Below are 115,343 nucleotides of genomic sequence, written 5' to 3' on the forward strand. Positions count from 1 at the left end.
CCTTGTCACTTGTCAACTATCAACCAATATGATCCAAATTGATGATACCCTGGTCAGCTTAGACCTGATCGAAGCTAATTTCATTTGCGACCTTGCCCAATGTAAAGGCATCTGCTGCGTGGAAGGCGACTCCGGTGCTCCGCTCGATAAAAGCGAGATCGCCGAACTGGAGAAAGCGCTTCCGGTTATCTGGGATGACCTTTCTCCCGAGGCACAGGCAATCATTAAGAAGCAAGGTGTCGCCTACATCGACTGCGAAGGCGATATCGTCACTTCCATTGTCAATGGCAAGGATTGCGTATTTACCTGCTACGACGAAGACGGAACCTGCAAATGTGCCGTCGAGAAAGCCTACCGCGAAGGCAAACTGTCTTTCTACAAACCGGTATCCTGTCACCTGTATCCGGTGCGTGTTACCCAATACAAAGACTTCCGTGCCGTAAACTACGACCGGTGGAAAATATGTAAGGCAGCAGAAATAGTAGGGCGGAAAGAAAAACTTCCTCTGTATAAGTTCCTGAAGGAACCGCTTACCCGTAAATTCGGCCCGGAATGGTACGAGTCATTGGTGGAAGTGGCAGAAGAGTGGAGAAAACAAAAGGAAGAAGAGAAATAATATATCCATAAGAAAATGTGCCAATATGCCCATTGAGATAGTATAGATACATCTCTTATAATTGGCATATTGGCACATTCTTTATTCTGTTTTCCGTATCAGGTCTGCCGTCTGCGCCTCCTCTTTCAGATACGTTTCGATATGGCGTTTCTTCTTGTCTTCCAGAATTTCATTGATGGCGATCAGGATACCGGTTTCTTCCACATCGCCGAACTCATGGTTGATCGCCGTACCGAATACGCGCATCTTGGGTGAAAGGCTCATATAAGCATTTACCAGCGGCGGTACATTGATACCGAACTTGCGGACCTCCTGGTTCAGCACCTTGTAATTATCCTTGAAATTATCATAACGGAACAACTCTTTCATCTTCTCCATATCCATATCTGTCTCCAGCGGATATATCGGAGTGACCAGCTTGTCCGAATCCGGGAAATGCATTCCTAGGAAATAAAGGATCATATTGCGTGCTTCCGTATTATAAGTATTATACATCGTCACTTTCCCGAAATAATATTGCAGGCTCGGATCGACTACCGACAAAGCCCCCAGTCCGTCCCATAAGTTATCGAGTACAAACAAACCTTTGGCGCCGGCACGTGTAGACTGATATTCCAGCGTTACAAAAGAACGGCCCAACTCGACCGTATACGGAAGGAATTCTTTATTGAACTTCTCAGAGAAGTTGAACAGATGCGAAGTCGCCAGCATCGGCTTCCCGTTCTCATCGAACTTGACATCCGAACCGCACAGGAAACGGTATCCTCCCAGGATCTGTTCATCTTCCGGACTCCAGACGATCAGTTGCCGATAAGCATCCTCCATCGTGTCGAACTCGTCAATATCTACCGGAAAACCTGTTCCTCCGCCATAATAGCGGAAAGCGATTTCCCGCAAACGCCCGATCTCCTGCATCACATTGGGAGAATCGTGGGCTGTAATAATGTATATCTCATTGTTTGACTTATTCGTGCTGCGGAGCTTCTTTTCTTTTGTCAGCTCCGATTTCAGAAGTGCACGATCAATCGGCTTAATAATGTCTTGCATATAAATAGAGTCTTTGTTTACTTGAGATTATAAGCAAGTCCCTTCACCCACTCTGCCCATTCAGCCGGCTTTTTACTGTTATCGAAAGTCTGCCACGGAACAGGTTTGCCGAAATGGATTCGGAACGTTTTATGTTTGGACCGGAACATTTCGTCCGGCAAATAAATCATTTCATAGTTCATCTTTATCCCCAACGCCTTGCGCAGATTCGCCAGCCGGTAGAAAAAATTGGAATTTCTCCCTTCGAAATACACCGGGACAATATCCCGTTTATGTTCGACCGCCTTCTGGATGAAGGACTTTTTCCATTCGGTGTCCTGTATCTTCCCGTTAATCTTGCGCGAACAAAGTCCTGCCGGGAATGTCACGATCTGATTGTCGGAAGCATAGGCTTCGTCGATCAGCCGGGCATTGTTCTTTCCCTGCGAACCATGTTTGTTGATAGGTACAAAGATCGATCTCAGATTTGACAAGTAGAGGAGGAGGTCGTTCACCAGATAACGGATCTTCCCGTTATAATGCTGTCCGATCACTGCCGAAAGGCAAATGCCGTCCAGCCCTCCCAACGGATGGTTGGAGGCAAAAATATAGCGACCTGTCGCCGGGATATTTTCTTCATTCACCAGCTCCAGGGTCAGGTCAAAATAACCGATCAGTTCCTGCATAAAATCAACCCCATCCTTGTCATGATAACGGGTGAGAATATCATTCAGTTCGTCCTGATGAATGGTACGGATCAGATAATTGACAATAAAACCGGGTATTTTTCCCGCCACTGAGGGCGCTTTTTGTTGTAATACCTGTTTTACATCAATTTGTGTAATACCTTCTTGTGCCATCTTGCATAACTCTTGTCAGCAGCAAAGATATAGCTAATAATTAAATTTGAATGCATTCGGCATAAGTTTTTAAGAAGTTTCAAGTTCTCAGGTTATATGTTGTTTGCCGTCATATAAAATAATTCGGCATCTCCATTCGTTATACATATATATTATTCTGCACCTGCATGCAAAAACAGCTCCTATGATTCTTTGTAGGAATTCATATTTTTTGCATAACTTGAAACAAAATAATCAATAATTGTGTTTTTATACACAGGAACGAATTAACAAATGTGCCTAAGGATAGGTGATTATCAATATAAACCCTTGTTTTCAAAGGGAATGAAGGTAATGTCAGATTGATAGCTAAACTATTTTTAAGAAAAATGGGCTATGATTTTTACCTTTTTTGTGTGAATATTAAACTAAAATGAGCGTTATTTGTTCTGTTAAAAAGAGAAAGTATTTGGAATGAGGAAATCTACGATTTGGTTACTCGCTTGTGTAATGGCATTTGCTTTTGCCGGTTTGCTTTTCCTGCAGGTTAAGTACGTGAGCATTATACTCAAAAAAAGCAGCGAGCAATTCAATGAAACAGTCAAAAGGAGCTTGCACCAAGTCTCAAAAAACCTGGAGCTGGATGAAACGCGTGAGTATCTGGAAGAAGATCTCAGGCGTGAAGATAACAACTATCTGCGTAACAGCCAGAATCCGGAAGAGATCACGCAGGCGATCACTCAGCAGAAGCTGAATATAAAGGATGCCGATGGCAACAATATTATGCAGATAGAACAGTTGCATAGTTTCAGCCAGAAGTTTCAGCCGCTTTCGTCGCTCGACAAAAAGCAAGCGGCCAACAATATTGTCGGTACATCCCACGACTTGCAGCAATCATTGAAATACCGTCTGAAGTATCAGGGCGATCTGATGCAGCTGGTTTTACTGAATCTGTTGAACACTCCCAACCAGAAGCCGATTCAGGAACGTGTCGACTTTAAGAAGCTGAATAATTACTTAAAAACAGAATTTATTAACAATGGTTTGAACCTGCCGTTCATATTTTTTGTTATTAACAAAGACGGGAAGACAGTGTACCAGAGTGGGGAAATAAAGAAGGAACCTATTGCGTCTGATATAATTACGTACGTATTGTTTCCGAATGATCCTCCCTCGAAGCAGAATTATCTGAAAGTATATTTCCCTACGAAAGGTGACTATATTTCAAGTTCTGTAACATTTATTGTACCGTCCGTGCTTTTCTCGCTGATACTTTTGGTAACGTTTATCTTTACCATTTATATTGTGTTCCGCCAGAAGAGGCTGTCAGAAATGAAAAATGATTTTATCAACAATATGACGCACGAGCTGAAGACTCCGGTTTCCACGATCTCACTGGCGGCACAGATGTTGAAAGATTCGGATATAACGAAAAGTCCTGATGTATTCAGACATATATCAGGCGTGATAAATGATGAGACGAAGCGATTGGGCTTCCTGGTAGAGAAGGTGCTCCAGATGTCGTTGTTCGAACGGCAGAAAGCAGCTCTCAAATTGAAGGAAGTGGATGCGAACGACCTGGTGATCAGCGTGGCCAACACCTTCGCCCTGAAAGTCGAAAAGTACGACGGTACGCTCGATGTAGACTTGCAGGCTGTCGATTCGTCCATTTATGTAGATGAAATGCACATCACCAATGTATTGTTTAACCTGATGGACAACGCAGTGAAATACCGCCGTCCGGAGGTGCCCCTTACATTGATGGTAAGAACCTGGAACGACAACAACGGCAAACTGCTGATCGCCGTTGAAGACAATGGTATCGGGATCAAGAAAGAATACCTGAAAAAAGTATTCGACCGCTTCTTCCGCGTGCCGACAGGGAACGTACACGACGTAAAAGGTTTCGGTCTGGGACTTGCTTACGTCCGTAAGATTATCGAGGACCACAAGGGTACGATCCGTGCCGAGTTGGGTCCGGGAAATGTAGGAACAAAATTTATTATTACTTTACCTCTTATAAAAAGTTAGTTATGGAAGAAAAACTGAAAATCTTCTTTTGTGAAGACGACGAAAACCTGGGTATGCTATTAAGAGAATACTTACAGGCTAAAGGTTATGTAACAGATCTTTTCTCTGATGGAGAAGCAGGTTACAAAGGTTTCACCAAAGGCAAATATGATCTTTGCGTATTAGACGTAATGATGCCGAAAAAAGACGGTTTCACTCTTGCACAGGAAATCCGTTCTATAAATCCTGACATTCCAATTATTTTCCTTACTGCCAAGACAATGAAGGAAGATATTCTGGAAGGCTTCAAGATCGGTGCCGACGATTATCTGACAAAGCCGTTCAGCATGGAAGAGTTGCTGCTTCGTATCGAAGCGATCCTTCGCCGTGTGAAAGGTAAGAAGATGAAAGACATTCCTTTCTATAAGCTTGGTAATTTCTTGTTCGATACCCAGAAACAAACGCTGGCTATCGGTGACAAGGTAACGAAGCTGACAACGAAAGAATGCGAACTGCTGAGCCTGCTGTGTGCCCATGCAAATGAAATTCTGGAACGTAACTATGCACTGAAAACTATCTGGGTTGACGACAACTACTTCAATGCCCGTAGTATGGACGTGTATATCACCAAACTTCGTAAACTGTTGAAAGATGATCCGGGAATCGAAATCATCAACATCCACGGTAAGGGTTACAAACTGATCACTCCTTCAGGAGAAGAACAGGCCCGCGAAGAAGGTATCCAGGTACTTTAAGGGACAGATCCCGGAGGCTGCCGCCCTACGGCTGGCACTTTCCGGAAGATGAGATAAGAAAGGCATTGCCCCGGTTGGGCGATGCCTTTTTTAGTTTGTGGCATTGGGTTTTATATTCTGGGATATTCCTGCTAAAACTTTTTTATTCTGGGTGAATTCCCTATATTTGTCGCAAGGATATGAAAATCCTTATTTAACTGCTATTATTAACTATCAAAACCGTCAAAGGCTATGAGCAAATTTATCAATCCCTGGGTCGACCGGGGTTTTAAAATCCTGTTTGGGCAGGAGATTAGTAAAGATTTACTGATCGATTTTCTGAATGACTTGTTCGAAGGCGAACGCAGTATCACCGATCTTACTTTCCTGAACGTGGAACTTCCTTCTGAAACGATAGAAGGACGCGGTGCCGTGTTCGATCTCAAATGTAGAGATACAGAGGGTGGCGTTTTTATTGTGGAAGTACAAAATGCGTCCCAATGTTATTTTTATGAGCGTGGATTATATTATCTTTGTCGTGCAGTGTGTGAACAGGGACAAAGAGGTCCTGAATGGAAATTCGGGCTTTATCCTGTGTACGGAATCTTTTTATTGAACTTCAAATCCGGTCGAACCACAAAATTGCGTACGGATATTATTCTGGCCGATAAAGAAAACGGAAAACAGTTCAGTGACAAGATTCGACAAATCTATTTGGAGATGCCTTTCTTTACAAAAGAAGAGGATGAATGTGAAACCCCTTTTGAAATGTGGTTATATGTATTAAAGAATATGGATAAACTGGAGCGTATGCCTTTCAAGGCGCAAAAACAACTATTCGAGAAGCTGGAGAAGATAGCCGGTGTGGCTAATCTGACCAAGGAGGAACGCCAGGAATATGACGAGGCACTCAAAGTGTATCGTGACTGCAAGAATATAGTGGATTATGCGGAGGAGAAAGGTGAAATCAGAGGTGAAATTAAAGGAGAAATTAAGGGGATAAAGCGGACTGCCAGGAAAATGAAGGAAACAGGTTCTTCCCTTGAATATATCATGGAATGTACCGGGCTTTCCGAAGAAGATATCCGTAACTTGTAAACTCTTTATATAAAATAATGGATAAGGCTGTCGTTTTAAACGATGGCCTTTTTTGTTTTTAGAACTCTGATATAAGATCATAAATGTTGACTGTGTTTTCCTTTTTCAAATACTAAAAATGAAGCTCAATGACCCTTTTAACATTTGCTCGCTAGGTTTTGGAAAATAGGTATGCTGATATACAGTATATTAGGATATTTGCGTGTATAGATATTTGTATCTAAATATTTAAGTATAAATATATATTAAATGTCAGGTATAAAGTGAAATACGAATTTAAAGTAGTGACAAAAATAAACGTTCCTTTTTTCTAGTCACAAATTTAAAAATTAATTTTTAATGAATTGGCATAAACTAAAAAATAATTTATCAATGTATATGCTTTCTTATCAACTGAATATGAAATTAAGTACAAAAATAAGCCTTTTTATTACAAAGTCATAAATGACCCGAAAAAATGACTAGAAAAAAGGAACGTTTTATCTAGTCATTCACTTTTGAAAGACATTCTTTTTTCAAGGCTGAAAGTATTTGAATAGCACTATTATTAATATTAAATTAGAGAATCATGAACAAGGGATTATTTATTCCGGCTGCAACGGTAAGTCCTACGGAAAGTTCTATTTTCTGTAAGTATGCGGGCAACTTCGGTCGTTTGGGTTGTAACGATGGTTACGGTTTTCCCTGCAAAGACTGCAATAAATACTGCGGAAGGAAAGGAAGAGACTCGTATTGTAGTAGCTGTTGAATACGAAGCCGCTATCAAATCAATCACAAAATAAAAATGAAAAAGAAATATAGAGACATACCCTCGTATGTCTCTATCATAATCAATAAATTTTAGTTGACTGTGTGGCATGTTTAATTATCTCTTTTGTATGCCAAGTACCCTGCGACAGGTGAATAAGCAGTCAATATTAATACTAAAGTAATAAAATAAAGTTCTTCTGTTCGATCTCTGTGAAGAGCGAAGGCAGACAAAAACAAGCCCTGGGATTCATCGTCCAGGGCTTCGTTTTTTAGAAAAGTATCAACTGGTGATTAAATATTCAAACCAGATAATTAATAGTACATCGACATGAAAAAAAAATCGAAGCCTCCCAACTGAATGGAGCAATCAGAGAGTTAAAAGAAAAATGTGAAAGAATGGAAGCCGATCTGCATGAAATAAACAAATGTGCAAGAGCTATTAACCGCTTGCTGGAACATGCCGTATTTGAAGAAGACATGGTGGAGGAAGAGAAGATCTTCTTTTACGGAGAAACAAACGAATTTATCGAACTCATCATCCCGCTGATCCGCAGCACAAAATGGCGGGTGAACGGGAATCGGATGCAGAAAAAATTTCTCCGATCTATTGATGAAGTCTTCAAAATTAAGAATGAAAAGACAAAAGACCTTCTTAAATTCGACAGTTTGTATGCTGCCTTGAAAGAGTATTTCGACAGACATTTCCCTGACGATGCTTTTTCGTAAAAAAACGAAAAAGACAGGAAGCCAATCAACGGCTTCCTGTACCTTTATAACATACCGGATAACCGGAACAACCTCCAAATCGAAACGATATGATCGAAGCAACCGTCTTTACAAACTTCAGGTTTTGCCAGGGAAACAAACCGCTCACGGCTATTGCAGACGAAATCCTTAACGGGAAGTACGAGACAACTATCAAACTACACCGGGCCGCACTGCATGCCGGTGATCCCGCCACTGCCGAACGGATCAAGAAATCACTCGAAGCATTCACTGTCTCCGCTACCTACCGGAAGACGCGCAAGGAACCGGACATGATCGGCTATAACCCGCTCCTGATCCTCGATATTGACAAGCTCGCACCCGAAGCGATTCCTCGCCTTAGGTCGCTTATCAATGAAGCTCCCTATACCATTTACAGCTTCCTGAGTCCTGGTGGACAAGGATTGAAAATTATTGCCTGCTCGGCAGTAGATATCGAACAGCTCCCTCAAAACCACCGGATCATCTATAATACCGTCAAGGCGTGGTATGAAGAATTGCTCGGTGTGGAGATCGATGCTTCGGGGAGTGACGCCGGGCGACTCTGTTTTGTCTCCTACGATCCTTTGCTTTATGCCTCTCCCCGTTTTAGTGACTGGCTGCATACCGGAAAAGGGATGCCTGAAGACTTGCCATTGCTCAAGCCTTTGCTGCAAAAAACGAGAAAAACGACCAACACCCGCTATGTGGCTAAACAGCTCAGTAATGCCCGGAACCGACTCGACAAACAGGAGAAGTATCAGGATGGCAACCGTAACAATTATGTCTACCACTATGCCTGCCTGTGTAACCGGATAGGCGTGCCCGAAGAAGTCCTGACCGGTTATTGTACGGAAAACTTCGGCGATCTTTCGGCAGAGGAACGTTCCAGTGCGATTACGAGTGCCTACAGTCATAGAGAGGAGCACGACACCTTTCCTCTGATAAAAAACGGGAAGAAGGTGGAGCTGATCCGGGAATATCTGTCCACACATTTCTTTCTGCGTAAAAATGTAGTTCGTAACCTGGTAGAATACCGGGATAAAAGGGCAAAAAGCCACACATACCATCCTGTGACCGATTACTGGGAGAATACCGTCTGGTGCAATCTCCAACTTGAAGGAGTCAATTGCAAGATCACTGAATTGAGGTCGGTGATCCATTCCGGATTCAGTAAAGAATTTGACCCGTTCAAGTTCTATTTCAGTAAATTGCCGTCATGGGATGGCGAAACAGATTATATCGCCCGGCTTGCTTCGACCGTCAGTACCACCCGGCCTGAATACTGGCTGACCTGCCTCCGGAAATGGCTCGTAGCCACTGTGGCCTGTGCCATAGACGAAAAGACGGAGAACCATGCCGTATTGCTGTTGAGCGGCGGGCAGGGATTAGGAAAAACAACCTGGTGCCGTAATCTGGTACCACCTGAACTGCATCAATATGTCTATTCCGGCAATCTCGATCCCGCCTCGAAAGATGCTTCCCTGCTCCTGAGTGATTGTTTCCTGATCCTGCTCGACGAGCTTTCGGGACAAAGCCGCATGGAACTGAACCGCCTGAAAGCAATGATCACGAAAAACAGTGTACACGAGCGCCGCGCCTATGCGCATAATTCGGAAACATATGAGCGCCGTGCTTCATTTGCCGCTACGGTCAACGACAGCCAGGTGCTGACCGACCGTACCGGTTCGCGTCGTTTCCTTTGTTTTGAAACAGTCCGGATAGATTATCTTACTCCTGTCGACTACAGCCATATCTATTCGCAGGCACTGGCTTTGTATAAAGGCGGCTTCAAGTACTGGTTTTCCGATACTGATATTGCAGAGATCAACGATAACAACGAACCTTTTCAGCAGAGCAGTCCGGAGGAGGAATTGTTCTATACTTTTTTCCGTAAACCCTGCCGTTTCGAGGCTTATTTACAGTTATCCAGCAGTGAAATAATAGCAAAAATAGCTGAAAAGACCCGTATGCCTATCACTCAAATCAACGTGGTTAACCTCGGAAAAATGTTGAAAAGGACAGGGTTTGAACATTTTATACGTAACGGGAAACGCTTTTTCAACGTTATAGAACTTACGTTCGACGAGGTAAAAGCCGTACAGCTCGGAATCCGTTCGTATGACAATGTTGATGCTCAAGCTGTTGATAATAAAGGAGTGGTTCCTAATGATAAAACAGATGAAGGGAATGAAAAACCTCAAATTCAATTGCCCTTCTGAGGCTTTCGGGTGGAGAAGGTGGAGGTTGTTTAACGGTTGGCATACTTTCTGTATTTATGTTTATATATTACTATCAACAACAACTGAAAGGTCTCCTTATGTTTATAAAAGTCGGCCGAAATGTATTTTCATCTTCACCTTCTCCACCTGCTGCTTCCTCCGGTGATCTCTTCCGATAGTTCCCGACCGAAAAAAATCCGTTCCCGACCCATTTATTTTCAGTCGGGAACGGATTTTTGCGTTGATAACTATTCCTCTTTTAAGGTTCTCCCAAATGTTCCACGATACAGATCACCTGTTTGGGGGTGAAACAGCGAATCCCCGGATGATACCCGAGGGTAACCAGTTTTTGTTTGAGGATGTCGTGATGGTTGATCCAACGCCAGAGCTGCATGACGGCGCCGCGGTGGGAGAGATGGGGATTATATAGCTGGGCGAGTTCGCCGACACCATATGCACGGATGACAAATGTTTTCTGTTCCATAGCATTTATTGTTTTACTTCTATAAATGTACATATTAATGATAAGAAAAACAAGGCTTTAGATGGGAATAAACAAAATAAAATGCTGCTTCGTCACGTCTGCTCACATAGGGCATCGATGAGGGTATCCAGGTGTTGTATCTTTATGATGTAATTAATTGCAAAACAGTTTTATAACTAAAAACAATCGGATTATGGCAGTACAGTATCACTTGGTTCTCAGAAAGAACATGAGCAAAGAAGTAGAAGAGGGGAAAGAGAAGCTCTATTATGCACAGACCCGTGCCACGCGCACCTGTGGTTTCGATGAGCTATGCGACCTGATCGCTGAAAGTTCCACAGCATCCAGCGGTGATGTCAAAGTCGTTCTCGACCGTATGAATAAGTTTGCCGCGAAAGCACTCGAACGTGGCGAAGTTGTCCAGCTGGGCGAACTCGGCAGCCTTCAGCTGATCATGGGCAGTAAAGGGAGTGCGACAACGGAGGGTTTTTCCTCGACCTTGCTGAAGAAGGCGCGTTTGTGTTTCCGTCCCGGTACGATTCTGCGAAACACGACGCAGGTGGCTAAAGGGGAACGTACGACTATTGATGTTACTCCGGTGACACCTCCTACAGGTGGCGGAGGCGACCGTCCTGAAATTGAATAGTAACACATTAACCCGACTTTCCAATGGATAAACAATCATTTGTAAAACTGTATCTTCCTGCCGCGCGTATGGCTGGAGATCTGTACCGGATCAATCCGGTCGTCATTCTGGCTCAATCGGCCATTGAAACAGGATGGGGCGAGAGCGCGCTGGCACGGCAATACAATAACTTCTTCGGATTAACCGGATATGGTGTCGTAAACACCTACTGGCATGGAGGAAAGGTTAGCCTTGAAGAGAATGGCCTGTTGTTCAGGCGTTACGACGCACCGGAAAATAGTTTTCTTGATTTTGCACGGCTGATCTCTACCGCTTATCGTCTTGCCGCCGCAGTCAGTAACTACCCCGCTGCCTATGCTCGTGAAATAGCTTACAGCCGTTATATCAGTGAAGTGAACGGTGATAACCGGGCGGCGTATGAAGAAATGCTTACAAGGATTGCGCGGAGCCTGATGCCTTTGGTGGAGGAAAGGCTGCGTCAAGAGGGGTTTTGTGAGGAAAGGACGCGCAATGCTGGCCTGTGTACAAAGAAACCGTAAAGGCGGATATTATTTAATCATTTAAAATGAATCAGTATGAGCAAATTAAAATCTGTTTTTGAGTTTATTATGGCGTTGCTGGGATTCCTTCTGGATTTCGGAAGGAAAAAAGAGAAGAAGGAATGATGGAATTGAAAGTTCCTGTTTCCTGTGCGCATGCTCTGTGATGTAGACCGTATGCGGGAGACTTTTCAACAAACTAATGGTTTATCAACAAAGTTATCAACAGGTTAATTGATTGATAATATTTATTTTAGATGTTTTGTTAATAAGATATGAACAAAAGCGCATAACTCTGTTGTGAATAACTTTGGCAGCCTATAAAAAGAAAACAGCCTCAGAATAAATCTGAAGCTGTTTTTCTTTGAGTGATCCGCCTGGGATTCTCCTTGTAGAGTTACCACGCTGATATTTAAAACTTTATGTTTTTAGCTTCAAGCATATCCCATGAATTATCCCACTAATTTGCTACGTGCTTTTGCGGTAGTTTGCTCATGGAGAATACTATCGCAAAGATAAACCTTTTCTTCAGATTTACAAAACCAAGAATTTTACTATAATTGCCACCAGAAAGAGAACTATTACTGTATCTCAACTGATAGTCAGTTTTTTATATTATTTCAAAATTGAAAATCCACACGATTTAGCACACGATTATTTTTCATCGTTCTGCTCGCTATTAGCATGATTGTTGAGACAAAAGTAGGAAAAATATCCTAAATAAGAGAAGTTCTCTTCTATTTATCTTTCAATGAGAGATAAACAGAAGAGGAAAAGTGAAATATATATCTTTTAAAACCTATGTACATGATTTGCTTTTCGTATTTTTGTATTCCAAATTAACAAATTATAATTCATGTTTGAACAGACTTTTAATAATATTGATAATATACTTCGCAAAGATGATGGATGCGGAACAGAACTTGACTATGTAGAACAATCATCATGGGTTCTCTTTCTTAAATACTTATATGATTTAGAAAAAGCTAAGTCAATAGATGCACAATTGAAAGGAGAAGTATATAAGCCAATCATTAAAGATGAATACCGATGGGATAAATGGGCTGCACCTAAAACTGAGGACGGTAAACCCGACCATAACAACGCTTTGACAGGGGATGATCTGGAGGATTTTGTTAATCTGAAACTCTTCCCTTATCTGAAAGGATTTAAGGATTATGCAGCCTCATTTGACACTATTGAATATAAAATAGGGGAAATATTCAGTGAGATTAAAAATCGTGTAACAAGCGGTTATAATCTTCGTGAGATGTGTTGGCTTGTAGATGAATTGAAATTCCAATCATCAGAAGAGAAACATGAAATGTCGCACCTTTACGAAAGTCGTATCAACCGAATGGGAAATGCAGGACGTAATGGAGGTGAGTACTATACACCTCGTCCCTTAATCCGTACGATTATAAAAATAGTAAAGCCTGAAATAGGTGATACTATCTACGATGGGGCTTGTGGTTCGGCAGGCTTCCTTTGTGAGGCTTTTACTTATCTTTTAGAAAAAGCTAAAACCACCAAAGACCATGAAATACTTCAAAAAAAGACATTTTATGGTAAAGAGAAAAAAGGTTTAGCTTATATTATTGGGATAATGAATATGATATTGCATGGAGTAGAAGCTCCAAATATCATTCATAAGAATACTTTATCTGAAAATCTTGCAGAAGTGCAGGAAAAAGACCGCTATCAGATAGCACTTGCTAATCCACCTTTTGGAGGAAAGGAAAGAGCCGAGGTGCAACAAAACTTCCCTATCAAGACAAGCGAAACTGCATACTTGTTTTTACAGCACTTTATACGCTACTTGAAAGCAGGAGGACGTGCAGGCATAGTTATCAAAAATACATTTCTCAGTAACACAGATAATGCATCTATTGCGTTGCGTAGAAAATTGTTAGAAGACTGTAACCTCTATGCTGTATTAGATTTACCACAGGGTGTGTTTACAGGTGCAGGAGTAAAAACAGTTGTGTTGTTCTTCGAAAAAGGTGAACCAACAAAAAAGGTATGGTATTATCAATTCAGCCCTGAACGTAATTTGGGCAAAACAAATGCCCTGAATGAAGAGGATTTGGCTGAATTTGTAACCTTGCAACCTGAACAAAAAGATAGCGAAAATTCGTGGTGCATACAAGTTTCAGACCTTGACTCTGATACATTAGATTTATCGGTTAAAAATCCAAATAGATACGATGAAGTAGAGCTTCGTTCTCCTGATGCTATTATAACCGAGATGCAGGAATTGGACAACTTAAATAATAGCTTGTTGGATGAAATAAAAACGATGCTATGAAAGAGGGTTGGGAAGTAAAGAAATTACCTCAGATTTCTGAAAATTTAGATTCTCGAAGAATCCCTATAACTCAGAACAAAAGGTCAAAAGGGAAGTTTCCCTATTACGGTGCATCAGGAATTGTTGATTATGTTTCTGAATATCTTTTCGATGAAGATTTGTTGTTAATCTCAGAAGATGGAGCTAATTTATTAGCAAGAACTTATCCAATAGCATTTTCTGTAACAGGAAAAATTTGGGTAAACAACCATGCTCACGTTTTGAAATTCAGTAATATCTATACACAACGATTTGTAGAATATTATTTTTCTTTTATAAAATTAGATGATTATGTTACAGGTATGGCACAACCTAAGCTTAATCAAAAAGCTCTTAATTCCATTGATATTCCTATTCCTCCTCTATCAGAACAGCAACGAATAGTAGAAATATTAGATGATGATTTTGCTAAAATTGATACTGTAAAGCAAAATGCAGAACGTAATCGAGATAATGCAAAAGAGTTATTTCAAAGTATATTGAAGTATGAGATTTCTTATGATAAAAAATGGGAATTAAAGATACTTCCGCAAATTTCTGAAAATTTAGATGCCAAAAGGGTTCCTATAACGCAAAATAAAAGAGAAAGTGGTGAATATCCATACTATGGTGCATCGGGTATTGTTGACTATGTCTCTAATTATATTTTTGATGATAATTTATTATTAGTTTCAGAAGATGGAGCCAATCTATTAGCACGTACATATCCTATTGCTTTTTCTGTTAGCGGAAAACTATGGGTGAACAATCATGCACATGTATTAAAATTTAAAGATATTATTACTCAAAGGTTCATCGAGTATTTCTTCGCCTCTATAAAAATAGATAGGTTTGTTTCAGGCATGGCACAACCCAAATTAAATCAAAAATCCTTAAATTCAATTCCAATACCTTATCCATCTCTCTCTGAACAACAACAAATTGTCTCGAAGCTTGATGCCCTTTCAGAAAAATGTAAAGAGTTAGAAAACAACTATCAACAAACTATAAATGATTGTGATGAGTTAAAAAAAGCTATCTTAGCAAAAGCTTTTAATGGCGAACTATAAATTCTATTACCATGAACGAAGCTCAAACCCGATTAGAAAAGATAGACCCTAAGCTAAAAGATGCAGGATGGGGAGAGGTTGAAGAAAGCCGTATACTTGTCGAACAGCAAATAACGAAGGGTAAAATAAGCCTGACAGAGAGAAGAAAACCTCTGTTGGCTGATTATATCTTGTCTTATAAGGGAAAGAAGCTTGCTATCATAGAAGCCAAGAGTGACGAAAAATCAGCCAACGAGGGCGTAATGCAAGCCAAGCAATATGCCGACATGATGAACATTCGCTTCACTTATGCCACCAATGGTGACGAAATTTATGGTATAGATATGGAAACAGGGGACGAAGATTGGATTGATAGCTTTCCAAGCCCCGACCAACTTTGGTTGAAAACCTTTGGTACAAAAACCGACTTATGGCGTGACAAATTCTATTCAGAGCCATTCTATACATCAGGTGGCAAAACACCTTACTATTATCAAGAAACTGCTGTAAACAGAGTTTTAGAAGCCATTGCCGAAGATAAGAACAGAGTATTGCTCACGCTTGCCACAGGTACAGGAAAAACATTTATAGCTTTTCAAATAGCATGGAAACTTTTCCAAACTCGATGGAATTTATCCAAAAATAATCTAAGACCTCGTATATTATTCCTTGCAGACCGCAATATATTAGCAGACCAAGCCTTTAATGGATTTGGAGGCTTTCCTGATGATGCATTAGTGCGTATCAATCCAAAGAGCATTAAGAAAAATGGACGTGTCCCAACTAATGGGAGCGTGTTCTTTACTATATTCCAAACATTCCAAAGTGGTGATGGAACTCCAAATTTTGGTCAATATCCACCTGACTTCTTTGATTTCATAGTAGTTGATGAATGCCATAGAGGAGGAGCAAAAGATGAGAGTAATTGGCGATTTATTTTAGAATATTTTAAACCTGCTGTTCAGTTAGGTTTAACTGCTACCCCACGTAGAGATGTAAATGCAGATACTTATAATTACTTTGGCGAACCTGTTTATACCTATTCATTGAAACAGGGTATTGAAGATGGATTCTTGACTCCATTCCGCCACAGTAAGATGCAGAGCAACATTGATGATTATATATATCAACCCGATGACAAAGTTTTGAGTGGTGAAATAGTAGAAGGCAAGACATATACAGAAAATGACTTTTATCAGGGTAATATTGAGTTGCGTGATAGGGACATTGCTCGTGTAAAGGAGTTTATGAAGTATATTGCCAAGAATGAAAAAACTCTTGTATTCTGTTATAATCAGGCTCATGCTGCTGTTATTCGGGATATCATCAATCAGGTCAGCAAAAGTAAAAATCCATTCTATTGTGTACGAGTTACTGCAAATGATGGAGAACAGGGAGAACGTTATCTGAGAGAATTTCAAGATAATGAAAAGACAATTCCAACAGTTCTTACCACTTCACATAAGTTATCCACAGGCGTTGATGCCTTAAATGTCCGCAATATTGTTCTTTTACGTCCTGTAAATTCTATGGTAGAATTTAAACAGATTATTGGACGTGGAACACGTCTATATGATGGAAAGTATTACTTTACCATATATGATTTTGTAAAAGCATACGAGAAATTCAATGACCCTTCATGGGATGGCGAACCTGTTTGTATTAAATGTGGAAACAATCCTTGTACTTGTGGAACTAAAACACCTCCTGAACCTCCAAAGCCATGTCCGATATGTAATCAACGTCCTTGCATATGTCCACCACCTGACAATACCTGTGAAGAATGTGGGAACAATCCTTGTACTTGTTCACCAAGGGAGAAATTGAAAATTAAACTTTCCGATGGTCGTGTTCGTAAAATTCAACATATAAAAAGTGATATGTTTTGGGTGGATGGCAAACCTGTAACAGCCGAAACATTCCTTGAAACACTATTTGGTAAACTTCCTGAATTTTTCAAAGATGAAGAAGAGCTTCGCAGATTATGGTCAGACCCACAAACCCGAAAAGCTTTACTCTCTAAAATGGAAGATGCAGGATATGGAACTGATATTCTGAAACAAGTACAAAAACTCATCAATGCAGAGAAAAGCGATTTATTTGATGTATTGGAGTTTGTGGCTTATGCTAATGAACCAATAGAAAGAGAAGAAAGAGCTAATCAGGCTAAAATACATATCTATCCACATTTGTCAGATAAACAACGTGATTTTATAGACTTTGTATTACTACAATATATTCACACAGGAGTGAGCGAATTAGACCTTGAAAAATTGCCTATTCTCATGCAGATGAAGTTCGGTACTCCTTTTGATGGAATACAGGCATTAGGGGGTGTTGACATAGCTAAGAATACCTTTGTGGATTTTCAGAGGTATTTGTATGGAAATACAAGCTTTTTTACGAGAATTTGACATGACACGCAAAACAGATAAGGAGCTTTGCTTGCTGTATTGTTCTTTTGATATGGGCATGGTTTTAAATGTAGACTCCCACTTGGGATTATAATCGACGGTTCGAAAAAACAAGCACAAATTAAACCTAAAACTTTCTTTTTTTAATTGATATACATCTTATTCATGCAGGGAATAGATAAGACAACACTTTTTAGAAATTTACTCTTTTCAGGATGAAAAGGAAGAAATTTCTAAAAACCGCTTGCGGCTTGGTGTTGGCGTTCTATTATCGGAATGTACCTTTGTAAATCATATAAATAAAGAACTATATTAATCCCTCATTTTGGAAATACTGTATCAAGTTACTAACTGTTGATACGTAGTTTGAGCCGTCAATAGACCGAAAACTTAGTTTTTGGGCGAATGAACTACTTTTTTTGTTTGTGAATTCTATCCCGATGTGCTTATATCCATATTTTAAGGCTATTTCAGCTAAGAATCGAACAAAGTGAGAGCCATGGGCGACACGTTCTTTTTTGAAACCGATTCGAGCTATAATCAGGCAATCGGGCGGGAACAGGCTTTCTGTTCTCCTAATACGCAAATATAGGTCTATTCGGCTGTTTCTTCTGATGGTTACGATATTATCAGAAGTAAGCCAGACAAGGGATAAACGGTATTTAAACCGCTTCATCAGGTACATGTCTATTGCTTCCCTGATTTCTTCATATTCGTTCATAATGTTGCATTAATAGTTTATCTTCTGAATCCCCGCTTCGGTTTCTTCTTTTTCTTTGGTCGCTTTATCGGCTGTTCATCATTGCTATTGCTTGGTTCGGGAGTTAGAATACCTAATGCAGACGATAAGCCTAAATTATCTCCCTGATTTACTGTCTGTTTCTTTTCTTTTTCATCGGGAATTATAGTTTGTTGGCTGTCTTGGGGTCGGCTGATTGTTTTCTCCTGTATTTTGATTTGGTCGGAAATACTACCGTTCTTCATCGTATTGTAATACTCAAAGGATTCGGATAGAGGACGGTTGTAGTTGAACAGCTTGTCAAATCCCTGTTCTGCCTGTTGGAATAACTTTGTCCTATCGAAACCACCTTTAATTGCTCCTTTCTTGGTGTTCTTATGGTTGGTAAGTGGGGATAACTTCTTTTTGTTGGACTGGTCTTTCCGGCTGACAATTAAATGGCAGTGCATATTCAGTTCGTTGTCCGACCTGTTTCTATCGAAATGTATTTTACCGTAGAATTTTATATCTTCTGCCGATAATCCTTTATTGAAGTTCTTAGCATATTCAGGAATGACAACCTCACGGATATACCGTTTCATGGCTTCGGCTTGTTCCTGTTCGGTGTTGCCCATTGCCCAAAGCTCCTTTTCTGACGGGCTTACATGGATAGCGTAAAACTTAGCATCCGTTTTTAGTAATTGCCCGATATTGCTGTCTATATCTTTAATGACCTGTGATTTATAGATATTATTGTCTGTCAGGTTGAAAAATCCCTCTGTATAGATTCCGTGTTCCATGCGTTCTAAATCCTCATGCTCACAATAATCGGCTAATCTCCGGCTACTGCCTGCATTGTTGTATGTGCCTTTAGACGGTGGAGGGAAATCTATGTTCATGGGTGTTACTTCTCGTTAATCAAATCAATAATTTCAGCCTTTAGGCTCTCTTTCCGCTTTCCGTCCATTACTCCACAGGTAGCCAAATCAGAATACAAACTAATCAACTTCAATAGCTTTGCATTATCTTTCTTCTGTACTTGTTGTAATGAGCCTATATGCTTTCCTTGATTGTTTATTACATCAGCATGTTTTTGAAACTGGTCGCTGATTTTGTGCAGTACGGTATGATATTTTTCTTGGCTCAGTTCCAACTGTGAAAGTATAAGGGTTTCTAATGTTTTGACAATCGTATCGAATCTGGTCGCTATTGTGTGGCTTGTGCGTATCATCGGGTTTAGCTGGTCTTCCTCGTACTTTCGGATAAACCGGATAATATCATCCTGTCGTTTGTTAATCTTGGCAAGCTCCGACTTTACCGATTCGGGAGCATCGGCAGGGTTGATATGGGCTTTCTCTAAATACTGAAATGCGAGTTTAACAACTTCACTTTTTTTCAGTGAATAGTGTTTGCAGATTTTCGCTACTAAACTTGCCGTTTCTGTATCTATGGAAATCGTGGTAAATATGATTTTCTGACCGTTATTTTGCATGACTAATTACTTTTTAATCGAAATTTATATAGATAAATAATTGATAATAAGAGAAATACATAAAAGACTAATTATTAGACTAATTACAGCGTGTTTTCCTAACACGCTAAAGCCGAAGGCTTTGCCCCGCAGGGCAAGAGGAAAGAACAGGACTTGTCCAGTTCCCTCTTGCTCAATTTAGCGAAACGTGCGAAGCCGGAAGACGTAGCTGTTTCTACTAAATTGAGGTGGTAGTATGGAGGAATAGCCTAAGCACAGACTTCTTTCCTCTGCTACCTTTTGCTTTCAGGGCTGATCGGCTAACTGATTGGCTTTTTCAAACTGCTTATAGGTTTGAGAATCTGCAAATTCACGAACAAAAGCCCGAATATCACTCGCTCTATAGTACGTTTTCCGTCCGATGGTAAAGTAGGGTAGTTTCCCTTTTGCCCGATAACGTTGTAGAGTTCTGAAAGATGCTTTTAGCAGAAAGGCTAAATCCTGATTATCCAATAGTTTCTCATTTTCATCTAATACGGTGTCGGTATTAATAAGGGATTTCAGGTCTTGTCCGATTTCGGTGAGTTTTTTTGAAAGTGTTGCCATCCACTTCTCAAAGTTTTCGTTGTCTATATACATTTTGCTTCAATTTTAAGTTCAACATTATTGTTTTCAATCGATTGATGAAGCAAAGTTCCGCAAAACAAGGTTACAAAAAAAGAGGAGTAGCTACCTACTCCCCTAAAAACAGTTTTTAAAATGCTATCAATAAGCGAATTGAAAAATCATCTTTTCTAATCTTTACGGTTCTTACGTTTTTTGTCTTCTTTAATAATGGTATTTCGTAAAGCATCTAATGTTTTGGTAAGATTGTATTGCTTACGATTAAATACTTCGTTTACCTTATCATAAATACTACCGAATTTCAGATTGAAAAGCTGTTCAAAGCCACGAGCCAGACGAACTTCTGGAACTGGCTTTCCATCTTCTCCGACTATTTGCCCTTGTAGAAACAGGGCAATAACGATTTCTGCTATACCAATAATCCCCAAGTCTTTTGACTTAGGGATTACATACAGGTCTGACTTGAGTTCCGTTGGAGCAGACAAATTAAATCGTTCGGGATGGTTGATTTTTAGGTTGATTAATTGCAGTTCAGCATCAATCAGGGATAATGCTTTGTGGATGTATAGATTTTTAAGCGCATTTTTCCCCCTGCCCGTATTGATATAACTCTTTTAGGGGTGCTATCTCAATACGAGTGAGATTTAACATCCGAAAGATATAGGAGTAATCTTCTGAATTGCTAATTGTTACTATTTGCATGATAAATTCCTCATAAGCATTCTTCATTTCCGTGTTAATTAATTCTTGTGAGGTGTCAGCTAATAAGGTGAGAAACCTCGTTTTTAATAAATCATTCATAGGCATAAATTTTAAATAGTGAATAAATAGTTTGTATATCAAAGCATTGGCTTTGTATGCTGAATGATTTCTTGTTTTATTTGTGGTTCTGTTTATACTTATAATTCCAATATCAATACGGCTGTATTTTCAAATCCATAATCTCCACCTTTATATATGCCGAAAGAAATAGGTTTGTAAAATTTACGCAAAATATCTTCTTTGTCGGTGCGGTATATAAACCCAGCCTTTTGATAGGATTTGATAGCTCTGATATTCTTTTCCGAGGGGCGGATTAAGAACTTGTTAATACCAAGCTCTTTGTTTAGATAGTTGATTGTGTCCTTTAGGGCTTGTGTTCCAATACCCTTTCCACATGCAGATTCGGATTTGAGCCAAATATCCAATTCTGCCATCTTACTGTATAAATGAAAACAAGCATAGCAAGTACAGCCAACTTCTTCATGTTCATTAGCGATAATCATAACCGAGCCGGATTCTTTACCGCTTTCCATGTAGTAAAAATCTTCAAATGCTTCTTGAAACTCCTCCCAAGTGGGGATTGGATTCTCTGAAAAATCTGTACCTCCCATGTGAGCAGTAGCGGTATCTGATAAACACATCCACTCGTATGTTTTTATCTTTTCATTAATCAATGCGTGTCTGATCATAAGCCTTATTTTGAATTAATTCTTTCTGCAAAAAGTAGTCAGAAAAAGGATTGTACATACTCATATATTCATTCGGGGTGTAACCCGAAAACTCTCTAAAATCTTTTAGAATATGTGATGCATCATAATATCCACATTTGAAAGCCAGTTCCGTAAGATTATAGCTACCTCTGTTTTGCAAAACGGATAGTGTTTTCTGAAAGCGTATAATCCGGGTTAGATATTTAGGATTAATCCCTATATTATTGACAAATCTACGATTAAACTGCTTGTAACAAATGTTCGATATGTTTGATAGCTGCTTTATGGAAGTGCTGCTGTTCGATTCTATCTGCTGAATCGTGTACTCATCACTCCCTAGATCAGGATTCAACTGTGCCAGTCGTTTCAATAAATGTCGTTCGATGACTGCTATACATTCCATCTTATCATCAGCATCCAATATCGCTTGTTGTAACTCGGAAAGTTGTTTATCAGCAACACACTCTATTGGAATGTTCTTGTTGTAAAACTCAACCATTGAAGTACCCAGAAATGCCTGCGCTCCGTGGGGCGTGAGTGTTACGGCAATAGTTTCATTCTCGCCTTCATAATGCAGATCCCAATAGGACGACATTTGCCCCTCAATAAAAGCTTTGGGTTGAAAATCACTGATTGCGGTCGAGAAAACACGGTTTTTCCGATGGAATACTAATTGCATACATCCAATCGGAATACCTCGCTCGATGGTTGGAACAAGATAATTCCGTTCAAATACCCAGTAGTATTTCACAAACGGGGCAAGGGTTGGTAATGGATATATAATTTTAAATTCCATAATTGCAGCAATTTACTTCATATTACTTCGTCACAAAGATACACCGTTTGCCTCACACCTGAATTGTACAAAAAGGACTTTCTATGCAGCATAAGCATTGCAAACTAAATGGTATTTGGCAAATCTTTTAATCTCTGCGGCAAATAAATCGTTATTTGACAAATAACTGAATAGCATGTTGAATAGTGCTTCAAAAAACTAGTTCGTGAATTTCTTTTATATGCAGATGTTGATGATCTAAATAGCCCTCTATCATTTCTTTCAACGTGACCTTTGTTCCTTCGAAATCGCACCAATAACTATCCAATTTCGCTATATCTACGGAATGAATAACCTGAATGATATGTAAATTATAAAACTTCCATAACTGGATTAAATTAGTCCAATCAGCATTTTGATAATCTTGCAGAGCTATCCACTGGTCATTATCCTGACGATAATCAGGAAAAAAAAGCAAGTCTTTGCTGTATTGCAGACGCACCATTCGTTGATGATTGTTGGATGCCGAATCAATCAAATGACCGAGTATCTGCTTGATAGTACGATTCTGCCTGTTCCGTCTTTGTGTTATCACTTCTACAGGCAAGTTGTTTAACAACCTCTCTTCCGTTTCAATAACCTTTGCAATACCATCGGTTATATAGCTAAAATCAGTTTTTTGCATCATGTTTCAGTTTTAAATTCTTCTGCAAAAATAAGGCTTTTGCCTATCGCTCACTTGTAAAAAACTGACTTTATCCAAAGCGGAGCTATGCAAAACGATTGGATTTGATAACATTCAGCCTACAATCTTCGGAAAAGAATGTAGAATATGGAGAGCGGGAAGATAAATATTGAGTTGGCGAACAGCCCGAAAACTCTTTAAAGTCCTTTACCAAGTGAGAGGGATCATAAAAGCCACAGGAATAGGTCAGGTCTGTAATCTCCATTTCTGGATTATTCTGCAACAGATACAGAATTCGCTGAAAACGAATCACTCTGTAATATTCTTTAGGGCTCATCCCTACATGGTTGGTGAATATTCTTTTAAACTGTCTATATCCTAAACAAGCACTTTCAGCAAGGGTATTCACTTCTATTTGCGGATGATTGATTATTTGATTGATAGAGTTCTGCACCCTTTTGTGATTGCAATCTATATCGAACAGCCGCTTCATGAAAAAAAGTTCGATAAACTGAATACAAGTCTGAATGTTTCTTTCGCTGGAAATGGAACCTTTAAGACGATTCAACTCTATATCCTCTAAATCTTCAACGTCTATATAACGATTATTTAATTCACTCATAGGACACTGTATAAAAGGATTCAAGCCCAAAGGGTGAAATATAATAGCGATCATATCAATATTACCCTCAGAAGCTAAACTCCCGTAAACAGAAAATTGTCCCCGAATAAAATTCTTGGGCTGTAAACCTTTTGCTTGGATGTTCAAATTATCACCTCGATGAAAAACAAGATGTATACAGCCCGATGGAATAGTTTGAATCATCACTGGTTCTACTTCATCGGTCTTTAATACCCAATAATATTTAATATATTGGGAAAGGGATAGTGACGGATATAGAATTTCACTTTCTCTCATTTCACATCTATTTGTCTGCTGAACATATTGCCGTAAATATAAGGTTTAATCTCCGCATTACAATAATGAAGCCAATAAAAACAGGTTATAGGCTATGATGCAAGTTCATAACTAGCTTTTGCTTCCTCTCATCTATTTTATATTAAGTGATTCTGCGAATGAATTCGCTATTTTAATTTTCGTAGATTCTTATTTATGTATTTAGGAAACTAGACAATAATAGCTTTACCGTACCACTTTCAGACAGTTTTAAAAACAGTTCATGATTCTTCTTTCATTTGCTGGTGAATTGAATTAACACGTTTCATAAACCATTTAAAATTAAAAAGAGTATGGAAGTAGTAACCATCGAAAAACGAACATTCTCGTATGTCTGCGAGAGGTTCACAGAGTTTGCTAAACTAATAGAAAGTTTGTGCAATACTCATACCCAGAAAGTAGAAAACTGGCTGGATAGTCAGGAAGTATGCCTGTTGTTAGGCTTTAGTAAACGAACGCTTCAATATTACCGAAGTAGTGGGCGACTGGCTTACTCTCAAATCGGTAGTAAGATTTATTATAAGTCTTCCGATATTGAAAGAATTATTGTAGACAGTGAAACACAAAATCAATCACCCAAACAAACCATGCCTTATGAAAAGAATTAAAAAAGATTATCCATCCTTCAACCTGTTTTCCATTGTCGGGACATGGGAAAGCGTTAATCTGAATCCTACGGTTATCATCTACCGTAATGATAAAGAGTATCTTCTTTCTATTATATATGTATCGGAAACCACCAAACAGGCTTCACCCGCTACTTATGAAATACAGAAAGATGGTAGCCAGTATTTTATTACCGCTGCATCCAAATGGCTCTATATAGATTATGATCCGGGAAAAGATGTACTTAGCATTTCATCGCTGGGTGACTATCTGCGCAACTAACCAGCTATCTAGCAATCTTGAAATCAATATTTCAATAAAACAATCTTTCAATCATGGAACTAATAAATAAAGATACCCCACAAGTCAAAGAATTTATTTCTTCGCTCGATTCGATGCTGAATGGTATTGAATCTATTGTACAACACTATAAGCCCCACCTGAACGGGGAACGCTTTCTTTCCAACCATGAAGTTACCAAGAAACTGAATGTCAGTCTGCGAACCTTGCAAGAGTGGAGAGATACAGGGCTAATCCCCTTTATCCAGATAAAAGGTAAAATCATCTATCGTCAAAGTGATATTGATAAACTGCTCCAAAAGCATTATTTTGAAAGTTGGAAGGAGTAGCTAGTGAGTATAATTTCCACTATCTTCAAAGGAAATATCTTTTATTATAGTGGAAATTATACCTTTGCATCCTAAAATAGTAGTAATGAAGAAGTTTGTAATAGAATCCGGTACACCTGCCGATATAGACGAATTAGAAAGACTGTATGATGATCTGAATGATTATCTGGCTGCTACTACCAATTATCCCGGATGGATAAAAGGAATTTATCCAATTCGTGAATATGCAGTTGCTGGTATTCAAGATAATAATCTTTACGTTGTCAGGTACAATGGAAAAATAGCTGGCTCTATTATCTTAGATCATCATCCGGATGAAGCCTATAATAATGTAAGATGGAGGGTTGATGCAGACTACAGTCATATTTTTGTGATCCGCACCTTTGTAGTACACCCTTCATTCTTAAAAATGGGTATTGGTCGGGCTTTAATGGATTTCTCGTTTGAACTGGCTTTACGGTCAGGTATTAAATCTATCCGTTTAGATGTTTATGAAAATAATCTTCCGGCAATCTCTCTATATGAGAAATGCGGTTTTGAATACATTGATACCGTAGATTTAGGCTTTGGCAATTATGGGCTGGATTGGTTCAAACTGTATGAGAAACTTGTTTAAACTCTATTCAAGTGAAAGACGTTTTCCTCATGCCAGCCCCGAAAATATTGTTTTTCGGAATTTAATTTGAATCATTGACTTTTCCAGTGAAGTATTTAGTCTGTGCAAGTCTTTAGATAAAAATACGCTCGAATGCAAATGAGAGGAAGATTTTTATCTAAACCGAAGGCTCGGACTTGAACAGGCTAAATACGGAACTTACCTTTGTCAATGCTTCATATTGAGTTCAGGAAAACTTACTTTAAAAGAAAAGGATTGAGAAAATGAAATTCATTCTTCCCAATCCTTTTTCTATATTGGCTACTGCCTTATTTATATAGCCAACTCCGACAAACAGCTATTAACTTTCTGCATATCCTTTAGAATATTCTGATCCAGTACCCGTGCATAGTGTTTCGTTACACTGGTATCTGCATGACCTAACATTTTGGCTACATTCTCCATACTTACGCCATTCGCTAGGCATATAGAGGTGGCATAGGAATGTCGGGCTGAATGTGTGCACAGATTTTTCTGTAATCCGCATACATCTGCAATCTCTTTCAGGTAGCTGTTCATGCGCTGATTGCTCAATACAGGCAATAGTTTTCCAGTACATTCTGCCACATTTTTATACTTTTCAAGAATAGAAGTTGCCACAGGCAATACAGGAATATTACACATTATTTTTGTCTTTTGGCGGTTCTTCCTTATCCAAAGTTCCCCTTTGTTATCTCGTACCAAATGTTCAGGCGATAAATCTTTCACATCGCTGAACGCCAAACCTGTAAAAATGCAAAAAACAAAAATATCCCGTACCTGCTCTACTCGCTTAATTGTGAACTCTTTGGCGAGAATGATTTTAATCTCGTCCATCGTTAGGAATTCAGGATCAGTTTCTTCCAACTTAAAGCGGTAGTAAGCGAATGGATCTTTCTTAATCCAGTCGTTTTCCAATGCAATACGGATAATCTTCTTCAGATTCTTCAATCGGGTGATAGCAGAGTTTTGCGCACAACCTTTTTCAATCTTCAAGAAAGCGTCAAACTTAGAAATGAAATTCGCTTCTAAGTTATTCAGGGCAATATCCGATAATTGATATTCCTTCTTGATAAATTCCTCTAAATATCGGGTAGTGGTTTCATACCGTTGTACGGTCTTACTAACGAAGTCTTTGCCAATCAACTTACGACTTTGCTCGTTATGCTCCCTGAATACCTGCAATAGCGTTTTATTATCTTCGTCCACACCATAAAACAACTTTCTCACCAGATCAACATTGATAACCTTGTCGGAAGTTTCCAGTTCCCTATAAATTTGATGTATGCGTGAACGTGTGATTTCTAAGTAGTGGTTCAGTTCCACCGACATACGGTCTTTACCTTTTGAGTTTTCTTTTGCCTGATTCCATAAGTTTACAGGACAGCTTCTTTTGATAGAAATATCTACCATACAGCCGTTTACAGTAATTCTCATGCACACGGGTGCTTCTCCGTTCTTTAATAATTTGCCTTTCTTGATGAAGTACAAAACAGAAAATGATTTTCTAGCCATTTTTACATCGTTTTTAGAGTTACAAAACTATGTATTCTCTTCCAAAGTAATGCTGCGCAAAACACTATGAATCAGTGAGAAAGATGCAAATTCATGGGACTTTTTTTGATTTAATTTTAGTCCCACGATTTATCCACCGATAATATGCTTGAAACGGCTATTTTCTGCTACCTGCTAGAAAAAAGAAATCCCCGATAATGCTTGATTATCAGGGATTTGCTTGATTTTTCTTTTGTTTTCAGTGATCCGCCTGGGGTTCGAACCCAGGACCCCATCCTTAAAAGGGATGTGCTCTACCTGCTGAGCTAGCGAATCATCCTGTGCATACTCTGTATTGCGGTGTGCTTTACTTCTGTATTGCGGGTGCAAAGGTAGGGTTTATTTTTTAATTTGCAATAGCAGGAGGATCTTTTTTTGAAAAAAGTTACTTTTTTTCTTCCTCCTTCGGTTGAATATCGGCTGGCGGGGGAGGAAGAATGTCCCCTTCCAGTAAGATAAAACGCTTATAATAAGACAGGCAGAGTGTCGTGAGCGGCAGGGCGATGATCAAGCCGATGAAACCGAGCAAAGTTCCCCAGATAGACAAAGAAAGAAGGATGATGGCTGGATTCAGGCCCATCGCTTTCCCCATGATGCGGGGTGTGAGGTATAAATCCTGGATACATTGGACGATTCCGAGTATCAGTAATCCGGAGCCCAAAATAAGCCAGAAATTATCTCCCGTCTCTGCCGATTTCAGCAAACTGAGGATGACCATCGGGATCAGTCCGATCGTTTGCAGGTAAGGGATCAGATTGAGTACGCCGATAAATAGTCCGAGTGTGACCCCCAGCGGGAAACCTACGATCTTGAATCCGATAGCCAGCAGGACGCCGACACACAACGCGATCAGCGACTGGCCGCGGAAGTAACGGTTCATGCTCTGTTCCACGTCATCGGCCAACCCTTTGGCGAAAGGACGGATATGCGCCGGGATCAGGTTGATCCACCCGTTGGCTATCTTCTCGTAATCCAGCAGGATGAAAATGAAATATAACAGGATCACAAAGATGATCGTTATGCTGAAAAGGATCGAAAAGGTGTTCGACAGGATATTCCATACTTTGGGCGCCAGCTGCTTGATGGCATTCTGGATGTTTTCGCGGCTGAGAAGTTCCATCAACTGGTTGATGTCTACATTATTCTCCAGATATGTGATCCACGACTCGGGGATAAGCGGGATATGCCCTTCACCCGGATTGTGCGTACGCATCAGGTTCAGGGTTCGTTCGGCTTCCTGGGCGATGGAGGGGACAACCAGTGCAGCTGCCGCACCGATGATCAGCGAGGCGCAGATAATTACGGCTATGATAGCCAGGATGCGGCTTTTCAGCTTCAGCTTGTATTGGAAAAATTTCACGAAGGGTTGCATCATATAGGCCAGCAGCCACGCGATCAGGAAGGGGAGCAGGGCAGTCCGCAGTATGGTGATCAGATAGAGCAATGCGCCGATGATGACGATACTGAATACGATACGTGTGACACGGTCGAATGTAAATGGCCTTTCGAATAATGAGTTCATATTTTAATTTTTATCTTTGCCTGCGACAAAGATAAAATAAACTGGAATAGGATAATAAGATGATAAAGAAAATATTATGTACTGCTTTGCTGTTAGGTTGCCTTTCACAGCCGCAGGCACAGACTCCCCAACCTGTAAAACAATTGCTGAATGTCCCTTATATGAAGGGGGCGACTTTCTCCATTGTGGTAAAAGACGTGCAGGACGGAAAGACGGTTTACAGCTATGACGAGGATCGTGAGGTTTCTCCGGCTTCTGTCCTGAAAACGGTCGCGACGGCTACGGCTCTCGAAATATTGGGAGACGATTATCGGTACGCTACGTCGCTGGAGCATGACGGGAGTATCAAAGAGGGTGTCCTGAACGGAAATCTGTATATCAGGGGAGGCGGTGACCCGTCGCTGGGGTCGTCGCATTTCGCTCCCGACAGGAATCGTTATACGCCCGCACAGAATACCTTTATTCCCGAATGGATAGCGGCGCTGAAGAAGGCGGGTATCCGGAAGATCACCGGGGCGGTGGTGGCCGACGAACGTATTTTCGATACGGAGGGTGCATCTATCAAATGGCTGCGGGAAGATATGGGAAATTATTATGCGCCGGGAAGCTACGGGCTTTCGGTGTTCGACAATATGTATAAGTTGTCCCTGAAGACGGGGGCTGCCGGAACTCGTCCGGAGGTCGTTGGGACTGATCCGGCAATTCCTTCCCTGCGGTTTATCAATTATTTGAAAGCGTCGTCGTCGGATAGTGCTTATATAATCGGTGCCCCGTTGTCCGGCGAGCGCTATTTACAGGGTGTTGTTCCTGCTAACCGCGAGAATTATGTGTTGAAAGGCGATATTCCCGATCCGGCTTTGTTTCTGGCGGAATATCTGACCGGTTGCCTTGAGCGCGAAGGTATTGTGGTAGGAAAGGAGCCGACTTGTTACCGGATCGAATCGGAAGCCGGGCGGTGGAAAACGGTCGAGAGGAAGCCGGTTGTAACGACTTATTCGCCGACATTGAAAGAGATTGCGAGCGTGACGAATCATGTCAGTCATAATTTGTTTGCGGATGCGCTGGTGAAAACGGTCGGTCTGCAATATGTTCCCCGGAAAAACGAGGTGATCTCTTCTTTCGGACGGGGCGTGCAGGTGGTACTCGATCATTGGAGGAAGAAGGGGCTGGATGTGTATCCGTTGCGGATGTATGACGGCAGCGGACTGGCTCCGGCCGATAAGGTATCGGCTGAGTTTATTGCTGATCTACTGGTGTATATGGCGACGAAATCGGAGGTTTCCGAAGCTTTCTTCGAGTCATTGCCGCAGGCGGGTGTGGAAGGCTCGGTCCGCAACCTGTTGAAAGGAAGCAAGTTGCAAGGGAAAGCTCGTTTGAAGAGTGGCGGGATAACGGGAGTACGTAGTTATGCCGGGTATATAGACAAAGACGGTAAACGCTATGCTGTTGCCGTTTTCTCCAATAATTATTCCTGTAGCATGGGGCAGATGACGAAGGGGCTGGAAAAGTTGCTGTTGCAACTTTTCTAGTTGACAAGTGACAGTTGACAGTTGACAAGTGACAGGTTATTGATAGAGTCTCAAACTGTCAACTGTCACTTGTCAACTATCAACTGCTAAGGCAGTAGCGACCTCTGTGCCAGAAACTCCATGAACTTCTGTTTGTAGTTGTCGGAGATGGGGATATATTCTTTGCCGAAGACGATGCGGTTGCGTTCGATCACTTTGATCTTTTCCGGCTGGACGATGAAGGAACGGTGTACGCGGATGAAACGGTTGGTCGGCAGCATGTCTTCCAGGCTTTTCATACTCATCAGCGAGAGGATCGGATGCGGTTCGCCTTCGATGAATATTTTGACATAGTCTTTCAGTCCTTCGATGTATAATATCTTGCGGAGTTCGACCTGCACCAGTTTGTATTCTGTCTTGATAAAAATGCTTTCGATCGATGACTGGGATTGTACTGCCGGGGCGGTCGGCTGGTCGTTTTTCCCGGGATCGGCTTTCCCCTCTTTCCCTTCCCGCAACAGTTCGTACCATTGCAGCGCCTTGTTGGCCGATTTCAGGAAGTCGGCATAACTGATCGGTTTCAGCAGGTAATCGAGAGCGTTTACCTTGTAACTGTCGAGTGCATATTGGCTGAAAGCCGTTGTGAAGATGATCCGTGTCTCGGCTTCCAGTATGCGGGAAAATTCCATGCCGTTGAGTTCGGGCATCTGAATGTCCAGGAACAGGAGGTCGACAGGCTCTTTGGTGAGCATGGGCAGGGCATTGACCGCACTGTTGTATTTCCCGGCAAGTTCCAGGAACGGGGTCTTGTTGACATAACTTTCCAGCAGGCTGATTGCCAAAGGCTCGTCGTCGATGATTGCACAAGTCAGTTTCATAAATAATACTTATTTAGTTGACAGTTGACAGTTGACGGTTATTTCGGCTTTTACCGATTTGTTTACCGGATGCGAAGCCTAACTGTCAACTGTCAATTGTCAACTGTCAATTGATTTGTATTTCCAGCATGCTATGATAACTGTCACCGTCTACACCGCATGAGAAAATATGTTTGTTCGGATAAATTAATTCAAGCCGTTTGCGCAGGTTCTTGATGCCGATTCCCGAACCGCTCTTGTCCTGTTCCGCATCTTTGGGGAAATAACTGTTTTTCAGGATGCAGACAACCAGGTCGCCGTTCTGGTGTATATCCAGATGGATGAACGAGGGCTGGCTGTTGCTGACGCCATGTTTGAAGGCATTCTCGATCAGGGAGATGAACAACAAGGGGGCGATCATGGCATCCGGTTTGGCGGCGGATATCTCCGTTTTCAGTTCCACATGCTCCGGCAGGCGGATGCGCATCAGTTCCACATAGTTGCGGATAAAATCCAGTTCGCTTTCCAGCAAGACGTGCGGCTGGCTACTGTCGTAAAGGACGTAACGCAGCAGGCGACTTAGGTCGTGGACTGCTTCTTGTGCTCGTTCGGGACTGAAAGCGATCAGGCTGTAGATATTGTTGAGCGTGTTGAACAGGAAATGTGGGTTCAGCTGGCTTTTCAGGTTCTGAAGTTCGGCTTCCGCCCGGCTCTTCTCCAGTTCGCGGCGCATGGATTCTACCTGATACCAGCCGCTCGTCATCTTGATGGCGACACTCAGGCCTGCCACCAGCGCATACAGCATGGCATTGACGAGGAAGAAGCCGATAATCTCCTGCAACTCCCTTTCCGGACGGTGCGGGCGGTGTATCTCCGGCGGCGGAAGCAGTTGCATCAACAGATGTACCGCCAGCATCGCAAAGGCGATCAGCAGGACGTTGCTGAGGAAGAACTTCCATCCGTGGCGTGAAAACAGATAACGGTTTACCAGCAGGAAATAGTTCACATAGAAAACCATCATGAACGAAAGCGGAACGATGACGGAGCGCAGATAGCTGATCACCGTCAGTTCCTGTGATTCCCTGCCCGTAAAGAAGAACGGCAGGCCGAACAAAATCCCCCAGGCAGCAATATGGATAATGCTGCCCATTCCCTTGAAAGGGGGAGATATATGCGTATGTGTTGTCGTTTCTGTTTTCATCTTTTACAAAGATATTAAATAATTTCTTATTCGTAACGGATTGCTTCGATCGGATCGAGCTGGGCGGCTTTCTTGGCCGGATACCATCCGAAGAAGACACCGGTGACGGTACAGACAGCGAATGAAAGCATAACGCTCCACGGTTGGATATAGATCGGAAAGTGGGCGACGCCGTTCACCACCAGGGCGGCTCCTACACCCAATACGACACCGATCAGTCCGCCGGTCACACTGATCAGGATGGATTCGATCAGGAACTGGGCGAGGATGTCAATCCCTTTTGCCCCGATACTCATACGCAAGCCGATCTCGCGGGTACGCTCCGTGACGCTGACATACATGATGTTCATAATACCGATGCCACCAACGAGCAACGAAATACCCGCCACAGCCGCCAACAGCACGGTCATCATGTCCGTAGTGCTTGTCAACATCGTGCTTAACTCCTGCTGACTACGGATGGTAAAATCATCATCGTCACTTTCCTTCAACTTATGGTTGCGGCGCAGTATTTCCGTTATCTCGTCAATGGCCTGGTCGGTGTATTCCTCTTTGAGGGCCGAACAGGTGATGCCTTGCAGATGGGTGATGGCCAGAACTTTTTTCTGAATAGTTGTGTATGGAGCTAAGATTAGGTCGTCCTGGTCCATTCCCATGCTGTTGTATCCTTTGCTTTCCAGCACACCTACGATGCGGAAAGGTAATTTCTGAAAGCGTATGACTTTGCCGACGGGGCTTTCGCCGTTGGTAAAGAGGTTGTCGACTACGGTTTTACCGACTACACAGACCTTTGCTGCTGTCTGGATGTCCTGTTCGGTGAACATATCGCCGTCTTCCACCTTGTAACGGCGGATTTCGAGATAGTCGGGACTGATACCGTAGACGGTGGTCGGGGCGTTGTTGGCTCCGAAGATGGCTTGTCCGCTGCTGTTGACCGAAGGGGAGACGGCAGAGACGTAACGGGTTTCGTCGACGATGTTCTGATAGTCTTCCAGCTTCAGTGTCTCCATAGCGGAAGCATCCTGACGGACACCTCCCCGGACATCGGCACCGGGATGTATCATGATCATATTCGAGCCCATCTCGCTGATCTGTTCCTGTATGCTCCGCTTCGATCCTTGTCCGATGGCAAGCATCGTGATCACGGAGGCAACGCCGATGATGATACCGAGCATCGTCAGGAATCCGCGTAGCTTGTTGTTGGCAAGGGCACGGAGGGCTATTTTTATGAGGTTTGTTCCGTTCATTTTGAATAATTATTAATCGTCATTCTTAGGCAGCCTGGCTAATGCCTCTGCTGCATTTTGTACATTGTTGTTCACCGTGTCGGCTGTTACATGTCCGTCACGCAAGGTGATGTTACGGCTGCTGTACTGGGCAATTTCCGGGTTGTGCGTTACGAAGATGATGGTACGTCCTTCGGCATGCAGCTTCTGGAAGAGTACCAGGATTTCGAATGACGTACGTGTATCCAGGTTTCCCGTTGCTTCGTCGGCAAGGATCACTGCCGGGTCATTCACCAGGGCGCGGGCGATGGCTACACGCTGCATCTGTCCGCCGGACATCTGGTTGCTCTTGTGCATCAGGCGGTCGCCCAGGCCGACGGCAACCAATGCCTGCACGGCTTTCTCATGGCGGGCGGAGGCACTGAAGTTGGGGTTGTACATCAGAGGTAGTTCTACATTTTCTACGGCTGTCGTTTTGGGCAACAGGTTGTAACTCTGAAAGACAAATCCGATCTTCCGGTTGCGCAGGGTGGCACGGGCGTTCTTTCCCATCGTGCGGACGGAGACGCCGTCGAGATAATATTCCCCCTTGGTCGGTGTGTCGAGACATCCCAACGTGTTCAGCAGCGTACTTTTTCCCGAGCCGGAGGTTCCCATGATGGTGACGAACTCTCCTTCGTGTATCGTGAAGGAGACGCCACGCAGGGCATGGACGATCTCGTCTCCGACTTTGAAGTCACGCCTGATGTTATCTAATTTGATTATCTCTTTCATTGCTGTTGTTTTTAACTGTCAACTATCACTTGTCAACTGTCAACTATTTTTATTTCTTCTTCTTATTGCTTCCCGGAGGGCCAGGCATGAACGGACTCTTTTCCGTTGGGGCAGCGGCCTGTGCCGGTGCGTCCGAAGTAAGGTCGACAGCGATTTCTTCGCCTTCGTTCAGTCCGTCGATCACTTCGATCATATTGCCGCTTGTCGATCCGACAGTAACGGCTTTCGGGTGCAACTGCTGTCCTTCTTTAACCCAAACCAGACGTTTGCCGGCAGGTGCTTCCTGGGCGCTGTTCTCGGCGATCAGGCCGGTGCCGATGAGTAGTTCTTCTTCCGGAACGAAACGTAACGATTTGGTCGGAATGGTCAGGACGTTATCGCGTTCGAGCGTGTAGATCGTCACGTTGGCTGTCAGACGGGGTTTCAGTTTCAGATCCGGATTGTCGGCGGTAATCACTACTTCATAGGTTACGACCGTAGAGGATGAGCTGGTGGAACTGCTTGAACTGCTGCTACTGCTGTCGCCCAAGCGGATCTGCCAGACGGTTCCTTCGAATACATCGTTCGGATAGGCATCGACGGTAAAGCTGACACGCTGTCCGTCGTGTACGTTGCCTATATCGGCTTCGTCGACATCGGCGATCACCTGCATCTTGGTCAGGTCGGCGGCGATGGTGAACAGGGTCGGCGTTTCGAATCCGGCGGCAACGGTCTGCCCTTCTTCGACGGCACGGTTGATAACGACACCGTCGATCGGGCTGGTGATCGTGGCGTATTCGAGGTTACGGTTCACTTTGACCATCGCTGCCTGATTCTGTTCGTAGGAGGCTTTCGACTTTTCATAATTGTAAGTCGCTGTCTCATAATCGGAGTCGCTGATCAGTTTCTTTTCGTAAAGCACCTTGTTACGTGCGTAATTCTTCTGCTGGTATTCGTATTCGCTCTTGCTGCTTGCCAGCTGGGCCTGGGCGGATGCCAGTTCGGCCTTCAGGTTTACTTTATCCATTTCTGCGATCAATTGTCCGGCTTTCACTACGTCGTTGTAGTCTGCGTACAATTTGTCGATGATGCCGGATACCTGTGTACCGACTTCCACTTCCGTCACCGGTTCTACTGTTCCGGTAGCTGTCACTGTGTTTGAGATGGAGCTGCGGTTCACTTTGGCGGTTTCGAGGCTGATGCCGCCTTTCGACGATTTACCTGTAAAGAACCAGATTCCTCCGGCTACGACCAGCACGCCTGCTATACCGATAATAAGTTTCTTGTTCATATCTTTTTCTGTTTTTATTTTTTACTTAGAACATCACGATTTCTTCACCTTGGTAGAAGCGCAGCAAACCTGCGTTGAGGATAGCCGTATATTTGGCCTGTAGCGTTTCCTGCTGGGCACTCAGGAGATTGTTTTTCTCGGTGAGCAGTTCTACCGTATTTTTCATGCCGACGTTGAACTGTTCGCTGACAAGGGCGTAGCTGGCTTCTGTGCTTTTCAGCTTCTGTGCTGCGGCTACATATTGCTGTTGGGCGCTGTTGGCTGTCAGCCAGAGGCTTTCAATCGTTTTGTAGAGTGTCTTCTGGTTGTCCATCAGGTCGAGCTCGCTGGTTTGCTTTTGCAGCTTCGCTTTGTTGACAGCTGTCTTTGCCTGTCGTTTGTCGAAGATGGGGATACTCAGGGTCAGGCCCAGGGAGTTGTTCCAGTTCTGTTTGACCTGTTCGCTGAAGCTGAAATCGTTGCCGTTGGCATTGGTCGTTCCGATCCCGGCACTGAGGCTCAGTGTCGGGATATATCCGGCACGTGCCATCTTGATACTCAGGTCGGAAGACTGGATGTTCAGTTTCCCGGATTCTATTTCAGGGCGCAGGTTGAGGGCGGTCTGGTAGACATCGTCTTTGCCGGGCAGCGGTATCAATACGCTGCTGTCGTCGAGTTGCGGCATGTAAAGATCCATTTCGAAATCGCCGTCCAGTTCGAGCAGCTGTTTCAGTTGCAGCTTGTAATCCTGCAAAGTTGTTTGCGAGGTGACCAGTTGGTAGTTATTGCTGCTTACCTGTGCTTCGAGTTGGGCGAGGTCGCTGGAGGCGATGCTGCCGGCGTTGAACAGTTCCTGTGCACGTTCGTATTCTTTCTGACTGACTTCCAGGGTCGATTCGTTCACTTTAACTGCTTCGGCGGAATAGAGTATCTGTACGTACAGCTGGGTGATGTTTTCCTCGATGGTGTTTTCGCTTTCGTCGACGGAGAGTTCGGCGATGCGGCTGTTCAGTTGTTGCTGTTTGACAGTGTTTACCCGTTTGCTGCCGTTGTAAACCGTCCAGTTGGCATCGATGCCGTAGCTACCGTTATAAGAGGTTTTACTTTCGCTGGTGGTGATGTTGTCGCCACTGATGATCGTACCGCTGGCACTGTTTGGGCGGTTCACGATGCGCTGGCTGATATTTCCACTCAGAGAAGGAAGGAAATCCGCCTTTGCCGACTTTACATCTTCTTGCGTGTTCTCGACGCTGATGCGGTTACGGCGGATGGTGATGTTATGCTCCAGGGCATAATCAATGCAATCACGAAGCGTCCACTGCTTCGGCATGTCGTCCTCTGCTTTCATTCCGGCAGGCAGAAGAAGCAGGCAGGATAGGATTATTAGAGAGATCTGTTTCATAATGCTTTCGTTTTGCGACCTAAACAATCTTTTTACCTTTATTTTCTGAAGCAAAACTACTTTGTATTAAATTCCTCTACAATTAGAATAGAAATAGGAGGTTGGTTCATAGACGAAAACGGGGATTTTGCCGATAAACGGAATAGAAGGGATATGAAAAGGTTTGGTAATTAGATTTGTAATTAGAAAGGGGACGCAGAAGACGCAGAGTAACGCAGATATTATAAATAAGTCTGCGAAATCTACGTCTTCTGCGTCCCCTTTCTATGATTACGAGCTATATGAGCGGAACTTAAAAATTCCGGATCATTTATCGTTTGAAAGAAACGGTTGTTTTTCCTCCGGTTTTTTGGATGAATACTTTTTTGTCGTGTTCATCGTCATCCGAATATATATGTGTGCCGTTATATTTCCAGGATGATATCTTGGCGTAATATTTACCGCCGATAACGTTTTTGTCTGTGTATTTATAGGTGATTTCCAGTTGGTCGGTATCACCGTTTACATAGATAGGAAACGTATAGGTACTGTATCTTGAATCTCCGTATGCGCTCAATGTGCAGTAATACAGATTTTCCTCTTTGTCGAAATAAATCCAGTTATGGTTGCCATTGTAACGTATGATAGTGTCGTCGACGTCTGTCTGCCGGTCCTTGGTGCGTTCGATCGGATTCTCCAGTTTCTCGCTCCATGATACGGGATACGTGTTCGGGTCATTCGGATGGATCAAGCTGTTCCCTTTCTCGTCGATATAGTAAAGACGTAAAGTGTTCGCCCTTCCGAAAAAATTACCGTCCGGTATGCTGTTCATCCATTCTTCCCCTTCTTCTTCCGGGTCCTCGGCATTGGGATTCAGGAGATGATCGTTACAGTTGGTAAGACCGACCGTACACAATAAAAGTAACAAGATACCGAATAAATGATTTGTTTTCATGATGTATAAACACTTTACCTGTTGTCTCTTATAATTCTCTTAACCAGATATTACGGAAGCTGATCGGTTCGCTGGGATCACCGTGGCTCTGCAGGATGATCGGGCCGGCTCCGTGAGGGATCACTTTCGGGAAGCCGATGTATTCGGTTGTTCCGAGGATCGTCGTGTTGTTCTGCAAAACGATGCCATTCTGAATAACGGTGATACGGGGCGGCACGCGATAGGTTCCGTCTTCTTTGAAAACAGGAGCGGAGTAAATGATATCGTATACATTCCATTCACCCGGTTTACGCATGGCGTTTGCCAACGGCGGTGTCTGTTTGTAGATACTTCCGGTCTGTCCGTTCACGTATGTTTCGTTGTTGTAGCAATCGAGCACCTGAACTTCATACATTCCTTGCATGAAGATGCCGCTATTGCCACGTCCCTGGCTTGTTCCGGTGATGTTTTCAGGAACGCACCATTCGATATGCAGTTGGTAGCTGTCGAATTTCTGTTTGGTCTGGATATCTCCGGCTTTCTTATTCACGGTGAAAACGCCATCGTGTACAATCCATTGAGCCGGTTCGCCTTTGGTGTTTTCCCAAGCGGAAAGGTCTTTGCCGTCGAACAGGACGATGGCGTCAGACGGAGCCGAGTTTGTTTTAATATCTCCCGGAGTAACGATTTTGGGTTGAGGAGTCCAGTATTCCGACATGCCCGGAGTCATTGGCTCCTGTTTCGGATACTCCTTCTGCTGTGCGCTGATGCTTACACAAGCCGTACAGGCAATGGCTGCCAGCACGGCTTTGTTGGTGAAGTCTCTTTTCTTCATGGTCTAAATTATTTTATATTTACATATTAAATGTTGCAAATCTACATAATAATTTGCCATGTTGTAACAGCTTTTACAGGAAAATGCGTTTAAGCGTTATGATTGAAAAGACGTTGTTCCGCCAGTTTCTCATATTTGGTCCCCGGACGGCCGTAGTTGCAATAGGGATAAATGCTGATTCCGCCGCGTGGGGTGAAGATTCCTGTCACCTCGATATATTTCGGGTCCATCAGCTTGACTAGGTCTTTCATGATGATGTTGACACAGTCTTCATGAAAGGCGCCGTGGCTGCGGAAACTGAAGAGGTATAGTTTCAGGCTCTTGCTTTCCACCATCTTCACATCGGGGATATAGTCGATATGGATGGTCGCAAAATCCGGTTGTCCGGTGATCGGGCAGAGGCTGGTAAATTCCGGGCAGTTGAAACGTACCCAGTAATCGTTGCCTTGGTGTTTGTTGGTGAATGCTTCCAGCACTTCCGGGGCATAATCCTGTTTATATTCGGTAGAGCTGCCTAAAAGGTGCAGTTCGTTTTCTTCTTTTCTTGTATCCATAATCTTATTTCTTCTTTCTGTTTAGGTATTTCTCCAATCCTTCTCTGCGTAATTTGCAGGCGGGGCAATGACCGCAACCGTCGGCAGGAACGCCGTTGTAGCAGGTCAGTGTCTGTGTACGGACCAGGTCGAATACGCCCAGTTCGTCGGACAACTCCCATACTTCACTCTTGTCACGGTCCATCAGCGGGGTGTGGATGACGAACTGTTCGTCCATAGCTAGATTCAGCGTGACGTTCAGTGAGCGGACAAAGGTGTCGCGACAGTCGGGATATCCGCTGAAATCAGCTTCCGATACGCCGGTTACCAGGTGAAAAATCCCTTTGCTTCGTGCCATGATAGCGGCGAAAGTCAGGAAAACCATGTTTCTTCCGGGAACGAATGTGTTGGGATAGCTGTCTGCCGGTTTGTCCTCGTCCATGACGATCGAGGTATCCGTCAGCGAATTTGGAGCCAACTGACTGATCAACGATACGTCTAGCAATTGGAACGGAACATGCGCATCGGCTGCAATCTTTCTTGCAATTTCAATCTCCTGGGAATGTTTTTGGCCGTAGGTAAAACATACGGCTTCTACGCGTTTAAAGTGCTTCTTAGCCCAGAAAAGGCAGGTCGTGGAATCTTGTCCACCGGAGAAGCATACCAAAGCGGCTTCTTGATGTTTCATATTTTTCTTGTTTTATACGTGGTTCAGCAAGCACACGGAAAAGGAGACGTTCCTTTTCGCTGCAAAGATACTTTTTTAATTGAAAATTGAGAATTGAAAATTGAAAATAGAGGGATATAGCTGGAACTATTGCACAAAAATGATGTAATTGTGCCGCACATTTCTGTTAAAAGTGTGCAATATTAAAGAAAAGTCTTTATCTTTGCCGCCGTTTGCATCTGAGAGGATGTTATAAAAGAGGTATTAATTAATGAATATTTTATGAAGAAAATTATCGCTTTAGCATGTCTTTCCATGCTTCCGTTGTCGTACGCTGCGGCAGAAGGTTATCAGGTGAACGCCCAGAGTACCAAGCAGGCAGGTATGGGACACGTTGGTGCTGCCATGAAGTTGGGTGCAGAAAGCATGCATTTTAACCCGGCAGGTCTGGTGTTTATGGATAAGAGTGTGGACTTGTCGGCAGGTATAACCGGTGTGTTTGCCAACGGTAAGTTTACAGGAGATAATGGATACGTTCAAAAAACGGATAATAAGGCAAGTACGCCTTTGTATGTATATGCCGGTTTCAAGATTTATGATTTCCTAGCTGCCGGTATCAGTGTAAATACCCCTTATGGGAGTGCCATTAACTGGGGACGCGACTGGAAAGGTGCTCACCTGGTACAGGATATTTCTTTAAAAGCGTTCAATATTCAGCCAACCGTTTCCTGGAAGATTATGGATAACCTGAGTATCGGTGCCGGTCTGATGATGGAATTCGGTAATATCGAACTGAACCGTGCCCTGATCGCGCCGCGTGCAATGACAGGGTTGGCTGAAAGTATGATGGGACAACTCGGTCCGATATTGGAAGCCATGCCACAATATAAGCCGATCGTCGATCAACTCGTATCAGAAATGTCCAAATATGATGAAACATCTGCTGTTTCTGCTTCTTTGAAAGGGGATGCCGGTATTCGTCTGGGATTCAATGTCGGTGCGATGTACGATATTAACGATAAATTTACGGTCGGTGTATCTTATCGTTCAAAAGTAAAAGCCCGTGTGAAAGAAGGCGATGTTCGTTTGAGTTATGCCAATGAATTAGGTTTCAAAGGATTGCTGGGACAAGTGAATGGTTTGGTTAATCAACTGGAAGGAATGGGGATTGCTATCCCGGGTATTCCCAAAGACGGTATTCAGATTCCCCCGTTGGATCAGGCTACTTTTTCTGCGGAATTGCCTCTGCCGGATAACTGGAATGTCGGTTTGACTTACAAGCCTACAGACCGTTGGGTCGTATCGGGAGAAGTTCAGTTCGTCGGTTGGGGTGCTTACAACTCGTTGGTTGTGAATTTCTATCCGGCTTCGGAATTGAGCCAATATGATATCGATGCTCCGAAGAAATACAAAAACTCACGTATTTATCGTCTGGGAACTCAGTTTGCGGCAACTAATCGTCTTGATCTTCGTTTAGGTGCTTACTTTGACGAAACTCCGGTAGAAGATAATTACTTGAATCCGGAAACTCCGAGTATGAATAAGTTGGGTATCACGGCCGGTCTGAGCTTCCGTCCGCTGGAATCTTTGTCTGTTGATTTTGCATTTTCTTATGTGACCGGATTCGGACGCGACGGTTCTTATACGGATCTCGATTTGTTAGGAAAACCTCGTACATTCGGTGGACATTACAATGTATATGCTTTGATGCCGTCAATCGGTCTTTCTTACGCTTTTTAACCTATACATATATATAATAAATCAGAAGAAAAGGGCTTGTCCGGGGTGGCAAGTCCTTTTTTCTTTATCAATGAATGAACAAGGTTTTTATTTGCGGGTGAAAAAAGTTTCATCCTAGTGGGGAAAGTTTCCCATTATACCGGGACTTTTCCCCCACTTGTGTGGGGATTTTTCCCCATAGTTATGAAAATTGTGGGGAAATGGAAACGATGCTTCCCTTAGCGGATCGCTACTTTGCGGACAGTTTCGCCGATGCGGACGATGTAATACCCCTTGGCGATATCGACAGTGTATTCACCATCCGGTTGCTTCATTTTGATTTCTTTGACACGGATGCCTACCACGCTGTATATTTCCAGTTTACTACCGATAGGAGCATTCTTTACAACGATCTTGTTGTCGTAGGCACTGATTTCGATAGAGTCGGGTTCTGTTATTTCAGCCTGTTTTACGGCATGCGTAGTTGTTGCCACTTGCTGTGCATTGACAGTGAGTGGATTACCAACGTAAGCGCTGATCAACAGGATTATGGCAAATAATGATCTCATATTCAAAACCCTAAATTCGTACAAATGTATGAATAATTTTGAATATGGTGGATATTTGGCAGTTATTATTTAAGAAAAGGGCCTTATTATATGGGTAAGACCATGCCTTCGCTTCCTAAAATTGTTCCGGGAAATATCTCCTTTGCTTCTTTATGTAATTCTGCGAGTTCTTCGTAACGGGCAGAATAATGACCGATGACAAGCCGTTTTACTCCTGCCTTTAATGCAATATCTGCTGCTTGGCGGGCGGTTGAATGAAACGTCTCTTTGGCACGTGCTTTGTCGCATTCGGCAAAAGTTGCTTCATGGTAAAGGAGGTCTACGCCTTCAATAATCGGAATGACAGACGGATTGTAGGCGGTGTCCGAGCAATAGGCATAGCGTTTGGGCGGTGCTGCCGGGCGCGTCAGCCGGGAACAGGGGATCACTTCTCCTTCCGGGGTGATATAATCTTTTCCCTGTTTGATATCTTTCATGCAGCGTATGGGTACCTGATAGAAATCAGTCATTTCGCGGATGATATGCGCTTCTTTGGCCTTTTCGGCAAACAAGAAACCACAAGTCGGAATCCGGTGCTTCAGGGGAATGGAATAAACAGACAGAGAACGGTCTTCCATGATCAGCGAATGACTGTAAGTATCTATATGGTTGAAACGGACTTTGTAAGGCATTCCTTTGCAGAATGTATCCAATACAGGACGCATGTAGTTTTCGATCTCTTTGGGGGCATGTATCACCAGTTCGCCGGTACGCCCCAGCATACCCAGCGTGGAAATAAGACCCGGCAGTCCGAAGCAATGGTCTCCATGTAGATGGGAAATGAAAATATGGTTTAAGCGGCTGAATTTGATACGCATATGACGCATCTGTACCTGCGTGCCTTCACCACAGTCTATCATATATAATTTATCACGTAAATCTACTACCTGAGAAGTTGCCAGATGCCGTGTTGTGGGTAAGGCTGAACCGCATCCTAAAATGTTTAAATTGAAATCTGCCATAAAGGAATCCCTTGGATAATTGTTTGCAAAGATAATACAAAAGCATCTGCGTTCTGTGAAAAATAACAAAAAAAGCGGTCCGATTGTTCCGAAGATGGCCCGGATTACATATATTTGTTTGCTGTCCTTCGGGAAGCAATGTTTAGTAAGTAAAAAAGACTTAAGATATTTTATTCTAAGCCTTAACTAACTTTTTCTTTTTGTTTAAAACGGTTAAATGTAGAAACGGCCAAGCGTGAGCTTCGCCGTTTCCTTTGTTTTATAGGGTATGTATCTTGCAAGGGCGGTTTTTATTGACCGCCCCGTACATTAATAAGTGTGACTGTCTTTCTCTTCCATTTCTTCCGCATCGATCTTATGAAGATCAAGTGCCCGCCATGCATAGAATATGTAGGCAAGGACGAAAGGTACCAGGATGGATACGTAACTCATCACTTTCAAAGTAAATGGACTGGAACAACTGTTCTGTATGGTCAATGAACTTTGCAGGTCGGTCAGTGACGGATAGTAAGCCGTGTTGTTCCATCCGGCACAGAGCAATAATGCCAATACGGTGAGAACAGTTCCTGTTCCGGCAAACCAAATCCCTTTTCGCCATGTTTGCGACACGATCGTTTTGATGATTCCATACAGAACGAGTACCACACCGGCAAGCAGTACAGCCAGCACGGCAGGCATTTCTATCAGATTGATGAAATATTTATAAGGCTGCATGAATACTTCCTGTGTTTCCGGATTTACGGCAAATCCGCTTACCAGCATTAAACGTATGAGGAATACCAGGAAGAACACCAGGAATAAAGCTGTTTCCGGGATCAACCGTTTCCGGCAGCGACTGACTATATCCTTATTGTCGATGTTGTTGATAAAATAGAGGAGTGCCTGTACACGTGCCAGGAAGAATACTGCCAATCCGAGACATACGTTCCAGAATACAAAGGCAGCTTCCAGCCCATGCAATGAATTGTTCCAGGTCGAAATAACCGGCATGGCTATATCCGTCATCTGTCCTTTGTTCACCGAAAATTCGGCTCCATTGAAGAAGGTGGCAACTGCCGTACCCAGTAAGATCGGGCCGAGTACGCCGTTGATGATCAGAAATACCTGATATGTTTTCTTGCCTAACAAATTACCTTTCTTTGCCTGATATTCGTAGGATACGGCCTGGATAACGAAGCAAAGCAGGATGAGCATCCATACCCAGTATGCCCCACCGAAGCTGGTCGAATAGAACAGGGGAAATGAAGCAAAGAACGCACCACCGAAAGTCACCAGTGTCGTAAAGGTAAACTCCCATTTACGCCCGGTGGAGTTTATTAACATCTTTTGTTCCAACTCAGTCTTTCCGATCGAGAAGAGTAACGACTGACCTCCCTGGACAAAGAGCAGGAATACTAACAGTGCTCCCAGTAGGGATACAAGGAACCACCAGTAATGTTGTAATAATATATATGTACTATCCATGGTGTATATTTTTAGTTTTCATTGTTAGTAGATACGGCGGGACCTTTCTTGATGGCTTTCACCATAATGCCTATCTCTGCGATCAACAGGATCGTGAAGAGGATCAGGAACAGGAAGAAAGTGGTCTGCACGGATGATGTGGCGAGTTTGGAAATAGAAGCACTTGTCGGAAGGATATCCTGTATCGCCCAAGGTTGACGTCCCACCTCGGCTACAATCCATCCGGCCTGTCCGGCGATATATCCCAGCGGGATAGACCACAGGCATACTTTTTGTAGCCAGCGTGCATCCTGGAATTTATCTTTCTTATTCCATACTAAAGCAATGATAAAGAGCAGGATGAAATATCCCCCTAGAATAACCATGATGCGGAACGAATAGAATGTCATGCCGACATGAGGAACCAGGTCGCCCGGGTCTTTGATATAGCCGTAACCAAAATAGGGGAAGTTTTCTTCTAGCGTAGCCCGGTATTGCTTGGCGGCTGTTTCGTCTTTATCTTTCTTTGCCTGGCGATAATTGGCCAATGCCTGGATAGCCTGTTGGCCTTTCTCGATCTTTTCGGCAGCAGAGAGGGCAGGGGTGCCTTCTTTCGTTGTGTAACCTCCTTCGATCAGGTTATTGATGCCCGGAACGTAGCCGTTGAGGTCACGTTCTGCCAGGAAAGATAACATCCCCGGTATCTTTATATCGAAAATAAAAGGATCGGCATTGTCTTTATAACTGGTTTTGTCCGGATTTAGCACACCTATGCCGACCAGTCCGACTTTGTTTCCTCCTTCATAGAGACCTTCCATTGCCGCCAGTTTCATTGGCTGTTTCTGTGCTACCTGGTAAGCAGAACCGTCACCCGTCCAAACGATCAGGATAGATGCGACCAGACCGAATATGGCGCTTATCTTAATGCTCTCCAGGGCAAAGCGTGTGTTCCGTTTCTTCAACAGGTACCAGCTGCTGATGCCGATAACGAACAAGGCCCCCACGATCCAGCCGGATAATACAGTATGGAAGAATTTATTGATGGCAACCGGCGACAGAGCAACCGCCCAGAAGTCGAACATTTCATTGCGGACCGTATCCGGGTTGAAATGCATGCCTGCCGGATGCTGCATCCATGCGTTGGCGATCAGAATCCATAAGGCTGATAAAGTCGCACCGATAATAGTTAGCCAGGTGGAAGCCAGGTGGAAACGTTTGCTCACCTTGTCCCATCCAAAGAACATTACGGCAATGAATGTAGCTTCCATGAAGAAAGCAAGGATACCTTCGATGGCCAGTGGCGCTCCGAAAATATCTCCGACGAACCAGCTGTAGTTCGACCAGTTCGTTCCGAATTCAAATTCGAGGATCAGACCGGTGGCAACACCGATCGCGAAGTTAATACCAAACAGCTTCATCCAGAACTGCGCTGTCTTTTTCCAGAATTCGTCACCTGTTTTGTAATAAATGGTTTCCAGGATAGCCTGGATCACACCAAGCCCTAAAGTCAGGGGTACAAAAAGCCAGTGATACATGGCCGTAAGAGCGAACTGCGCCCTAGACCAGTCAATCAAAGAAGTGTCAATGCTTTCGATCATAACTATATTAATTAAGGAGTAATTGCTCGATTGATCAATTCACCCGATACGTGTTCTTCTTTCTCGGAATTGCTGTCAAACTGTCCCAGGTAATTAGGAAAGAAAAACAGTTTTAATATAAAAAACATAATGAAGAGTTTGACCAATATAATCAGCCATAGGGTTTTACCTAGCTTCATCTCACGAAAACCTTCCAGGTAAAATTGGTATATTCGAACAAGTATTGGTTTCTTTTTCATGTTCATCTCTTCATTTATATAACAGAAATCAGGTGAATATGTTTTGTGTTAGACAAATATAAAAGAAACAACGACTTTTCATGCGCCTAGTTTCATAGATAATATTTATGAAAAAATAGACATTGTCTATAAGGTCTGTTAAAAAAAACTATTTTAAAAAAGAAAGCCGGAGGTTCAGGCTTGTTGTTATTTTCGCATTGGCTATATTTGCGTCAGTTTGTGTTTTTAAGCTGTGAATTTTGAATTAGAATATTATTATTAAGTGCTAATCTATAAAAAGTTATTACTATGTCAAACATCACTAGAAGATCATTTCTTCAAAGAGGAGCAGCTGCTGCAGCTGCATTGACCATTGTACCGGGTTCTGTTTTAGGAAAAAGTCATGGATATGTGGCTCCTACAGATAAATTGAATATTGCCGCTGTCGGTATCGGTGGTATGGGCCATGCCAATATTAATAATGTAAAAGGAACTGAAAACATCGTTGCGCTTTGTGACGTGGATTGGAAATATGCGAAAGGCGTATTTGGGGAACATCCGAATGCAAAAAAATATTGGGACTATCGCAAGATGTACGATGAGATGGGTAAATCTATCGATGCCGTTATTATTGCTACAGCCGACCATACACACGCTATGATTACAGGAGATGCGATGACATTGGGCAAGCATGTTTATTGTCAGAAACCGTTGACACACTCTGTGTACGAATCTCGTTTGTTAACTAAGCTGGCTGCTTCTACAAATGTGGCAACTCAGATGGGTAACCAAGGTTCTTCTTCCGAAGATACTGATTTGGTTTGCGAATGGATTTGGAATGGCGAAATCGGTGATATCACAAAGGTAGAATGTGCAACTGACCGTCCTATCTGGCCGCAAGGTTTGAATACTCCGGATAAAGCAGATAAGATTCCTTCTACATTGAACTGGGATCTGTTTACCGGTCCTGCAGAATTGAAACCTTTCAATAACATTTATCATCCTTGGAACTGGCGCGGATGGTGGGCTTATGGTACAGGTGCATTGGGCGATATGGCTTGTCATATTATGCACACTCCGTTTAAGGCTTTGAAATTAGGATATCCAACAAGCGTTGAAGCATCTTCTACTCTGTTGCTCCGCGATTGTGCTCCTAATGCACAGCATGTGAAATTTATTTTCCCTGCTCGTGAAAATATGCCGAAATTGGCTCTGCCGGAAGTTGAAATTCATTGGTATGACGGTGGTATGATGCCGAACCGTCCGGAAGGTTTCCCGGAAGGAAAAGAATTAATGGGGCCTGGTGGCGGTCTGACTATTTTCCACGGTACGAAAGATACATTGATTTGTGGTTGCTACGGACAGCAGCCGTTCTTGTTGTCAGGTCGCGTTCCTAATGCTCCTAAAGTATGTCGTCGTGTAAACGGACATGAAATGGACTGGGTACGTGCTTGTAAAGAAAATCCATCCAGCCGTGTACAAACAAAGTCTAATTTCTCGGAAGCCGGTCCGTTCAACGAAATGATCGTGATGGGCGTATTGGCTGTTCGTTTACAGAGTCTGAACAGAACATTGAAATGGGATGGCAATAATATGCAATTCACGAACATTGGTGATAATGAGATGATAAAGACTTGTATCAAAGATGGTTTCACTATCAAGGATGGTCATCCTTCATTCGCAAAAGACTGGACAGATCCTGTTAATGCAAAACAGTTTGCAGCAGAACTGATCAAGCATAACTATCGCGATGGATGGAAATTGCCTGATATGCCTAGATAACAGTTTTAAACTACATAAAAAATGAAGAAGTCAGTATTATTTGCCAGTGCCGCGCTGATGATGTGTTATTTCACCTCTTGTGGCGGCGGAAAGAAAACAGAAGAAGCTGCTGCGGATGCAACAGTCGAAACAAAAACAGAAGCAGCCGTGCCTGAATACAAATTATTGGATTTACCGACAGTAGACCTGTCTACATTCCCGAAAGATGCCGATGGTTGGATTACTATGTTTGACGGTAAGACACTGAATGGCTGGAGAGGTTATGATCGTACAGATGTTCCTAATGCATGGGAAGTGAACGATGGCGCAATCCATATCAAAGGTTCCGGAGCCGGTGAAGCTGGTGCTAAAGACGGTGGTGACCTGGTTTTTGCTCATAAGTTCAAAAATTTCGAATTGGAATGGGAATGGAAAGTGGCTAAAGGTGCCAACTCTGGTGTGTTTATCCTGATCCAGGAAGTAGAAGGACAACCTTCTTACATCTCTTCTCCTGAATATCAGATATTGGACAATGCAAACCACCCGGATGCTAAATTAGGTAAGGATGGTAACCGTATGTCTGCTTCCCTGTATGACATGATTCCGGCTAAACCGCAGAACTCTAAACCGTTCGGCGAATGGAATAAGTCAAAGATTATGTGTTACAAAGGTACAGTTGTTCATTATCAGAACGACGAACCGGTTGTTGAATATCATTTGTGGACTCAGCAGTGGAAAGAAATGCTGGATGCAAGTAAGTTCAGCAAAGATAAATGGCCGTTGGCTTACGAACTGTTGTTGAACTGTGGTGGACCTAACAAAGAAGGTTTCATCGGTCTGCAGGATCATGGTGACGACGTTTGGTATCGTAACATCAAGATTAAAGTATTAGATTAATTTAATCGATTTGCGCATAATTAATAGTAATACCCGGAATCGGCGGTTTGTCCGATTTCCGGGTATTTTTTTTGAAAAAAGTTTCATATTCCTGTAACCTTCCCGCCGAAGTGTTAGTCTTATCTGTAAACAAAACAATTAGAAACATTTTAAATATTGAAATTATGGATGGTGGAGAGATGTTAATAGCTTTTACAGCGATTATTTGTGCAGTGGGGCTGCCCGTATTATTGCTTATTGTATTGGTCGTAAGGACTACCCGGACAAAGCATGAAGAGCGTATGGCAATGATCGAAAAGGGTATAGTTTTGGAAGAACCGGAAAAGAAGACGAATAAATTCAATGCTTTACGTAATGGATTGCTGATGATCGGGCTGGCGTTGGGTGCCATGTCTGGAGTTTTCCTGGACGCTACGATGCCAAGTGACTGGACTGGTTTTCCGGTTGTTATCTTTACAGTTCTGGGCGGAGGTATCGCTTATTTAATCTATTTCTTTATCGTTCTCAAAATGATAGAGAAGGAGAAAGAGCAATAAAACAGGATTGATGGACGAACAGAAGTGGATAAAAAGTATTCTGGCAGGAGATACCAAGAGTTTCTCCTGCCTCGTCACGAAGTACCAGCAGATGGCTTTTACGATTGCCTTCCGCATATTGGAGAATCGTGAGGAGGCAGAAGAAGTTGTGCAGGACGCTTTTGTGAAGATGTATCGTGCGCTTCCGTCTTTCCAGTTTGGCAGTAAGTTCTCTACCTGGTTCTATAAGATTGTTTACAATACAGCGATAACGGCGCAAAGGAAACAGTCTGTTTTTGAAAGTTATGATGATGCTATTGCAACCGATCTGACAACGAGTGAAGTGGATAGTGCAACTGCTATCCTGGAACGGGAAGACCGGAAAGAAATAATTACCCGCGTACTGAAAAAGTTACCGGCTGACGAAAGCCTGGTGCTTAATCTCTTTTATCTGGAAGAGTGTTCCATTGCTGATATCGCTCAGATCACGGAAATGACTCCTTCCAATATTAAAATAAAATTGTTTCGGGGACGTAAACACTTCTACGAAACATTGCAGTTAATGATGCAGAACGAAACAGCGAATGTGTTATGAATACATCGGATAAAGATATAAATCGGTTGACCAAAAAGATCCTGAAAGAGAGTATGGTCGAGCCGTCTCCGGAGTTGAGTATGAAGATTATGGATCTGATCATGCAGGAGGAACCCTTGAAAGTACCGGAAGTGAAAAAGGTAAAGCTGGAATCCGGAATGCCGCCTTTTATGATTGTTGGTATAATCATTGTATATCTGGTGGTATTTGCCGGATTACTGATGCTTATCGGTCAGCTTCCCGCAGGAAACGTTAGCCATATACTGAGCGGCCTAAAAGAGAAGTTACCGTATATTCTAACGGTGGCAGCGATTGCCGGATCGTTGATATTTTATTCGGCATTGGATAAAATATTGGCATTGCGGTATTTTGGTAGATGACAGTTGACAAGTGACAGTTGACAGTTATTTCCTCTTTCAGTCGATTTATTTACTGAGTGCGAAGCCTAATTGTCAACTGTCACTTGTCAACTGAAAAATGTTTCACATTTTTCCTTTATAACGCTTTCACCCGTATATTGCTATAATTATTCCCGTCGAAATAAATTCGTCCTTTGTTTCCACCATTAATCTCATAATAATGGTTTGTCTTGTCCTCTGTTGAAGTTTTCGTGATATTAAAGCCTTTGACATCCTGGTTGCCATATTTCATGCTTTCGGCAGCCACCTTGAAAGATGCATTCGACGAAATATTCACATTCAGGTTTCCGTAGCGGGCTTCAACATTCAGACTCTTGAAATTTGCAGAAAGTTCTTTTATGTTCAATGTGCTGTAGGCCAGTTCGCTGATATCCAGTGATTCCTTAACGGAGCCGATTGTCGCCTCACTGTATTTGATCTCCAGACTACCTTTGTCAAGTCCTTGTATCTTTACATTCCCATATTTATTTTCCAGATTGATCTGTGTACATTCTTTGACTTCCATATTGGAATACTTATTATCGGCATTCAGCAGATCCGCATTACCGACTGAAACTTTGCCACAGTAACCCAGGTCCAGATTAGCCTTTGTTACATTATTAATATCCACATTCCCGTATTTCGCTTCCAGGTTAAGAGGCTCTGTGAAACTTCCGGCATTCAGGTTCCCGTATTTTACCTGTATGGTGCTCTTTCCTTCGTTTTTATCCGGGAGATTGATATTTCCGTATTTCTGTGTCAGGTTGATCGCCAGTTTGGACGGTATGCTGATGAAATAGTTGATCGTGAAACGTTCGTTCTTGTTTCCATTCCAGTTCTGCTGTTTGAGTGAGGTAACGGCAGAAACAATACTTCCGGTTTTCTTTATATCGATCTGTACACGATCGATCGTAGCCTGTGCGGCTTCTGCACTCTCCGCTTTCGCCTCAATCTCGACACGAATCGAAACCTCGTTCTTGTTCCAATGGGTGATTGTGGTATTACCGTAACGATTGTCTGTCTGTAACAGGTCGCTCAGACTTACGTTGAATGAACGGCTGATCTCTTTCTTTTTAATACTTTCGGGTTTTGCGGCCCAACCGAAAGCTGTACTTGCAATAAGTAATACAGCCAGAAGTAATAATGAACGGCTTCTTGTTTGTTTTGTATTCATGATATATATTTTTTATTTGTTGTCATTCTCGTTTTCATTTGTAACCCGTTCCATCTGCTTCAGCATGATGTTCAGGCTTTCCACACTGGCACTGTAATGCTGGTTCATAGCAAACAAGCCGTCGTTGGAGCAGGGGAGTGTCGGAAGGATCGTCTTTTCAAACATGTAATTGTCTTTCAGTATTCTTTTGCTTTCTTGCAACAGATCTGCACTTCCCGTAGTTTTGTCCTGTTTGTATAACGTCTCCATTTGTGCCATGATGTCATTGATCTGCATCTTGTAATACATCTGCAGCTCGTTGAATTCCTTTTGCTCACTACACTGTTTCTGTATGGATGCTTTTTGATTGTTAGTCGGAACAGGCGTTCCGCCCGGCATCCGTAACAAGAGGAGCAGAGCGATGGATGCTGCTGCTGCGAAAGCGCATAAGCTATATAGCTTGAAATGTTTCCTGCGTGCAGGCGGCAGTTTCTTTTCGAAGCGATCGAAATGACCTTCCGGCAGAAGGTCATCTTCAAAAGCATCTCTGTTGGTGTCTATGAATTTCTTTAATTTGTCCATGTCAATTAGCTGCTATAATATCTAACAATTTGCGCTTCGCCCGCAGATACTGGCTGCGTACGCTTGGCGGCTGAATGTGCAGGATAGAGGCAATCTCTTCCATATCATATCCCTCAAAGAGGTAGAGTGAGAGAATCACGCGGTAACCGGTCGGCAGTTTATTGGTCGCTTCTTTGACCTGTTTCACGGAATATTGTATTTCTTCCTCGTCGGGTCCGTCTGACTCCGGTGCGGCATAGTTGTCGGACAACTCTTCCCATTCCGGGCTTTGGCGGCGAACATAGTCGATGGCCGTATGAACGGCTATCCGGTGGATCCAGGCTTCGAAACACTGATCGTCCTTATATTGGTCGATGCGGGTGAAGATTTTCAGGAATGCGTCCTGCATGGCTTCTTCCGCTTCGCCGCTGTTACCGACAATACGCAGGCAAGCTATGTACAATCGCCGGGCGAATTGTTTGTACAAGGCCAGTTGCGCATTTCGTTTCCCTTTGCGGCAACCCTCTATCAGTTGTACTGTTGTTTCGTTCATTTGTTTATATAAACGAGAGCAAGCGGCCGACCGTTGCATCTGCGCTACGAATTTATACAAAAAAAAGAAAGGCATCATCACGATGCCTCTCTCCCTGAACTAAATGATAAAAATAAAAGTTATGTGGGAAGGTTTAATTTGTCGAATGAAAATTCTCTTCTCCCATCATCGGTGCTTTACCGGCGGGGGAGCCAGATTTATAGTTGAGTTCAAACGTCTTGTCACCTTCATACGATTTGTATTTGATCTTCATCGTCACTATCTCACCATTTGTATCCGGCAGGCTGTTCAGTCTGAATGAGGCCAACCCCCATCCTTGTCCGCCTGACAGGTTATCGTATGCATTATGACGGAACTCCAGTTCATAAGTACCCGTATTGTTCATCTTCACCAGGTTGAGGAAATGTTTGGTATGTCCGTCGAAATAAGATTCGAACTGGAAATTGATGTAACCGTCCTCAATCCATACAGACTTCATCCATATGGGATCATTGCCATAATATTCATCATTCTTTTCACCCAGATCGGCAACGATCGATTTAGTCAATACGCTATCTATTTTGTTGACACGGATTATATAATCGTATCCTGGAATGCCACTACTGATAGAATCGCCTAATAATGTAAAGTTTATAAATGCACGTCTTTCTTTGTCTACTCCGAAATCAGGAGTAACGCCGGAAGCCGGCCATAAAGTAGTGGAATCATCCCATTGCAAGTAATAGTTGTTATTACCCAGCGGCTTGATCGTCGCTATTCCAAAACTATATTTATTGGGCGAATATCCGTCATCATCCAAACAAGAATACATGGTAGAGGTCGTTAAAACAGTCCCCAGGACCAGTATAAAAGTTCTCAACGTCTTCATCACACTCATATCGCTAAAAATTGCTTATTTCCCATTCTATAAATGTAGATGGAGAAAAAACGGAAAATGCTGCAAAAGAAGATGATAAAAGATGTTAATGCCTTAGTGACTGATAAATAAGTTCGGCGGTACGTTGTGAAGCCCCAGGTTTTCCGAGTAGCTGGATGATCTCGTCGTAACCCCCGAGCATTTGTTGGCGATAGGCGGCATCGTGAAGTATTTTGCCTAGCTCATCGTGTATCTGCTGATAAGAGAATCGGGCGCCGAACAATTCCTGTACGACTTCGCGTCCGGCAATCAGGTTCACCAACGAGATATATTTGGTATGGAAGAAATTGCGGAAGATAAAACTGGCCAACGGTCCGGCCACGACATAATAACAGACTACCTGCGGAACGCGGAAGAGCGATGTTTCAAGCGTTGCCGTACCCGAAGTAACCAGGGCGGCCCGGCTGTTTTGCAACAGGTCGTATGTCTTGCCGAAGACGATTTTGGCTGGATGGTTTCCTATATATTGTTTGTAATATTCCGGTTCCAGTCCGGGAGCTCCGGCTATAACCGGCTGATAGTCGGGATAGGCGGCTGCGACCTCCAGCATGGTTGGAAGATTATCTTTGATTTCCTGCCGGCGGCTTCCGGCCAGGAGGGCCAGGATGGGTTTATCCGGCAGTCCTTCATCAGCCATAAATGTATCGGGACGGCTGGCTTGTTTTTCTTTATATTGGGCAACCGAGTCGACAGAAGGATTTCCTACGTAATCGACTGAGTAATCGAGCTTGCGGAAAAACTCAGTTTCAAAAGGCAGAATGCAGAACATCCGGTCTACATAACGGCGGAAATCCTTGATGCGATATTGTTTCCATGCCCATATTTTGGGTGAGATATAATAGTAGACGGGTAAATGAAGTACGGTCTTTACGAATTTGGCTATTTTCAGATTGAAGCCGGGATAATCGATCAGGATTACCACGTCCGGCCGGTATTGTCGGATATCTTCCTGGCAGGTCTTCATATTATTCAGGATCGTACGCAGATTGAGCAGTACCGGGATAAAACCCATAAAGGCCATTTCCCTGTAATGTTTCACCAAGGTGCCGCCTACAGCTTGCATCAAATCTCCTCCGAAGAAACGGAAGTCTGCCTCCGGATCTTTTTCTTTTAATGCTGCCATCAGGTTCGACGCATGTAAATCGCCCGAAGCTTCACCTACTATCAGAAAATATTTCATAAAGAGTAATTTATTTTACTTCCCATTCCTTACATTTCTCCATCCACTCGTAATCTGTTACATCGAGTTTACAGGGAACCAGCGAAGCATATCCGCTATCGAGTGCCAGCATATCGTTATCTGAATGGATCGGTTTGGCATTCTCAAAAGAACCTGTCAACCAAAATACCGGTTTGCCTGCTCCGTCCTCCGAACGCTTATACTCCTTAACCCACTTTCCGGCAGCCTGACGGCATATCTTCATACCTTTTACTGTCTCTACTTTCGGCACATTCAGATTCAGATAAGTCCCGGCAGGCAATCCTTCTTTTAGTACACGGCGGGCTACCATACGTCCCAAGCGACAGCATTCTGTGAAATCTGCATCCGGATGATGGTCGAGCAGTGAGACACCCATCGAAGGTACACCGAATACACAGCCTTCGGCGGCAGCCCCCATGGTTCCTGAATAAAGAACGGCTATTGCCATATTTCCTCCGTGATTAATACCGGAAACAAGCAGATCCGGTTTGCGGTCGAGTACTTCATTAATGGACAGTTTTACACAATCCACCGGTGTTCCCGTACATTTATATATTGTCAGTCCTTTTTCTTTTTTCACCAGACTGTATTTGATCGGATTCTCAGATGTAATCGCACTACTCATGCCCGAACGTGGGCCGTCAGGAGCAAATACAACCAGATCTCCCAGGTCTCTCAGGCATTCTGTCAACTCTTTGATACCTTTGGCATCTACGCCATCGTCATTTGTAATCAGGATAAGCGGTCTATCGTTCATTGCAACTTATTTTTGTAATACCACTACAAATGTAACGATAATCTTTTGACGGAGGATGCTTTTAATTTTTTCTTAACGTTCTTCCGGGTTGTTTGTCTTTTATGTCTTTTCATGCAGAGAAGTCTGGTTGTTTCAGGAATTATGTAGGGGGCCGTTTATCTTCTCTTGTTTGACTTATGGGAGGAGTAAGTTCTCCTTTCGGAGACTCAAGGGGAGAGCTTTGCTAATCTAAACAATTAACTCTAATATATTATATCTGTAATATATTCTTTTCTAAAAAGTAAGCTATACATTACATATTAGAATACTATACCTTACTTTTGAGTAAGGTATGCCTTGCATATATATAACATAGGAAAAATATATTAAATTCTTGGTTTTGATGGATTATTTCTCTTAGAGAAATTTCTTGGTGTATTAGATGTTGTTGAAACAGATTTCCCCGTGTAGACAATTATGGAAAAATAACTTGATGAAGTTGTTTTATATAGTTGGTTTTGTCGTTAATGGGTTGATTAATAAGTTATAATGCTGTTGCTTGAAAAAAGATGCTACTGATTTGCGTTATCTTTTGATTATAATTGGATGTTTTTGAAGGAAGTATAAAATGAAAGTAGGAGCTTCTGGTGGCGGAGGTGGTTGAAATCCAGGGATATACTGTTTATTTATATTAATGTACGCACGTACATTAATGTATTTGATCGATATTGTTCTTTAATTGAGTGAGTAAATTATAGCTTAAATAAAGTGAAATGTATGACTAGCTAAAACGATCGTTTTTTCTCGTCATGACTTGGAGGGTTCGTCCCTTAAAACGGGAGATTCATACAAACGATGCTATTCAATTGATAAGAAAGAACATAAGGTTGAAAAAAATAATCGAAAAAGAATTGCCGAAATCAAACAAATGCTTACTTTTGTTGACGAGAAAAAACGATCGATTAATTTAGTCATAGGACAAGAAGTGTTTTTTGATAGCGATCGTGTTGAATAAGAACTTATTACACTTTAGTATTAATATTAAATTTTAGAATTATGAACAAAAAGTTTTCTACTCTGGTAGGATGCTTGGCTTTGGGAACGTTGTTTTCGGCAAATGCAACAGTACAAGATGCTTATCGTACATTTGCAACAACTTCCGTATCCAAAACATCTACAGGTAATGCTGGTCTATCTGCTTTGACTGGTGGTGCAACATTCAACGGGGCTGCTTGGTCGCAGGATGTTTACCATATCCAAGACAATCTTCTTTATCAATTACAGGTAACTGCTGGAACCAATATTCAGGATGATGGTACAGACCCTTATGTATTGATTCAGGAAAGAAATTACGAAACAGGTAAGATCTATCTGAAAGCAGTTAAATCCAGTGAAGCTCCTCTGAATGCTTCTTTGTGGACAATCAAGTATGACAAACAAGATGGTGTAAGCGGTGGTAAATTTACTTATGTAAATAAAGAAACCGGTTTCGCTTTGACGTTTGATCATGATCGTGCTGCAAAAACTGTTGGTACAGCTGCAAATGCTAAAGCAACAGCTGCTGTAGAAATGAATGGTTGTACTGACAACTGGTCATGGTATACAGTAAACAGCAATACTGCTGCTTTTACTTATTCTCCTGTGTTCTCTTATCTTCATAATCAGGCGAATAATCAGGTGATGTGTTTGGTTGTTGCTGATGATGCAACAGTAACCGCTGATTTGGCTGCTAATGGTATGAATAAGACAGGTGTTCTGTTAACTTCAGCTGTATATGATTCAAATGTAGCAGGTCCGTCAATGGGTAATATCCCTACTATTGCAGTAAATCTTAAGCCAGTGGTTGCTAACCCGATCATCATGACTGCAAACGATTTGAATGCTCGTATGGATGCTGATTTCCATGCAACTAACTTCGAATTTTTGATTAATCCGAATACTTTGGAAGGAACAACCCCTTTCACTGGATCATTCGTTGCTGAAGAAAATGCTTTAAGCTTGCCGACAGCGATGGGTATCGATAAGAAATTTAATTTGAACTTCAAGCTTGGAAATGGTTATCTGTTGGCAGATACAGCTCGTTACCAGGAAGAGAACTATGCTCCTTCGGTTTCTCCTTCTGTTAAGTTTGCCGTAAAGACTCCGGTTGCTGCAGATAATGATTATATGAAGGCTCGTTACTACTTCAAAGCGACTTATTTCCCGACAAACGACAGCTTGCTGATTGAACCGTTGAATGCTGCTGTTCAGGATGATGATGAATTCAATGCTAAAGATGCATGGAAAGATTCAAAAGCTTGTACTTCATACTTCCAGAACGATTATACCGTATCAAATACGTTTACTAATCTAAAACCGTATGCTGGTTCAACAACAGTTTCTTTGACTGCTGCAACAATTCCGGGTCAGACAAATCCGGTGTTGACAGTTGCTAAAGACAACCGTGATGAATTTAAGGTAAAGACATCTGTTGTACGTCCGTTCGATTATCTGACTCGTGGTACAGTTGCTGATGGCTTGTATTTCATCAATCTGTATACAACTAAATCTTCTGTAGAACGTGCTAACGGTATGTATATCGTTGAAAACATGGAAGGTAACATGATGTATGACAACCAGGCTATGGATCAGGACTTCTCTTTGATGCCTGCTACACAGTGGGTTGTTGAACAGTTGGATTGCAACGATGCTTCAAGCGTAGCACGTCGTGTTAAGATTCACAATCGTGAATATGCTGATCAGGTATTTGAAGGTCAGTTATATAATATGGGTACTACTGCTGCTGGTCAAACAATCTACCGCTTTATCGACCGTACTTATGTAGGTGGAAATGATAACAAGGGAATGTTTAATAACCAGTATCTGGGTGTTCAGGATTCTATCATCTTTACTGCAGTAACTTCTCCGATCGCTAAAACAGCTTACCACGGATACAAGAAGTTCACTGTTGACGAACTAAGCAATGGTATTGAAAACAACTATACTATCAAGTATTATCATTTCAATAACGATAATCTGTATTTGCAGAGTGAAGTAGGTAAAATCTCTAAAGCTGAAGAAGCTACAGATCCTACAATCTACGAAATCGCTGAAGCAACATTGCCTAACAATGGTGGTGCTATTGTAAACAATTTTGGTTATCCGTTGACAGGTTATCAAGATTTGGAAAGAACAGCTTATGTTCTGAAACTGAAAGATGCTAATTTATTAGACAACGATAAGAAGTATATTGCATTGGTTAAAAATACACAGGATAACAACTATTATTACGAAGCAGTTAAGAAAGCTGATATCGATGGTGTAAACGCTAAATGGGCTTACTTCTATCTGAAAGCAGATCAGGTTCGTTCTGATGCTAACAATGCAGTAACTGATACTTGTTATGTATTGGTAGACATTCAGAATACCAATGGTGTATTAGAAACTTCTAATGGTTGGAATAAGGCTAATGTTGTAGATGGTCTGGGTACATTACGTTTCTCAAGCCTGAACGACAATCCTGAAGATCGTGCTTCTGCATTCTATTTCCAGCATAAGATACGTCCGCAGTATATCGATATGACTGCTGATTATGACATGCCGATGAACAATGTAGTGAAGATCTACAGAAAGAGCGGTAATGCAAATGAATATCTGTTTGAAGATAGCGGTGACAGTAAGAACGTGAGCGCTTCTCAGCCGATCGCCGATGTTAACTTCCTGGGTATTGAAAGTAAGGGCGTTTCAACTGACGCAGCTGCTATGTATGTTGACAAAGTTCTGTCTTCTAATAAATTTATGCCTCAGTATCTGTTTGCTGTTGATGTTGATTCTATTCCTGACGGATTCTTGTGCGGAAGTAAAACTCATGGTTATTGGGAAACTGAAGCTGAAGCAAAAGCAGCTGATGACAATCATTATGTAGCTTACAATGGTTACCTGGCAGGTCGTTTCTTAGTTAATTATACTGATTCTGTTCAGCCTAATAATAATGTAATGACTGATGCTGATAAATTCAAGTTCGAAAATTACACTCGCTTAGGATTTGTAGAAGGTGTTCATCAGGTGACAACTGATGCTAACGGTAATATTACTGCTGAAACTCTTTATATCCTGAAGAACGGTAAGACTTTAGCAGATGTTACAACTATCGTTAATAATTCGGAAACAGGAACAAAAGTAATTGATTTCGATTTGCTTCGTGCTAATTCTTTGGCAAATGTACTTGACGGTGCTCATAAGAACTATGCATTCTCTCTGAGAAAGATCAATGACCAGGCTGATGAAACTGCTGATGCAAGTGAAGGCTTCCTTCTGGAATCTAATGGTCAGGGTTCTGCTATCGGTTCATTCGCTGGTGCTTGGGTGAAAGTTCATAATGGTATTCCTGTTTTGGCTCAGATTACACCGACAGGTGATCATGAAGACATCTCTGCTTCTATCAATGAAGTAATCAACCAGTCTCAGGTATTCCGCTTCGGTCAGACAGACGAAACTCCGACAGAAAACGAAGGTGTTAAAACTACCGAAGTATCTGTATCTGTAATTCCTGGTGCTGTTGTAGTGAAGGGAGCTGAAGGTAAGACTGTTGCTATCAGCAATGTTCTTGGTCAAACCATTGCTAACACAGTAATCACTTCCAGTGAAACTACAATCTCTGTTCCTTCAGGTATTGTATTCGTAGCTGTAGAAGGTGAAAGTGCTGTTAAAGCAGTTATCAAATAAGAAATTTATAATCAAAATAAATCATTCTGCGTAATGGTTCTCCTTCGGGAGAACCATTCAGTAGTCCGTGACGGACGAACAAGTAGAGTGATGAATATTAAGTAATGAAATAAAGTTCTTCTGTCGAGTACTCCTGCGAAGGAGGAAAGCAGACAAAAAACAAGCCTCTCCGGCATCAACCGGAGAGGCTTTGTGTTTTTTAAACTTTCGTTATCATTTCCAAAAAAGTATATGCATATTCCTCATTTGGAACAAGTTATTAAATATTCTGTTTATATTTGCAAGTTATCAACAGTTAGGGCGACTTTTCAACAAAACGAGCATTGTTTTGCTTAAACCTGATTTCGTTAGGTTTTTAATGTTTAGTTTTGCCGCTGAATTAATAGACGAAGTATGGGAAAGATTATCGCTTTAGCAAATCAGAAAGGTGGAGTTGGTAAGACAACGACCACGATTAATCTGGCTGCATCCCTCGCTGCACTCGAAAAGAAAGTGCTTGTTGTTGATGCGGACCCGCAGGCAAATGCCTCCTCCGGACTGGGTGTGGATATTCGGAATGTCGAGTTGTCTATCTATGAATGCCTGGTGAATGGCGAGGATGCCAAAGGAGCCATTATCCCTACCGAGGTAGAAGGACTGGATATTATCCCGTCACATATCGACCTGGTTGGTGCGGAGATTGAAATGCTGAACATGGAGAACCGTGAACAAATTCTGAAACAGATTCTCGTTCCCCTCAAGGATATGTACGATTTTATCCTGATTGACTGTTCTCCCTCTCTGGGGCTGATCACAGTAAATGCCCTTACTGCAGCCGATTCGGTCATGATCCCCGTTCAATGCGAGTATTTTGCACTGGAAGGTATCAGTAAACTGTTGAATACGATAAAGATTATTAAATCGAAGCTGAATCCGGCTTTGGAAATCGAGGGATTCTTGCTGACGATGTACGATTCGCGCCTTCGTCTGGCCAACCAGATATACGAAGAGGTGAAACGTCCGTTCCGCGATCTCGTTTTTACAACCGTTATCCAGCGTAATGTGAAGCTGAGCGAAGCCTCCAGCTACGGTAAACCGGTATTGCTTTACGATGCCGAATCGAAAGGAGCGCTTAACCATATGCAGTTGGCACAGGAGCTGATAGACAAAAACAAATAAGTAGAATTATGGCAGTAATGAAAAGATCGGCACTTGGCCGTGGATTGGATGCTTTGATCACGATGGACGATCTGAAGACAGGTGGTTCGTCTTCTATCAGCGAGATAGAATTGAGCAAGATTCAACCCAATCCGGAGCAACCCCGTTCTATATTTGAGGAAGAAGCACTGGAGGAACTGGCGACTTCTATCCGTTCCCTGGGTGTTATCCAGCCGATAACCCTGAAAGAGATGGGACCGGAGAAGTACATGATCATCTCCGGTGAACGCCGCTATCGTGCCTCCCTGATGGCAGGTCTGGAGCAGATCCCTGCCTATATCAAGACAGCCGCCGACGAGAATGTAGTCGAGATGGCGCTGATCGAAAATATACAGCGTGAAGACCTTAACTCGATAGAAATTGCGTTGGCCTATCAGAAGCTGATAGATAGTTATGGTCTGACCCAGGAAAAACTCAGCGAACGGGTAGGAAAGAAGCGGGCGACTATCGCCAACTACCTTCGCCTGCTGAAGTTACCGGCTGAGATACAAATGGGGTTGAAAGACAAAAAGATAGATATGGGACATGCACGTGCCCTGCTACCGGTAGAAGATCCGGAAGTGCAGCTGGCATTGTATGAACAGATACTGGCAGAAGGACTTTCCGTTCGTAATGTGGAAGAGATCGTCCGTAACGGGGCGGAGGCTGTAACTCCGGAAAAGAAGGAGAAGGCAGCAGGACGCAAGCAGATGCTTCCCGAAGAATTTAATCTGCTGAAAGATCATTTGTCCCGGTTCTTTAATACAAAAGTACAACTGGCATGCAACGAGAAGGGGAAAGGACGTATCACGATTCCTTTTACCTCGGAAGAAGAATTGGAAAGACTGATCGGTCTGTTGGATAAATTGAAATAAGTTGACGGTATATTCGTGAGGATGAAATTAAAAATAAGCAGGATACTGTGCTTACTGATGGTGCTGACAGGTATCTCTTTATATTCGAAAGCACAAGGTAAGGCAGTTATACTTGACGCCGATACGGTGGTTGTTGCGCCACCTGACTCTACTGTGCAGGCTGTACTTCAGTCTGCCGATTCGGCAAGCCAGGTCAACAAGGTGAAGGAAGTCGATATGAAACCGTTCAAACCCAATCCGACAAAGGCGGTCATCTTTTCGGCTATTTTGCCGGGGCTGGGGCAGATCTATAACAGGGCATACTGGAAACTTCCTATTGTATATGGCGGTTTTATGGGATGTATCTACGCGATTACCTGGAATAATAAAAACTATAAGGATTATTCGTCGGCTTATTTTGATTTGATGTATGATGTGAAGAATAATCCGGATGATCCGAAGAAATGGAGTGAATCGTGGGTGTCCATAGCCAAGAAGAACGGATATGAACCCGAAAAATTCATTACGGACACGCGGTGGCAGGATAATATCAAACGCCGTAAAGATTATTTCCGTCGTTACAGGGACTTGAGTATTATCATTACAGCCGGTGTTTATGCCATCTGTATGATCGATGCTTATGTGGATGCCCAGTTGTTCGACTTCGACATATCGCCTGATCTGAGTATGCGGCTGGAACCGATGGTTATGCCAAAGACCAGTTTCAGCGAGCGTATATATGGCCTGAATTGCAGTATAAAATTCTAATAACACATGAAATACTTATTATCATTACTCTGTTTCTGCTGTTTCGTTACTGTTGCCCGTGCACAGGAAACAATAACTGAAAATGAAGAACCTCAGTATTCGGACCTCTCTGCTGATTCTTTGTCGGTCGATGTGGGCTTGATACCCGAAAGTCTGGATGCAGATGTCGACAGTCTGCTTCGTTCCTGGCATGTGCAATATTTCTCCAAACGGGATGAATACTGCCATGACGATGAAGCAAATGTGTGGTTCCCTGACTCTGTCTACCGGGAACGTCTGGAAAGTTTGCCGCGTGTTATTTCTTTACCTTATAATAAGGTAGTACGCGATTGTATCGATTTATATGCCGACCGCCGCCGTAACCTTGTACGCTATATGCTGGGTATGGCGGATTTTTATTTTCCTATTATCGAGCAGGTGCTGGATGAACATGGTTTACCTATTGAACTGAAATATCTGGCTGTTGTGGAAAGTGCCTTGAATCCGGTCGCTTTATCCCGTGTCGGTGCCTGCGGCTTATGGCAGTTCATGCTTCCGACTGGTAAGATTTACGGTTTGGAGATCAACAGCCTTGTCGACGATCGCCGCGATCCGGTAAAAGCCACTCATGCTGCCTGCCGTTATTTTAAAGATATGTATGCCATCTACGGTGACTGGAATCTCGTGCTGGCTTCTTATAACTGTGGCCCGGGTAATGTGAATAAAGCGATACGCCGTTCGGGAGGTAAGACAGATTTCTGGGAGATATTCCCTTATCTGCCCAAAGAAACCCGGTCGTATGTTCCCCTGTTCATTGCAGCCAATTATATTATGAACTACTATTGTGATCATAATATTTGCCCGATGCAGACAAGTATGCCGTTGGCTACCGATACGGTTGTGGTTACAAAAGCATTGCATCTGGAGCAGGTGGCGGAAGTGTTGCAAATGGATATAGAGCAGGTCCGTGCCTTGAATCCGCAATATAAGCGCGATATCATTCCCGGAAACACAGAACCATCCGTACTGAAGTTGCCGGTAAACCAGACATATGCTTTTATTGATAAAGAAGATACGATTTACACTCACCGTGCGGAAGATTTGCTGGAGAATTGCCTGGCCTATAATCCGAATGGAACCGAGAGCGGAAAATCGTCCAATCGTGAAAAGATAACCCATCGTGTAGCTTCCGGTGAAAATATTTATACAATATCCGATCGTTATGGCGTGACACCGAAAGAAGTGCGCCAGTGGAACGGATTGAAGTCAAATCGTTTGGCTAGTGGTCGCCGCCTGACTTTGTATGTTGATAACGGAGGTGTGGCTTTTGCTTCCGCAACGAAGTCTAAAACGACACAGAAGACGACTTCTTCATCCGAAATTGTTGAAAAACAGAGTGATGGCTTTATTTCTTATAAGGTTAAATCGGGAGATTCACTGTATACGATCTCTAAAAAGTATCCAGGTGTATCCGCCGCTTTGATACAAAAGGCGAACGGATTATCGAATGCAAATATTCGTCCCGGTCAGGTTCTGAAAATTCCTGTGGGATAAAACATGCTATTTTCCCGGCTTCCGTGCTGATGTTTCATGAATATTTGTATATTTGTGGTTACAGACGTTAGATATAAAAAGAAGAGGTTGTAACCATGAGCGATGCGATAGACACAAAAGACACAAAGGATGCAGGTGAAATGACACCGGCTATGTTGGCGGATGAAAAGATGATCCAGGACGGTTTTAACGAGTTGCTGGACGACTATCTGAAATCGAACCACCGGAGAAAAGTGGAACGTATTACCAAGGCGTTTAACTTTGCCAACCAGGCACATGCGGGCGTGAAACGTCGTTCCGGTGAACCTTATATCATGCACCCTATCGCTGTTGCACGGATTGTTTGCCGTGAGATGGGATTGGGGTCTACCTCTATTTGTTCGGCATTGCTCCATGATGTGGTGGAAGATACGGAGTATACCGTACAGGATATCAGCGATATGTTTGGTCCGAAGATCGCACAGATCGTAGACGGACTGACTAAGATCTCCGGAGGTATCTTTGGAGAACAGGCCTCCGCCCAGGCGGAAAACTTCCGTAAGCTATTGCTTACCATGAGTGACGATATCCGTGTGATCCTGATCAAAATAGCCGACCGTCTGCATAATATGCGAACCTTGGGTTCCATGCTTCCCGCCAAACAATTCAAGATTGCCGGAGAAACACTTTATCTCTATGCTCCTTTAGCGCATCGTCTGGGTCTTTTTACTATCAAAACGGAACTGGAAGACCTGAGTTTCAAATATGAACATCCCCAGGAATATGATTTTATCGAACAGAAACTGAAGTCTACGGAAGAAAGTCGTAATACTTTATTCGAGCACTTTGCAATCCCAGTCGATAAAAAGTTGAAGGATATGGGCTTGAATTATGAAATGAAAGCCCGTGTGAAATCAGCCTATTCCATCTGGAACAAGATGGAAAGTAAAGGAATCACTTTTGAGGACATCTATGATCTGTATGCCGTCCGTATCATTTTCGACCCGCTGCCGGGTGTGGATGAAAAAAATATGTGCTGGGATATCTACTCGGCTATTACGGATATTTACCGTATCCGTCCCGACCGTATCCGCGACTGGGTGAGCCGTCCGAAGGCGAACGGATATCAGGCTCTTCATCTGACGGTCATGGGACCCGACGGACAATGGGTGGAAATACAGATCCGCAGCCGCCGTATGGACGATATCGCCGAGAAGGGATTTGCCGCACACTGGAAATATAAAGAACACAGTGTGGAGGAAGATACCGAACTCGACAAATGGCTTCAGACAATTACTGAGATCCTGGAAAGTCCGGACCCGAATGCACTCGATTTCCTGGATACGATCAAACTGAACTTGTTCACTTCTGAGATATTCGTATTTACTCCGAAAGGAGATATCAAGACGTTGCCACAAGGTGCAACAGCGCTTGACTTTGCTTATGCACTACATACCAATATCGGCAATAAATGTATCGGGGCGAAAGTAAATCATCGTCTGGTGCCTCTCAGTCATCCGCTGGCCAGTGGAGACCAGGTGGAGATATTGACATCCCGTTCCCAGGAACCGCAGGCAGAATGGCTTAATTTTGTCACGACGGCAAAAGCCCGTTCGAAGATCGATGCCGTACTAAAACGTGCCCGTAAGGATGCCGCCAAGCTGGGAGAGGAAAAGGTTATTGTTGCCTTCAAGCGTTCGGAAATGGAGCCGAGTACTTCCAATCTGGATAAGCTCTGTATGTATTTCGGTTTCTCCAAACGTGAGGAGTTTTATTATGCTGTAGAAAAAGGAGATGTAGCCTTACCCGATAACATAAAGAAATTATTGAAAGAGAAGACAGACAATGTCTTATTCAAATATGTAAAGCAGGCACTGGGTGTCGGCTCTAAGAATAATAAGTCGAAAGAGGAAACAGCGCAGGAAGAAAAGCCGAAAGTAAAATATGATAAGTCGAAACCTTATATTTTGCGCGAAGAAGCTTTTGAACGTAACTACGTGATTGCAGAATGCTGTAAGCCGATTCCGGGTGATGAAGCGCTGGGCTTTATCAACGACGACGGAAATGTAGTTGTTCATAAACGTTCCTGTCCGATCGCCATGCGGCTGAAGAGTAGTTTTGGCGAACGTATCCTGAATACGGAATGGAGTAGCCATAAGAATGCTTCTTTCGAAGCTACTTTGGAGGTGAAAGGTATCGACTCGATCGGCGTTCTGAATACGATCACCAAGACGATCGCCGATGATTTCAGTGTAAATATCATGCGTCTGCTTATTGAAGCAAAAGATGGTGTGTTTGAAGGAAAGATTAAGATGAAAGTACACGATGTGGAAGATATCCAGAAAATGTGTGTGACGCTTTCAAAGATCAAGAACATTAAGTCAGTCGGTCGTGTGGCAGACTAACAAGGTAGGTATTTTAACCCCTTAAAATACACATTTCTAGGTATTGCCTTTATACCGGAGATATATGACCTTTGTCTTCATCAATTAAATTATAAAACAGATGAAGACAATTGGTATTTTTTACGGTTCTTCAACCGGAACAACAGAAGATATTGCAAAACGTATAGCAGCCAAATTAGGTGTGGATGCTTCTAACCTGTATGATGTGGCGAAGGCTTCTCCTGCGGATCTGGGTAATTATGAAGCGTTAATTCTAGGTAGCTCTACCTGGGGAGCCGGCGATTTGCAGGATGACTGGTATGATTTCCTTGCTAAGATAAAGAAGCTGGATTTATCCGGTAAGCTCGTGGCTATTTTCGGTTGCGGCGACTCTTCCTCTTTCAGCGACACCTTCTGTGACGCTATCGGAACGATCTATACTGATTTGCAGGGTACAGGATGCACATTTATCGGAAATGTAGCAACAGACGGTTATTCCTACGATGATTCGACAGCTATTGTCGACGGGCAGTTCGTCGGTCTTCCGCTGGATGAACTGAATGAAGACGACCAGACTGAATCCCGCCTCGATGCATGGATCGCCTCTTTGAAGAAAGAAGGATTGGAGTAATTGATTTCAAACGTATATTATTAAGATACTATCAGTCAGCATCATGGTAATGGCCAGAGATAATAAAATTCCCGGAGAGGTAAAGGTTTTTCTGAATCATATCTACGAATATAAAAAAGGGGTACGAAGCATGGTTTTGTGCACGATCAATAAATCTTATGAGCGGATTGCAACCGATCGTCTGGAAAGCCAGCAGATTTGTTATGTGAAGCAGGATGCCGGTGAGCGGAGCGTCAATATCTATTTCGGCAGGCCCGAATGTATTGAAGCCATCCGTTTACTGGTTACCCGGCCTTTGAATTTGCTTACTCCGGAAGAGGATTTTATTCTCGGTGCTTTACTGGGATATGATATTTGTATGCAGTGTGAACGTTTCTGTACTAAGAAGAAACAGGCGTTATCATCTGACCTGGCTGGTATGGTAGGATAGTTTTCCCTAAAATTGTTTATTTACAGAAGAGTGTCATACTTTGGTATGGCGCTCTTTTTGTTTGCCCAGCACGACCATATTCTATCGGGTGCAAGTCCCTAACGCACCCTAACAGCGGGAAGCGTCCAGTTGCAGTAACGGTAACCCCTCAATCCTTGGGTTATACAGCCAATTGCATCGTGGTTGAAGAATCGCTGTATGCCGAACGGCACGTACAGTGATGTGAGAGGTCGGAAAATGAAGAAGTTTTCCTCCTACTCGATTGTTGAGACACCAAGAAGTCATCATTAGTATCTTTTTTCCCCTATGCTTAAAATTTGATTTGTTTGTCTAACCAATAACTTTTAATATATTTGCGTTGTTTAACTGATTCTTTCGGATAAAATCTGGTAAATTTATAGAAGATGGGTTAACATATTCCGCATCGTATTTGTAAATATGGTGTGGGGTATGTTGCTTATTTACTTCTACGGTTTTCCAGAGCTTTCCGATAGATAAGTTACTGCTCTCACACTTCATATATAATTAAAAAAGTATTATTTGGAGATCGAGAAGCCGTGATTTAATTTACACAGAAGAAAGATGCTGGCTGAAAAGAAAATACTATCTGACCATTTTGAAGAAATATATGTCTCCTGGTTTTCCCGGATGAAGTATTTCGCATTGGAGTATGTCGTGTCGGAAGAAGACGCCGAGAATGTCGTGCAAGACGTATTTACCGAGCTATGGGAAAGAAAAGAAATCCTGGCATATGATGTGAACCTGGTCGCCCTGCTCTTTACTTCGATTAAGAACCGTAGTATCGACCTCTTACGCCACCGCATTGTTGTGAAGGAAGCTGTCAACCTGATGCAGGAAGAATATCAGGCTACTTTGCGGATGAAACTTGCCTCTCTGGAATTATTCGATCAGTCCTTACTCTCCGAGCAAGATATCGAACGGATTATTACCGAAGTAATAGATTCTCTACCAGAAAAATGTCGGAAAATTTTTATCAAAAGTAAGATAGAGGGTAAAAAGCAGAAAGAGATAGCTGTCGAATTGAATATTTCCCTTAAAACCGTTGAAAACCAAATGGCTATCGCCTATAAGAAAATTAAAAGCGAATTGAAAGACTATCTCCCCTTATTAATATTTTTGCTCGCTAATTAAAAAAAAACGTTTATCCTCTTGGGGGTTTTGGTTTCCTGATCCGTTTATTAATAACAAAAGCGGAAAATATGAACGAACGGATACATAAATACTTTTATGAGGAACTTTCCACGGAAGAGCGACTATCCCTGCTGCGCGATGTCGAGGCGAGCGAAGAACTCAAAAAAGAATTTGCAGAATATCAAAATCTATATGCCTTGTTGAACTTAGGACATCAGGTACAGGATAAAGCAATCGGCAAACAGAAATACGACCGCTTTATTTTGCAGAAGCAACACGCTATAATGTGGAAGCGTTGGACACGCCGGATTGGGTATGCGGCTGCTATTCTGATATTAGTCGTTTCAACAAGTATATTGACATATTGGTATGCACAGCCTGAGCAAACGGAGTTTTTATCGGAGAATGTGATGAATACTGTGTACGCTCCTGCCGGACAGCGGGCACAACTGGTCTTGCAGGACGGGACGGAAGTCTGGTTGAATGCAGGATCTCGACTTGATTATCCTTCTGCTTTTGCAGAAGAGAGAAGAGTATATCTTACAGGTGAGGGATTTTTTAAAGTTGCTAAAGATAAAACAAGACCATTTGTAGTCTCTACACAAACGATTGACATAAAGGCTTTAGGTACGGAGTTCAATGTACTTAGCTATCCAAAATCAAAATATGCGGAGGTTTCTTTACAAGAAGGTTCTGTCAAAGCTTATTTCCCTGAATCTGAATCTGAAGGATTGATTTTGTCTCCGGGACAATTGTTGGTGCAAAAGGGAGATTCATTAAAGCTAGAGAATATGAATTGGGATGAGTTGCTTTGGAAAAAGGGAATTTATGTTTTTAGAAAGCAAAAATTGGAGACTATAATAGAAAAGCTGGCATTGTATTTTAATGTAGATATAATTGTCCGGAATCCAGAAATACTGGAGTATGAATATGTCGGTAAATTTCGTCAAAGGGATGGTATTATGACTATTTTGAAGGTGATTCAAGATATTCATCATTTTAAGATTGAGAAAAATGATGAGTTGAATCAAATCGTTTTATCTAAATAATGTGTTTAATATTTAAAAATAAATGTATCTATGAGCCCATGAAAAAATGTAAATCGGCAGATATTGCAGTATCTGCCGATTTTAGAAAGTAAACCTGTTAGAATAATTAGTATTTACTTAATTTACAAATGTATGAAAAAATCCTTGTTAATATATGGGGAATACCCCAAAATAGTAAAAAAAACGTTCAGAGTTATGAAAGCAGCTTTCTTTTGCATGTTCGTTTTTGTTTTGCATTCTTTTGCTTTTGACAGTAATGCACAAGATGCAGTGGTAGAACTTCGGTCAGAAAATCTTTCGATAGAAGAACTGTTTAAGGAAATCGAAAAGCAGACAGATTATTTGATAGTTTATAGTACAAGTGAAATAAACTCTAATTTTAATGTGTCGCTAAGTAAGAGAAAGGCAGTAGTTACGGACTTATTGAATGAAGCGCTGAAAGGGCAAAACTTGCAGTATAAGTTTTCTGATAATTATATCGTTTTACGGCTTGCTCAAGCGATAGAAGAAAAGAAACCAGGAAAATATATAGAAATTTCCGGTACTGTTTATGATAAGAATCGGGAAATTCTTCCGGGTGTAAATATCAGTGTTATTACGGATTCTTCTATTGCTGGGACTATAACGGATGCAGATGGGCATTTCTATTTAAAAGTTCCTGATAAGAATACAGTGATTGAAATTTCTTATATAGGGTTTAAATCTCAACAGATAAAAATTGGAGATAAGATAAATTTCGATATTGTATTGGAAGAGGACGTGACGGAATTAGGTGAAGTTGTTGTTACAGGGTATGGCAGTCAGAAAAAAGCTTCGGTTATTGGTGCGATCGAGACAATACAACCTACAAAATTGCAATATGGTTCCACCCGTTCATTCTCTAACAATTTGGCGGGTCAGGTTGCTGGTGTGATTGCCGTACAACGTACTGGTGAACCGGGATCGGACAATTCTCAGTTTTGGATTCGTGGTCTTTCTTCTTTTGCCGGTAATACAAATCCTTTAGTTTTGGTTGATGGTGTTGAACGGGATCTGAATAATATTGATCCGGCCGAAATCGAATCTTTTTCGGTATTGAAAGATGCATCTGCTAGTGCCATGTATGGTGTACGTGGTGCAAATGGGGTTGTTGTTATTACGACTAAACGTGGACAAGTTGGCGCTCCTTCAGTGAATTTTCGAATAGAACATGCGATTTCGACTCCGACGAAATTGCCGGACTATATTGGTGCTGCAGACTGGATGACGCTAAGGAACGAATTGTCGGATCCATCAAGTTTACCTTATACACAGGAACAGATAGATAGAACTCGGAATGGATATGATCCGGAACTTTATCCAGACGTGAACTGGATAGATGAAGTGACAAAAGATTATGCTTATTCTACTCGTGCCAATTTGACGGTTAACGGAGGATCTACATTTTTACGTTATGCGTTGGTCGCTTCTTATTATAATGAAAAAGGAATTATAGAGACAGACCCTTCTCTGACTTATGATACGGATATTAAGTTAAACCGATATAATGTGCGTGCTAATGTGGATGTGGATATTACGAAGAGTACCACTTTGCGTATAAATATCGGAGGATATATGCAGGAACATAGGGGACCTTTTTATTCAACCAATGATATTTTATTTAACGCATTTAGTAGAAGACCATGGGAATATGCTGTTCGTTACTCTAATGGGGCAATTCCTCATATTGAAGCATCGGGTACAAGTATCAATAATCCTTGGGCTATGGCTACGCAGTATGGATATAAAACAAATACACAGTCCCAGATTCAATCGTTGGCGACTTTAGAACAGGATCTGAAAATGTTGACTCCCGGCTTAAAAGCTAAACTTAGTTTTTCGTTTGACTCCTATAATTATTCATGGCGAGATAGGAGTGCGGATCCAGCACGTTATACTCCGGCTACTGGGCGTGATGATGATGGTAACTTGATAATAAACCAGTCTCATTATGGAAGTGAGTCATTGGGACTTGGATCGGGTGGAGATTATGGAACCAAACAGACCTATATGGAAGCAACGATGACTTATCATCGTTTGTTTGGGGACGTACATGATGTGGATGGCTTATTCCTATATAATCAACAAAGTTATGATAATGGATCTGTACAACCTTTCCGTAAGCAAGGTATAGCCGGACGTTTGTCTTATATGTATGATAGCCGCTATATTGGGGAGTTTAATTTTGGTTACAATGGTTCTGAAAACTTTGCCAAAGGCCAGCGTTTTGGTTTTTTCCCGTCAGTAGCTTTAGGGTGGCTTGCGTCGGAAGAACCGTTTATGGAATCTACAAAAAGTGTTATTCATAAATTGAAGGTTAAAGCCTCATATGGAAAATCTGGAAATGATAACATCGGTGGCCGTCGTTTTGCTTATATCACAACGGTGAATTCAGGGAATGGATATGTTTTCGGGGAAAACAAAAATTATACAACATCCGGATATACAGAAGGAGAAATCGGTACAAATGATTTGACATGGGAAGTATCTTGGAAGTCAAATGTGGGTTTTGAATTGGGACTTTGGGAAGCTTTAAACTTGAATGTTGATGTTTTCCACGAATGGCGTTCTAATATATTTATGCAACGTCAGACGATTCCTAACCTCACCGGTTTTATATCATTGCCGTATGGTAATTTGGGAAAAATGGAAAATCAAGGAGTGGATCTGTCTTTAGGTTTCCAAAAACAACTGAACAAAGATTGGTCTGTCACATTTAATTCAACTTTTACTTATGCCAAAAATAAAGTGACAGAGTATGATGAACCGGCAAGTTTAGCAGGAACGTATCGTTCTAAAACAGGAGGTGGTTCTATCAATACGTTATGGGGATTGATTGCTGATAGGTTATTTACTGAAAATGATTTTAATCCAGATGGGAGTTTGAAAGAAGGGATCCCTAACCAGTTGGTTGGTTCTGGCAACCTTCGTCCTGGTGATATTAAGTATGTGGATCGTAATGAGGATGGAGTTGTTACGACAGAAGATGAAGGTTATATTGGTGGCACCGTCGATCCGCGTATCGTTTATGGCTTTGGTGCATCAGTAATCTATCGCAATTGGGATTTAAATGTCTTCTTTCAGGGAATGGGTGACACTCATAGAATAATAGGAGGGGGAAATGCTTGGTTGCCGGGAACAGGTAATAGTGCAAACATTTTTACCAATTATCAAGATCGCTGGACAGAGGAGAATCCTTCACAAGATGTTTTTTATCCTCGTTTAGATGCTTCTCCTAATGAAAACAATTATCGTGCTTCTACTTGGTGGAAAAAGGATATGAGTTTTTTGCGTTGCAAAACGATTGAGTTAGGATACAATTTACCTAAAACCTTTTTAAGTAAAGCTCGCTTAAAGAGTTTGCGCGTTTATGTAAGCTGTAATAATCCATTTTATTTCTCCAAATTTAAACTTTGGGACCCGGAATTAAATACGTCTAATGGTACTATATACCCACAGATGGCTTCGGTACAAATGGGGCTGGATTTAAATTTTTAATAATGAAAATGTTATAAAATAAATAAGATGAAAAGATTGAAATCAAAATATCTGGTAGTTGCAGCTTTTGCTTTACTTTCATTTATGTCTTGTGATTTTTTGGAAAAGGAACCAGATACAGAATTGACGATGGATATTGTCTTTGATGATAAAAATAAGGTAGAAGGTGTATTAGGCTATGTATATAATGGCTTGCCTACTCCTGGCGATTATACACATGGATTAGGCTGGAGCGTTTGGGGAGATGAACTCGTGTGGAATCGATTAGTAAATTGGGGAGTACTCTCTGTGCAAGAAAGGTTATTCAATGGAACCTGGAATGTTGCTACTGCGCCGAGTTGGAATATGTGGAATGAATACCCTAAACGGATTCGTCATGCTTATCTGTTTCAGGAAAAAGCTCATGAAATTGCAGGTTTACCTCAAGAAACAATAGATCGGATGAAAGCCGAATGCCGTTATTTGGCTTGTTATTATTGGTGGCATTTGACTGAAAATTATGGCCCTATCCCTTTTATACCCGAAATGTTTTCAACAGATGTACCATTGGCAGAAATGCAGAAAGCGCGTACTTCTTTTGATGATATAGTTTCGTATTTAGATAAAGAATTATTAGCTGTTTCAGAGTTGCTACCCGATAAGTATACTGCTACTAATGAATATGGGCATGCTACTTCAATTATGGCGTTAACTACTCGTGCTCGTATGCTGCTTTTTGCGGCCAGTCCGTTGGTAAATGGTAATTCTTGGTATAAGGATTGGACTAATGTTGATGGAAGTCAGTTGTTTAGTCCTGTTTATGACCAGCAGAAATGGATAAAAGCAGCTGAGGCTTGCAAACTTGTGATTGATAGAGCAGAGGCTGCTGGACATGCTTTGTTTATCGCTTATAATAAGGATGGGTCTATAGATCCTTTTCGGTCTACCAGAGATCTTTTTTTTACAACAGAGTCTGCTGGGAATCCAGAGATAACATTTCCTATGACAAATGATTTGGGTCATACGAATTTTGAGGGTTACGAAGATCTTTGTATTACTCCTGAATTTGGAGATGCAGGATGTTTAGGGGTATATCAAGGTTTAGTGGATGCTTACTTTATGAGTAATGGATTACCTGCTATTACAGGGTATAAGGCAGACGGGACCCCGATAATTAATGAAGAGTCTGGGTATTCCGAGGAAGGATTTACAACAGAAGTTACGAAACGTGCTGATACTTCTTGGGATGAAGGTACAGGAGTAGCGGGCGAAGTTACACCTGCAGGAATTTGGAAGATGTATTATAATCGTGAGCCTCGTTTTTATACATCTGTAAGTTATCATGGTTCATGGTATAAAGTGGCAGAACGTCCTTTTGATTTTTTGTGTTATGGAAAAGATAACAATCATCAGTGGAATTCACCGCGTAATGGTTATTTGGTACGTCGTAAAGTTTATCAAGGGGATAATAGTAAAAATGGGATATGGTATCGAAATCGGACTGAATGGCTTTATCGTTTGGGTACTAGTTATTTGGATTATGCAGAGGCTGTTAACGAGGCTTACGATAACGCAACGGGACGATTGGAAGCTTTGAAATATCTCAATCATATACGTCTGCGTGCTGGCTTACGTCAATATACAATTAACGCTGTTGCTGCAAATAACCCAGACTATATTCACGTAGATAATACGCAAGATGCTATTCGTAATGTTGTACGCATGGAACGGCGTGTAGAATTCGTTTCAGAGGGTATTCGTTGGTTTGATATACGTCGTTGGAAAATTGCTGAAAGTATACCGGAGATGAATGGCTATTTAATGGGCTTAGACTGGGATTGCACGGACATTAATAATTTCTATAAACGGGTGGGAGATCCGGAACATAATCGTGTATGGAAAAAAGCCTACTATTGGATGAATATTGAAATTTCAGAATTAGAGAAAAATCCGAATTTAGTACAAGCTCCTTATTGGTAAAAAAGAAATGAGAGTGTATAAGATACAACTGCGGGGGGGACACTCTCATTCAATTATGAAACTTTATAGATCATGATAAAGAAAAAATATATATATGTTATTTGCTTATTCCTTTTTTTGGTGGTTTGTCATGGCAGACCACTAAAAGGGAGTTGTAATAAGCATTTAAATCCTTTAAAAACAACAGATAGTGTGGCATTGTCTGTTGCAGATCCTTTTGTTTATAAATTTGATAGTTTATACTATCTGACTGGTACGACATCTTTACCGGAGGGAATGGGATTTGCTTATTATACTTCTACGGATTTAATCACATGGGAATATAAAGGCCTTTTGTATCGTAAACCGGAAAATCATATTGGCAGTCATGCTTTTTGGGCACCAGAAGTGGAGTATTATAAAGGAAAATTTTATATGACGTATAGTTGCTACGTGGAAGAGCGAGGTTTAATGCTTACTTGCCTGGCCTCCAGCGAAAAACCGGATGGTCCTTTTGTTGATCTTTACACTCCTTGGTTCGACTTAGGATATTCTGCAATAGATGCTGATATTTTTGTAGATGATGATGGGACTCCTTATGTCTATTATAGTAAAAATAGAATACAAGAGACATTGGCTGTAGGCGAGCTTTATGCCGCACGATTGGCAACGGACCTTTCGGGGCTTGACGGAAATCCTGTTTTTATTTCGGGCGCTTCCCAATCATGGGAAAAAGTAAATTGGGATAAAAATCGATGTAATGAGGGAGCTTATGTATTTAAAAGAAATGGGATTTATTATATGACTTACTCTGCAAATGATACAGGATATGGACATTATGGGATAGGGGTCTCTCGTTCAAAAAGCCCTTTAGGTCCTTGGACTAAAAGTATTAATAACCCTCTTTTGGCGACTGATCTTTCAAAAGGTATTTCTTCGCCGGGACATAATTCAATAGTAGAGGCACCTGATGGTAGATTTTGTATGATCTATCATCGTCATGCTGACCCATATTGTCAGAAACCAAATTGGGATAGAGTTGTTTGTATGGATCGCTTGTTCTTCGATGAACAAGGCGAATTGCAGATTGAAGATTCTTTACATTATTTATTGCCATGAGTGGATACAAATTGTAGATGGAAGTATTAAATTGATGAAACTTATTTTCCATAGACCGAATTCTCCTTATGGATCGGAAAGAGCTTGTATTTATGAATTGGAAGATATGGGGGATATGTTGGTTCTGAAAGATGAGCATATTGTTTAGTGATTCTTTTTCAATTCATGGGGGTATACTATTTTTTTCAAAAAAATAGTATACCCCTTATTTATTATAAAGAAATTATTTCCGAGTGGGGATGATTTATGTATTTCTCTTATAGCCGTTGAAAAGAAAGGTGAGTCTTGGTAGAACTATGGTGTTTGTGTTTAACCTCTATTAGTAGAAAGCTGTGAAATACCTCTCCGATAGTTTAAAATCCGTCGTAAAATTAATATAAATAAAGTAACAAACAAATAATATTCAGCATATTTTTACTCAAACCTCCTATATGCACCATAGTCCTACCAAGACGATGTTTAAATCCTAATAAGTGTTTTTATTTCCAGTTTCGTTAACTTTTAATAGGAGGACATATATATGACGTGAGACCAATACAAAGGATGGTAAATAAGCCATCACAGATGAGAATAAGTTACTTGAATCTTTATTATCAACTAATCTATTAATATTCATGAAAATACAGCAACAAGAGAATTTTCATATACTTTCTCAATTATATAAACCGCATTATTGTGCGGTAGCTATAACTTTAGGCTTGTTTCTGTTTTGTTCGGTTCCGATCTCTGCGACAGACGGGAATAAAGAAGAAATAACAGTTGCGGAAAACGGATCGTCCATGCAGAAAGGACGGACAGTAACAATAACGGTAACGGATGAATCCGGTCCGTTGATCGGTGCAAATGTAACGGTCAAGGGAACGACAAACGGGAATGTTACGGATGCAAACGGATATGTCATATTGCAGAATGTTCCTGATGATGCAGTTCTTTCTGTTTCCTATATAGGATATGTTTCAAAGGAAATACCCTTAGGTAATCAGAGCTCATTGCGTGTCCGGTTGGCTGAAGATACCAAGACGCTGGATGAGGTCGTCGTGATCGGCTATGGAACGATGGAAAAGAAACAGGTGACGAGTGCCGTTACCTCTCTTTCTGCTGACGATCTGATGGTCGGAGTGAGTGGTTCGGATATCTCTTCCGCTTTACAAGGTAAGATCGGAGGATTGATCATGACCAATCTGGGCAGTGCAAACTCAAGTACGACCTTCCAGTTACGCGGTATGACCTCGATAAATGCCGGTAGAGCCCCTTTGGTTGTTATCGATGGTTTTCCCGGTGGCGATATTCGTTCGCTTACTCAGGACGATATAAAATCCATCGACGTCTTGAAGGATGCTTCGGCCGGAGCTATCTACGGAACCCGTGCCGCTTCCGGAGTGATCCTGATCACGACTAAGAGCGGCTCCAATACGGATGGAAAGGTGAAGTTGACGTATAGTTCTGAGTTTACAAAGAAGCAGAATTATAATGCCCCTGAAATGCTTTCCGGCCGAGAATATGCGGAACATGAGATAGGGACCGACTACGGTTCGGATGTCGACTGGTGGGACGAACTGATCAACCACAACAACTTCTCCCAAAAGCACCACCTGGCTCTTGAAATGGGAACGGAGAAAGCGCAGGTCTATACCTCTTTCTTCTATGAGAAGAATCAGGGAATCGCCCATCAGGATGAACGGCAGGATTATGGTGGACGTGTGAATGCAAACTTTAAATTGTTCGACGATTGGTTGGAAGTACGTCCGAATGTCGATTACCGGCAAGCGATGCGTAACAATCATTATCCGAATTTCCAGCAGGCATTGCGTAATAACCCGACCCGTTCACCCTACGATCCGGAGAGTGAGACCGGTTATAATGTCTGGCTGAACGAACAGTTGGATTATAATGTAGTAGCCGATGCCATGCTGAGTACCTATGAAGGGCTGGATAAATGGTTCAAACCGGAGGTGACTTTCAAGTTGAATATAAAGCCTGTTCCCGGACTTTCCTATCAGCAAGTGCTAGGATATGAAAATCGGCAATGGGAACATCATTTCTATAATTCCCGCAACCACCGGGATGAACTGGAAGAATCGCGGAAAGGCTATGCCCATCTGGCTTTCAGTAAAACAGAGAACCTCACTTCGGAAGGATATGCAACCTATATCAAAGAATTTAAGGGCGGTCATAACCTGAATGCGGTAGCCGGTTATTCCTATTTTGAAAACAACGGCGAGAGCTTCAATATGTCCAATTATAATTTTGCTGTAGATGGTGTAAAGTTCTGGGATATAGGCGCCGGTTCCTATTTGAGTGACGGCAAGGCAGCAATGAGTTCCGGTAAAAATATTACCGAACGTTTGTTCTCCCTGTTTGCCCGTGCGAATTATTCTTATCAGGATAAATATCTGTTGCAGGCATCTATCCGCCATGAAGGTTCGTCCAAGTTCGCTGCAGATAATCGCTGGGCTAACTTCTGGTCTGTATCTGCCGGTTGGCGTATTTCCAATGAAAAGTTTATGGAAGATATCAAATGGATAGACGACCTGAAGGTTCGTTTCGGTTATGGAGTAACCGGAAATAATGACTTTAGTGCTTCCTATATGGCCAATATGCTTGGCTCCGATACTTATTGGATGCTTCCTGATGGTGAATGGGCCTATTCCTACGGAAAGACACAGAATGTGAACCAGAGTCTGGGTTGGGAGGAAAAGAAGGAATGGAACCTGGGGCTCGATTTCTCGCTCTTTGACAATCGTTTATATGGTAAATTCGATTATTATCGTCGTAAGGTAGACAATCTGATTTATAGTGTAAAAGTACCTCAACCACCTTATACACAAGGCTCTCAATGGCAGAATATCGGAAGTATGGAAAGTAAGGGATGGGAGTTTGAAGTAGGCGGAGATATTATCCGTACGAAAGATTTTGTGTGGACTTCCAACCTGAACCTGAGCCATAACACTGGCAAGATACTGACGTTATGGGGAAATAATACCTATTATAATGGGAATGGCTTTCCTGCTCCGGGTTCTCCCGGGGATGCAGCCCGTATGGAAGAAGGTTCGACGATCGGTTCGTTCTATTTGTGGAAGTTTGCCGGTTTTGACGATGACGGAGGTTTCCTTCTTTACAATAAAGACGGTGAAGTGATCCCGGCCGCACAAAAAACGGAGAACGATAAACAGTACATGGGAAATTATACTCCCAAACTTGTGGTCGGTTGGAGCCATACGCTGGCTTATAAGAATTTCGATCTGGGGATCAACCTGCGCAGTTGGATCGATTTCGATGTTTACAACACGATAAATATGTACTTCGGCATCCAAGGACAGGGAAATACCAATGTATTGAAAGCAGCCTATGGAAAATTCAGCCATATCAAAGGGGAGAAACAGATTTGTGATTATTACCTGGAAGACGGTACCTTTCTGAAAATCGATGCTATCACATTGGGATATACGCTGCCGATGAAGAAATACACCAAGTTCATCGATCGTATCCGCCTCTACGGGACAGTAGGAAATGTATGCACTATTACCGGCTATAGCGGCATGAACCCCGAAGTAAATATTACCGGCTGGGAAGGTGGTACGGAAAAGTTCTGGTCGGATTTCTATCCGGTGGTACGTACTTATACTTTAGGTCTTCAGTTAAACTTCTAAATACAGGCAGAATGAAAAAGAATAAGATAATAAATTATATATGTTCGGGTATCGCTTGTTTACTGGCAGCAACATCCTGCGATGTGGAACCGACATTTTATTCGCAGGTAGTTCCCGAAACTTTTTATACCTCTCAGGATGCGGTATGGGAACGTTTTAACCGTCCGTTTACCCATTGGCGCTGGTATGTGGGGCATAACGAACCCCGTTGGATGCTTCAGGAACTGGGGACGGACGAGTTCTGTCTGCCAACCCGGGGTAGTGACTGGTATAACGGGGCTATGTATCAGAAATTCCATCACCATGACTATACGGAGGATATGGCATTTGTGGAAACAGGATGGACGAACTTCGCTATGGGAGTCGCGCTCTCCTGGGATGCGTTGGAAGATCTGGAAAACATTGATTTCGATGCTTTGGGGTTTGAAGAAGGGACAAAAGAGTCAATGCTTAACCAACAGAAAGCTCTGGTTGCCTCTTTTTATCTGGACGGACTGGATCTTTTCGGCGGGGTTCCCCTTTATGAGACGACACAGAGTGATGTAAAAGGTCGGTCTACCGACCAGGAAACATTCGATTTTGTTGAGAATCTCTTGAATGAAGCAATACCCAATTTACCGGTTAAAGAGGAGTTGGGCGCTATGGAGAACGGAAGTCTTCACCGGGCAACTGGTGCAGCTTTACTGGCCCGGCTTTATTTCAATGCAAAGCCTTATATCGGAAAAGAGATGTACGCTGAAGCTGCCGCCATCTGTCAGGATATTATCGACGGGAAATATGGTAAGTATGCGCTGGATACGGACTGGACAAATATTTTCGGTTTTGACAACGAAACTTGCCCTGAGATAATCTGGTCGGTTCCCAGTGAGAATGCTAAACTGGAAACGGATGGAATGTATTGGAGTTATATGGTCCCTTACAATTATAAAAACTATCTTGGCGGCTTGGAAGGTTCCGGCTCTAATAATGGTATCGGGTTGATTCCCAGTCTGGACCCGACAGGAAAGAAGTATCCTTATAAGTTGGGAGGTGCTTACTCCAAATTCAATGATAAAGATATCCGCAAACAACCTTATGTGTATGAAGGAAGTGGTAAATACCGGGGAATGTTTATCGTCGGTGAATTGATCAATCCTTTGAATCCGGAGTGGGTTTGTACGGGCAGCAGGGAATATAATGGCCAGCCGTTAGTAGTCCGTGATCAGGTGGCCTATTTTGCAAAAGTCGGATCGGCGGATTACCCGACATTGGAATCTTTGCCTTCAACTATTGCTACGGCCGAAGAATCTTCTTGTGTACGTGTTACCAAACGGAGTCCGCGTCCGAATCAGGATGAGAAAACCCGGAAGTTCGACCCGGATGTGCCTATTATCCGTTTGGCTGAAATCTATTATATGCTGGCTGAATGTAAGATGCGTTCAGGAGATAATGAAGGGGCTGCCCGGTTGATAAATACGGTTCGTCAACGGTATTTTGAGAATGGAAATGATCCCGATCCGGTTACGGTAGCCAATCTGGATAAATACCGCATGCTGGATGAATGGTTGCAGGAATTCCTGGGTGAAGGACGCCGGCGTACCGATCTGGTACGGTGGGATGCTTATGTGACCGAAAACTGGTGGGATCATCAGGCTACTAATAATACGAACCTAAACCGTTTCCCTATTCATTATAGTCTTATAGGTGCCAATAATTTGCTGGAACAGAATCCTGGGTATTGATTGGCAGGAATGTTTAGGTTATCTGTTTTGTAGAAAGAGTGTTGGTTGCGGATTAGTGGGTGGGGCAATTTATGAGTTGTGTTTTAATAGATAGAATGGAATGACCGGACTTTCCCTTTTACCCCGACGATGCTGTCTCCATAGGGTGAGGGAGCTTGCCGAACGGGTAAAAGGAAAAGACGGATCATTCTTTTAGTAACTGATCTTGATACCGGCGAAATAACTTCTCGGTGTTGCCGGCCCGTAGATATAAGCAGAGTCACGGTTCGGACCCTGGTCGAAGTCGGACTGGTAGGCTTCGAAGATATTCTGTACACCGGCATTTACTTCCAGGTTGATATCTTTATAAATGTGGAAGTCGTACGCCAGTTTGATATTCATATCGAAAAAGTCCGGTGTCTTAACCGCTTTATCCATTGGGATGTAACCTGCCAGATGCTGAACCAGCATACTTCCGGTATAAGTGCCCGACAGGGAAGCCGTGAAATGTTTCAACGGAGTCAGTGTCGCGGTAAAGTAACCATATGTATTGGGGGTACGGAACATCTTCTTTTCGGTTGGCACGTTCTCATCTTCACTCCATTTCTCCGGTTCGTTGTAACGGCTGCGTTGGAATGTGGCTCCTGCCTGTAAAGACAACCAGGAAGAAAGGACACTTTTCCCTTCCAGGGTCAGCCCCATCACTTTTGCTCCCGAACCGTTCCGGCGCTCTTTGATGATATTGCCCTGTTCGTCTTTCCCGATTTCTTCCAGCACGAATACATCGTTCAGACTCGTATAAAAGCCTTCCACCAGGAAATTTACCTGGATACCGTTCTTGAAACGGTGATAAAAGTCGACCGATGTGCTGAGGCTTTGCGATTTCTCTTCCTTCAGGTCTTTCGCCCGACGTATCATCGCTATTTCACCTCCGACGGCAGAGATGTGCATGTCTTCGTCGAAAGCCTGCGGAGCACGGAAGCCACTGGAATAACTGGCACGTATATTGATATCTTCCGTCGGATTGAAACGAACGTTGGCACGGGGGCTGAATACCACATTATCTATCATGTTGTGCTTGTCCATACGCGCTCCGATCAGGAAACTCCACCGTTTGTTTTTCCATTCGTTCTGCAGGAAAAGGCTTTCGATATGGACTTTCTGGTTGGTGTAGCGGTTGTAACCGATCATTTCGTCTTTCAGATGATCGTAGTTGTATTCCAATCCGGCGGTCAGGTCTGACGGCATAAAGAGGAACTGGTCGAAGCTGTACGAATACTGTGTACCGGCCATAAAGGTCAGGTCGGTAGTCTTACCATACGCATTCGGGTCCTGTCCGGTGCCGTAATAGCTGTCGCGGTCGGTGTTTTGGGCCGAGGTAAAGACACTGAACCTCTGTTTGTAATCGGATGAGAAAAGGTCGAACTTCAATCCTCCGCCGTCGATGGAGTGCTCCAACTGTTCGGCAATATCCGCTTCATGGGGCGGACGGTCCAACAGGTTGCCGCCGCGACGGTATTCGTTCATATGGTGATATTCGAACGTCAGTTTGCTGTACGTGCTTGTTTTCAGATAGGAACGGAAACCAACCGTTTGATTCTTCAACTTTGGCAATTCGGTATAGCCGTCATTATCATGGTCGTAACCGGAACGATGGCGGTTCTGTCCGAAGATATACATTCCCGCCTTCCCGTTATCCGTTACCAGCGAAGCATTCAGTGTCGTGTTATTGTCAAAAGAGGAACTTCCTCCGATAGAAGACAAAGTATGTGTCAGTTCGCCCGAGTTACGTAACGGCTCTTTGGTTATGATATTGATCGTTCCGGCGATGGCGGAAGAACCGAACAATGCTGAACCGCCTCCACGCATCACTTCCACACGGTCGATCATATTGGCCGGAATCTGTTCCAGTCCGTAAACTCCCGAAAGTGCACTGAATATGGGGCGCGAGTCGATCAGTATCTGCGTATAAGGACCGTCCAACCCATTGATACGTACCTGTTGGAAACCGCAATTCTGGCAATTCGTTTCCACACGCACACCCGGCTGGAAGTTCAATCCTTGCGCCAGGTTCACCGCATTGGTTGTCTTAAATATCTTCGAATCGATCACATTTACCAGTGTAGGAGCCAGACGCCGTGAGGTTTCACTCCGGTTTGCCGATACGACAACGCCGTCCAGGGCAATTCTGTCTTCTTCCATCTCTACATTAATTTCCTGTGTTTTCCCCTTCTCCAGTTTTACATCGCGGGTGACAGTCTTGTAACCGAGATACTTAAATTCGAGGGTGAACTTTCCTTCCGGCAGGTTCTTCAGGAAATAATGACCGGAGTTGTCCGTTGTCGTTCCGATGGTTGTCCCTTTTAGTATAACGGTGATAAATGGCAGATGCTCGCCGGTTTCTTTATCCAATACATGCCCGAATACGTTTGCATCCGATGCGTTCATTTTCTCTTCTTCAGTGGCCCATGCAACCGTAAGGGTACAGCATAGGCATAGTATAAGTGTTATAATCTTATTCATATTGATTTAATCTGATAAATAGGTAATACAATAATTGAATGCCCGGTATTTTCCGGGACTCTTCTTCCCATCTTGAAGGGTTTGCCACAAGCATGGCATAGCTTTGCCATAGGCATGGCACAACTTTGTCACAGGCATGGCAGGACTTTGCCATAGGCGTGGCGGAACTTTGCCAACGTGATGAAAAAGGTTGGCAAACTGCATGGGGACATATTTATCAGGCTACAGGAGGGGCGCGAAGAGACGGTTCCCCTTGTATGGGGACCAGATAATCCGGGTAGACCGGATTGCAGGATAATCTGAATAATACTGTAAGAAAAGCGGCAAGCAATAAAGAGACAAATGCAGCACCGCTGATCTGAATAGTCGATAGTTGATGAAGTAACTGGAACTCGGCATAACCATGTTCATGGTCCGGGCGTCCGTCGTCTGTCTTATGGTAAGGGTGCGAATGGACAATCGTTACCCCATTCACAATATGAACGTGGGTAAACGCAATCAGGCATCCCAGATACGCAATGAACAGTGCGGGGAGCGCTATACGCAGATATTTCCTAAACTTCTCCATCACCTTTTGCAAATATAAGGCTTTATTTATATATAAAAGAAGGGTATGATATTAAATCTGTATTAAATACCTACTGTAAGGTATGAAAAAAGCCTCTCCTCGCAGAGAAGCTTCTCTTCAATTCTTTAGTTGTGCAAATTAGTTATATTATATATCTAGTATGTCAATTCAGTGAATAGTTCTGTGCCAGATAAGGGGACTTCTTGCCGTTTCTCCGGGCGGAAAGAAGTTCTTTCAACTCTTCCAGTTCCATTTTATTCAGGCAGAAGTAGATGCTTTCCGATTGTATCTTTATACATATTTTCCGGTTAGAGGCAAAATGTTGGTTGTTCTGTATGGACAGGTCGCCGTCGATACTGTTTACATATCTTCTGAAGTTCTGGTAGCCGGCTTCGGTGAAGCAGAAAAAGAAGTTACCGAATTCGAGACTATATGTATTGCAACATTCGCAGAATGTGAGTTGACCGTTGAAAGTTTTATTTAATATCTTCATAATGGATAACTGGAATATCTTGTTAATTACTTTCCAAAGGTCTTCATTCTTTGACAGATATACAATCGCAATAAGATGGTAAAACTCGGGTATTGAATACCTATAAAAAGGTAAGAGCCTCTCCTCACGGGGAAGCTCTTTACTTTAATCCTAGTTTTGGTAAATTAGCGATTATGATTTATTTTATGAGATTACTTTAATCTTTTATAGCCATATACAGCTTTGTTACCCAACTCTTCTTCGATGCGGAGCAACTGGTTGTATTTAGCCATACGGTCTGAACGGCTCAATGAACCGGTCTTGATCTGTCCGCTGTTGGTAGCAACGGCGATGTCGGCGATCGTTGCATCTTCTGTTTCGCCGGAGCGGTGAGAAGTGACGGTCGTGTAGCCGTGACGGTGAGCCATCTCGATCGCATTCAGTGTTTCAGTCAATGAACCGATCTGGTTTACTTTGATCAGGATCGAGTTGGCGCAACCTTCCTGAATACCTTTCGACAGGAAGTCGACGTTTGTAACGAACAAGTCGTCACCTACCAGCTGGCAACGGTTACCGATACGGTCGGTCAGCTTCTTCCAGCCTTCCCAGTCGTTTTCGTTCATACCGTCTTCGATAGAGTCGATCGGATATTCGTTGATCAGTTTTTCCAGGTAATCTACCTGTTCGTCGGAAGTACGTTTTACGCCTTTGTCACCTTCGAACTTCGTATAGTCGTAGATACCATCTTTGTAGAATTCGGAAGAAGCGCAGTCCATACCGATCATGATGTCTTTGCCAGGTTCGTATCCGGCAGCTTTGATAGCGGCAAGGATCGAGTTCAAAGCATCTTCCGTTCCTTCCAGAGCAGGAGCGAAACCGCCTTCGTCACCTACGGCAGTGCTCAGGCCACGGTCGTGCAACACTTTCTTCAATGCGTGGAATACTTCGGCACCCATACGCAGACCTTCCTTGAAAGAAGGAGCACCTACCGGGCGAATCATAAATTCTTGGAAAGCGATCGGAGCGTCACTGTGTGAACCGCCGTTGATGATGTTCATCATCGGAACCGGCATCACGTATGTGTTTGTTCCGCCGATATATCTATATAAAGGAATATCCAGATAGTTGGCAGCAGCCTTGGCAACTGCAAGGGAAACACCGAGGATGGCGTTTGCACCGAGGTTTGATTTGGTCTTCGTTCCGTCCAGTTCGAGCATGGCCTGGTCGATACCTACCTGATCCAATGCTGACATGCCTTTCAGGGCCGGAGCGATTATCTTGTTTACGTTTTCAACAGCTTTCAGTACACCTTTACCGCAATAGCGTTTCTTGTCACCGTCGCGTAGTTCCAATGCTTCGTGTTCGCCGGTCGATGCGCCGGAGGGGACAGAAGCTCTGCCTGTTACACCTGATTCCAATAATACATCTACTTCTACGGTAGGGTTACCTCTTGAGTCGAGGATTTCACGTCCTGTAATCTTTTCTATTTTCATTGTTTGTTCATTTTTAAGACGGAACAAATATAGAAAGAGATCGGAGAACGTGAAATCACCATAAATGGGCATTCTGTGCCCGTGAAATACCTATTTGTTGGTAGGGTAGATCTTCGATAGGAACTTCTCTTTGTCTACGATGAAACGGATATGCGTCCCTTCGCCGATCGTCCCCTTTGAGTCTTGTGCCACAACGCTGAAAGTGAGTTTGCGGCCATCCGCTTCCTGTAAGGTTGCCGTGGCGGAAATTGTTTCTCCCAGCGGGGACGGTTTGATATGTGACGTGTTCATCTGTGCACCTACGGTTGTCGAGCCTTCCGGCAGTTCGGTGGCAACAGCCAGCATGGCTGCGTTTTCCATTAAAGCCACCATCGACGGTGTGGCGAATACATCCAGGTCGCCCGATCCCATGGTACGGGCTGAGTTAGCGGCACTGACTACGGTACTGCTTGTGTGTTGTAATCCTTTTTCCAGCATTTTTTATTGAGTTCTCGAATTGTGTCGCAAAAGTAAGTACTTTCCGGCTGGCTATCAATACCCATAAGATGGGATTTATTAGGAAATAACCGGATAAAACGGACAATGCACCGGATAAAATCAATATCTTAGCACCTTGAAGACTTAATCAGTAATACCATGAAAAGAAGAAACTTTTTCCGTTCGCTGGCCCTTGGTGGGGCAAGTGTCGCTTTTTCTCCCATCGTAAAGGCTGTTCCCGTGGTGCAGGCAGATAAAGAGAAACCGGCAACCAATATAAAGGATGCTCTGGCTGTTCCCAGAAAGGAAAATTCCATGCCGGGTAAATATCCCGGAAAAGTAGCCCGTACAACTCATCCTGGCTGCATTGTCGACGGACAGCCTTCCGAAGAAGCTGCTTATGAAATGCTTAGGAACTGTATGTTGAATCTGACCGGAAAGAGTAATCTGAAAGAAGCCTGGCTACAGTTTGTCGGTCCTGACGATGTGATCGGATTAAAAGTAAATCCGATAGCAGGGAAACTGTTGTCTACTTCACATGCGTTGACGCAATCCATTATCAACCAGTTGGAGGAAGCCGGTATTTCCCGGAAGAATGTCATTATCTGGGACAGGCGAGAAGCGGACCTGAAGGAATCTGGTTTTACCACAGAGAACTATCCGGATATAAAGATCATCGGGACAGAGTATCAGGATGAGAAAGGCAGTTATATCAATGCCGAAGGTAAATTCTATGGGGAAGGACGGATCGATAAGGAGCAGTACTTTTCCGTTGACCTCGAAGGAGAATACGATGCCTATACGATGCCTTTCATGATCAATGGCGGAAAAAACTCTTATTTCACGAAGATATGTACGGAGATGGTAACGAAGATCATCAATGTGCCGGTTCTGAAAAACGCCGGAACAACAATCACTTGCTGCATGAAGAATCTGGCTTTCGGTTCTATCACGAATACGGCCCGACTTCACGGACCGATGTGGCATGATACCTGTGCTTCGGTTTGTGCTTTCCCTCCGTTACGGGATAAGGTGGTGTTGAATATTGTCGACGGAATGATCGGTTGCTTTGACGGCGGACCGGCTGCCAATCCCCAATTTATCTGCCATTATAATACTATCCTGGCTGGAAGTGATCCGGTGGCGGTCGACCGTATCAGTTACGATATAGTGATCGCCAAGCGTATCGAAGAGGGATTGCAGGAAGAAGAGAAAGCCGGAGCACGTACCTTTATGGATATGGCGCAGGAGTTTCAACTCGGTGTAGCTGATAAGGATAAAATCGAACTGATAGAAACAACGTTGCAGGTATGAAACATTTTATACGATGGGCAGGTTTCCTGCTGTTGATCCCCGCCTTTCTGGTTGCACAGGAGGTTGAAGTGAAAAGGGAACGGGTGTTTACAGGCTCGGGACTCTACGGGTTTATGAACGGCGGCGCGGAGCAGTTCCTCGAATACGGTGTCAGCAAACTGACGGCCCGGGATGTGGTTTACGACGGACAAGAATATACAATAGAGATTTATGAGATGCCGACACCCGAGGATGCTTTCGGTATTTATTCGTTGCATGTGTTCCGGTGTCAGCGGGCGGATACATTGGGATGTATCGATTGTCTTTCGCCTTATCAGTTGCAAGCGGTAGCCGGGAATAAATATGTTTCGGTTGTTTTTCCTTCCGGTTCGGCTGCTGCGAAGAATAAGGTTGACGGGTTGATCCGGCAGTATCTTCCGATGGATGGAAAGGATAATCCGGAATTTCCGGCATTATTAAAGGAGCTATCTCCCTGGTCGGGCAAACTAAAGTTTTTCCGTGGACCGATCGGTATCTCCGGCGTTAGTACTTCATTGATGCATTACCTGGAAGAGATTGCTTATACCGGAGTTTGGTTTATCGCAGATAAGCCTTCGAAAAGTTACCGTGCTTTGGTCTGTGTGAAAGAAGAAAAAGAGTTGGAGAAGCTGAAAGAAAAAGTTCCCGCCTCCGATATTATTCAGAGTGGGAACGATTTTATCTATATTCGTGGTAATGAAAAAGAATCGGAAGAAGAAGATCACGGAGGGTTTGGCTTTTAACTTACGCGCCTCCGGTTCCTCTCGGGAGGGGAGAAGATACTCTTAGAGTTTCCATCCGATCGTCTTTTCCTGGATCGTCCATAGTTTGTGATACAATCCCTGATTGCGGAGCAGTTCGTCGTGTGTACCTTGTTCAGCGATATAACCGTCTTCCAGCACGATGATTTTGTCGGCGTTGCGGATCGTCTTTAGCCGGTGGGCGATGACGATGACTGTGCGTCCTTCGATCAAGGTATTGATGGCTTTTTGCACTTCCACTTCATTCTCGGGATCGAGGGAGGCGGTGGCTTCATCCAGCAGAACGATGGGGGCCTCTTTCAGTATGGCACGGGCGATGGAAAGACGTTGCTTTTCACCACCTGACAGTGTACAACCGCCTTCCCCCACCATTGTATCGTAACCATCCGGCAGACGCATAATGAAGTCATGACAGCAAGCCTTGCGGGCAGCGGCTTCTATTTCGGAGTCAGTCGCATTGCTTTTGCCGAAACGGATATTGTTCTTGATTGTGTCTTGGAAGAGGTAGACGTCCTGAAAGACCATCGATATATGTTTCATTAGTGACTCGGGTTCCAGTTCCTTCATATCCTGTCCGTTCAACAGGACTTTCCCTTTTTGCGGATCGTAGAAACGGGCGCATAACTTCATCAGCGTGCTCTTACCGCTTCCCGATGGACCGACCAATGCGGTCAGCGAGCCTTGTCTCAGCGTCAGCGATACATCATGCAGTATCTCTTTCTCACCGTAACCGAACGATACCTTTTCGAAAGTGATATCCCCGTGTTCCGGGCTTTCCTTTTTTCCTGTCATTTCCGGTTCACGCATCAGGTTGAGGATACGGCCACCGGCAATGGAGAAATAGCGGAACTCAGCGAAATTGGTCAGTGCCGAGGTCAGCGGGTCGAAGACGCGAGAGCCGACAATCAGGAACATGACGAAAGTAAGCAGGTCGAGTTGGCCGCCTACCAGCAGATAGGCACCGCAAAGGATCATCAGGGTCAGTCCGGCACGTACCAGGGTGATGGACAGCAGGATGAACGGGCCCATCAGGGCTTCCAGGCGCAGGCTGGCCCGACGCAGGTCGGCAAACGCCTTTTGCAGGCGTTCGAATTTACCTCCCAGCAGGTTATATGCTTTTATGACGCGAATACCCTGCAGATATTCTTCCAGGCGGCTGCCCGCATTCACTTTCGCTTCTATCTGCTTTCGACTCAGGCTGTATTGTATGCGGGTACTTCCTGTCAGGACCAGAACCGCCAGCGGAAGAGCGATGAACATGGCTACCGACATCCGCCAGTCGATCCATAATAACCCGAAGAAAGCGAGTACAGGCATAACCAATGCACCCATCAGCTGGGGAAGATGGTGGGAGATACCGGTCTCCGCCAACGTAAAGTCGCTGATCATCATGCTGGCAAGGTCGCCCGGATCATGCCGGAAGAGGGAGCCTAAGGGCAAGCGGCGCAGATGTTCCGCCAACCGTATCCGGCCGTCGGCACTCATTTCGTAAGCGCCGCGGAAATTGTGCCGGTACGATTGGCGTTCGGCAACGGCCATCACCAGCATATAAGCAGCGAGGATGCCGAAGATAACCCACAGGCGGGGCGTGTCGAGTCCGCTGCCACTGCCGTCGAAGGCTTTAAAGATGATGTTCACTGCCTCTATCGAAAGCATGAAAGGTACAATATTGACCAGGTTGGCCAGAATAGTGAACCCGACCGGTTTCCTGAGCCGTTCGGTGTGGCCGATCGTTATATTTTGAAGTGCATTCATTCTTGTTTATCTCCTTATTTCTTTAATGTCCATTGAAAAGCGTCGGTATAGGCATCCCACATCTGTTTATAGAGTCCTTCGTTTACCGAAAGTTCCCTGTGGACGCCTTGCTGGGCGATCTCTCCCTCTTTTAAAACAATGATCTGGTTGGCCGAAATGATCGACGACAGGCGGTGGGCGATGATGATGACTGTCTTTTCCCTGATCAGTTCCTGGATGGCTAGTTGCATCTTGTATTCATTTTCGGGGTCGGCAAATGCGGTAGCTTCGTCCAGTACCAGGATCGGGGAGTTTTTCAGGATGGCACGTGCCACGGCTACCCGTTGCGCTTCTCCACCGGAGAGGTAAACGCCGCCTTCACCGATCAGTGTCTGATACCCTTGCGGTAACCGGCGGATGAAATCGTCGCATTGGGCAGCACGGGCAGCGGCTATCACCTGTTCCTCGGTGGCATCGGGTTTACCGACACGGATATTCTCATATAAGGTATCGAAGAAGAGGAAGGTATCCTGGAAAACGAAAGAGACCTGATCCATCAATAGTTCGGAAGGGATATTCCGGATATCAGCGCCGCCGATCTTGATCGTCCCTTCGGTAACGTCCCAGAAACGGGGAATCAGGTTGGCAATGGTGGATTTGCCGGAGCCGGAAGGACCGACCAATGCGGTTATCTCACCGGCACGGGCGGTAAAATAAATATGTTTCAGAGCTTCGGTACGAGTCTTCTCTTTGGTGTTTTCATAGGAGAAACTGACATTTTCAAAACAGATGTCATGCCCTTTCGGTTGTTGAGGGGTCGCGGGTTCCGGTACAGGTTTTTCTGCAAAGATGGCATCGATACGATGAACGCCTTCATCTATTTCCCGTGTGTTCGATGCCAGGAAAGTTAATTTATAGAAAGGGGAGGCGACACCGGGACCTAATATAATAAAGAATAGGTAGACGGTTGCCAATGCTATATTTCCCGGCTGACCATCCAGTAGTAATAAACCGACAGGAATAATAAAGGTGATGATTGAGTTCAGCAATACGATAAACGTGATCATTCCCGGTTGATAAGTATCGCAGACATTCAGTGCATATTCCTTAAACCGGTAGATCGATTTACTGAACTGGCGGAACGACTCCACCGTCTGCCCGAATATTTTCACAACGGGCATTCCCCTGACATACTGGACGGCTGAGGCACTCATCTGTTCCGATGTATCGAAATACATTTTGAAGAACTCCTGCGCTTTCTTACCAAACATCATGGAGAACTGGACGGATATACCGATTACGATCGCCAGCAGGCAGACTGCCGCCATCCAGCCATTCAGACTAAAGAAGATGACGAACATAACAATAACGGTCGTTGCTGCATTTACCAGATCAGGAATGGTATGCGCCACGAAGTTCTCGATCTTTTCCACATTCTGTTCCAGGGCTTTCTTAATCGCTCCGGTCGATGTGCCGTTCAGATAACCCAGCGGTAACCGTCCGATATGTTCCGAAAGCCTGACACGCAGGCCGTATAAGATACGGAACGCTGCCACATGGGATGCCATCAGTCCGCCATAGAGTAACAATAAGGCAGCTGCCAGTCCGATAAAGGCGATCCATGCCCATCGGATCATGTATCCGCTGTCCGAAGCCGTTACGTTTCCGGCATTTTTCAACAACTCATCCAGTACCTGATAAACCGACAGATAAGGAACCAGCATACAGCAGGCACTTAACGCCGACAAGAATCCCGCCAGGATCAGTAGTCCTTTCTTTTCGCCTGCGATCTCAAACAGGCGCGATAACCCTTTTTTCTTTTGCTCTTTCATATTGTTTGTTCTTTATTCGGTTTTATAGCCTACGATCCCGAACGATTTATGCAGGGTGGGAATCAGCCACATAATCAGTCCGGGTAGTCCCCAGCGTTTTTTCTCTTCGCTAACGAAATAAAACCGTTCAATCAGTTTCAACCCCGGTACCCATTGTTCGACAGTGTGAGGATCGTTCAGTCCGAAATGGAAACGGGCTTTCGTACGTTTTACCGACTCATGTTTATCGGAGTTGCGTGCCGCCCATTTGCTGACGAAGTCGAAATAGATCTCGCAACCGGGGAAACGTTTAGCCAGGTTTTGGATAACCGATTTAACCTGTTCTTCGGAGAAATACATCATCACTCCTTCAGCAAGGAAAAGAAAGCGGCTGTGCGGATGCTTTTGTTTCAGCATATCCATCCAATCTGTTTCGAGCATGGAGCCTTTGATGTTGATATCTCTTGTCGAGGCGGGAAATAGCTTCTCACGCAGTTCGATCACTTCGGGCAGGTCGAGCTCGTAGAAGGTTGCCTGGTTGCGGTTGGTGACGCGTTGGAAACGACTGTCAAGGCCGCAACCTATCTGCACTACTACAGGGTCTTCGGTTTCCGCACGGTCGATGAACCAACTAACCAGCCGGTCGTAACGGCGCAAACGGATGGCAGTACCGGCTGTACTCATCGAAATCTTTCCGAATTTGGCGAAGTCGTAGTCTATTTTTTCAACCAGCTCGCAAGCCATCGGGTCTTTTAATATCGCATCTTTCCGGCGGCTTTCATAGGCGCGTGAAAGTAAGGGGATGAATAAGGTTTCTGCAACGTTGTCCTTTATCCCGGGTTTTATTTTATTCATAATATACCTACTTTTAGGGATTGATTATCTGGTACAAAGGTGGGATATTTGCTACCGAATTATTTACGCAAGAAGGAATTGCATTTTAATCTGACGGAAAAAATGATACACATCGAACTTTCATCTCGCGGAAGAGACACGATCGCCCTGGAAATGCCGGATATAAGTTACTTTTCTACCAATGGCTCAGGCCGGTTGGAAGAGAGTAGCTGGAACATGGGGAACGAGTTGCTGACTTACAGTATTTCCGAGTTCAAATGCAAGGATTTCAATGTGGCAAAGTACCAGATACATTGTAAAGAGGATTGTTGCCTGCATTCACGGAATGCGGATTGTTCTTTTATGGGACTTTCTTTTGTCCGTCAGGGAATGGTCGAATGTTTTATGGCAGAGACACGGGATAAGCGGATCTGGGCAGAAGGATATACGAATGTCATGGTCAGCTCGGGGATCAAGGAGGAACGTAACCTATTTAGCAAAGGGGAGACTTTCAGCATGACAAATGTGCTGATATCACCTGATTTCTTCCGTCATCTGTCGGAGCGCTATCCTGAATATTTCGAGAAGGCTTATCTGCGGCTCGACAGTGGAGAGACTTTTTTCCTGGCTCCCGAAAATATACTGATCCCCGTAACTCTGGATACGGCATTGAACGATATTGAATTATCGCGGATGATGGGGAATGCTTCGCCGATGTATCTGGAGGCAAAAGTGGTCGAATGCTTGTCCCTGTTTATGCGGGAGACGGAAGGAAAGGAAGAGACTAAGGAAAGAGTGGTCTCCGTTTCTGACCGGGATAAGATTTACCAGGCGCGGGATATTATCTGCACCGAGTATCTGAACCCGCCGTCATTGCGTGATCTGGCTTTGCGCGTCGGGACGAACGAATGTACGTTGAAAACAGGTTTTAAACAGACGTTCCGGACGACTGTCTTTAATTATTTATTTGATTACCGAATGAATATGGCTGTTCACTATCTGTTGGATACCAATAAGACGATAGCCGAGGTTGCCAGTCTGGTCGGATATGATTATCAGGGACATTTTTGCACGGCATTTAAAAGGAAATTTAATATTGCTCCTTCAGAATATAGAATGAAAGCTTAAAAAGGAATGTAAGTTAATTATAGAAAATAATAAGGCCAGCTTAGTTGCAGGTTCATTTGATGATTGACAGCAAATGAACCTGTAATAGCCAAGCCTTTTTGATAATGGGATAGTCTACTTTCGGTAAATCCCATCCTTATTTTTTCTTTCTGATTTTCTTTTTTATCCAGAAATAATAACCGGTTATGGCAAATACTGCTCCGAGGAAAGAGACCAGGCAGGACAGTATGCGAGTAGTCAGGCCTCCCCATGAGCCGACATGTACTGAATAGATCCATCCCCTGATCTTTCCGGAATTGGGAAGATCTTTATATAATTGTACATCTGTGATCTCACCGTTTGCCGGATCGAAAATATAACGGTCACTTCCCCGTGTATTACCATATTGAGCAGCAGACACCGTTGCCGATCCATCCTGAATAGTAATGGAGTTGTATCGCGGATAACGATTTTGCAAATCAGCTAAAACTGTTGCCCATTGCGTATAGTTTGTAATCTTTTCTTTGGAGCCTCTTTCACGAGTGCCTCTCTCTCCCGATTTTCCTTTTAAATCGGACGAAGCTGGAGCCTGTGTATGCCCCTGCGTTTGAGCCGTTTCGACACCGAATACGGTATAAAAAGCATCGCGATACCAACCGAAGGACCAGGTTAATCCGGTCAATGTCAGGACGAGTAATAGCAATGTTGCATAAAAGCCCCCTGAAACATGCAGATCGTAAAAGAAACGATACCAGCCCGCTTTGGTCTTTATTTTCAAACGATTTTTTAGCGCTTTCTTATTACGGGGATACCAGATAACCAACCCGCTTATCAGGATAAAGGCAAGTACCAGCGTCGAATATCCGACAACCGCTTTACCCAGAGTGAAACTGCCGTCCCGTTTATAAGTATCGAGTAGCCAGCGGTGCAGACGCATCATTTGCATGAAGAATCCCTGTCCGTCATCGATACCCGTGATCTCTGCAGTATAGGGATTGATGAATGCCGCCGCCTTTTTACCCGGTAAGACTACCTGGTAGGTCCTTTTCGGATCCTGCATAACACGTAGACCGTTTATCTTGACCGAGTCGGGAAGCTGCTGGCGTGCAGCGTTTAATAAGGCGGCAGGAGGAAGCGGTTCCCCTTTTACCTCCTTGACGAAATAGCGGGAAGGATAACATATTTCCAGTATCTCTGTTTCAAATACCAATATTGCACCTGTCAGGCAGACAATCGCAATGATGATGCCGAAAGGTATGGATAACCATAAATGTATTTTTGCAAATAACTTTCTCATTTACCAAATAGTTGTTTGATCCCGTCATATATTCCCGGAATAGCGACTGTTCCGTGGTTCTCTTCGGGAAATGATTTACTAAAAAAACGCAGGTTTTCCGCCTGCGGCAAAATCTCCTGAAGGAGATGGTTCACTTTATTGAGGTGGATATCCACCCGATCGGTACGTTTTTTGGAAGCGACACCGATATACAGGCTTTTCCCTGCAAAGTCCTTTCCTTCGATCAGCGAAGCGGCCTCCTGTGACAGTTTGCCCTGATCCCACCACAGGCTCGGGTCGATAGCCAGATAGGTATCGAACAGTTCCGTATGGCGGAGAAATGTATTGAGCGTAAACAGACCGGAATAAGAATGTCCGATCAACATATTCTGTCCGTTCGTCCGGTAACTACTGTCTATTATACCTCGAAGCTCTTCCGTCAGAAAACGGCTGAACGACTCACTTCCGCCCCCTTGCGGAGGGGAACCCGGGGTAATCTTTCCATCCCGTCCTGCAGCAGAAGCTGTCGGAGTGAGGTCGCGTGTACGGTCGACATTCAGTACACCGACGATGATGCTGGGAGGAAGATGTTTTCCTTTGACAGTAGTGAATGTTTGGCTGATACCCACAACCGAATGGAAGAATGAATCCCCGTCGAGCAGATAGATCACCTGATAGCGTTGTGTCGTATCCCCTTCGTAATTGTCGGGCAAATGTATCCAGTAGTTTCGTTCTTCCTGCAAGACCGTGGAATAAAGGCTGTATTTCTTTCCTATACAAATATCCTCCTGGCTCCGCATGGTTAGCGGGAGCAGGAGGAATACAAGAAAGATGTGAATACGAATCATCTTTTATCTTAACCGTTATTATTTAGCGACTGTCAGTTTGCCGACACCGCTCACCTGAGTAGCTTCGATAGTCAGACCCTTTGTTGCTACGGCTGTTGCCGGATCGATCTTATAGATGGCAGGATTACCACCGCCTTCATTGAAGGTAACTGTTACATAAGCACTTCCGTTTTCAACATACGGTGCATCGCCGAAACCGCTGATCTGTTCTACTGAAGGAAGACCGGTTACATATGTCAGTTTCTTATCGCCAGCTTTGAAGATTGCCAGTTGGTTCGCTACGCGGTCTGCATTGGAGAATGGTTTATCATACATCAGCAACATGAAATAGTCGCCTGTGATATGCCATGTGCGAAGGAAAGAATTTCCGTTGGTCATCGCTTCCAGATTGCAATAATAATCATCGAATTCAGTCTTTCCGGCAGGGATACGTACCACACCGGCAGGCAGTGTCGTCTGTTGGCGTGCGTCGGTCATCGTTTTGGCGAAGCTCGGAGAGAATACATACACATCGCCATTGTCGGCAGCCCAGATCATTTGATAATACTGTGATTTCATACGTCCGGCAGCATAGCTGATCTTATCTGTCCGGATCAGTTTCTTGCTGGTCATGGTGGCATCATCAAAGATGGCTACCCAACATTCGTTCGGGTACTGAGTCCACTGCAACTCGTCTTTTTTATACGCGCTACTGTTTGAACCGCCTGATTCTTTTTTTACCAGGTCTTCGTTACCCGGCAATACCCATTTACCGTTCTGATCTTTTGTTCCGTACTGGCTCAGACCCATCGGAATAGCTGCCGTATAAATCTTATTGTTATGCTCCAGAAGACCTGCCAGTGTCACATATTCACCGTTATCCAGGAAGTTTTCAGACAGATATGCTTTGTTTTGCGTATCGTTGGTCGTGAATGTTTCGGCTGCCGGATCGAGATAAGACAGCATGAATACTTTCGGAGTATAACCATTCTCGTCATTCCATTCGGTAGGGCCGTCGCCGGTTGAAGAGGTCATGATATATTTATCGTAGATGCCATAAGTAGTAAATCTCTTTACACCGAATTCGGCGGAACGCTTCTGCAATTCACCTGCTGAATCCATGATATAGGAACGGGTACCTCCGGCTTCGCCCTGGTTGTATGTCAATGCGTATAAATATTGATTCTTAAAGAATACCCAGTAAGTTGCACCATCGTTCACAACACCGTTGTTTTTGGTTGTAACTGTACCTTCGTCCAGGGATTCGGAGGTCACCAATACATTGGTTGTATTTCCGGAAGCCGTTACGGAAGCAGCGATTACATATTCCGCATTTTTATCTTCTTCTCCGCCGCCGTTATCTCCGCCATTGCTCGGATCGTCATCACATGCTGTAAGTGTCAGTCCGGCCATCGCAGTTGCAAACAGGCCTGTTAAAAAGAAATTCTTCTTCATGTTGTGTTTGTTTTAATATGATTACTATTTATTGTTATTATATTGATAAAATATCTATTTCTGTCATCTGCCCAGATAGACACGGAACTTGCCATAAAACGCCCGTCCTGCTTTCTGAAGGCTGAAATTGTCGTAAAGTTTTTCATCGGTGAAGTTACGGCACTCGAAAGAGATGTTGTAACGTCCGTTTTGAAGGCTGTAAGACAGCGTCAGGTTATGTGAAAACTGATTGGGAACGACATATTCACCTTTGTTCGATCCGATGATGGATGAATAATAGGTAAAGCTATGCAGATATTGATTGTCATAAGTGAAGATCAATGTATTGCCTTTCTTCCAGAGATTACGCCAGTAGAGTGTTATATCCGAATCGGCAAAACGGTAGGGCAGGTTCGGCATACGCTCTTTGTAAGCGATATTTTCCGCCCCGCTGCCGATGGCTGTTTTCTGGTTGTCACGCACATTCATCTGCGTATAATTACCTCCTACACTCAGCCAGTTTGAAAAACTGTAACGGGCGGAGAGATTGTAACCTTTCGTCAGCACCTTGCCATAGTTGATATAGCTTGCAGCTTGTTTCCCGCCACTCAGGTCGGTAATATTACGTTGGATATAATCGTTGGTATTACGATAGATCAGCCCCCCTTCGACATAAAGACCATGTTTACCCAGCGTCTTGTTGTAGCTGACATTCAAGTTCACATTGTCGCTCTTTTCCGGCTTGATGCCGATATCGCCCATTTCAAGGTCTTCATTACCGAACATCTCTTCGATGGTAGGAAGGCGGTAGGCTTTCTCGTAGGAAAGTTTAGCCTGCAATCCCGGCAGGATGAAATAAGTACCTGCCGCACCATACCCTACCGAACTTACGCTGCGGGAAGTGCGGACATATTCAGAGCTCGTATTATCAGTTGCCATCGGCCCTGCCACATACTGATTATAGTGCTTGCCGAAAACGGACAGATTCCAGTGTTCCGACGGCATCAGGCGATAGGACAGTCCGGCAATATTCTTGCGTGTCTGCTTGTCGATCGCATCCGTCAGTTCCTCATTGGTAAGCAGCGAGGTATTGGAACGGCGGAAAGCGGTCAACACATTATTAAATGTGAAGACATGGGCATGTCCAAGACGATAATTGACGGTTACCGTACCATTCCAGTTATTATTGTCCGACCTTGTATGCTGATAAGACTGTTCGCCACGCGAATTCATCAGATTCTTTTCGCCGCGCCAGTTATATTCGTAAGCAGACGTATCGATATTGGTCGTCATGTTCTTATTATAGTTAGCGGTGAAAACCAGGTCCAGCCCTTTGGTCAGCAAGTCGCGTTTGTTATATTCGAGCGACGGCATCAGCGAATGGCCTTTACGATGTTTATCGCCATACACCGTATTCTGACGTACACCTGTCTGTATCTCCTGATACATATTTGAATAAGTAAAACCCAGCAACAGACGGTCTGCCCAGTTTCTATTGACAAACCCCACTTTTCCGATCACCGCCTCATTATGGTAAGTATCGTTGAAACGCTTCACACGTTCCTTTTTATCTGTATCGAGCCGTCCGGTTTCAAAGTCCTTCACGGGGGCATCTACATAATAATCGTTATCCGAATAGTTCTGGAAAGCGTTGATCTCATAGGTGAAACCATTATCCAGTGTCTGCCCGAAGTTGACATACGATTTATGTGTATTGAACGATCCGTAAGAGTAGGAAGCATCGAGGAACCAGTTACGGCGTTTTTTATTCGTCACGATATTGACAACCCCGCCGATCGCATCCGTCCCGAATCCAACGGGTACGACTCCTTTATATACTTCGATACGTTCGGCAAAATTGACCGGAATGTTATTGAGTGCAAACGAATTTCCGACACCTTCCTGCGGCACGCCGTCGATAAACACCTTCACATGCTTCCCGCTGAAACCATCCAACATCAGTTGCATATCCGATCCGACACCACCCGATTCACGCAGTTTCATTCCCGGTGCTTTCGATAAGGCATCGCTCAGGCTCTTGGTCGAATTTTGAAGTTCTTTCGTATCTACTGCAATGGCATTGAAGGCAGAACGTTTTAGCCGGCTGATGCCGTTCGATACGATAACTACTTCATCCAGTTCTTCCACCTGCGGCTTGATCGTCAGGTTTTGTTTCGTACGTTCACCGGCTGTCAGGCGGACTGCTTTCTCTACGGTCGTATAGCCAATGGCCGATACCACCAGTGTATAGTTTCCTGCAGGTGCTTTAAGATGATAGATACCTTCTTCATTTGTCGTACCTCCGTAGTTTGTCCCTTTCAGATAGACAGTCGCAAAATCAACAATTTCTTTTTCCGTCGATAATATCTTTCCCGAGATCATCGCTTCCTGCTGTGCCTTTGCCGCCACCGCCGCAAAAACAAGGGAAAGCGTGATCATTAATCCTCTTACAATCGCTTTCAATGTATTCAATCTTTTTACCGTTACTAAAAACCGATGCAAAGGTCGGGTGAAAATAAAAGCGCATCAATCACCGATTATAGGTAAAAACAGAGAGGAAAAAGAGGGGTAAAAGTAGCTATATGTAGGTAGTCGGATTTTTAAAAGTATAGTTTGTTGGTTCATTTACACGTTAGCTATTGGCAAATCTTCGATCTCCTTTGCGAAGACGTGGACGGGACAAAATTCATCCTGGAAATGCAGAATTGCCCCAACGTTATTTCTTTAACCGTGGATTATATTATCTTTGCCGCATGGTCTCCCGTCAGGGAAAGACGGGACGGGATTGGCAATATGGCCTGCTTCCTGGCTATGGCATTTATCTGTTGAATTTCAGCCTGCCGGAATTCCACAACTGGAGAACAGACGTAATCCTGGCCGACGAAGCAACGGGTAAAACTTTTGGTGAGGTCAAACTGAAACAGATCTATCTGTCGTTCGACTTGTTCAATTTAACTCAAGAGGAATGTAAGACTCCTCTTGAAAACTGGATTTATATATTGAAGAATATGAATTTATTTGATATGTCTCCGTTCAAGGAGAAAGAGGATGCCTTCAGACGTCTGCTCGATGTGGCAAACCTCAGTGCCATGACTGACCATGAGCGTGCTGTCTATGAGGAGAACCTGAAGATTTACCGCGACTGGCGCGCTACGCTGATATATGCAGTAGAAGAGGCTGAGGAGAAAGGTTTGAAGAAAGGTAAAGCGGAAGAACAGCGTCTTATTGCTGCAAACTTTAAAAAACAGGGAATAAATAGTGAAACTATAGCTCAGTGTACAGGATTATCGGTAGAAGAAATTGACGAATTGTAGTTTATTATTGGCTATAAAATAAATTATCAGCCGGGTTGTTTAATACATAACAATCTGGCTGATTTTGTTTCTGTCTTTATCAGAATGAAACTCCAAAATGAAATAACATATATGATAAAATCAATTTATTAATATCAACTTTAAACTTATTTATTATGGCGGAAATACAATGTCTCAAGAGGAAATAGGGATAATTTGTATTGCCTATGTGCTTATTATACACTATTTTATTATTTCTTTTCCACTCTTCTCCTCAAAATACCTATAACTAGGTAAGATCTCCTTTTTTTATACCCCTTTTTAGGGATTTCACATTCTTTCAGAAACCCGGAACTTTGCGGTCAGAATATATTTTACTAAATAATAGAACGCAATGAAAAAGAATTATTACTTATTAGCGATGCTGCTGGTCAGCTCTTTAACGTTTTTCTCGGCTTGTAGCGATGATGATGACAATGGTGGTGGCGATACCGACGAAACGGTAAAATCGGTTACTCTCGATGCTACAGCCTATGATAAATGGATGTATTTCAGCTTTAAGGATGGAAAATCGGTTGCCCATGAGATCGAACCGGCTGCCGGTACTTATAAAGGCGATATTTCACTTGATGTAACAGGAATGGGAAATATGGGTACTGTTTCCGACCTGAACCTGGTAATTACCCGTCTCGAAGGGGATTCCTTAACCTTTGTATTAGACGATTTCGATTTTAGCCAATATAAAGATATCGCTTTAAAAGCCGGATTTAATATCGCTTCGGATACGATCGGCTGGACACTGACCGGCGGTACAGTCACTGCAGGCAATATTGTTATCACCCCTAAAGGAAATGTGAACGGCGATAGCATTAATCTGATCATAACAACAAGACCCGGAAGTATGCCGATGGACCTCATCGTCACGTATAAAGGCAAGCTCGAAACGCGCGGTGGTATCGATGAAACCTCTTTTGATTGGGACATCGCTTTGCATCGCTATGATGTAAAGACCAATGACGGATCGGCTCTCGATACAAAAGAAACGGATATTACAAAAGTAACGACTGTCCCGGCCAGCGGTTATGTGGCTGATGTCAGAACAGATAGCTTGATGTTGAATACGAATGGAATGCAGTTGCCTACTCCCAAGATCGGTTATACACCCAGCTATTGGAATGAAGTACTGAATAAAGGTATCGAATTCAGTTCTGTACCTATGCCTCCTACAGCGGCAAACTGGTCGATGAGCAACATGGTATACGTCATCAAACTGAAATCCGGCGAATACGCAAAGATCAAATTCACCGATTATTCAAATGATGCTGACGTAAAAGGACATATCTCCTTCGATTACGTATATCCTTTCAAGTAATAAATTCTATCTTCTTATATGAAAACGATTTTATTGATCCTGGCATCAATAGTATTATGCGGAAACCTGTCGGCGAATGAACCTCCCCGACAGGTTTCCGGTTGTATAACCGACGAAAAGGGGGAAACATTGCCTTATGCGAATATCCTGGTAAAAGGAACGACTCACGGCACGGCTTCCGACCTCGACGGTAATTACAAACTAGACCTCTCAAAGCCCGGAGAATATCACCTTATCATTAAATACGCCGGTTTTACTCCTGTTGAGCAGCGTATCTATTTACACGGCGATACGGTCATTAACTTTCGCCTGAAAGAAGATGCCCTTAACCTGAATGAAGTGACAGTGACGGCTACCCGTACCCCCAAACTGTTGAAAGACGCTCCTGTCATTACCCGTGTCATCACTGCTACCGATATAAAGAAACTCAATGCCGTTACCGTGCAGGACCTGTTGGAAACGGAATTGCCGGGTATGGAGTTTACACGCCAGATGGACGGTCAGATCGCAGTTAACATGCAGGGTATGAGTGGTAAATATGTGCTTTTCCTGATCGACGGTGAACGTATGGCAGGTGAAACGCTCAACAACGTGGATTACAACCGCCTGAATGCCGATAATATCGAACGTATCGAGATCGTGAAAGGGGCCGCATCGGCTCTCTACGGCTCCAGTGCGATCGGAGGTGTAGTCAATATCATTACCAAGGAACCGTCCAAACCGCTCGAAGTCAATGTAAGCGGCTATTACGGAAGCAATAACGAACAACGTTACGGCGGAACGATCGGTACAAAGCAGAAAAATATAAGCAGCTTGACTTCCGTCATGTACAAGAACAAGGATCATTATAGCCTGTGGAGTTCCGATCGTACGGATTCAGCGATTATCTATGGTGGAAAAGACCTGAGTGTCGATGAAAAATTATCCTGGAAAGTCTCCGATAAAATAACATTGACGGGAAAAGGTGGTTTCTATACCCGCCTGGCTGATATTGCGAACGATAAGAAAACAGATCGTTACCGCGATTACAACGGCAGTGTGCGAATGAACTATCTGATATCGGAAAAGCAGGATTTGACGATATCTTACCTGTTGGACCGTTATAACAAATATGATCATTATACGAAAACAGATGCCGATTCACTGAATTACCGGAATACACAGCATACGGCACGTGCACAATACAATTACTCTTTTACCCCTAACAACACGTTGATCGGGGGAGCCGAGTTCTTTCGTGACGAACTGATGTCTTACCAGTTCAGCGGCGATACACATTCCACCAACGATTATATTCTGTATGCCCAGCATGATTTTAATGTGACGGAACAGTTCAACCTGGTATATGGGGGACGTATGGATTATTATAATTCATTCGGTGCGCATGTCAGCCCCAATATTTCTTTGATGTATAAGCTAAAACCGTTTACGTTCCGGACTTCCTATTCGCGCGGTTTCCGTGCTCCGTCATTGAAAGAGATGTGGACTGAATGGGATATGGGCGGTATGAATATGTTTATTATTGCCGGTGATCCCAACCTGGAACCGGAGATCAGCGATAACTTTTCCGTATCTGCCGAATATAGTCGTGACCGTGTGAATTTCTCCGTGATCGGTTATTATAATAATATCAAGGATAAGATCACAACGATCTTTAGTGCGGACCGCGATACTTCTTATTACCGGAATATCGATAAATCGAAGTTAGCAGGCCTGGATGCAAACCTGGCTGTCAAATGTCCCTACGGGTTTACGGTGAAGGCGGCCTATGCTTATGTCCATGAGAATATGAAACAGAATGGATATAATGTATCGTCTACCCGTCCTCACTCTGCCACTCTGGGTATAAATTACGAATATTCAAGAAAGAATTATGACTTGAATGTGGCATTGAACGGCCGTTTCCTCGGTAAGCTGGACACCTACGAGGCGAACAGTACGGGCGATACCTTTACGCCGGTGCATTATTCCGGTTATCAGAACTGGAAGATAACAGTTTCGCAACGTCTGTTCGGGGCTTACCTGCTTCAGGCAACGGTAGATAATATCTTTAATTACAAACCGGATATTATAGCCTCCAATTCGCCGATGTCGCCGGGTACAACCTTCATGATCGGCCTCTCTGTTAACATCGACGAGATATTCAAATAAGCAAACAACAACAAACCAATAAATAATGAAACGGAATTTAATCATTGCAGGAGCAATAATCGCTGTCGTATTGATAGCCTGGTTCATCTGGGCGAAGGTAGCCGGCACGACCAAGGTGGCTCTTGTGAACTTCCCCAACTATCAGGTTGCCCGCATGGCAAAATCCCTGGATACTGGTTTTATCGACCTGAAACAATTGTCGATCGACGATTTCGACAAACTAAACCGCTACGATGCGATCCTGATCTTCGGTATGGGTATCCGGATGACAGACGAACATCGTGCCGTACTCGAAAAGATGAAGGAAAAGAATGTACCTGTCTTTTCAACTGCTGTGACCGATCCGGTGAATAATATCAGCAGCCTCGATTCCATTCAGAATAAACGGGTGGCGGACTACCTCACGAATGGCGGTTCCGTCAACTACCGGAGCCTGTTCAACTATATCCGTAAGGAGCTGACAGGCAAGAGTGCCTTTACCGGAGAGATCAAAGAGCCGGTGGAGATAAGCTCCGACGTCCTGTTCCATCTGGATGACGAACGGGTATTCGACACGGTCGCCGATTTTGAGAAATATTATAAGGAAAAAGGCTTTTATAAAGAGAAGGCTCCGAAAGTGGCTCTTATCGTTGGGATGGCGGGACCGTTCGATACGAACAAGGATCATCTGGATTCATTGATCGTCAGCCTCGAACGGCGCAATATGAATGTCTATCCTGTCTCCGGCTTCGCCAGCCGTCTGAAAATGCTGGAAGAGATCGATCCGGCAGCCGTGATTTATATGCCGCACGGCCGTTTGCTGATGGGGCAGGGCGAAAAGGCTGTGGAATGGCTGAAAGCACATAATGTACCCATGTTCTGTCCGATCACGATCAATGATACGTATGATAACTGGATGGCAGACAAGCGCGGTATGGCAGGAGGCTTTATGAGCCAGAGTATCGTGATGCCCGAACTGGATGGCGGTATCGTTCCGTTCGTCCTGAATGCACAGTTTATCGATGATGACGGGTTATACCTGTTTAAGAATATCCCCGGGCGTCTGGCACAATTCTCCGATATGGTTGCCAATTACCTGCGGTTGCAATCGCTTCCGAATAAAGACAAGAAAGTTGCTATCTATTATTATAAAGGTCCGGGAAAGAATGCCATGACGGCAGCCGGACTGGAAGTGCTTCCTTCTCTCTATAATTTCCTGAAAGCACTGAAAGCGGAAGGATACGATCTCTCTGCTTTGCCGGCTACGGAAAAGGACTTTGAAGCTCTGATCAATGAACAAGGTCCGGTATTCAATGCTTATGCTGAAGGGAACATACAAAAATATCTGAATTCTGGTTATCCCGCCTGGGTATCATCTCCGCAATACAGTACCTGGTTGGAAGATATATTCAGTCCGGCGATGCAGGATACGTTGATTCATAAATATGGAAGAGGTCTGGGAGATTATTATACTCGTGAAGTGGATGGTATCGAACAGATTGCTGTTACCCGTATCGATCTGGGTAATGTGGTCTTATTGCCTCAGCCTACTCAGGGAACGGGGGATAACTCTTTCGCTGCCGTCCATGGTTCGAACGAGATACCACCTCATCATTATATTGCTTCTTATCTATGGGTACAGAAGGATTTCAAGGCGGATGCCATGATCCATTTCGGTACGCACGGTAGCCTGGAGTTCATTCCCGGCAAGCAGGTTGCCCTGTCGTCCGACGACTGGACCGACCGCCTGGTGGGTTCGCTTCCTCATTTCTATCTTTATACGATCAGTGACGTGGGAGAAGGACTGATCGCCAAGCGCCGCAGCTATGCCGTAACCATCTCTCACCTTACACCGCCTTTCATTGAAACCGGCCTTCGCCGCGAAGTGGACGATCTGTTGAACGATATCAAGCGTTATCTGGCAACCGACCTGCGCGACGAATCCCTCAACCTGAAGATCAAGAACAAAGCGATCGGGATGGGATTGCACCGCGACCTTCAACTGGACAGCATCCGTACACAAGTTTATTCTGATACCGAGATCGAAAAGATCGAGAACTTCGCAGAAGAGCTATGTGCCGAAAAGATCGTAGGCGGCCAATATACCTTAGGCGTTCCGTACGATGAATCGAAGATCGCTTCTTCTGTAAAACTGATGTGTACCGAACCGATCGCCTTCAGTCTGGCTAACCTGGATGAGGTACAGAAGAAAGTTACACGGAAGCAAATCGAGAACCAGGCTTTCTTTAATGATAACTATCGTACGAAGGCACAGTTGGCTGTTAAACGGGTCATGGATAATCCGGCTATGGCAGACGACCCGGCTTTGCTGGCTCAATTGGGTGTCTCTCCTGCCACTGTCGCTAAAGCACAAGCAATCAAGAAGGCATCCGAACCGAAGATGAACCGGATGATGGCTATGATGATGGCCAAAATGACGGAAGAATCCAAAGACGGCAAGAAACCGAAAATGGGACACGGCCATCCTGCCGGTATTCCCAAGACTGGCAAGATGCCGGATGCTGTAAAGAAGATGCTTGCCTCTGCCGATACAACAGCTAAAAGCCAACATCCGATAGACGGAAAGAGCGGAGCGACCCAACAAATGGATACCGTCACCCGTGAGCAACTCCTGTTTGCCAATGCCGTTTTGGACATCCAGCATGCTATCCGGAACGTGAATAATTACCGGGAGTACCTGCGTAAAAGTCCGCAGATGGAACTGGACGGTTTTATCAATGCGCTGAATGGGCATTATGTAGCGCCCAGCCCCGGCGGAGATGTTATTTCCGACCCGAACGTATTGCCTACCGGACGTAACTTATACGGTATCAATGCCGAAGCAACCCCGACTCCCGCAGCCTGGGAAAAAGGGAAAGAGATGGGCAACCGCCTGTTGGCCGAACATGCGAAGAACCACGGTGGCGCAACTCCTCAAAAGGTCAGTTTCACGCTTTGGTCGGGCAGCTTTATCGAAAGTGAAGGAGCAACGATCGCTGAGATCCTTTACTTATTGGGTGTTGAGCCGATCCGCGACCAGTTCAACCGTGTGCTGGATATCCGCCTGATCGATGTCAAAGACCTGGGCCGTCCGCGTGTAGATGTGGTAGTCCAGACTTCCGGCCAGTTACGTGATGTGGCAGCTTCCCGGCTGACCTTGATACAGAAAGCCGTAGATATGGCAGCAGCTGCCGGAGACGGAGACGATAACTATGTGGCGAAAGGCCGTAACGATGCCGAGCGTGTCTTATTAGATAAAGGTTTCTCTCCGAAAGAAGCCCGCGAATATGCAACACAACGTGTTTTCGGCGGAGCGAACGGTATGTATGGAACCGGTATCACTTCTATGGTGGAAAGTGGTGATCGTTGGGAAAACGAGTCTGAAATAGCCAACGTTTACCTGAATAATATGGGAGCCACTTACGGTAATGAAAAAGACTTCGGTGGTTTTAAACCCGGTATTTTTGAAGCTGCCCTTCAAAATACGGAGGCTGTCGTACAGCCCCGCCAGAGTAATACCTGGGGAGCGCTCAGCCTCGACCATGTCTATGAGTTTATGGGCGGTATGAGCCTGACGGTCCGTAATGTAACCGGCAATGATCCTGATGCTTATTTCAATGACTTGCGTAACCGCCATCAGGCTCGCGTACAGGATTTGAAGTCGGCGATCGGTGTGGAGACCCGTTCGACCCTGTTCAACCCTGTTTATATGAAAGAACAGATGAAAGAAGGCGCTTCCGCTGCTAATGCGATGTCGGAAACGATCCGTAATACATACGGCTGGAATGTCATGAAGCCGAAAGCGATCGACAATGAGATCTGGGATCAGTATTATGAAGTATTTGTAAACGACAAGCTGAATGTCGGGGTGAAAGAGTTCTTTGAACGTGAAAACCCGGCTGCTTTGCAGGAAGCAACGGCAGTCATGATGGAAACGGCCCGTAAAGGTTACTGGAAAGCGACTCCGGAGCAGTTGAAAAATATTGCGGCTCTTCATTCGGAGCTGGTTGAGAAATACGATGCCGGTTGTAGCGGCTTTGTCTGCGATAATGCCAAATTGCGCTCTTTTATCGGCGAACAGTTACCGGAAACTTCTGCCAAACAATATCAGGGTAAAATCGAATCGGCCCGTAACGAAAGTATTTCGGATGACGGAAAGAGTGTTGTCCTGAAGAAAGACAAGAGTGTCCAGGCTAACGAACCGATGAAGCCGGAAAACATGTCTTCATTCAGCCTCGCTCTGATCAGCTTCTTCTGGCTGGCTGTGATCTTCCTGCTTATATTCTTTATCCGGAAAAGAACCCGGAAGACTAAAAAGAGAAAATAACGATGGATAATATATTGCTTTTGCTGTCGCTTTTTGCAGTCGTCAAGAGTTTATTTATGACAAGCCTGTTACCGAACCGCTGGTACAGGCTTGCCTTCAGCCTCTCGTTGGGTGCATTCATCATGCTTTGCCATCCGTATGCGATGGAAGTGAACAAGCTGGAGTTGCAACGGGTGTTGTCGAGCCAGTCTGCTATGATGAATATTTCGCTGGTGGTGATGGTGGATATGCTGTTGTCGTGTTATTTCTGCATCGCCCGCATCAAGGATTGGGAGGATAGTAAGTCGTTCCGGTGGTATACCAAACTATTCAGGTATATGCCGTCACTACTGGTTTTTCCAGCCTTGTATTATATTCATATCACACTATTTTTTTCGCTGACAGGAGTTGATTTTTTGCGTACGAGTATCGGACTGGCGGCGGGTGTGACGATTACGTTCGGACTGGCTTCCTTCTATATGCGTAAACTGATTGCAGAGAAAGAACTGTTGATCGAACTGGTGGTCATCCTCACTTTCTTTGTCTGCGTACTGGTGATCTGCTGTACGATCTTTCATCCGTCGGCAACCGTTTACAATCATCCTTCGCCGATCGACTGGGTGGGATGCGCAGGAACATTAGCTGTACTGCTGGCTATTTTCATTCTCGGATATCTTTGGACACAGGTGGTCCGCATGTATAAACAACGTAAAAATTCTAAGCACTAAATATCATTATGGAACAAGTTTCAAATATTTTATTCTGGATATCAAATGGGTTATTGGTACCCGTCATTGTAGGTTTGCTCTTTTTCTTTGCCAAAAGTGTTGTTATGCTGGGGGGCTTTGTCGGTCAGTATATACAACGTATCAAACAGGATAAACAGTTACGTCTTCGTATGGACCAGCTGGATCAATCGACTATTCATGCTTTTTCCGGAGAATTGGATGAACAGCCGGATTCTTTGTTTACTCAAACGGCCAAACAACTGCTATCTACGGATAGTACGGCGGTGGCAAACCGTGTCCTCTCCGAATATGAAGTGACAGCCGATGCGGAACTGGGTAAATATAAGGTATTGGTAAAGTTCGGCCCGATCCTGGGATTGATGGGTACGCTGATCCCGATGGGACCGGCTTTGGCTGGACTTTCCACTGGTGATATCGCTTCAATGGCTTACAATATGCAGGTGGCATTTGCTACGACCGTATTGGGATTGTTCTCCGGCGCAGTTGGTTTTATCTTGTTGCAGGTCAAGCAGCGTTGGTTCACTTCCGATCTGATATATCTCGATTACCTGTCCGAACTTTCCAGAGAGAAGCCGGTAGCGGGCAAAGCGACATTAGTAACCTCTAAAGCTGTAAACGAATGAGTCGCCGCCGGGTATTGAATGCAACCGAAGATCATGATCCGGTTGCGATGTTGTCGAATTTGTTCGATGTGGCTATGGTATTTGCCGTAGCCTTGATGGTCGCATTGGTTACCAAGTTCAATATGACGGAGATCTTTTCGCAGGAAGATTATACGATGGTGAAAAATCCCGGCAAAGAGAATATGGAGATCATTACGAAGGAAGGGCAGACCATTACGAAATATAAGCCTTCGGAAAGCCAGGAGAAGTCCGGTAAGAAGGGAAAGAAAGTGGGAATAGCTTATGAAATGGAAAATGGGGAGATTATTTATGTTCCCGAATAAATTTATGATTACTTTTGAAACCAATAAAAATAAATAACACGTATGAAACTTACTTCTCCCTGGACAGGTATACTGTCTTTCCTGATCGTTTTATTCACGATGCCGTTAGGACATGCTGCCATGATCCTGATGGAGAAACTTCTGGGGCATGATCTTCTTTATCCTGCAGCGTTCGGCCTGGGGGTGTTGGGAATCGTGATGTTGTTGATCGGGATCATTTCCAGGAAAGAGACTTCGGCAACGTTTCTGGGATTGTTCGGCGGACTGTTCGTCTGGACAGGATGGATCGAGTTCGGGTATGTCTATTTCGCCAACCGTTTCGGTGTACAGCCGCTGATCGAGAACGGTCAAGTGGTGACGAAACCGGAATATCTGATCATGCCTTCTTCGTATGGTTTCTGGGCAATCGTTATGCTGTTCTATATCTTCAGTACCCGCTCAGGTTGTAACTTTTTTAACTGGATACAGCGTAAGATACATTACGGTCAACCGGTGGAGACACTTCAGCCGATCATCCGTAATGCAGCCATGACTACTTTTATGGAACTGAATGTTCTTTTATGGACTTGTTACATGATATTGCTTTTCTCTTACGATAACGAGTTCCTGGGCGATTGTCATCCGGTAACGATGTTGATCGCTTTCGGTTCGCTGGCCTGGTCGATTTATCTGTTTATCCGTTTGCTGAAGATCAAGAAACTGGCGTATGCTATCCGTTACGCTATTCCGACAGTGATCATCTTCTGGACCTTTGTCGAGATATTGGGACGTTGGGACATCCTGACCGAAATATGGGTGGAACCGGCTCACTACTGGCTGGAGATGACAATGATGACCATCGCTTTCCTGGTATTGCTGGGGGTATTATTGTTCAAGCATAGAAAGTAAGGTTTGAATTAGAAATAATAGAACTACTTTTCCCTTGATGGAAAAGTAGTCAAAAGATCAAGGCTGAACCGGCTTCACTGCTTCGGCGAAAGACTCCGCTGAAAAATCCGAAACTCGCTGCGCTCAGACAACGGATTTTTTTTACCGCTTCGTCTTCCTCCTTCGCGGACGTTCACCCGCTTAGGCCTTTCCTAGGAAGCTCGGCTTCCTTTTATGATTGCCGATACCGACACCTATATAATATAACAGGTGCTTTTGGTTTTAACTGACAGTATCGGCCATCATAAAAGAACGCAAAGCGTTCTCTGAAAGGCCTCAGCTGGTGAGCGTTAAACGTAGCAGCCGGAGAGAGCGTCCGGAGCATCCGCTGTTTGAGCGCAGCGAGTTTCGGAGGCGACAGCGAACGCAGGATGCGGAGTAGCGAGGCAGGTGCAGCCTTGAACTTTTGGTTACTTTTCTTTCAAGAGAAAAGTAACATTTAATTCTGATAATAATTGAACTTTTTTTCTTTTAAATAAATGTCATTTTGTTGGCGTAAAATTTAATTCGCAAGCATTTTGGTTGAATAATCGGAGTATTAATAACATACGCTTTTGGCATTACTCCTCTTATAGAAAACGGATATATACATTTATTAACGCAATGTTTAACTGATAGGCATTTTTAATTCGATCGAGAAAAAAGATAAACTCGTTTTAAACGAATTATTTTTCCTTTTAAATGAGTTTTATTTTTATTGTAGCGGAAATATCTGCTTGTTTAAATGTGTTTATTTGTTAATTAAAGGTTGTTTGTGTTATTTTATATACATTGGAAATGTTCGATTGTATGTTATAAAGCATTTAGTCACTTCTGGAACCGCTAAAAAAGCAAGCAACTCTCTTCTGCCTAAAAGTTCGACAATAATTGTCTCTCACAACAAAATAGCGGATATTGTAATGATAATACGATATAATAATATCAATGCATCTGTAATTATGACATCTCGAATATGGTAACCCTCTCTACGATCGAATAAGAACAAACCCTCACCGCTCCATCTCCATACAACTCATCCGCAGGTTACATGAGATAACATTTTGTCAGTTTGATATTCTATTGACACATTGGCAAATTGACTTATTATTGACAGTCGCTGAACTGATATCTTTTTAGAGATTATTCTGAATGTAATCCTGGAGTGTGAAATCCTTTTTAGTTTCCGGTTTGCCGGGGATAGTCTCTATTGTGTTTATAAAGGCTTTCTGCCGGAGGAGAACAAAACGGTCCAGAAAACTCAGGATATCATACCGGTTGTTATCCATCGGTATCCCTGCCATCTCATGACCCGCTTCTTCCGCCAGATAGAAATAATAGGGAGATTGTTTTACCTGTAACTGTTTAACTATAAAGTTCGACCCCCATAACCCCATATTTTCAAGTAAAGCCTTATCGAAAGGAACTGTTCGGTCTGCATTTCCATGGAAAAGCATAATAGGGCACGGTAATTCCTGCCAGTCCGGTATTCCCAGACTACAGATAGCTCCGGCAAAAGAGATAACGCCTGCATAGTTGAAAGAGTCGGGTAGTTTTTGTGTTAAAGGAGTTCGGTTACATATTTCATATTCTGCCTGCAGGGAGGTGACGGCTCCGGCACTGGAACCACAGGCAACGATCTGTTCCGGGTTTACTTTCCATTCTTTGCTGTTATCGACAATGTAACGTGTAGCATCGAAAAAATCTTCAACAGCCATTGCAATAGCTTTTTGTAAAGTGGCGGCAAATTGCATCGGGTCGGCCATCTTCCCGGTATCTATATCTTTCAGACCGGTCCGGTAATCGGTCGATACAACTACATAACCGTTTTTTGCCAGGAAATGAAAGTAGGGAATATAACTGTCGTTATCCCTGTTACCACCTTTAAAACCCCCTCCGAAGGCAAAAAGGATGACCGGTTTGGATAACGTATCACCAGCTGATATATTCTGTAATTCATATTTATCCAGACGTAATGTATCTGCCCCTTTTATGGCGAATGTATAGGTTTGTTTACCTACTATATATTCATTGGTCCGGCTTCCTGCCGGTTGCCGGTTACAAGCTGTCAGAAAACAGATCACGACCGTTATCAGGGATAAGAATAGTTGTTTGTTCATAACTTTCCGTTTTATATTACCCGTAAAAATAATGATATATCTGTAGATACTCTATTTGCTAGCCGTTATTTTATGTACCCGGGGCAATATCGGTTTCCTTTTGGTATAACAAATGCCGGTAGCTGCTATGGTAAAATGCCGCATATAA

General features: G+C 43.4%; 95 protein-coding genes, 1 tRNA gene and 1 pseudogene. 48 read left to right on the forward strand and 49 right to left on the reverse strand.

Features of this window, described 5'->3' with window-relative positions; translation table 11 throughout:
* The first annotated feature begins 28 nt into the window (after positions 1-28).
* Positions 29-616, forward strand: a complete 588-nt coding sequence (locus DWX23_RS13305; protein ID WP_122351836.1) for a DUF3109 family protein — start codon at positions 29-31, stop codon at positions 614-616.
* 81 nt (positions 617-697) lie between these two features.
* Here the strand turns inward: DWX23_RS13305 and DWX23_RS13310 are convergent, their stop codons facing one another.
* A complete protein-coding gene (locus DWX23_RS13310) occupies positions 698-1,663 on the reverse strand; it encodes a GNAT family N-acetyltransferase (protein WP_122351835.1) in 966 nt (321 codons plus the stop codon).
* Positions 1,664-1,680: 17 nt separating this feature from the next.
* Positions 1,681-2,502, reverse strand: coding sequence for a 1-acyl-sn-glycerol-3-phosphate acyltransferase (locus tag DWX23_RS13315; RefSeq protein WP_122351834.1), 822 nt, complete (start codon positions 2,500-2,502; stop codon positions 1,681-1,683).
* A gap of 453 nt (positions 2,503-2,955) precedes the next feature.
* Here DWX23_RS13315 and DWX23_RS13320 point away from each other — a divergent pair, with 453 nt between their 5' ends.
* The 5 genes from DWX23_RS13320 (at position 2,956) to DWX23_RS13340 (ending at position 10,039) form a co-directional block, all read left to right on the forward strand.
* Entirely contained in the window at positions 2,956-4,512 is a 1,557-nt protein-coding gene (locus DWX23_RS13320; RefSeq protein WP_122351833.1) for a sensor histidine kinase KdpD, read from the forward strand.
* 2 nt (positions 4,513-4,514) lie between these two features.
* A complete protein-coding gene (locus DWX23_RS13325) occupies positions 4,515-5,246 on the forward strand; it encodes a response regulator transcription factor (RefSeq protein WP_005861388.1) in 732 nt (243 codons plus the stop codon).
* Between the two features lie 231 nt (positions 5,247-5,477).
* On the forward strand, positions 5,478-6,323 hold the full coding sequence (locus DWX23_RS13330) for an Rpn family recombination-promoting nuclease/putative transposase (protein WP_122374840.1): 846 nt from the start codon (positions 5,478-5,480) through the stop codon (positions 6,321-6,323).
* Between the two features lie 1,146 nt (positions 6,324-7,469).
* Positions 7,470-7,799 carry a hypothetical protein gene (locus tag DWX23_RS13335; RefSeq protein WP_122351831.1) on the forward strand — a complete coding sequence of 110 codons (330 nt, stop codon included), beginning with the start codon at positions 7,470-7,472 and terminating at the stop codon, positions 7,797-7,799.
* Positions 7,800-7,888: 89 nt separating this feature from the next.
* Entirely contained in the window at positions 7,889-10,039 is a 2,151-nt protein-coding gene (locus tag DWX23_RS13340) for a VapE domain-containing protein (protein WP_122374841.1), read from the forward strand.
* 259 nt (positions 10,040-10,298) lie between these two features.
* On the opposite strand, the gene DWX23_RS13345 is transcribed toward DWX23_RS13340, so the two are convergent.
* The gene (locus tag DWX23_RS13345; RefSeq protein WP_229801001.1) at positions 10,299-10,556 is read right to left on the reverse strand and encodes a DUF4248 domain-containing protein; all 258 of its coding nucleotides are present in this window, start codon (positions 10,554-10,556) and stop codon (positions 10,299-10,301) included.
* A gap of 160 nt (positions 10,557-10,716) precedes the next feature.
* Between DWX23_RS13345 and DWX23_RS13350 the strand changes: the two genes are divergently transcribed.
* From DWX23_RS13350 to hsdR, 5 genes are all read left to right on the forward strand, one after another.
* On the forward strand, positions 10,717-11,169 hold the full coding sequence (locus DWX23_RS13350) for an HU family DNA-binding protein (RefSeq protein ID WP_122351828.1): 453 nt from the start codon (positions 10,717-10,719) through the stop codon (positions 11,167-11,169).
* A gap of 23 nt (positions 11,170-11,192) precedes the next feature.
* Positions 11,193-11,708 carry a glucosaminidase domain-containing protein gene (locus DWX23_RS13355; RefSeq protein WP_122351827.1) on the forward strand — a complete coding sequence of 172 codons (516 nt, stop codon included), beginning with the start codon at positions 11,193-11,195 and terminating at the stop codon, positions 11,706-11,708.
* An 856-nt stretch (positions 11,709-12,564) separates the two neighbouring features.
* On the forward strand, positions 12,565-14,016 hold the full coding sequence (locus DWX23_RS13360) for an N-6 DNA methylase (RefSeq protein ID WP_122374842.1): 1,452 nt from the start codon (positions 12,565-12,567) through the stop codon (positions 14,014-14,016).
* Entirely contained in the window at positions 14,013-15,104 is a 1,092-nt protein-coding gene (locus DWX23_RS24985; RefSeq protein ID WP_199673285.1) for a restriction endonuclease subunit S, read from the forward strand. The genes DWX23_RS13360 and DWX23_RS24985 overlap by 4 nt, the downstream gene beginning before the upstream one ends.
* Positions 15,105-15,115: 11 nt before the next feature.
* Complete coding sequence (gene hsdR / locus DWX23_RS13370; RefSeq protein ID WP_122374843.1) at positions 15,116-17,497, forward strand: EcoAI/FtnUII family type I restriction enzme subunit R; 2,382 nt, start codon at positions 15,116-15,118, stop codon at positions 17,495-17,497.
* 738 nt (positions 17,498-18,235) lie between these two features.
* On the opposite strand, the gene DWX23_RS13380 is transcribed toward hsdR, so the two are convergent.
* The 9 genes from DWX23_RS13380 to DWX23_RS13425 form a co-directional block, all read right to left on the reverse strand.
* Positions 18,236-19,114: a DUF5712 family protein gene (locus DWX23_RS13380; protein ID WP_122374845.1), complete on the reverse strand. Its 879-nt coding sequence runs from the start codon at positions 19,112-19,114 to the stop codon at positions 18,236-18,238.
* Between the two features lie 5 nt (positions 19,115-19,119).
* The gene (locus DWX23_RS13385; RefSeq protein WP_122374846.1) at positions 19,120-19,707 is read right to left on the reverse strand and encodes a BfmA/BtgA family mobilization protein; all 588 of its coding nucleotides are present in this window, start codon (positions 19,705-19,707) and stop codon (positions 19,120-19,122) included.
* Between the two features lie 285 nt (positions 19,708-19,992).
* Entirely contained in the window at positions 19,993-20,325 is a 333-nt protein-coding gene (locus DWX23_RS13395) for a helix-turn-helix domain-containing protein (protein WP_122374847.1), read from the reverse strand.
* Between the two features lie 155 nt (positions 20,326-20,480).
* Positions 20,481-20,915 (reverse strand): hypothetical protein, encoded by a 435-nt coding sequence (locus tag DWX23_RS13400; protein WP_122374848.1) that lies wholly within the window; start codon positions 20,913-20,915, stop codon positions 20,481-20,483.
* Positions 20,884-21,117: a hypothetical protein gene (locus DWX23_RS13405; RefSeq protein WP_199673287.1), complete on the reverse strand. Its 234-nt coding sequence runs from the start codon at positions 21,115-21,117 to the stop codon at positions 20,884-20,886. The genes DWX23_RS13400 and DWX23_RS13405 overlap by 32 nt, the downstream gene beginning before the upstream one ends.
* 92 nt (positions 21,118-21,209) lie before the next feature.
* The gene (locus DWX23_RS13410; RefSeq protein ID WP_122374849.1) at positions 21,210-21,761 is read right to left on the reverse strand and encodes a GNAT family N-acetyltransferase; all 552 of its coding nucleotides are present in this window, start codon (positions 21,759-21,761) and stop codon (positions 21,210-21,212) included.
* Positions 21,739-22,578, reverse strand: a complete 840-nt coding sequence (locus DWX23_RS13415; protein ID WP_122374850.1) for a helix-turn-helix domain-containing protein — start codon at positions 22,576-22,578, stop codon at positions 21,739-21,741. The genes DWX23_RS13410 and DWX23_RS13415 overlap by 23 nt, the downstream gene beginning before the upstream one ends.
* A 190-nt stretch (positions 22,579-22,768) precedes the next feature.
* A complete protein-coding gene (locus DWX23_RS13420) occupies positions 22,769-23,242 on the reverse strand; it encodes a DinB family protein (RefSeq protein ID WP_122374948.1) in 474 nt (157 codons plus the stop codon).
* An 85-nt stretch (positions 23,243-23,327) separates the two neighbouring features.
* Positions 23,328-24,161: a helix-turn-helix domain-containing protein gene (locus tag DWX23_RS13425; RefSeq protein WP_122374851.1), complete on the reverse strand. Its 834-nt coding sequence runs from the start codon at positions 24,159-24,161 to the stop codon at positions 23,328-23,330.
* 332 nt (positions 24,162-24,493) lie between these two features.
* Here DWX23_RS13425 and DWX23_RS13430 point away from each other — a divergent pair, with 332 nt between their 5' ends.
* The 4 genes from DWX23_RS13430 to DWX23_RS13445 all read left to right on the forward strand — a co-directional run bounded on the left by DWX23_RS13430 (position 24,494) and on the right by DWX23_RS13445 (position 26,051).
* The gene (locus DWX23_RS13430; protein ID WP_122374852.1) at positions 24,494-24,808 is read left to right on the forward strand and encodes a helix-turn-helix domain-containing protein; all 315 of its coding nucleotides are present in this window, start codon (positions 24,494-24,496) and stop codon (positions 24,806-24,808) included.
* Positions 24,795-25,088: a DUF3876 domain-containing protein gene (locus DWX23_RS13435; RefSeq protein ID WP_122374853.1), complete on the forward strand. Its 294-nt coding sequence runs from the start codon at positions 24,795-24,797 to the stop codon at positions 25,086-25,088. The genes DWX23_RS13430 and DWX23_RS13435 overlap by 14 nt, the downstream gene beginning before the upstream one ends.
* Before the next feature lie 53 nt (positions 25,089-25,141).
* Positions 25,142-25,435, forward strand: coding sequence for a helix-turn-helix domain-containing protein (locus tag DWX23_RS13440; RefSeq protein ID WP_122374854.1), 294 nt, complete (start codon positions 25,142-25,144; stop codon positions 25,433-25,435).
* Between the two features lie 85 nt (positions 25,436-25,520).
* The gene (locus DWX23_RS13445) at positions 25,521-26,051 is read left to right on the forward strand and encodes a GNAT family N-acetyltransferase (RefSeq protein WP_122374855.1); all 531 of its coding nucleotides are present in this window, start codon (positions 25,521-25,523) and stop codon (positions 26,049-26,051) included.
* A gap of 312 nt (positions 26,052-26,363) precedes the next feature.
* Here DWX23_RS13445 and DWX23_RS13450 read toward each other — a convergent pair whose 3' ends face one another.
* The 3 genes from DWX23_RS13450 to DWX23_RS13460 form a co-directional block, all read right to left on the reverse strand.
* Entirely contained in the window at positions 26,364-27,584 is a 1,221-nt protein-coding gene (locus DWX23_RS13450) for a site-specific integrase (protein ID WP_122374856.1), read from the reverse strand.
* 242 nt (positions 27,585-27,826) lie between these two features.
* Positions 27,827-27,899, reverse strand: a tRNA-Lys gene (locus DWX23_RS13455).
* Positions 27,900-28,008: 109 nt separating this feature from the next.
* Entirely contained in the window at positions 28,009-29,145 is a 1,137-nt protein-coding gene (locus DWX23_RS13460) for an AI-2E family transporter (protein WP_122351812.1), read from the reverse strand.
* Positions 29,146-29,204: 59 nt separating this feature from the next.
* Between DWX23_RS13460 and dacB the strand changes: the two genes are divergently transcribed.
* The gene (gene dacB, locus DWX23_RS13465; protein WP_122374857.1) at positions 29,205-30,674 is read left to right on the forward strand and encodes a D-alanyl-D-alanine carboxypeptidase/D-alanyl-D-alanine-endopeptidase; all 1,470 of its coding nucleotides are present in this window, start codon (positions 29,205-29,207) and stop codon (positions 30,672-30,674) included.
* 86 nt (positions 30,675-30,760) lie between these two features.
* Here dacB and DWX23_RS13470 read toward each other — a convergent pair whose 3' ends face one another.
* From DWX23_RS13470 to queC, 10 genes are all read right to left on the reverse strand, one after another.
* Complete coding sequence (locus tag DWX23_RS13470; RefSeq protein WP_122374858.1) at positions 30,761-31,531, reverse strand: LytTR family DNA-binding domain-containing protein; 771 nt, start codon at positions 31,529-31,531, stop codon at positions 30,761-30,763.
* Between the two features lie 106 nt (positions 31,532-31,637).
* Entirely contained in the window at positions 31,638-32,711 is a 1,074-nt protein-coding gene (locus DWX23_RS13475; RefSeq protein ID WP_122351809.1) for a sensor histidine kinase, read from the reverse strand.
* 26 nt (positions 32,712-32,737) lie between these two features.
* Complete coding sequence (locus DWX23_RS13480; protein ID WP_122351808.1) at positions 32,738-33,958, reverse strand: ABC transporter permease; 1,221 nt, start codon at positions 33,956-33,958, stop codon at positions 32,738-32,740.
* Between the two features lie 12 nt (positions 33,959-33,970).
* On the reverse strand, positions 33,971-34,711 hold the full coding sequence (locus DWX23_RS13485) for an ABC transporter ATP-binding protein (RefSeq protein ID WP_122374859.1): 741 nt from the start codon (positions 34,709-34,711) through the stop codon (positions 33,971-33,973).
* A 49-nt stretch (positions 34,712-34,760) separates the two neighbouring features.
* On the reverse strand, positions 34,761-35,981 hold the full coding sequence (locus DWX23_RS13490) for an efflux RND transporter periplasmic adaptor subunit (RefSeq protein ID WP_122374860.1): 1,221 nt from the start codon (positions 35,979-35,981) through the stop codon (positions 34,761-34,763).
* A gap of 25 nt (positions 35,982-36,006) precedes the next feature.
* A complete protein-coding gene (locus DWX23_RS13495; protein ID WP_122374861.1) occupies positions 36,007-37,362 on the reverse strand; it encodes a TolC family protein in 1,356 nt (451 codons plus the stop codon).
* Positions 37,363-37,672: 310 nt separating this feature from the next.
* Positions 37,673-38,296, reverse strand: a complete 624-nt coding sequence (locus DWX23_RS13500; protein WP_122351804.1) for a hypothetical protein — start codon at positions 38,294-38,296, stop codon at positions 37,673-37,675.
* A gap of 28 nt (positions 38,297-38,324) precedes the next feature.
* Positions 38,325-39,110 (reverse strand): DUF1080 domain-containing protein, encoded by a 786-nt coding sequence (locus tag DWX23_RS13505; protein WP_122351803.1) that lies wholly within the window; start codon positions 39,108-39,110, stop codon positions 38,325-38,327.
* An 89-nt stretch (positions 39,111-39,199) separates the two neighbouring features.
* Positions 39,200-39,664: a preQ(1) synthase gene (queF, locus tag DWX23_RS13510; protein ID WP_122374862.1), complete on the reverse strand. Its 465-nt coding sequence runs from the start codon at positions 39,662-39,664 to the stop codon at positions 39,200-39,202.
* A 4-nt stretch (positions 39,665-39,668) separates the two neighbouring features.
* A complete protein-coding gene (gene queC, locus DWX23_RS13515) occupies positions 39,669-40,331 on the reverse strand; it encodes a 7-cyano-7-deazaguanine synthase QueC (protein ID WP_122374863.1) in 663 nt (220 codons plus the stop codon).
* 261 nt (positions 40,332-40,592) lie between these two features.
* Here queC and DWX23_RS13520 point away from each other — a divergent pair, with 261 nt between their 5' ends.
* On the forward strand, positions 40,593-42,050 hold the full coding sequence (locus DWX23_RS13520) for an OmpP1/FadL family transporter (RefSeq protein WP_122351800.1): 1,458 nt from the start codon (positions 40,593-40,595) through the stop codon (positions 42,048-42,050).
* 218 nt (positions 42,051-42,268) lie between these two features.
* Here the strand turns inward: DWX23_RS13520 and DWX23_RS13525 are convergent, their stop codons facing one another.
* The 5 genes from DWX23_RS13525 to DWX23_RS13545 form a co-directional block, all read right to left on the reverse strand.
* Positions 42,269-42,598 (reverse strand): hypothetical protein, encoded by a 330-nt coding sequence (locus DWX23_RS13525; RefSeq protein ID WP_122374864.1) that lies wholly within the window; start codon positions 42,596-42,598, stop codon positions 42,269-42,271.
* Positions 42,599-42,684: 86 nt separating this feature from the next.
* Positions 42,685-43,599 (reverse strand): ribonuclease Z, encoded by a 915-nt coding sequence (locus DWX23_RS13530; RefSeq protein ID WP_122374865.1) that lies wholly within the window; start codon positions 43,597-43,599, stop codon positions 42,685-42,687.
* Between the two features lie 309 nt (positions 43,600-43,908).
* Positions 43,909-45,063: a cytochrome d ubiquinol oxidase subunit II gene (locus tag DWX23_RS13535; protein WP_122351797.1), complete on the reverse strand. Its 1,155-nt coding sequence runs from the start codon at positions 45,061-45,063 to the stop codon at positions 43,909-43,911.
* Positions 45,064-45,074: 11 nt separating this feature from the next.
* The gene (locus tag DWX23_RS13540) at positions 45,075-46,640 is read right to left on the reverse strand and encodes a cytochrome ubiquinol oxidase subunit I (RefSeq protein ID WP_122351796.1); all 1,566 of its coding nucleotides are present in this window, start codon (positions 46,638-46,640) and stop codon (positions 45,075-45,077) included.
* 11 nt (positions 46,641-46,651) lie between these two features.
* Complete coding sequence (locus DWX23_RS13545) at positions 46,652-46,879, reverse strand: DUF4492 domain-containing protein (RefSeq protein WP_122352010.1); 228 nt, start codon at positions 46,877-46,879, stop codon at positions 46,652-46,654.
* 288 nt (positions 46,880-47,167) lie between these two features.
* Here DWX23_RS13545 and DWX23_RS13550 point away from each other — a divergent pair, with 288 nt between their 5' ends.
* The 5 genes from DWX23_RS13550 to DWX23_RS13570 all read left to right on the forward strand — a co-directional run bounded on the left by DWX23_RS13550 (position 47,168) and on the right by DWX23_RS13570 (position 51,006).
* On the forward strand, positions 47,168-48,640 hold the full coding sequence (locus DWX23_RS13550) for a Gfo/Idh/MocA family protein (protein WP_122351795.1): 1,473 nt from the start codon (positions 47,168-47,170) through the stop codon (positions 48,638-48,640).
* Positions 48,641-48,661: 21 nt separating this feature from the next.
* Positions 48,662-49,516, forward strand: coding sequence for a DUF1080 domain-containing protein (locus tag DWX23_RS13555; RefSeq protein ID WP_122351794.1), 855 nt, complete (start codon positions 48,662-48,664; stop codon positions 49,514-49,516).
* A 164-nt stretch (positions 49,517-49,680) separates the two neighbouring features.
* Positions 49,681-50,052 (forward strand): DUF6249 domain-containing protein, encoded by a 372-nt coding sequence (locus DWX23_RS13560; protein WP_229801002.1) that lies wholly within the window; start codon positions 49,681-49,683, stop codon positions 50,050-50,052.
* 10 nt (positions 50,053-50,062) lie between these two features.
* Positions 50,063-50,626, forward strand: a complete 564-nt coding sequence (locus DWX23_RS13565; protein ID WP_122374866.1) for an RNA polymerase sigma factor — start codon at positions 50,063-50,065, stop codon at positions 50,624-50,626.
* The gene (locus DWX23_RS13570) at positions 50,623-51,006 is read left to right on the forward strand and encodes a hypothetical protein (protein ID WP_122374867.1); all 384 of its coding nucleotides are present in this window, start codon (positions 50,623-50,625) and stop codon (positions 51,004-51,006) included. Before DWX23_RS13565 ends, DWX23_RS13570 begins: the two co-directional genes overlap by 4 nt.
* Positions 51,007-51,121: 115 nt before the next feature.
* Here DWX23_RS13570 and DWX23_RS13575 read toward each other — a convergent pair whose 3' ends face one another.
* The 6 genes from DWX23_RS13575 to surE all read right to left on the reverse strand — a co-directional run bounded on the left by DWX23_RS13575 (position 51,122) and on the right by surE (position 56,165).
* On the reverse strand, positions 51,122-52,198 hold the full coding sequence (locus DWX23_RS13575; protein WP_122374868.1) for a hypothetical protein: 1,077 nt from the start codon (positions 52,196-52,198) through the stop codon (positions 51,122-51,124).
* 12 nt (positions 52,199-52,210) lie between these two features.
* Positions 52,211-52,759, reverse strand: a complete 549-nt coding sequence (locus DWX23_RS13580; RefSeq protein ID WP_122374869.1) for a hypothetical protein — start codon at positions 52,757-52,759, stop codon at positions 52,211-52,213.
* A gap of 1 nt (position 52,760) precedes the next feature.
* The gene (locus DWX23_RS13585) at positions 52,761-53,330 is read right to left on the reverse strand and encodes an RNA polymerase sigma factor (RefSeq protein WP_370449234.1); all 570 of its coding nucleotides are present in this window, start codon (positions 53,328-53,330) and stop codon (positions 52,761-52,763) included.
* 94 nt (positions 53,331-53,424) lie between these two features.
* Positions 53,425-54,168: a NigD-like protein gene (locus DWX23_RS13590; RefSeq protein WP_122374870.1), complete on the reverse strand. Its 744-nt coding sequence runs from the start codon at positions 54,166-54,168 to the stop codon at positions 53,425-53,427.
* Positions 54,169-54,253: 85 nt separating this feature from the next.
* Positions 54,254-55,387, reverse strand: a complete 1,134-nt coding sequence (gene lpxB / locus DWX23_RS13595) for a lipid-A-disaccharide synthase (RefSeq protein WP_122374871.1) — start codon at positions 55,385-55,387, stop codon at positions 54,254-54,256.
* A 10-nt stretch (positions 55,388-55,397) separates the two neighbouring features.
* Positions 55,398-56,165: a 5'/3'-nucleotidase SurE gene (gene surE, locus DWX23_RS13600; protein ID WP_122374872.1), complete on the reverse strand. Its 768-nt coding sequence runs from the start codon at positions 56,163-56,165 to the stop codon at positions 55,398-55,400.
* A 1,035-nt stretch (positions 56,166-57,200) separates the two neighbouring features.
* Here surE and DWX23_RS13610 point away from each other — a divergent pair.
* From DWX23_RS13610 to DWX23_RS13685, 15 genes are all read left to right on the forward strand, one after another.
* Positions 57,201-60,848, forward strand: coding sequence for a DUF6383 domain-containing protein (locus DWX23_RS13610; protein WP_122374874.1), 3,648 nt, complete (start codon positions 57,201-57,203; stop codon positions 60,846-60,848).
* A 393-nt stretch (positions 60,849-61,241) separates the two neighbouring features.
* Positions 61,242-62,006 (forward strand): ParA family protein, encoded by a 765-nt coding sequence (locus tag DWX23_RS13615; protein WP_122351783.1) that lies wholly within the window; start codon positions 61,242-61,244, stop codon positions 62,004-62,006.
* Positions 62,007-62,014: 8 nt separating this feature from the next.
* Complete coding sequence (locus DWX23_RS13620) at positions 62,015-62,899, forward strand: ParB/RepB/Spo0J family partition protein (protein ID WP_122351782.1); 885 nt, start codon at positions 62,015-62,017, stop codon at positions 62,897-62,899.
* Between the two features lie 21 nt (positions 62,900-62,920).
* On the forward strand, positions 62,921-63,646 hold the full coding sequence (locus tag DWX23_RS13625; RefSeq protein WP_122351781.1) for a DUF5683 domain-containing protein: 726 nt from the start codon (positions 62,921-62,923) through the stop codon (positions 63,644-63,646).
* Positions 63,647-63,652: 6 nt separating this feature from the next.
* Positions 63,653-65,179, forward strand: coding sequence for a lytic transglycosylase domain-containing protein (locus DWX23_RS13630; protein ID WP_122374875.1), 1,527 nt, complete (start codon positions 63,653-63,655; stop codon positions 65,177-65,179).
* Positions 65,180-65,274: 95 nt separating this feature from the next.
* Positions 65,275-67,563 (forward strand): bifunctional (p)ppGpp synthetase/guanosine-3',5'-bis(diphosphate) 3'-pyrophosphohydrolase, encoded by a 2,289-nt coding sequence (locus DWX23_RS13635; protein ID WP_122374876.1) that lies wholly within the window; start codon positions 65,275-65,277, stop codon positions 67,561-67,563.
* 100 nt (positions 67,564-67,663) lie between these two features.
* The gene (gene fldA / locus DWX23_RS13640) at positions 67,664-68,173 is read left to right on the forward strand and encodes a flavodoxin FldA (RefSeq protein ID WP_122374877.1); all 510 of its coding nucleotides are present in this window, start codon (positions 67,664-67,666) and stop codon (positions 68,171-68,173) included.
* A 49-nt stretch (positions 68,174-68,222) separates the two neighbouring features.
* Positions 68,223-68,603 carry a DUF2023 family protein gene (locus tag DWX23_RS13645; protein WP_183671343.1) on the forward strand — a complete coding sequence of 127 codons (381 nt, stop codon included), beginning with the start codon at positions 68,223-68,225 and terminating at the stop codon, positions 68,601-68,603.
* Between the two features lie 582 nt (positions 68,604-69,185).
* Positions 69,186-69,755 carry an RNA polymerase sigma-70 factor gene (locus DWX23_RS13655; protein WP_122374880.1) on the forward strand — a complete coding sequence of 190 codons (570 nt, stop codon included), beginning with the start codon at positions 69,186-69,188 and terminating at the stop codon, positions 69,753-69,755.
* A gap of 68 nt (positions 69,756-69,823) precedes the next feature.
* Entirely contained in the window at positions 69,824-70,804 is a 981-nt protein-coding gene (locus DWX23_RS13660) for a FecR domain-containing protein (protein WP_122351775.1), read from the forward strand.
* Positions 70,805-70,936: 132 nt separating this feature from the next.
* On the forward strand, positions 70,937-74,320 hold the full coding sequence (locus tag DWX23_RS13665) for a TonB-dependent receptor (protein ID WP_122374881.1): 3,384 nt from the start codon (positions 70,937-70,939) through the stop codon (positions 74,318-74,320).
* Between the two features lie 27 nt (positions 74,321-74,347).
* Complete coding sequence (locus DWX23_RS13670; protein WP_122374882.1) at positions 74,348-76,279, forward strand: RagB/SusD family nutrient uptake outer membrane protein; 1,932 nt, start codon at positions 74,348-74,350, stop codon at positions 76,277-76,279.
* A gap of 72 nt (positions 76,280-76,351) precedes the next feature.
* Entirely contained in the window at positions 76,352-77,377 is a 1,026-nt protein-coding gene (locus DWX23_RS13675) for a glycoside hydrolase family 43 protein (RefSeq protein ID WP_122374883.1), read from the forward strand.
* Positions 77,378-78,156: 779 nt separating this feature from the next.
* On the forward strand, positions 78,157-81,027 hold the full coding sequence (locus DWX23_RS13680) for a SusC/RagA family TonB-linked outer membrane protein (protein WP_233587611.1): 2,871 nt from the start codon (positions 78,157-78,159) through the stop codon (positions 81,025-81,027).
* An 11-nt stretch (positions 81,028-81,038) separates the two neighbouring features.
* Complete coding sequence (locus DWX23_RS13685) at positions 81,039-82,748, forward strand: RagB/SusD family nutrient uptake outer membrane protein (protein WP_122374885.1); 1,710 nt, start codon at positions 81,039-81,041, stop codon at positions 82,746-82,748.
* A 192-nt stretch (positions 82,749-82,940) separates the two neighbouring features.
* Here the strand turns inward: DWX23_RS13685 and DWX23_RS13690 are convergent, their stop codons facing one another.
* From DWX23_RS13690 to DWX23_RS13710, 5 genes are all read right to left on the reverse strand, one after another.
* A complete protein-coding gene (locus tag DWX23_RS13690; RefSeq protein WP_122374886.1) occupies positions 82,941-85,250 on the reverse strand; it encodes a TonB-dependent receptor in 2,310 nt (769 codons plus the stop codon).
* Positions 85,251-85,467: 217 nt separating this feature from the next.
* Positions 85,468-85,818, reverse strand: coding sequence for a hypothetical protein (locus tag DWX23_RS13695; protein WP_122351768.1), 351 nt, complete (start codon positions 85,816-85,818; stop codon positions 85,468-85,470).
* Between the two features lie 163 nt (positions 85,819-85,981).
* Positions 85,982-86,311 (reverse strand): DUF6686 family protein, encoded by a 330-nt coding sequence (locus DWX23_RS13700; protein WP_122351767.1) that lies wholly within the window; start codon positions 86,309-86,311, stop codon positions 85,982-85,984.
* Between the two features lie 191 nt (positions 86,312-86,502).
* The gene (eno, locus tag DWX23_RS13705) at positions 86,503-87,783 is read right to left on the reverse strand and encodes a phosphopyruvate hydratase (RefSeq protein ID WP_122351766.1); all 1,281 of its coding nucleotides are present in this window, start codon (positions 87,781-87,783) and stop codon (positions 86,503-86,505) included.
* Between the two features lie 90 nt (positions 87,784-87,873).
* Complete coding sequence (locus DWX23_RS13710; protein WP_122374887.1) at positions 87,874-88,260, reverse strand: thioesterase family protein; 387 nt, start codon at positions 88,258-88,260, stop codon at positions 87,874-87,876.
* 159 nt (positions 88,261-88,419) lie between these two features.
* Between DWX23_RS13710 and DWX23_RS13715 the strand changes: the two genes are divergently transcribed.
* Both DWX23_RS13715 and DWX23_RS13720 read left to right on the forward strand, forming a co-directional pair.
* Positions 88,420-89,574 carry a DUF362 domain-containing protein gene (locus tag DWX23_RS13715; protein WP_122374888.1) on the forward strand — a complete coding sequence of 385 codons (1,155 nt, stop codon included), beginning with the start codon at positions 88,420-88,422 and terminating at the stop codon, positions 89,572-89,574.
* Complete coding sequence (locus DWX23_RS13720; RefSeq protein WP_122374889.1) at positions 89,571-90,335, forward strand: DUF6599 family protein; 765 nt, start codon at positions 89,571-89,573, stop codon at positions 90,333-90,335. The genes DWX23_RS13715 and DWX23_RS13720 overlap by 4 nt, the downstream gene beginning before the upstream one ends.
* Positions 90,336-90,377: 42 nt before the next feature.
* Here DWX23_RS13720 and DWX23_RS13725 read toward each other — a convergent pair whose 3' ends face one another.
* Genes DWX23_RS13725 through DWX23_RS13735 form a run of 3 tightly spaced genes read right to left on the reverse strand, consistent with a single transcriptional unit; the run spans position 90,378 to position 94,753 of the window.
* The gene (locus DWX23_RS13725; protein ID WP_122374890.1) at positions 90,378-92,108 is read right to left on the reverse strand and encodes an ABC transporter ATP-binding protein; all 1,731 of its coding nucleotides are present in this window, start codon (positions 92,106-92,108) and stop codon (positions 90,378-90,380) included.
* Positions 92,109-92,122: 14 nt separating this feature from the next.
* Positions 92,123-93,919, reverse strand: a complete 1,797-nt coding sequence (locus DWX23_RS13730) for an ABC transporter ATP-binding protein (RefSeq protein ID WP_122374891.1) — start codon at positions 93,917-93,919, stop codon at positions 92,123-92,125.
* 12 nt (positions 93,920-93,931) lie between these two features.
* Positions 93,932-94,753 (reverse strand): class I SAM-dependent methyltransferase, encoded by an 822-nt coding sequence (locus DWX23_RS13735; protein ID WP_122374892.1) that lies wholly within the window; start codon positions 94,751-94,753, stop codon positions 93,932-93,934.
* A 102-nt stretch (positions 94,754-94,855) separates the two neighbouring features.
* Between DWX23_RS13735 and DWX23_RS13740 the strand changes: the two genes are divergently transcribed.
* Positions 94,856-95,860: an AraC family transcriptional regulator gene (locus DWX23_RS13740; protein WP_122374950.1), complete on the forward strand. Its 1,005-nt coding sequence runs from the start codon at positions 94,856-94,858 to the stop codon at positions 95,858-95,860.
* Positions 95,861-95,996: 136 nt separating this feature from the next.
* Here the strand turns inward: DWX23_RS13740 and DWX23_RS13745 are convergent, their stop codons facing one another.
* From DWX23_RS13745 to DWX23_RS13760, 4 genes are all read right to left on the reverse strand, one after another.
* Positions 95,997-97,136: a PepSY domain-containing protein gene (locus DWX23_RS13745; protein WP_122374893.1), complete on the reverse strand. Its 1,140-nt coding sequence runs from the start codon at positions 97,134-97,136 to the stop codon at positions 95,997-95,999.
* The gene (locus DWX23_RS13750) at positions 97,133-97,963 is read right to left on the reverse strand and encodes an alpha/beta hydrolase (RefSeq protein WP_122374894.1); all 831 of its coding nucleotides are present in this window, start codon (positions 97,961-97,963) and stop codon (positions 97,133-97,135) included. Before DWX23_RS13750 ends, DWX23_RS13745 begins: the two co-directional genes overlap by 4 nt.
* An 18-nt stretch (positions 97,964-97,981) precedes the next feature.
* Positions 97,982-99,397, reverse strand: coding sequence for a DUF4374 domain-containing protein (locus tag DWX23_RS13755; protein WP_122374895.1), 1,416 nt, complete (start codon positions 99,395-99,397; stop codon positions 97,982-97,984).
* A gap of 63 nt (positions 99,398-99,460) precedes the next feature.
* The gene (locus DWX23_RS13760) at positions 99,461-101,815 is read right to left on the reverse strand and encodes a TonB-dependent receptor (RefSeq protein ID WP_122374896.1); all 2,355 of its coding nucleotides are present in this window, start codon (positions 101,813-101,815) and stop codon (positions 99,461-99,463) included.
* Positions 101,816-102,022: 207 nt separating this feature from the next.
* On the opposite strand from DWX23_RS13760, the pseudogene DWX23_RS13765 reads away from it, so the two are divergent.
* From DWX23_RS13765 to DWX23_RS13800, 8 genes and pseudogenes are all read left to right on the forward strand, one after another.
* A pseudogene (locus DWX23_RS13765) lies at positions 102,023-102,690 on the forward strand (Rpn family recombination-promoting nuclease/putative transposase); the annotation flags it as partial.
* A gap of 373 nt (positions 102,691-103,063) precedes the next feature.
* Positions 103,064-104,041 (forward strand): HmuY family protein, encoded by a 978-nt coding sequence (locus DWX23_RS13770; protein ID WP_122374897.1) that lies wholly within the window; start codon positions 103,064-103,066, stop codon positions 104,039-104,041.
* 18 nt (positions 104,042-104,059) lie between these two features.
* On the forward strand, positions 104,060-106,192 hold the full coding sequence (locus tag DWX23_RS13775) for a TonB-dependent receptor (RefSeq protein WP_122374898.1): 2,133 nt from the start codon (positions 104,060-104,062) through the stop codon (positions 106,190-106,192).
* A 25-nt stretch (positions 106,193-106,217) separates the two neighbouring features.
* On the forward strand, positions 106,218-110,498 hold the full coding sequence (locus DWX23_RS13780; RefSeq protein WP_199673289.1) for a cobaltochelatase subunit CobN: 4,281 nt from the start codon (positions 106,218-106,220) through the stop codon (positions 110,496-110,498).
* A gap of 2 nt (positions 110,499-110,500) precedes the next feature.
* Complete coding sequence (locus tag DWX23_RS13785; protein WP_122374900.1) at positions 110,501-111,205, forward strand: hypothetical protein; 705 nt, start codon at positions 110,501-110,503, stop codon at positions 111,203-111,205.
* Positions 111,206-111,213: 8 nt separating this feature from the next.
* On the forward strand, positions 111,214-111,849 hold the full coding sequence (locus DWX23_RS13790; RefSeq protein ID WP_122374901.1) for a MotA/TolQ/ExbB proton channel family protein: 636 nt from the start codon (positions 111,214-111,216) through the stop codon (positions 111,847-111,849).
* Positions 111,846-112,172: a DUF2149 domain-containing protein gene (locus DWX23_RS13795; protein WP_122351744.1), complete on the forward strand. Its 327-nt coding sequence runs from the start codon at positions 111,846-111,848 to the stop codon at positions 112,170-112,172. Before DWX23_RS13790 ends, DWX23_RS13795 begins: the two co-directional genes overlap by 4 nt.
* Positions 112,173-112,214: 42 nt before the next feature.
* Positions 112,215-113,060, forward strand: a complete 846-nt coding sequence (locus tag DWX23_RS13800) for a hypothetical protein (RefSeq protein WP_122374902.1) — start codon at positions 112,215-112,217, stop codon at positions 113,058-113,060.
* A 1,151-nt stretch (positions 113,061-114,211) separates the two neighbouring features.
* Here the strand turns inward: DWX23_RS13800 and DWX23_RS13805 are convergent.
* Complete coding sequence (locus DWX23_RS13805) at positions 114,212-115,195, reverse strand: S9 family peptidase (protein WP_122374903.1); 984 nt, start codon at positions 115,193-115,195, stop codon at positions 114,212-114,214.
* Between the last annotated feature and the right edge of the window lie 148 nt (positions 115,196-115,343).

The organism is Parabacteroides sp. AF18-52 (assembly GCF_003479145.1).
Taxonomy (GTDB): domain Bacteria; phylum Bacteroidota; class Bacteroidia; order Bacteroidales; family Tannerellaceae; genus Parabacteroides; species Parabacteroides faecis.

Bases quoted from the DNA above. Each gene is read 5' to 3' on its own strand.
- DWX23_RS13680 (WP_233587611.1), top strand. From the start codon at position 78,157: ATGCAGAAAGGACGGACAGTAACAATAACGGTAACGGATGAATCCGGT.
- DWX23_RS13500 (WP_122351804.1), bottom strand. From the start codon at position 38,296: ATGAAAACAAATCATTTATTCGGTATCTTGTTACTTTTATTGTGTACG.
- DWX23_RS13540 (WP_122351796.1), bottom strand. From the start codon at position 46,640: ATGATCGAAAGCATTGACACTTCTTTGATTGACTGGTCTAGGGCGCAG.
- DWX23_RS13745 (WP_122374893.1), bottom strand. From the start codon at position 97,136: ATGAGAAAGTTATTTGCAAAAATACATTTATGGTTATCCATACCTTTC.
- fldA (WP_122374877.1), top strand. From the start codon at position 67,664: ATGAAGACAATTGGTATTTTTTACGGTTCTTCAACCGGAACAACAGAA.
- DWX23_RS13560 (WP_229801002.1), top strand. From the start codon at position 49,681: ATGGATGGTGGAGAGATGTTAATAGCTTTTACAGCGATTATTTGTGCA.
- DWX23_RS13700 (WP_122351767.1), bottom strand. From the start codon at position 86,311: ATGAAGATATTAAATAAAACTTTCAACGGTCAACTCACATTCTGCGAA.
- DWX23_RS13350 (WP_122351828.1), top strand. From the start codon at position 10,717: ATGGCAGTACAGTATCACTTGGTTCTCAGAAAGAACATGAGCAAAGAA.
- DWX23_RS13340 (WP_122374841.1), top strand. From the start codon at position 7,889: ATGATCGAAGCAACCGTCTTTACAAACTTCAGGTTTTGCCAGGGAAAC.
- DWX23_RS13785 (WP_122374900.1), top strand. From the start codon at position 110,501: ATGGATAATATATTGCTTTTGCTGTCGCTTTTTGCAGTCGTCAAGAGT.
- DWX23_RS13710 (WP_122374887.1), bottom strand. From the start codon at position 88,260: ATGCTGGAAAAAGGATTACAACACACAAGCAGTACCGTAGTCAGTGCC.
- DWX23_RS13460 (WP_122351812.1), bottom strand. From the start codon at position 29,145: ATGAACTCATTATTCGAAAGGCCATTTACATTCGACCGTGTCACACGT.
- DWX23_RS13490 (WP_122374860.1), bottom strand. From the start codon at position 35,981: ATGAACAAGAAACTTATTATCGGTATAGCAGGCGTGCTGGTCGTAGCC.
- DWX23_RS13665 (WP_122374881.1), top strand. From the start codon at position 70,937: ATGAAAAAATCCTTGTTAATATATGGGGAATACCCCAAAATAGTAAAA.
- DWX23_RS13550 (WP_122351795.1), top strand. From the start codon at position 47,168: ATGTCAAACATCACTAGAAGATCATTTCTTCAAAGAGGAGCAGCTGCT.
- DWX23_RS13750 (WP_122374894.1), bottom strand. From the start codon at position 97,963: ATGATTCGTATTCACATCTTTCTTGTATTCCTCCTGCTCCCGCTAACC.
- DWX23_RS13475 (WP_122351809.1), bottom strand. From the start codon at position 32,711: ATGAAAACAGAAACGACAACACATACGCATATATCTCCCCCTTTCAAG.
- DWX23_RS13610 (WP_122374874.1), top strand. From the start codon at position 57,201: ATGAACAAAAAGTTTTCTACTCTGGTAGGATGCTTGGCTTTGGGAACG.
- DWX23_RS13320 (WP_122351833.1), top strand. From the start codon at position 2,956: ATGAGGAAATCTACGATTTGGTTACTCGCTTGTGTAATGGCATTTGCT.
- DWX23_RS13635 (WP_122374876.1), top strand. From the start codon at position 65,275: ATGAGCGATGCGATAGACACAAAAGACACAAAGGATGCAGGTGAAATG.
- DWX23_RS13770 (WP_122374897.1), top strand. From the start codon at position 103,064: ATGAAAAAGAATTATTACTTATTAGCGATGCTGCTGGTCAGCTCTTTA.
- DWX23_RS13385 (WP_122374846.1), bottom strand. From the start codon at position 19,707: ATGCAAAATAACGGTCAGAAAATCATATTTACCACGATTTCCATAGAT.
- DWX23_RS13800 (WP_122374902.1), top strand. From the start codon at position 112,215: ATGAAACTTACTTCTCCCTGGACAGGTATACTGTCTTTCCTGATCGTT.
- DWX23_RS13555 (WP_122351794.1), top strand. From the start codon at position 48,662: ATGAAGAAGTCAGTATTATTTGCCAGTGCCGCGCTGATGATGTGTTAT.
- DWX23_RS13470 (WP_122374858.1), bottom strand. From the start codon at position 31,531: ATGAAACTGACTTGTGCAATCATCGACGACGAGCCTTTGGCAATCAGC.
- DWX23_RS13415 (WP_122374850.1), bottom strand. From the start codon at position 22,578: ATGGAATTTAAAATTATATATCCATTACCAACCCTTGCCCCGTTTGTG.
- DWX23_RS13790 (WP_122374901.1), top strand. From the start codon at position 111,214: ATGGAACAAGTTTCAAATATTTTATTCTGGATATCAAATGGGTTATTG.
- DWX23_RS13570 (WP_122374867.1), top strand. From the start codon at position 50,623: ATGAATACATCGGATAAAGATATAAATCGGTTGACCAAAAAGATCCTG.
- eno (WP_122351766.1), bottom strand. From the start codon at position 87,783: ATGAAAATAGAAAAGATTACAGGACGTGAAATCCTCGACTCAAGAGGT.
- DWX23_RS13480 (WP_122351808.1), bottom strand. From the start codon at position 33,958: ATGAACGGAACAAACCTCATAAAAATAGCCCTCCGTGCCCTTGCCAAC.
- DWX23_RS13565 (WP_122374866.1), top strand. From the start codon at position 50,063: ATGGACGAACAGAAGTGGATAAAAAGTATTCTGGCAGGAGATACCAAG.
- DWX23_RS13485 (WP_122374859.1), bottom strand. From the start codon at position 34,711: ATGAAAGAGATAATCAAATTAGATAACATCAGGCGTGACTTCAAAGTC.
- DWX23_RS13630 (WP_122374875.1), top strand. From the start codon at position 63,653: ATGAAATACTTATTATCATTACTCTGTTTCTGCTGTTTCGTTACTGTT.
- DWX23_RS13805 (WP_122374903.1), bottom strand. From the start codon at position 115,195: ATGAACAAACAACTATTCTTATCCCTGATAACGGTCGTGATCTGTTTT.
- DWX23_RS13615 (WP_122351783.1), top strand. From the start codon at position 61,242: ATGGGAAAGATTATCGCTTTAGCAAATCAGAAAGGTGGAGTTGGTAAG.
- DWX23_RS13395 (WP_122374847.1), bottom strand. From the start codon at position 20,325: ATGTATATAGACAACGAAAACTTTGAGAAGTGGATGGCAACACTTTCA.
- DWX23_RS13335 (WP_122351831.1), top strand. From the start codon at position 7,470: ATGGAAGCCGATCTGCATGAAATAAACAAATGTGCAAGAGCTATTAAC.
- queF (WP_122374862.1), bottom strand. From the start codon at position 39,664: ATGGATACAAGAAAAGAAGAAAACGAACTGCACCTTTTAGGCAGCTCT.
- hsdR (WP_122374843.1), top strand. From the start codon at position 15,116: ATGAACGAAGCTCAAACCCGATTAGAAAAGATAGACCCTAAGCTAAAA.
- DWX23_RS13410 (WP_122374849.1), bottom strand. From the start codon at position 21,761: ATGATCAGACACGCATTGATTAATGAAAAGATAAAAACATACGAGTGG.
- DWX23_RS13720 (WP_122374889.1), top strand. From the start codon at position 89,571: ATGAAACATTTTATACGATGGGCAGGTTTCCTGCTGTTGATCCCCGCC.
- DWX23_RS13670 (WP_122374882.1), top strand. From the start codon at position 74,348: ATGAAAAGATTGAAATCAAAATATCTGGTAGTTGCAGCTTTTGCTTTA.
- DWX23_RS13675 (WP_122374883.1), top strand. From the start codon at position 76,352: ATGATAAAGAAAAAATATATATATGTTATTTGCTTATTCCTTTTTTTG.
- DWX23_RS13435 (WP_122374853.1), top strand. From the start codon at position 24,795: ATGAAAAGAATTAAAAAAGATTATCCATCCTTCAACCTGTTTTCCATT.
- dacB (WP_122374857.1), top strand. From the start codon at position 29,205: ATGATAAAGAAAATATTATGTACTGCTTTGCTGTTAGGTTGCCTTTCA.
- DWX23_RS13795 (WP_122351744.1), top strand. From the start codon at position 111,846: ATGAGTCGCCGCCGGGTATTGAATGCAACCGAAGATCATGATCCGGTT.
- DWX23_RS13345 (WP_229801001.1), bottom strand. From the start codon at position 10,556: ATGTACATTTATAGAAGTAAAACAATAAATGCTATGGAACAGAAAACA.
- DWX23_RS13505 (WP_122351803.1), bottom strand. From the start codon at position 39,110: ATGAAGAAAAGAGACTTCACCAACAAAGCCGTGCTGGCAGCCATTGCC.
- DWX23_RS13440 (WP_122374854.1), top strand. From the start codon at position 25,142: ATGGAACTAATAAATAAAGATACCCCACAAGTCAAAGAATTTATTTCT.
- DWX23_RS13725 (WP_122374890.1), bottom strand. From the start codon at position 92,108: ATGAATGCACTTCAAAATATAACGATCGGCCACACCGAACGGCTCAGG.
- DWX23_RS13730 (WP_122374891.1), bottom strand. From the start codon at position 93,919: ATGAAAGAGCAAAAGAAAAAAGGGTTATCGCGCCTGTTTGAGATCGCA.
- DWX23_RS13405 (WP_199673287.1), bottom strand. From the start codon at position 21,117: ATGCCTATGAATGATTTATTAAAAACGAGGTTTCTCACCTTATTAGCT.
- DWX23_RS13430 (WP_122374852.1), top strand. From the start codon at position 24,494: ATGGAAGTAGTAACCATCGAAAAACGAACATTCTCGTATGTCTGCGAG.
- DWX23_RS13655 (WP_122374880.1), top strand. From the start codon at position 69,186: ATGCTGGCTGAAAAGAAAATACTATCTGACCATTTTGAAGAAATATAT.
- DWX23_RS13735 (WP_122374892.1), bottom strand. From the start codon at position 94,753: ATGAATAAAATAAAACCCGGGATAAAGGACAACGTTGCAGAAACCTTA.
- DWX23_RS13660 (WP_122351775.1), top strand. From the start codon at position 69,824: ATGAACGAACGGATACATAAATACTTTTATGAGGAACTTTCCACGGAA.
- DWX23_RS13585 (WP_370449234.1), bottom strand. From the start codon at position 53,330: ATGCAACGGTCGGCCGCTTGCTCTCGTTTATATAAACAAATGAACGAA.
- DWX23_RS13690 (WP_122374886.1), bottom strand. From the start codon at position 85,250: ATGAATAAGATTATAACACTTATACTATGCCTATGCTGTACCCTTACG.
- DWX23_RS13575 (WP_122374868.1), bottom strand. From the start codon at position 52,198: ATGAATACAAAACAAACAAGAAGCCGTTCATTATTACTTCTGGCTGTA.
- DWX23_RS13715 (WP_122374888.1), top strand. From the start codon at position 88,420: ATGAAAAGAAGAAACTTTTTCCGTTCGCTGGCCCTTGGTGGGGCAAGT.
- DWX23_RS13535 (WP_122351797.1), bottom strand. From the start codon at position 45,063: ATGGATAGTACATATATATTATTACAACATTACTGGTGGTTCCTTGTA.
- DWX23_RS13450 (WP_122374856.1), bottom strand. From the start codon at position 27,584: ATGGCTAGAAAATCATTTTCTGTTTTGTACTTCATCAAGAAAGGCAAA.
- DWX23_RS13310 (WP_122351835.1), bottom strand. From the start codon at position 1,663: ATGCAAGACATTATTAAGCCGATTGATCGTGCACTTCTGAAATCGGAG.
- DWX23_RS13425 (WP_122374851.1), bottom strand. From the start codon at position 24,161: ATGAGAGAAAGTGAAATTCTATATCCGTCACTATCCCTTTCCCAATAT.
- DWX23_RS13445 (WP_122374855.1), top strand. From the start codon at position 25,521: ATGAAGAAGTTTGTAATAGAATCCGGTACACCTGCCGATATAGACGAA.
- DWX23_RS13305 (WP_122351836.1), top strand. From the start codon at position 29: ATGATCCAAATTGATGATACCCTGGTCAGCTTAGACCTGATCGAAGCT.
- surE (WP_122374872.1), bottom strand. From the start codon at position 56,165: ATGAACGATAGACCGCTTATCCTGATTACAAATGACGATGGCGTAGAT.
- DWX23_RS13645 (WP_183671343.1), top strand. From the start codon at position 68,223: ATGGCCAGAGATAATAAAATTCCCGGAGAGGTAAAGGTTTTTCTGAAT.
- DWX23_RS24985 (WP_199673285.1), top strand. From the start codon at position 14,013: ATGAAAGAGGGTTGGGAAGTAAAGAAATTACCTCAGATTTCTGAAAAT.
- DWX23_RS13755 (WP_122374895.1), bottom strand. From the start codon at position 99,397: ATGAAGAAGAATTTCTTTTTAACAGGCCTGTTTGCAACTGCGATGGCC.
- DWX23_RS13695 (WP_122351768.1), bottom strand. From the start codon at position 85,818: ATGGAGAAGTTTAGGAAATATCTGCGTATAGCGCTCCCCGCACTGTTC.
- DWX23_RS13355 (WP_122351827.1), top strand. From the start codon at position 11,193: ATGGATAAACAATCATTTGTAAAACTGTATCTTCCTGCCGCGCGTATG.
- DWX23_RS13315 (WP_122351834.1), bottom strand. From the start codon at position 2,502: ATGGCACAAGAAGGTATTACACAAATTGATGTAAAACAGGTATTACAA.
- queC (WP_122374863.1), bottom strand. From the start codon at position 40,331: ATGAAACATCAAGAAGCCGCTTTGGTATGCTTCTCCGGTGGACAAGAT.
- DWX23_RS13775 (WP_122374898.1), top strand. From the start codon at position 104,060: ATGAAAACGATTTTATTGATCCTGGCATCAATAGTATTATGCGGAAAC.
- DWX23_RS13545 (WP_122352010.1), bottom strand. From the start codon at position 46,879: ATGAAAAAGAAACCAATACTTGTTCGAATATACCAATTTTACCTGGAA.
- DWX23_RS13685 (WP_122374885.1), top strand. From the start codon at position 81,039: ATGAAAAAGAATAAGATAATAAATTATATATGTTCGGGTATCGCTTGT.
- lpxB (WP_122374871.1), bottom strand. From the start codon at position 55,387: ATGAAATATTTTCTGATAGTAGGTGAAGCTTCGGGCGATTTACATGCG.
- DWX23_RS13620 (WP_122351782.1), top strand. From the start codon at position 62,015: ATGGCAGTAATGAAAAGATCGGCACTTGGCCGTGGATTGGATGCTTTG.
- DWX23_RS13780 (WP_199673289.1), top strand. From the start codon at position 106,218: ATGAAACGGAATTTAATCATTGCAGGAGCAATAATCGCTGTCGTATTG.
- DWX23_RS13325 (WP_005861388.1), top strand. From the start codon at position 4,515: ATGGAAGAAAAACTGAAAATCTTCTTTTGTGAAGACGACGAAAACCTG.
- DWX23_RS13360 (WP_122374842.1), top strand. From the start codon at position 12,565: ATGTTTGAACAGACTTTTAATAATATTGATAATATACTTCGCAAAGAT.
- DWX23_RS13520 (WP_122351800.1), top strand. From the start codon at position 40,593: ATGAAGAAAATTATCGCTTTAGCATGTCTTTCCATGCTTCCGTTGTCG.
- DWX23_RS13625 (WP_122351781.1), top strand. From the start codon at position 62,921: ATGAAATTAAAAATAAGCAGGATACTGTGCTTACTGATGGTGCTGACA.
- DWX23_RS13380 (WP_122374845.1), bottom strand. From the start codon at position 19,114: ATGAACATAGATTTCCCTCCACCGTCTAAAGGCACATACAACAATGCA.
- DWX23_RS13525 (WP_122374864.1), bottom strand. From the start codon at position 42,598: ATGAGATCATTATTTGCCATAATCCTGTTGATCAGCGCTTACGTTGGT.
- DWX23_RS13760 (WP_122374896.1), bottom strand. From the start codon at position 101,815: ATGATCACGCTTTCCCTTGTTTTTGCGGCGGTGGCGGCAAAGGCACAG.
- DWX23_RS13590 (WP_122374870.1), bottom strand. From the start codon at position 54,168: ATGAGTGTGATGAAGACGTTGAGAACTTTTATACTGGTCCTGGGGACT.
- DWX23_RS13420 (WP_122374948.1), bottom strand. From the start codon at position 23,242: ATGCAAAAAACTGATTTTAGCTATATAACCGATGGTATTGCAAAGGTT.
- DWX23_RS13740 (WP_122374950.1), top strand. From the start codon at position 94,856: ATGATACACATCGAACTTTCATCTCGCGGAAGAGACACGATCGCCCTG.
- DWX23_RS13330 (WP_122374840.1), top strand. From the start codon at position 5,478: ATGAGCAAATTTATCAATCCCTGGGTCGACCGGGGTTTTAAAATCCTG.
- DWX23_RS13580 (WP_122374869.1), bottom strand. From the start codon at position 52,759: ATGGACAAATTAAAGAAATTCATAGACACCAACAGAGATGCTTTTGAA.
- DWX23_RS13530 (WP_122374865.1), bottom strand. From the start codon at position 43,599: ATGGCAGATTTCAATTTAAACATTTTAGGATGCGGTTCAGCCTTACCC.
- DWX23_RS13495 (WP_122374861.1), bottom strand. From the start codon at position 37,362: ATGAAACAGATCTCTCTAATAATCCTATCCTGCCTGCTTCTTCTGCCT.